Source organism: Comamonas odontotermitis (genome assembly GCF_040396735.1).
Taxonomy (GTDB): domain Bacteria; phylum Pseudomonadota; class Gammaproteobacteria; order Burkholderiales; family Burkholderiaceae_C; genus Comamonas; species Comamonas odontotermitis_C.
The window spans coordinates 1-96,789 of the sequence record NZ_JBEBNZ010000016.1; the positions used below are offsets into that span (position 1 = coordinate 1).

The window sequence follows — 96,789 nt, forward strand, 5'->3', positions numbered from 1 at the left end:
GGCACCATGTCCGGCGGCGAGCAGCAGATGCTGGCCATGGCGCGCGCGCTGATGGCGCAGCCCAAGCTGCTTCTGCTCGATGAGCCATCCATGGGCCTGTCGCCCATCATGGTGGACAAGATCTTCGAAGTGGTGCGCGATGTGTACGCCATGGGCGTGACGATCGTGCTGGTGGAGCAGAACGCGAGCCGCGCGCTGGCCATTGCCGACCGTGGCTACGTGATGGAATCGGGCATCATCACGATGACCGGCCCGGGCCAGGAGCTGCTGGCCGATCCGCGTGTACGGGCCGCCTACCTGGGCGAGTAGGGCGCACCGGGCAGAAGCGCCCGTAGACTGCCGACAGTCGATCAGAAGCACCGCACGGCGGTGCTTTTTTATTGCTCATGATTTGATAGCGTCTGGCGCTTTACTGGAAAGGGCTGACGATGAAATCTGCTGATGAAAGTGTTGCCGCGGCGGCACGTGGCAGCAAAAAACGGCCACTTGCATGACAATGGCGCAACTTTTTCAAGGTGGTTGTGTGAATTTCCTCCAGTCCATTCCCGTACCAGTGCAAACGGTGCTGCTGCTGGTTCTCAGCAATGTGTTCATGACCTTTGCCTGGTACGGACACCTCAAGAACCTCTCCACTTCGCCCTGGTATATCGCTGCCATCGTCAGCTGGGGCATTGCGTTTTTTGAGTACATGCTGCAGGTTCCCGGCAACCGCATTGGCGCCACGCAGTTCAATGTGGGTCAGCTCAAGATCATGCAGGAGGTCATCACCCTGCTGGTGTTTGTGCCGTTTTCGGTCTGGTTTCTGGACCAGCCGCTCAAGCTCGATTACCTCTGGGCAGGGCTGTGCCTCCTGGGCGCGGTCTACTTTGTTTTTCGGGGTGCTGCCTGAATTGAGACAAAATAATGACAGCTGCATTTAAAATTGATGAATTGTGCAGTGCAGCAACTGTTTCCCTCCCGGGCGGATCTCCCGTCCGTCATCCCTCTCCCGCATTGAAACCGTATAGGTGCCCCCATGCTCTTTGGCAAACTCTTGCCGCGCGAAGGTAATTTTTTCGAACTGTTCAATCAACACGCGGACCGCATCGTCGAAGCGGCCCACGCATTTGCACAGTTGGTGGCCAACTACAACGATCCGCATCTGCGCGAGCGTTACAACCAGGATGTGGACAACGCCGAGCGTGCCGCTGACCGTGTGACCCACGAAGTCAACCGCACCCTGCACAAGACCTTCATCACCCCGATCGACCGCGAGCAGATCCACGCGCTGATCAACACCATGGACGATGTGGCGGACCTGATTCAGGATTCGGCCGAAACCATGGCGCTGTACGACGTGCGCCACATGACCGAGGAAATCACCCGCCTCACCGACCTGAGCGTCAAGTGCTGCGAGCGCGTGCGCGATGCCGTCAAGATGCTCGACCGCATTGCCGAGCCGGCCACGACTGAAGCGGCCATCAAGACCTGCGAAGAAATCGACCGCCTCGAGAGCGATGCCGACCGCGTGATGCGTTCTGCGATGAGCAAGCTCTTCCGTGAAGAGCCCGATGTGCGCGAGGTGATCAAGCTCAAGGCGATCTACGAGCTGCTGGAGACCATCACCGACAAGTGTGAAGATGTGGCCAACCACATCGAAGGCATCATTCTCGAAAACTCCTGATCGGGCAGCCCCATGGAACCGATGCAAACCGCCCTGTGGGTGATTGTCGTGCTGGTGGCGCTCGCCATTCTGTTCGACTTCATGAACGGGTTTCACGACGCGGCCAATTCGATTGCGACCGTCGTCTCCACCGGCGTGCTCAAGCCCACCCAGGCAGTGGTGTTTGCGGCATTCTTCAACTTTGTTGCCATCTTTGTCTTCCACCTGAGCGTGGCGGCCACCATTGGCAAAGGCATCGTGCAGCCGGGTATTGTCGATACCCACGTGATCTTTGGCGCCCTGGTGGGGGCCATCAGCTGGAACGTCATCACCTGGTATTACGGCATTCCATCCAGTTCGTCCCATGCGCTGATCGGCGGCATCGTCGGCGCGGTCATTGCCAAGGCTGGTGCGGGCTCACTGGTTGCCAGCGGTATCTGGAAGACGATTGCCTTCATCTTTGTCTCACCGCTGCTGGGCTTTTTGCTGGGCTCCTTGATGATGGTCATTGTTGCGTGGGTATTCCGCCGCGCCACGCCTGGCCGCGTCGACAAATGGTTCCGCCGGCTGCAACTGGTGTCTGCCGGTGCCTACAGCCTGGGCCACGGCGGCAATGATGCGCAAAAGACCATCGGCATCATCTGGCTGCTGCTGCTGTCCACCGGCTACGCTTCGCCCAACGACGCCGAGCCACCGCTGTGGACCATTGTTTCTTGCTACGCGGCCATCGGCCTGGGCACCATGTTTGGCGGCTGGCGCATCGTCAAGACCATGGGCCAGAAGATCACCAAGCTCAAGCCCGTGGGCGGCTTCTGCGCTGAAACCGGAGGCGCGATGACGCTGTTCATCGCCACCGCGCTGGGCGTGCCCGTATCCACCACGCACACCATCACCGGGGCCATCGTCGGTGTGGGCTCCACGCAGCGCGCCAGCGCCGTGCGTTGGGGCGTGGCGGGCAATATCGTCTGGGCCTGGGTGCTGACCATTCCAGCGGCCGCCTTTGTCGCCGCATTCGCGTACTGGGTCAGCCTGCAGCTGTACTGATATCCGCTTCTGAAAAAAGAGCCGCCTGCGTTGTTACCGAAACGCAGGCAGCTCTTTTTTTATGCGTTCAATTGCCTATTGGGAAATCTTGCGCGCCTCTTCGATCTGGTACTGAAAATAGTGCTCAAAGCTGTAGGCGAAGCTGGCCATCAGGATGGCGGTGCCGATCATCAGCGCGGCAGCGATGCCGAACACCGTGATCCAGTTGGTGCGGCCGGGAGCGGCCTCCTGATCGAGCGAGGGGTTGAAACGGGCGTTCCATTTTTCGGGCGCCATCAATCCGTAGATGATGGCCATTAACGAGCAGGCCGCAATGGTAAAGCCCAGAAGGGGTACCAGCAGCCAGCTCACCTGGTCATCAATGCCATTGGCGGCAATGCGCTCCATGCCGTACAGGCCCAGGGCCGTGGGAATGGGCAGCAGCCAGCCGATCGTGTCTCCCAGGCCGTGCAGGTAAAAGCGGTGCAGGCCCAGCGGCCCGCCCAGAAAGGCCAGCCAGGTGGCAAGGGTCTTGTTTTTTGCAGATTTCATGGGGCAGGGGGCGTGCTGTCGCCAGCGCCCAGGGTTTTTTCCATCATCACAATGTCCAGCCAGCGGCCGAACTTCCAACCGACGGAACGCATGGTGCCCACCGGTACGAAACCGGCAGCGGTGTGCACACCGATGGAGCCATGGTTGCCCGAATCGCCGATCACTGCAATCAATTTGCGGACACCGGCCTGCTCACATGCGTCGATCAGCGCCTGCATCAGAAGCCGGCCAATGCCCTTGCCGTGCTGTCCGTCTGCCACGTAGATAGAGTCTTCCGCCGAGAAACGGTAGGCGGGCCGTGCCTTGAACCAGTTGGCGTAGGCATAGCCCACCACCTGTCCATCGTCTCCGACTGCAACCAGGTAGGGCAGCTTGCGCTGCAGCACCTCTTCGCGGCGACGGACCATTTCGGATTCGCCCGGCGCTTCGGTTTCAAAGCTGCCGGTGCCGTGCAGCACATGGTGGGTGTAGATGCGGGTGATGGCAGGGATGTCTTGGGCGGTGCTGATCCGAACGCTTGGCATGGTTTCCAGAAGTTTGTATAATGCAGAGCTTTGCTGCGTGTCGCTGGCCGGGTGGCTAGTCGCGTGTCTCAAACGTGGCAAAAAATTTCACCACCCGAAGGATTATTATGGTCGTAGTTCGACTCTCCCGCGGCGGCTCCAAGGCCCGTCCGTTCTACAACATTGTGGTTGCTGACAAGCGCGTGCGTCGCGACGGTGCTTTCATCGAGCGCCTGGGTTTCTACAGCCCACAAGCCAAGGACGGCACCGAAGGCCTGCGCCTGGCGCTGGATCGTCTGGCTTACTGGAAGAGCGTTGGCGCCCAGGCTTCTCCAACCGTGGAACGTCTGGCCAAGCAAGTCGCTGCCAAGGCTGCTTAATACGCCATCTCTCCGGATCGGTTGTGCTTCATGCACAGCCCTCCGCGCGGGCCGTTAGTTGCGACAAGCACTACGGCCCGTTTTTTATCGCCGGGCCGCTTCCAGGGAGAAAATCCTATGGAGGCCGTGGTCACACCCTGTGTGTGGCGCGCGAGGCCACCTTTCGCACTGCCATTTTTGCCATGCCTGCTACCGAACTCATTCTGTCGCCCGCCACCCTGCCAGACGATGCCATTGAAGTGGCACGCATTGCCGATGCCTGGGGCGTCAAGGGCTGGTTCAAGGTGTTTGCGCTCAGCAGCGATCCGCAAGCACTGCTCAAGGCCAAGCATTGGTTCATTCAGCCACCCGAAAAGGGCGCGCGCCATTTTCAGGGTGTGGCCTCGCTGGAAATACGGCAGGCCCGCTTCCATGGAGACGGCATGGTGGGCTGGGCGCAAGGCGTTGATGACCGTGACCAGGCCGAGAAGCTCAAGGGCGCGCGCGTCTTCATCTCGCGTGCCGAGTTTCCCAAGACCGATGACGACGAGTATTACTGGGTCGATCTGATGGGGCTGGCCGTGGTGAACCGCGAAGGGCTGGCGCTGGGCGTCGTCAAGGATCTGATGTCCACCGGCCCGCAGACGGTGCTGGTGGTAGGTTACGAGGAAGAAGGCAAGGCGCAGGAGCGCCTGATTCCCTTTGTGAACGCCTTTGTCGACGAGGTATCTCTGCCCAACAAGCGCATCACGGTCGACTGGCAGCCTGATTACTGATGGAACAACTCCTGTACTGCCGTGCGAACGGTGCAGACCTGGGTTGGGTGTGCGTGGCTGGGCGGCTTCCGCTTCATGGGATGTGCGCTGCCTGAGCGCGGGGAAGGATTGTTTGTATGCGCTTTGACATCATTACCCTGTTCCCCGAGCTGTTTGCCCCTTTTCTGGAGGTAGGCGTCACGCGCCGTGCCTACCAGAGCGGTCAGGTGGCAGTGCATTGCTGGAACCCGCGCGATTACGCGCCCGGCAACTACCGCCGGGTGGATGATCGCCCCTTTGGCGGCGGCCCCGGCATGGTGATGATGGCGCAGCCGCTGGCCGATTGCCTGGCTGCCATCCGCGCCCAACGTGCGCAGGCAGGCGAGGGCGACAGGCCTGCGCCGCTCGTGCTGTTCTCGCCCATTGGCCGCGCGATCAACCATGGCGAAGTGCAGGCATGGTCGGATTCGCAGGGCGCTATTTTGTTGTGTGGCCGCTACGAAGGCGTGGACCAGCGCTTCATCGACCAGTTTGTGGACGTGCAACTGAGCCTGGGCGATTTTGTGCTTTCGGGCGGCGAGATTGCGGCCATGGCCTTGATGGATGCGGTAACGCGGCTGCAACCAGGCGTGCTGCACGACGAGGGCAGCCACCAGCTCGATAGCTTCAACCCCGCGCTGGACGGCTTGCTCGATTGCCCCCACTACACGCGGCCCGAGGTGTGGAACGGCCAGCCGGTGCCAGCCGAACTGCTGTCGGGCCACCACGCCCATATCGAGCGCTGGCGCCGCGAACAGAGCCTGCGCATCACTGCTGGGCACCGCCCCGAGCTGCTGGAGGCGGCCCGCACGCGCGGCCAATTGACCCGCAAAGACGAGCAGGTGTTGGCGAATTTGCCAAAACCACTATAATTGCCGGTTTACCGATCCTCTGCCCGGCCGCTTTGTTCAATGGTGAACCAAGCAATACGCTGGTAACTCTATGTCTCCAGCTGCCAATCCATGGCGCGTGCAAGATCGTTGGATGAAACCATGAACCTGATCCAGATTCTCGAGCAAGAAGAAATTGCTCGTCTGAACAAGACCATTCCTGAATTTGCCCCTGGCGACACCGTGATCGTGAGCGTGAACGTTGTTGAAGGCACCCGCAAGCGTGTGCAGGCTTACGAAGGCGTGGTGATTGCCAAGCGCAATCGCGGTCTGAACAGCGGCTTTACCGTGCGCAAGATCTCCAGCGGCGAAGGCGTGGAACGTACGTTCCAGACCTACAGCCCCATGATCGCCGGCATCGAAGTGAAGCGTCGCGGCGATGTGCGCCGTGCCAAGCTGTACTACCTGCGCGAGCGCAGCGGCAAGTCTGCCCGTATCAAGGAAAAGCTGCCAGCACGCAAGGCAGCAGCTGTTGCAGCAGAATAATTCTGCGCAGCCCAGTGCTGAAAACCGCTACGGTGCAAGCCGTAGCGGTTTTTTTCATGGCCGCCGGGCCAGCGCCCCCAGGGAGGGGCAGCGGCCACACGCCAGTGGGCAAACGTGGGGGCCATGGCCAAGTGGCTTGTGCCGCGACCCCAACCGAGCCCAAGCGACAACCCTGCTCGGCAAGCGGGCCACGGTTTTCTTATGATGCGGGAAAGAGGTTCGCATGAACAAGAATTCCAGCAGCCAGCCTGCGGTGGCAGGTTTTGAACAGAATCAGCCACTCGCACCCGTCCAGGAAGCGCAGGCAGCTATCAAAAAAGTAGTCCCCATCATGGATCCGCGCACGGTGCCGGTGGTGCAGGTCGATACGGGCCTGCCCGCTGTGGCGCCAGCATGCCTGAGCGCCGAGCATCTGCGCCAGGCGTTTGGCGGCAGCCGCCTTGACTGGCAGCCGGAGCTGAGCAATGAGCACCGCTGGACGAGCAAGCCGCCAGCCAAGGCGGCCGTGCTCGTTGCGCTCGTGCAGCGGCAGGAGATCCATGTGCTGCTCACCCAGCGCAGCACAGGCCTGTCCAACCATTCGGGGCAGATTGCCTTCCCCGGGGGGCGCCAGGACCCGGAAGACCACAGCGCCAATGACACCGCCCTGCGCGAAGCCTGGGAAGAGGTGGGGCTGGCGCGCGACCGGGTCGAGGTGCTGGGCAGCCTGCCGGTCTACGCCACGGGCTCGGGTTTCGATATCACGCCTGTGGTGGGGCTTGTCACGCCGCCGTTCGCGCTTGCCCCCAATCCGGGCGAGGTGGACGACATCTTCGAGGTACCGCTGTCGTTTTTGATGAATCCGGCACACCACCAGTGGCAGCAGCTGGACACGCCTGAGCTGTCACGGCGCTGGTTATCCATGCCGTACCAGGATCCGCTGTCGGGTCACCAGCGCTTCATCTGGGGCGCCACTGCAGGCATGCTGCGCAATCTGTACCGTTTTCTGGCCTTTCAGGCGCCGCGCTGATTAGTAACTACTTGTATGTTGCAGATCAGCCGGTATGATCACCGACCATGAGTTTTTTTGCCACGCTGATCGCCTTGCTGCTGGAGCAGGCCAAGCCCTTGTCGCGCGACAACCCGGTGTATGCTGCCGTGCGCGCCTGGGTGCAGTGGATCAGCCGCAATCTGGATGCAGGCCAGCAGCGCCATGGTTGGCTGGCCTGGTGCGTGGCGGTGTTGCTGCCTACGGGGCTGTCACTGGGCATGCACTGGCTGCTGACATGGCTGGTGGGCTGGCCGCTCGCCATGGTGTGGCATGTGGTGGTGCTGTACGTCACGCTGGGTTTTCGCCAGTTTAGCCACCATTTCACGCGTATCCGCGATGCACTGGAATCGGGCGATGAAGAGCAGGCACGCCAGTATCTGGCGGCCTGGCAGCAAGTGGACGTGGGCCAACTGCCGCGCAGCGAAATCGTGCGCCATGTGATCGAATATTCGGTGCTGGCCGCGCATCGCCATGTATTTGGCGTGCTGGCCTGCTACTCCATCGGTTCGGCCCTGGGCCTGGGGCCGGCAGGCGCGGTGTTCTACCGCATGGCGGAATATGTCTCGCGCTTTGCCATCAAGCCTGCACAGGCCAGCGAACTGGCGCACGGCGCTTTCCAGGATGTGGCGGCTCGCGCATGGGCCATGGTGGATTGGTTGCCCGCGCGCCTGACCGCGCTGAGCTTTGCCATCGTCGGCAATTTTGAAGAAGCCATCGATGGCTGGCGCTTTCAGACCCAGCACTTTCCCAACGACAACGATGGCGTGATTCTGGCAGCCACTGCAGGTGCCATCGACATCCGCCTGGGTGGCGCCGCGCTGCGTGCACGCGCGTCCGATTTCGATGCCGGCGATGCTGCCCTGCTGCAGGGCGACGGCTCCACCACGCCGGGGCGCGACCCGGAAGTGGCACACCTGCGCAGCGTGGTGGGCCTGGTGTGGCGCTCGGTGGTGGTGTGGATGCTGCTGCTGGCGCTCCTGACCCTGGCGCGGCTGCTGGGGTGATAGCTGCCCGGGTGGCAGGCGAACAGCTTGCATGTGCAGCAAAGCCTGCGAACCGTGTGACCGGCCTCGCAGGCTTTTTTGATGTTTGAAGGCAATGGCGCACACACAATAAGCGCCATCAGCACTGTTTTTTATAGCGTTTGCACACTGGAGCGCACCGCAGGCGGCGCCAGTTCGCTGAACTGGCCGTTCCAGTAGGGGTAGTAGGGGTAGGGCGGCATCACGGCGCTGGCGTCATCGAGCAAGCGAATCTGCTCGGCGCTCAACTGCCAGCCCACGGCACCCAGGTTCTGCTGCAATTGCTCCTCGTTGCGCGCGCCAATCAACACGCTGGCGACCGTGGGGCGCTGCAGCAGCCAGTTGATGGCGACCTGGGCCACGCTCTTGCCGGTATCTTGTGCCACAGCCTCCAGCGCATCGACCACCTTGTACAGATGCTCGGCAGCCACGGGCGGTGCAAACTGCTCGGTCTGGTGCAGGCGGCTCTGTTCGGGCAGGGGCTGGCCGCGGCGGATCTTGCCTGTGAGTCGCCCCCAGCCCAGCGGGCTCCACACCATGGTGCCGACACCCTGGTCCAGACCGAGTGGCATCAGCTCCCACTCCATGTCACGGCCAATCAGCGAATAGTAGGCCTGGTTGGCCACGTAGCGCGGCAGGCCGTGCCGGTCGGCGGCGGCCAGCGATTTCATCAGTTGCCAGCCCGAGAAGTTGGAGGCGCCCACATACCGCACCTTGCCTGCCTGCACCAGCGCATCCAGGGTCTGCAGCACTTGCTCGACCGGCGTGTGGGCATCAAATGCGTGCAACTGCAAGAGGTCGATGTAGTCGGTCTTGAGGCGCTTGAGGCTTGCCTCCACCGCGCTTACCAGATGCTGGCGCGAGCTGCCCGCATCATTGGGGCCGCTGCCAGTGCGCAGGCCAACCTTGGTCGAGACGATGGCCTGCTGGCGCCGCCCCGCGAGTGCCTCGCCCAGCACGGCCTCCGATGCGCCGTCCGAATACACATCGGCGCTGTCGAACAGGTTGAGGCCTGCATCCAGGCAGATATCAATCATGCGCCGGGCATGGTCTGTGCCGCTCTGCCCCCAGGCAGAAAATAGCGGACCCTGGCCGCCAAAGGTGCCGGTGCCCAGGCCCAGCGCGGGTACTTTCAGGCCGGATTGGCCGAGGTAACGGTATTCCATGGCAAAACCCCTTTTGAAAAGCTCATGCAGATGCGCTGGCGGCACATGCCACACCAGCCGTACGGCGCTGGCTCATGCCCACCAGCACCAGGCCCAGGGCCGACAGCGCAGCGGCCCCCCAGGCCACCGACAGCAGGCCAGCACCCGCGATCAGGCTGCCCCCCACCCAGGCGCCCAACGCGTTGCCCAGGTTGAAGGCCGAGATATTGAGGCTGGACGCCAAGGTGGCGCCCTGGCTGCCCACGCCCTGCATCACACGCATCTGCATGGGGGCCACGGTGGCAAAGGCCACCACGCCCAGCGCTGCCACATAGGCCATGGCCACGGCGCCCGACTGGCCAAACGCCCAACGGCCCAGCACCAGGACCGCCACCAGGCTGCCCAGGGTGATCCACAGTGCGCGCACCACACCACGGTCGGCCAGCTTGCCACCAGCGATATTGCCCACGGCCGAGCCTGCGCCAAACAGCAGCAGGGTGATGGCTACGCCCGTGTTGCCCATGTGGGTGATCTGCGAGAGCAGCGGCTCCACATAGGTGTAGAGCGCAAACACGCCGCCAAAGCCGAACACCGTCATGCCCAGGCCCAGCCACAGCGGGGTGCTTGCCAGTACCGACAGCTCATCGCGCAGCGCGGCAGGGGCCGATTGCTTCAGGTCGCGCGGCACAAACAACGCCAGAATGCCCAGCGCTGCGACTCCCACCACGGCCACGGCGGCAAAGGCCATGCGCCAGCCAAAATGCTGGCCGATCCAGGTACCGGCGGGTACGCCCAGCAGTGTGGCCAGCGTCAGGCCGGAAAACATCAGCGCAATGGCCGAGGCCTGCTTGTCCTTGGGCACCAGGCTGGTGGCAACGACGGCCCCCACACCAAAGAAAGTGCCGTGCGTGAGCGAGGTGAGCACGCGTGCGGCCATCAGCGAGCCGTAGTTGGGTGCAAACACCGCCGCCACGTTGCCGGCGATGAAGATGAGCATCAGGCTCAGCAGCAGCTGCTTGCGCGGCCAGTGGCGCGTCAGCAGGGTGAGCACTGGTGCGCCCACGGCCACGCCAAAGGCGTAGCCCGAAATGAGGGTGCCTGCCGTGGGAATGCTGATGCCCAGGTCCTGGCTGACCTGGGTGAGCAGGCCCATGATGATGAATTCTGTGGTGCCGATGCCAAAGGCGCCAGCAGCGAGTGCCAGTAGGGATACGGGCATGGGGAAGTTCCTTTCAGTGCGGGCAAGCGGATGGCTTCGTACCCGGAAGAACGAATTGTCGTGACTGGCACTGCCTTTGTGTAGATGGAATAATGGAAACGCATTTGTGCTGCTGTGGCACAAATAAACCACTCCCTGGCCAAGGAACCACCATGCAAGCTACCCGTTCTGCTGCAGCCCCGCAGTTTGAAATCAACCGCTCCGGCGAACTGGAAGTGTTTGTGCAGGTGGCGGAAAAGGGCAGCTTCTCGGCCGCGGCCCGCCATTTGGGCGTATCGCCCTCGGCCATCAGCAAGATTGTGGCCCGCCTTGAAGCGCGCCTGGGGGCCCAGCTGGTGTTGCGCAGCACGCGCCGCGTGCAGTTGACCCCTGAAGGCTGCCAGCTGTACGAGCGCGGCCAGCGGGTGCTGGCGGATTTGAACGACGTGGAAAATGCGGCCTCGCTGCGCAGCGTTCCCAAGGGCGTGGTGCGCATCAATTCCAGCTCGTCCACGGGGCAAAAACTGCTGGTTCCTCTGGTGGCGCGGCTGATGCAGGCCTATCCCGAGCTGGTGCTGGATTTGAGCTTTACCGACCATGTCGTGGACCTGATGGAGGCCCAGGCCGACATTGCCATCCGCTGGGGCAAGCTGCCCTCGTCTGACGTAGTGGCGCGGTTGCTTGGCTACACGCGCCAGGTGATCGTGGCTGCGCCGTCCTATCTGGCTGCCCACGGCACGCCACAGGAGCCGGGTGAATTGGCGCACCACATTCGCATCGGCTGGAACTACCAGCGCACCGTGCCCCACTGGCCGTTTACCGTGGACGGCCGGGCAGTGGAAGTGCCGATTGGTGAAGCGCTGCGCGTCAATGACGGAGATGTGATGCGCAACATGGCGGTGGAGGGGGCGGGCATTGCCAGATTGTCACTTTTCCATGCATGGAGCGACATTGCCGCAGGCCGCTTGAACGTAGTGCTGGAGCCATTCAACACGGGCGTGCTGGAGCCCATCCATGCCGTGTACCTGGGCAAGCCCGACCAGTTGCCGTCGCGCACGCGGGCGGTGCTGGATTTTCTGAAGGCCCACGTGGATCTGACGCACGCCGAGCAGTTGCCACCGGCGTGGTTGCAGGCTTGACCGAGGGCAGCTCTCCGATTTTCGGTCTTTTCAATGGGTTGCGCCCGCCCAGTGTGCGCTGTGCGCTATTGAATCAATAGTATTGATGTCGCAGGACACGGCTTCAATACGCGCTCAGGTTGAGTTCGTCAAACAATTCGCGGTAGATGCGGTAGCGGTTTTCGCTGATGGGCAGGGTCTCCGAGCCATTCGTGACCGCGTCAATCACGCCGCAGCCGGGCTCATGCAGGTGCGTGCAGTTGTAGAACTTGCATTCCTTGGCATGGGCGCCAATGTCGGGCATGCAGGCCGCCAGTTGGGTGGGCGCGATGTGGTACAGGCCAAACTCCTGAAACCCGGGCGAATCGATGAGGGCCGTGGTGCGCGCCTCATCCACCCAGTACAGCGTTGTGCTCGTGGTGGTGTGCTTGCCGGTGTTGAGGGCCTGCGAAATCTCGTTGGTGGCCACGTTGGCACCGGGAATCAGCAGGTTGATCAAGGTGCTTTTGCCTACGCCCGAGGGGCCTAGCACCAGGGTGGTCTTGCCTTTGAGCAGGCCGTAGATGGCGTCGCGATCCTCCTCGTCCGCGCCTTCCAGTGCAAACGGCAGCACGGTGTAATGCGGTGGGTCGTCCGCCTGGTCGCGCATGGTGCGGTAGGGTTCCAGCCGTTCCCAGGCTCGCAGAAACGGTTCGCCCAGGTCCATCTTGTTGAGGGCGATGATGGGCGTGATATGCGCGGCCTCGGCGGCAATCAGGGCGCGTGCCAGTTGCACTTCGCTGAACACTGGCTCTGCGGCGATCAGGATCAGGAGTTGGTCGAGATTGGCCGCAAAGGTCTTGGTGCGGATGTCGTCCTGACGGTAGAAGACGTTGCGGCGCTCCTGCACCTTCTCGATCGTGCCCTCATCGCCCTGGCCGGGCGGTGGCGCCAGCCACAGCACATGGTCGCCCACCACGGCCTGGCTTTTCTTGCCGCGCGGGTGGCAGATGCGGCGCTCGCCGTCGGGAGTCTCCACCACGCAGTGGCGGCCATAGCTGGCCACGACCAGGCCGGTCTGGGTATCGCCCTGGCCCAGCGCGTGGGCGCCGGGGCGCCGTCCGTGTTTTGCCATGGGGATCAGGCCAGTTGCAGCAGCGCTTCGATTCGGCGCGCGCATTCAAAATCGGTGGCGGACAGGCCGTTCACATCGTGCGTATTGAAACGCACCACGCAGCGGTTGTAGTGCACCGACAGGTCGGGGTGGTGATCCTGCGTGTGGGCGATCAGCGCCACGCCGTTCACAAAGGCCATGGTCTCGTAGTAATTGGCAAAACGGAAGGTTTTTTCGATTGCCACGTCGCCGCCATCTCCAGCCAGCACCCAGCCGGGCAACTGGCCCAGTTGTGTCACCACCTCGGAGGCAGTGAGGGCGCGGCGCGTCTGGGCGGACCAGTCTTGTTTGGGCAGATGGGATTGCGTCATGGTGTCAATTGTTGCATGTGGCTGATCCGCTCCACTGCGGGCGGGTGCGAATAGTAGTAGCGCACATAGAGCGGATCGGGGGTCAGGGTGGAGGCATTGTCCTCGTACAGCTTGAGCAGGGCGGACTGCAGATCCTGCGCGCGCGTCTGCTGCACCGCATAGGCATCGGCTTCAAACTCATGCCTGCGCGAGGAATGCGCCATCAGTGGCGCGACAAAACCGCTGAACACGGGCGCAGCCAGCAGGAACAGCAGCAGCGCCAGCGCATCATTGGGGGCCGAACCTGCCACCCCTTGGACGTTGAAATTGGGCGTGACGCCCAGACCGGTGTAGAACCAGCCCTGTCCCGACAGCCAGCCCAGCAGCGCAAAGCCCAGCAGGGTGAGTGCAAACAGTGCCACCATGCGCTTGATGATGTGCTTGTGCTTGAAGTGGCCCAGCTCGTGCGCGAGCACCGCGTCCACCTCGTCGGCATTCAATTTCTGCAGGAGGGTGTCGAAGAACACCACGCGCTTGCTGGCGCCAAAGCCCGTGAAGTAGGCGTTGGCGTGCTGGCTGCGGCGGCTGCCGTCCATCACGAACAGGCCCTTGGCGGAAAAGCCGCAGCGCTGCATCAATGCCGTGACGCGGGCCTTGAGCGATTCGTCTTCCAGGGGCTGGAACTTGTTGAAGAGGGGGGCGATGAAAGCCGGGTAAATCACCATCAGCAGCAGGTTGAAGCCCATCCACACCGCCCAGGCCCACAGCCACCACCAGCGGCCAGCGGCTCCCATCAGCCACAGGATCACGGCCAGGATCGGCAGGCCGATGATGGCGCCCATGGCCGCGCCCTTGAGCAGATCGCCCAGCCAGAGGCCCGGCGTCATCTTGTTGAAGCCAAAGCGCTGCTCGATGACAAAGGTCTGGTAATAGCTACCCGGCAGGTCGATCAGCCCGCCGATCAAGGCAAAAACAGCCACCAGCGCCAGTTGCTGCAGCATTCCGCCGCCCATGGCATCCAGCAGCCAGTGGTTCAGGGCATCGAGGCCGCCCAACAAAGTCCAGCCCAGCAGCACCACGGTACCAAGTGCCAGCTCCAGCAGGCCAAAGCGGGTTTTGGCGATGGTGTAATCGGCTGCTTTTTGGTGTGCGGACAGGCTGATGCGGTCTGCAAACAATGCGGGAACCGCATTGCGGTGGGCGGCCACATGGCGCATCTGGCGCGAGGCGAGCCAGAGTTTGAGCAGCACGCCCAGCGCCAGCGCGGCGGCAAAGAACAGGGTGAACGACAGCGATAAAGTCACGAGTGGGGCTGTTGAAAAGCGGAAAGCAATCAAGTGTAGGGCATCGGCGACAATCACCCGCATGCAAGACAAGAACACCCCTGCCGTCGCGCCAGAGTCTGCGCCGCAGCTGGACAAATCGGACCTGAACCTGGTCTGGCTGGACTGCGAGATGACGGGACTGAACCCTGAAGAACACCGTGTGATCGAGATCGCACTGGTGGTGACCAATGCCGACCTGAGCGTGCGCGTCGAAGGCCCGGTGATTGCCATCCACCAAAGCGATGAGGAGCTGGGCAAGATGGACGCCTGGAACCGGGGCACCCACGGAAGAAGTGGGCTGACCGAGCGTGTCAAGGCCTCGACCGTGACCGAGGAAGAGGCGCAAAAGGAGGCGCTGCGCTTCATGAAGCGCTACGTGCCCAAGGGCAAGGTGCCGATGTGCGGCAACAGCATCGGGCAGGACCGCCGGTTTCTCGCACGCTACATGCCGGAGCTGGAGGCCTATTTCCACTACCGCAATGTCGATGTCAGCACCCTCAAGGAACTGGCCAGGCGCTGGAAGCCTGCTGTGGTGACAGGCTTCAAGAAGGCGCAGAAACACACGGCGCTGGCCGATGTGCATGAGTCCATCGACGAGCTGATGTACTACCGGACGCATTTTCTGCAACTGGCGCCCGAGTCAGCTACCTGAGGCCGAACTGATTGCTTTTGCGCACAGATGTCCTTGGCATGATGCGGGAAAACCCGAAACGTGCGATAATCCACGCTTCCTTCCGCCACTTACGGCGGTGATACGCACATCTCCCTTCATTCTCTGGGCGTCCAGGCCATGCGATTCGCAGCATGGCCGTTTTGAAGCAAGCCCACGGCACACACTCTGGCCGATACCGTTTGATGGTTGATGTATTTACAACCATGAACGGACCGGAACTGCGTTGCGAACCGCGCAGAGGCCCGCCATTGCTATTTTTCAAAATGACGCAAGATATCCATCTGCAGGGCGAAGCCGCGCCTGCCCAAAACTTTACCGACGCTGAAAATCACGTCGAAAACATGGAATCCACCGATTCCGCTGATTCCACCGAATCGGAAACCGTAGAAGCACAGGCCGACGAACCCAACGGCTTCATTGAGCTGGGTCTGGCGCCCGAGCTAGTGCAGGCCGTCAAGGACCTGGGCTACACCCAGCCCACCGCGGTGCAAGAGCGCGCCATTCCTTTGGCCATGTACGGCGAAGGCGAAGAGTCTGACCATTTCACCGATCTGATGGTGTCGAGCCAGACCGGCTCGGGCAAGACCGCTGCCTTCCTGCTGCCCGTGCTGCACACCTTGATTCAGCAGCAAGCTGCTGCCGCTGCGGCAGAGCGCGCGGAGCATGACCGCTTGGCAGCCGAAGCTGTGGCCCGTGGCGAGCAGCCACCCAAGCGCGCCAAGCGCAAGAACCCGCTGAGCCCACGCAACTTCAAGGCAGCGCAGCCCGGCGCCCTGATTCTGTGCCCAACGCGCGAGCTGGCGCAGCAGGTGGCGCATGACGCCATCGAGCTGGTGCGCCATTGCAAGGGCCTGCGCATCGCCAACGTGGTGGGCGGCATGCCTTACCAACTGCAGATCGCAAAACTGCAGAACGCCGATCTGGTGGTGGCAACGCCTGGCCGTCTGCTTGATCTGCAGCGTTCGCTGCAGATCAAGCTCGACAAGGTGCAGTTCCTGGTGGTTGACGAAGCCGACCGCATGCTGGATCTGGGCTTCTCCGACGACCTGGCTGAAATCAACCAGCTGACCGTCCAGCGCAAGCAGACCATGATGTTCAGCGCCACGTTCGCGCCGCGCATCCAGCAACTGGCCATGCGTGTGATGCACGACAACGGCTCGGGTGTGAAGAAGCTGACCATTGATTCGCCGCAGGAAAAGCACGCCAACATCAAGCAGGTGCTGTTCTGGGCCGACAACTCCGACCACAAGCGCAAGATGCTGGATCACTGGCTGCGCGATGCTTCGATCAACCAGGCCATCGTGTTCGCATCCACGCAAGTGGAATGCGATGGCCTTGCCAACGACCTGCAGCAGGACGGCTTCTCCGCCGTGGCGCTGCATGGTGCGCTGAGCCAGGGCCTGCGCAACCGCCGCCTGATGGCGCTGCGCAATGGACAGGTGCAGATTCTGGTGGCTACCGATGTGGCCGCACGTGGTATCGACGTGCCCACCATCACCCACGTCTTCAACTACGGCCTGCCCATGAAGGCGGAAGACTACACCCACCGCATCGGCCGTACTGGTCGCGCGGGCCGCTCCGGCCTGGCGGTGACCTTTGCCGAGTTCCGTGACCGTCGTCGCGTGTTCGACATCGAAGGCTATACCAAGCAGCAGTTCAAGCCTGAAGTGATTCCAGGCCTGGAGCCAGTCCAACGCTTCCCAGCCCGCAGCGAAGGTCCGCGCGGTGGCCGTGGTGGTGACCGTGGTCGTCCAGGCCGTGGCGGCTTTGGTGGCGGGGACCGTGGCTTTGGCGGCCGCCGCGATGGCGAAGGCTATGGCCGCAAGCCAGGGTTTGGCGACAGCGGTGGCGGCTCCCGTCCGGGCGGTTTTGGCGGTGCACCGCGCAAGCCAGGCTTTGGTGCCAACCGTGGTGGCGACAGCCGTCCGCGTTTTGACCGTGACGACCGCGCGCCGCGCTTTGAGCAGCGTGCCGATCGCGGCGGCGACCGTTTCAACGACCGTGGCGGCGACCGCTTCCAGGATCGCGCACCGCGTCCCGAAGGTCGCAGCTTTGATCGGGCACCTGCCGACCGCCGCTTTGAACGTGGTGACCGTCCTGAGCGCAGCGATCGTTTTGGTGCCGGCGGCGACAGCCGTGGCCCACGCAGCGCAGGTCCTCGCCATGGTGGTGGCGACTTTGCGCCGCGCCGCCCAGGTGGTGCCGGTGAGAACCGCTTTGGCGACCGTGGCGGCCGTCCCTACGCACCAGCGGGTGACCGCAAGCGCACCGAGCGCAACCGCTGATCATTGACCGCACAACAAAAAAGAGCTTCCTTCGGGAAGCTCTTTTTTTAGGAGTGTAAAGCGCTTTGTGAATAAGCGCTGTCTGCAGATTTCAGATCGTAAACACGTTCTCAGGATCAATGCTTGGAAGAATGCCGGCCAATGTCGGGCCAGCGGTGGTGAAAGTAGACCCAGCTGATGAGACCGGTCGCCATCAGGCACATTGAAGCAACGGCCAGCGCGATGGTGGAATCCATCACTAACGGTGCGAGGACACCGGCCACCAGCCCGTTGGCAACCGAGGACACCACGGCCTGCAAAGACGAGGCGAGGCCACGGCGTTCAGGGTGCAGATCGAGCACCAGCAAGGTCACCACGGGAGTCATCAAGGCCCAGCCGAACGAATAGATGCCCAGGGGCACAAGCGCCCAGGCGGGGTGAGGTGACAGTACCAGGTTCAGCAGCAGATAGATGCTGGAGGTCACGAACATGATCAGGAACCCGTGGCGCACCTGGCGCTTGGGAGGTATCTTGCCCGCCAGGCGGCCGCTCACCCAGGCGCCGGCCATGATGCCGCCGATGGTGCACAGAAAGAACCAGAAGAACTGGGTGGGCTGCATCTTCATGTGCGTACCCAGGAAGGTGGGCGCCGACAGGATGTAGATGAACATGCCGTTGAAAGGCACGCCGCTGGCTGCGGCCAACAGCAGAAAACGCGGGCTGGTGCACAGCTGCCAGTAGCCACGCATCAGGTTCTTCAGGTCAAAGGGCTGGCGCTTGGCGAGAGGCAGGCTCTCGGGCAGCAGGCGCCAGTTGTACGCCCACAACAGCACGCCGATCACCGTCAGCAACCAGAAGATGGACTGCCAGCTGGCGTAGGCAATGAAAGCACCGCCAATCATGGGTGCAATGGCCGGGGCAATGCCGAAGTAGATGGTGATCTGGCTCATCACCCGCTGTGCCTGTGCGGGGGGAAACAGGTCGCGCACCACGGCGCGCGATACCACGATGCCGGCACCGGTGGTGCAGCCTTGCAGGGCGCGGAACAGGATCAGCTGTTCAGGTGTCCGGGCCAGCGCGCAGCCTGCGGAGGTCAGCGCAAACGCTGCAAGCCCCCACAGCACCACGGGGCGGCGGCCCAGGCTGTCGGACAGTGCGCCGTGGAACAGGTTCATGAAGGCGAAGCCGAACAGATACGCAGACAGCGTCTGCTGCATTTGCAACGGAGAGGCCTGCAGGGACGCCGCAATACCATCGAATGCGGGCAGGTACGTATCGATGGAGAACGGCCCCAGCATGCCCAGAAGCGCCAGCATGACCGCCAGAACCCATTGGGGTGTGGGTTTGGATGGGGCGGTAGCAGAGCGGAGGTCGTTCATGGAAAGCGCGCCACGCGCTTGCAGCGGGTGGCGCCAGTGTCAGAGGCGGAAAAAGAGGGAGGGGAGGCGCCGGCCGCTGTTGCCTCACAGCTATCAGCGCAGGTTCTCCGGGACAGCGCTGCAGCTTACCCGAAGCCACGGGCCCGTGCAGTCGCTCTGGTATGTCGTGCCCAGCAGGCGGCGGGTCAGGCGGGGGTTTCGTCTGGCAGCATGGCAGCGATGATGTCGAGGGTGTCGAGCATCTGCGCCGGGTTGCGAGGGTCGGCACTGAGCACTGGCACGGCACACTGTGGATAGTTGGACAGGCGTACGGTGAACATTTCCTGCTGCGCCGCCGAGGCAGGACGCGAGATCAATACCACCACCACCTGCAGCTTGGGGGAGCGGAAGCACTGCTGGATCAGGGTTGCAGTGTGCTCCAGGGCATTGGGCTCATGGATATCGACCATGACAATCGCACCAAAGGCCAGTGACAGCGCCCACTCGCGCACGAAATCGTAGCGCTCCTGGCCGGGGCAGCCATACACCTGCAAGGTGTCGTTGTCGTCCAGCTTGATCTCGCCAAAATCCAGGCCCACGGTCGTGGTTTCCTTGGCGTGGGCTTGTTTGTCGAGGTTGGGCACTTCGCACTCGATGGCCAGACTCCCGCAGAGGCTGCGAATGGCTGTGGTCTTGCCAATGCCCATGGGGCCGACCAGTACGATGCGTTTGATGAGGTGTTGCATACGAGTCTGACTTTAGGTGGAGGTCGTGCCGGAATCGTTGGCATGGCGGTTCTGGCCGATCCAGCGGCTGAGCTGGCGGAACAGGCCCCGTGCGATGCCCTGGCTTTGCAGGGGGGCAGCAGTTGCAGCCTCTGACGCTGCCGATGCCTGCACCGCTTGGGCAAATGCTGGGGGCAGGGGAGCCAGAGGATGCATTTCCACCAAGACACCTTTGCCGCGCAGAACCTGCAGCAGGCGCAGCAGCTCCGCGCGATCCAGTGGCGCGCGCTCGCCCAACTCCTCCAGGGTGCGTTCGCCGGAAATCAAGGCGGCCAGTATCTGGCGGTGCGCCTGTCCGGCCATGCTGCCAGTCAACTGCGTCCAGCGCCTGATGCGAAAGCGGGTGCCGGCCGCAGGCTCGGTGTCCGATACCGTGAAGGCGGAGACTGCAGGTGCATCGGTCATGGGGGCGGAGGCTGGCGCGGGGGCCATGTCCAACTCCGTCGCCTTCAGGAAAGCGGCATCCGCGTTCTTGATCTGCACATTGTGCTGCGTGGTCATGCCTTGCATGCGGCGATTCTTCACCGTTTCGCGCAGGCGCTTGCTGTGGGCCTGCAGACTCATCTGCTCAAGCATCTGCGTGAGGCGGCCCACGCTGTAATCAGGTGGCAACTGGCCATCGATCTGGTGCGGCCATTGCGCACGCAGGGCATCGGCTTGGTCGTCGCTGGCAATCAGCAGGACACACGCATTATCAGGGCGCTTGCTGATGGCTTCGGACGCGCTCTGGGCGTCCACCACCCAGAGCTCGGTGGCAGGCTTGGCAGAGCCCGTGGCCTGGCTATCGCGCCAGCGCTTGGCGGCCACGTCAAACAAATAACTAAAGCGCAGTTGTTGTGCTTCACTCAAATGGGCGGCATGCAAAATCAGATCAGACATTCATACTCTCCCGTGCAGCAACATGTTCAATCTCGGAAATGACAGGCATTACTGTGCCTGCTATTTCTTGCTCTCCGCTTGCAGGTAAATACATTTTCAGAGGTTGTAAATGAATGTCAATAATTCAAACCAATGAAAAATCCATTGGTTATTGAATTTATTGAATACTCCCTCTGGGAATTAGTGAAAACCCTGATTACATGACAAATGTAACCTGTGCTTAAAGGTGACACTGCGGCAGCGGGAAAATCCATATGTCGCACTGCGGTTCATGGCCTTTGGCGGTCCCCGGGCAAAGAAAAGCCGCTGGATTGCAGCGGCTGGCAGGAGGAAGGGTGTGTTGCAGTTAGCAACAATCAGTGCTGGTGCGCGCCGTGCTGGTGTGCGTCGCTGCCGCCCGACTTGGCGGCGGGCGCGCCGCTATTGAGGGCGCGTGCTGGTGCCGTCACCGCGATGCTCTCCTTGAGGCCGTCTTCGTGCACCACCTCCAGCGTGAGCTGCACGTTGTCGCCAGCATTCAGCGGCTGTTTCAGACCCATCAGCATGATGTGGAAAGCGCCCGGCTTGAGGTTGACGGTCTGGCCGCTGGGCAGGTCAACGCTCTGTACGGCACGCATCTTCATGACATTGTCCTGCATGCTCATTTCGTGGATTTCGGCAGATGCCGCTGATTCGGTCTTGACTCCAACCAGCTTTGCATTGTCATGGCCGGAGCGCAGATCCATGAATACCCCCGTGGCTTGTTGCCCGGCCACCGATGCGCGCGCCCAGGCGTTGCTGACGGAGACGTGGGCGAATGCGCTGCTGGCGGCAGCAAATGCAATGGTGGCGAGCAGGGGGCGTAGCAGGCGAGGCATGGCGGCTATAGGATGAAGAAGAGGGAGAGAATGCAGAGCAGGCAAGGTGCCCGCACTGCGGGGAAGCTGATCCGGCCCATTCTACAAGTCTGGCTTCCATCACGCATGCCAGTGAGGGTGTTGGCACGTGGAGCAGGCAAAAGAAAACGGCCTAGGCGCGAAGCCTAGGCCGTGTCTGGTGGGCCCTGAGTGATTCGAACACTCGACCAACGGATTAAGAGTCCGCTGCTCTACCAACTGAGCTAAGAGCCCGAAACTGTCGCACCTTGGAAATGCTTTGTTTCGTGTGCCTGCGGGTTCTTCGCAAGCCAGAAAAATGTGGTGGGCCCTGAGTGATTCGAACACTCGACCAACGGATTAAGAGTCCGCTGCTCTACCAACTGAGCTAAGAGCCCACATTTGTTTGCTGGCAGCTGTGTGCTGCAGCAAGCCTTGTATTATGCACCAATTTTTACGCTTGTCAGGGAAAACGTGGTCTTTGGCTTTTGTTTTTTGCGATCACCCAGGGGTGTTCGTGGCAGGGAATGCTATCGATAAGCTAGCTGTCAGCGCATTTTGGGTGGGCGTCGGTGCCTTGTTTTTCCGGTATTTGATAGAAACCGGCGAACAAGGCACCCCTGCGCCCATCAGGGTTACATCAGCAGGTGCTCGCCTGCGTTGTCGCCGCCCAGAATGACATAGTTGACCTTGCGGATATCCATGAGCTTCTTGCCCCCGGAGTAGCTGATGGACGATTGCACATCCTGCTGCATCTCGGTCAGCGTGTCGGCCAGCTTGCCCTTGACGGGCTCCAGAATGCGCTTGCCTTCGACATGCTTGTATTCGCCCTTGTTGAAGTCCGATGCTGAGCCGTAGTATTCCTTGAACAGTTCGCCATCGACCTCCACGGTCTGGCCAGGCGACTCCTCATGGCCGGCAAACAGCGAGCCAACCATGACCATGGTGGCGCCGAAACGCACGCTCTTGGCGATGTCGCCATGGCTGCGAATGCCGCCGTCGGCGATGATGGGCTTGGTGGCGACGCGGGCACACCACTTGAGGGCCGACAGTTGCCAGCCACCCGTGCCAAAACCCGTCTTGAGCTTGGTGATGCAGACTTTGCCCGGGCCGATGCCGACCTTGGTGGCGTCCGCGCCCCAGTTTTCCAGGTCGATCACGGCTTCGGGCGTGCCCACGTTGCCGGCGATCACGAAGGCGGCAGGAATCTTGGCCTTCAGGTACTGGATCATGTTCTTCACGCTGTCGGCATGGCCGTGCGCGATGTCGATGGTGATGTATTCGGGGCAGATGCCTTCGGCCACAAAGCGGTCCACCGTGTCGTAGTCGGGTTGCTTCACGCCCAGCGAGATCGATGCGAACAGGCCCTTGCCTTGCATGTCCTTGGTGAAGGCCACGTTGTCGATGTCGAAGCGGTGCATCACGTAGAAGAAGCCGTTCTGCGCCAGGAAGGTGCAGATCTTCTCGTCCACCACGGTCTTCATGTTGGCGGGCACGACCGGCAGCTTGAAGCTGCGATTGCCCAGCTCCACGCTGGTGTCGCATTCCGAGCGGCTTTCCACGCGGCACTTGCGGGGCAGCAGAAGGATATTGTCGTAGTCGAAGATTTCCATTTGATTCCAAGCTCCATGAGAGGTTGCCGCGAACTGTTTCGCAGCGATTGCGTAGCAAAAGGCGCTTGGCTTGGAAACCGGTTTTGCGAGTGCATTTCGCCCGAAGGGATGCACCATTCCTGCTGGCGCAGGCACAAAAAAACCGGGTCACAAGAATCTTGGGCCCGGTGATTGATTCTAACAGCAAGCGTCGCCAGGGCAAAAGCCTTGGTAGCAGGTGCGGTACTCGAAAGGTCGGTGCCGGGTTCCCTGGCTTGGGCATTGCCGGCCGCGTGCTCCCTACAATGGTGAGATGGATTCGAATGATTTGTTTGCCGACTCGCCTGCGTCTGGCCCTGCACACCTGCCGCTGCTCAATGGGCTCAATGAAGAGCAGCTCGCCGCCGTCACCCTGTCTGCGGGCCATGCGTTGATTCTGGCGGGAGCAGGCTCCGGCAAGACGCGCGTGCTCACCACACGCATCGCCTGGCTGCTGCAGACGGGCCGCGCCACGCCGGGCGGTATCCTGGCAGTCACCTTTACCAACAAGGCGGCCAAGGAGATGCTCACGCGCCTCTCTACCATGCTGCCGATCAATGTGCGCGGCATGTGGATCGGCACTTTCCACGGCCTGTGCAACCGCATGCTGCGCGCGCATCACAAATCGGCCAATCTGCCGCAGACTTTCCAGATCCTTGACACGCAGGACCAGCTCTCGGCGGTCAAGCGCCTGTGCAAGCAGTTCAATGTCGACGAGGAATCGCTGCCGCCCAAGCAACTGCAGTATTTCATCAGCGGCTGCAAGGAAGAGGGCCTGCGCCCCGCTGATGTGCAGGCGCGCGACATGGCAGAGCGCAAGAAGGTGGAGCTGTACCAGTTGTACGAAGAGCAGTGCCAGCGCGAAGGCGTGGTCGATTTTGGCGAGCTGATGCTGCGCAGCTATGAGCTGCTGCGCGACAACGCACCGATCCGCCAGCACTACCAGCACCGTTTTCGCCATATCCTGGTGGACGAGTTTCAGGATACGAACCGGCTGCAGTACCTGTGGCTCAAGCAACTGGCTGGCGATGTGGTGGGTGGGCGCTTTGAGTCCAGCAGCAGCGTGATTGCCGTGGGCGACGACGACCAGAGCATCTATGCCTTCCGTGGTGCGCGCGTGGGCAATATGCAGGATTTCGTGCGCGAATTCGATGTGCGCCAGCAGATCAAGCTGGAGCAGAACTACCGCAGCTACAGCAACATCCTCGATTCGGCCAACGCGCTTATCAGCCACAACAGCCACCGCCTGGGCAAGAACCTGCGCACCGATCAGGGGCCGGGCGAGCCGGTGCGGGTGTCGGAGAGCGTGACCGATCTGGCCGAGGCGCAGTGGATGGTCGACGAGATCAAGTCACTGGTCAAAAGCGACGATGTGGCGCGCAGCGAGATTGCCGTGCTCTACCGCAGCAATGCGCAAAGCCGGATTCTGGAAACCAGCCTGTTCAATGCCGGCGTGCCCTACCGGGTGTATGGCGGCCTGCGCTTTTTCGAGCGGGCCGAAATCAAGCATGCGCTGGCCTATCTGCGGCTTCTGGAGAATCCGCACGACGACACCAGCTTCATGCGGGTGGTGAACTTTCCGCCACGCGGCATTGGTGCACGCACCACCGAGCAGCTGCAGGAAGGCGCGCAGGCCGCAGGCTGCTCGCTGTACGATGCGGTGACGGCCGTGGCGGGCAAGGCGGGCACCAAGCTGCAGGCCTTCGTGGCGCTGATCGATGTGCTGCGCGAAGAAACCCAGGGCAAGACCCTGCGTGAGACGATTGAGCAGATGCTGCAGGCCAGTGGCCTGATCGAACACTACCAGACGGAGAAGGAAGGTGCCGACCGCATCGACAACCTGGGTGAACTGGTGACTGCTGCCGAGAGCTTTGTCACGCAGGAAGGTTTTGGCAAGGATGCCGTGGCGATTCCGCTCGACGAGCAGGAGGCCATGGGCATTCCAGGTGCAGGCCAGAGCCCGGTGAGCCAGGGCCTGAACCCGGATGCACCGGTACTGGATACTGCATTGCCGAATGCTCTGCCCGATGTGGGCAATGCGCAGATGATCAACCCCGACACTGGCGAGACCTTGTCGCCGTTGGTGGCCTTTCTGACGCATGCTGCATTGGAGGCGGGCGACAACCAGGCTCAGGCCGGGCAGGACGCCGTGCAACTGATGACCGTGCACGCCAGCAAGGGGCTGGAGTTTGACGCGGTGTTCATTGCCGGCCTGGAAGAAGGCCTGTTTCCCCATGAAAACGCAATGAGCGACATGGGGGGGCTGGAGGAAGAGCGCCGCCTGATGTATGTGGCGATCACCCGTGCGCGCAAGCGCCTGTACCTCTCCACATCGCAGACGCGCATGCTGCATGGCACCACGCGCTACAACGTGCGCAGCCGTTTTCTGGACGAACTGCCCGAAGAAGCGCTCAAGTGGCTCACGCCCAAGCATTCGGGGTTTGGCAGCGGCATGGGCAGCCTTGCCTTTGCTTCCGGATCGGGCAGGGCACGCGGAGCGGATAGCGGCAGCTGGAATGCCGAGTCATCGATGAGCATGTGGGGCAAGTCGCCGGTACCTGCCCAAAAGGCCGAGCCCGCGCATGGCATCAAGGTGGGCATTCAGGTGTTCCACAACAAGTTCGGCGAAGGCAAGGTGTTGGCGGTGGAGGGCACGGGCGACGATGCGCGCGCACAGGTGCATTTTCCGCGCCATGGCACCAAGTGGCTGGCGCTGTCGGTTGCCAAGCTCACGGTGGTGTAGGCCGGTTGCACCACTGATGCTATTGAGTGGATAGCATCTCGTTCCAGCTGCCGTCGTGGTCATCTATGGTAGTGTGCGCTCGCTTATCGTTTGCGCATACTGCATACCAGTAGCGCATGGGCGCATTGCCGAAAGTCCTTGCGGGTGCAGAAAATGGTTGCTTAGGATACTATATCGATATCCCAAGACAGTAACGACTCACATCTGCGTGAACCGCACAGCAAATGGTGCCTCGCAGGGTCAACAGGCGATCACCGCAAGCTGCCTGAAATTGCTGCCCCGGGGTTCCCGGAGCATTCCCAGCTTGCCCGCGGCCATGGCCAAGCCGCCTCGCAGGCCTCTTGGGGACGATTTCCCGGCCGACAAGGAATCTTCCACATGTCTTCTTCCACCAGCTTTCGCCGCCACCAGGCCCTGCTGCAACTGTTTTCGCACCGGCAGTTGCGAGACAGCCTGAGCCTGGCGCCCCAGCCTTCGCTGCGCATTGCCCTCGTAGCGGCACTGCAGGCGGCATTGGCGGTGCTGATGGCACTGGCGATTGCGCGCTTCTCACCGTGGCCGCAACTGGTGGGCTATCCGGCGCTGGGTGCGCTGGCTGCCTTGTTCGGCCGTTTTGCGCCCGTCGAAAAACGCATGCGCATTGTGGCTCTGTGTGCTGTGCTGCTCGCACTGGCCGTATTCGTCCCATCGCTTGCGTCGCTGGCGGGTGCTACACCATGGGCAATGATGGTGGTGCTGGCGCTGATTGCCGGGGGCTCGACCCTGGTGGTCAGCCGCTGGCAGCTAGGCGGTCCCGGCGCGGTCATTCTGGTGTTTGCGGCAGGCGCTTCGCTGGCGCCCGTTGCAACCTGGGACATGCTGGGCGGGCGTACCCTGGGCACTGTGGCGGGGGGCATCGTGGCTTGCCTTGTGTGTGGCGCCACCGACTGGATGCGCCGTACTGAGCTGCCGCGTATCCAGATGCCCGCTGCCGCTGTGCCATCGCTACGGGCGGGGTGGATGGCGGCTGGCCGCATCACCGCTGGCGCAGGGCTGTCGGCAGCCATCGCCCATGCCCTGGGGTGGCACCACCCGGCATGGGCGGCCATCGGCGCCACCGCAGTCATGCAAGGGGCTCACCTGCACATCACCATGAACCGCGCGCTGCAGCGCATGGCTGGCACGGTGGTTGGCGCGGTCATTGTGGGGCTCATCCTGGCGCAGGAGCCGTCGTTCTGGTGGATTGCGCTTTGCGTCGTTGCTTTTCAGTTTGTCACTGAAATCATCATTGGCTACAACTACGCACTGGGTCAGATCACGGTCACGCCGATGGCGCTTTTGATGACCCATCTGGCCTCACCAGCGGCCAGCGTCGGCATGCCGCAGGAGCGGGTGATGGACACGATTCTGGGCGCGGCGCTGGGGATTGTCTTTGCCGTGGTTTTCTCGTCGATGGACGACCGGGCGCATTTGCGCAAGCTGCATCAAAAACAATAGCGAAAGACGCCCGCGGGACGCGCGCCTGTTGGCAATTCTATTGAAACTTGCGTTGCGGCTCTGCCTTATTTATTCCGCCGGATCGGAGGGCAGTGCTGCTGGTTGCTCGGGTGCATCAAAGCAGTCGCGAAAGCTGAAGACCACCGAGACGAAGTACACCACCGACAGCACCAGCGAGCCTGCGATCAGCACAATCGCGCCGCCCGCAACGCCAGCGACCGAAGCCACTATTCCGCCCAGCAGGCTCAGGGCAATGAGTGCGCCCACGTTCACCGCCAGCCACACCAGGCCATAGGTGGCAAAGGCGCCGATATTGCGCATGCAGGCCACCACACTGAAAAACAGTGCTTTCACTGCGGGCACGCGGTGCCAGTACACCAGGCCCGGAGCGTGCCAGAAGATGGCGGTCAGGGCCAGATACATCACCGTCATCGTGAGGGCAGACAATTGCACGCCGGACTGGGTCAGCGCCTCCTGCTTGATCTGCTCCCCCAGAATGAACATGCGCGCGAACTCCCCGCCGTCAAACAGGGTGGAAAGGCCCACGGCCAGCAGCAGCCCGAGCACAAACAAAGCGCCCAGAATGACGAAGGACTTGCGCTGGGCCGGCTCCATGCGCATGGCCTGCAGCACTACCGGCAGCGTTGGTTTCTGGCCTTGCATGGTCAGTGCTGCACCCAGCATCATGCACAGCGAAAACAGGGGTACCAGGCCGAAAGTCAGCACAAAGCCGATCACGGGTACTGCGCCCACAAGGCCCAGCACCAGAAAACAGAAGAAGAACAGCGAAGTGAGCGCTATGGGTTGCTGGCGAAAGGCCGCAAATCCATCACGCACCCAATGAACGCCCTGGGCGGCCGTTGCGATACGAAGTTTCATGCACCAAGCAGGCTGCAGCGTGTGGCCGCAGCACCTCAATCAAAAAGGGGATGGTTCACTGTAACCCATGCCCGGATGGGCGGGGGCGCGTGAGGAATTGGCATGCCATGGGCAGTGGGCCGGGGAGGCTAGGCTACCCCGGAGTGCATGGCTGGCCTCTATCAAAAAGAGAGCATGTAGCGCGCAATGCTGTTGAATTTTGATAATTTTTATATTCAAAAATCAATAGCGAAGAGCGCTGCCAGCTATCATTTTGTGGCGATTGGCGTATTCAGCACGAATGGTGAGGCCAGGCGGGCGCGCAGCACGCGCTCGAAGTGCGTAGGGTCGTGGGGCTTGAGCATCGAGGCCTCACGGGGCAGGTAGAAGTCCCACAGGCGTGAGATCCAGAAGCGCAAGGCGCCGGCGCGCAGCATGGCTGGCAGCAGTTGGCGCTCAGGCGCGGTAAAGGGGCGCACTGCCTGGTAGGCCGCCAGCAGGGCGTCTGCGCGCGCCTGGTTGATGACGCCGGTTTCAAGATCGACACACCAGTCGTTCATGACGACGGCAATGTCGAACAGCAAGGTGTCGACGCCAGCAAAATAAAAGTCGAAGATGCCAGTCATCTCGTCGCCGTCAAACATGGCGTTGTCGCGAAACAGATCGGCATGCACCGGGCCACGCGGCAGCGCCGTGTAGGCGGACGAGGCGGCAATGTGGTTCTGGTAGGCCAGCTCGCTCGTGAGCAGCTCGGCTGCGGGCTGCTCCAGGTGCGGCAACACCACCGGCACGGTTTCGTTCCACCAGGGCAGGCCGCGCAGATTGGGCTGCTGGCGCGGAAAATCCTGGCCTGCCAGGTGCATGCGGGCCAGCATGCCGCCCAGTGACTGGCAGTGCGCCACCTGGGGCGCCAGCTGGCTCTTGCCGCGCAGTTTGTTGACGATGGCGGCGGGCTTGCCTTCCACCTGCAGCAGAATGTCGCCGGTCTTGCTCTCGGCCTGTGGATCGGGCACCGGAATGCCGGCTTGCGCCAGGTGCTTCATCAGGTACAGGTAGAACGGCAACTGGTCGGCGCGCAGGCGTTCGAACAGCGTCAGCACGTACTCGCCTTCGCTGGTGGTCAGGAAGTAATTGGTGTTTTCAATGCCGCCTTCAATGCCGCGCAGCGACACGAATTCGCCCAGGGGCACGCGTTTGAGCAGGGCTTTGGCAGCCTTGTCGGATACTTCGGTGAAAACAGCCATGTCGGGTCAGAGAGAAGGCGATGAAGGGGCACAACAAAAACAAAGCCAGCCGGCGCCGTTGCCTGGCTGGCTGTGCTGCTTGCCGCCAGGGGCAGCAAGTCACAAAGGGCTGATTATCGCAAGTCTGGGCGAGGTGCCTGATTTGATGCAGTGCGGCGCTCAGAAATTGCCGATGTTCCAGACGCGCTTCTTGTTTTGCGTGTCGCCAAAGCCATCGGGGCGGCTGCGGGCGCCATCCGTGGGCTTGACCTCGTAGCCCGGCATGTTGCCTACCTTGGGCTGCACATGGATGCTTTGCGTCTGGCCACCAATACGCACTTCGTCGATGCGGCTGCCAGCGTCTTCAACATGGATGTACTCGGCCTTCTGGTTGTATTTGTCGTTGGCTTCGGGCTTTTTCCCCGATTCGCTCTCGCTTGCGGCCGCTGGGGTGGGCTCTTGGGCAGGAGGCGGTGTCTGGGCATGGGCCGTTGCCAGCACCAGGGCCAGAGCAGAGGCGATCAAAGAAGTGGGTATAGCGCGCATAACAGGATTGTAATTTGTCACCCGGCCTTTGCGTAGCGGGCACAATGTCAATATGAGTAATCCTCCTACTTTAGTGCTGGTGGACGGTTCCAGCTACCTGTACCGTGCCTACCACGCCATGCCCGATCTGCGTGCCGTGCCCGGCGACCCTGCCAGCCCGGCAACGGGCGCCATTCGTGGCATGGTCAACATGATGCAGGCCCTGCGCAAGGATGTGCAGGCGGACTACGCCGTCTGCGTGTTCGACACGAGCGGCCCGACCTTCCGTGATGATCTGTATACCGAGTACAAGGCCACGCGCTCGCCGATGCCGGACGATCTGCGCAGCCAGATCGAGCCAATCCACGAGGTGGTGAAGCTGCTGGGCTGGAAGGTGGTGGCCGTGCCGGGCGTGGAGGCCGACGACGTGATCGCCACGCTGGCGCAGACAGCCGCCGCGCAAGGCATCCAGGTGATTGTCTCCAGCGGCGACAAGGACCTGAGCCAGCTGGTGAACGAGCATGTCACCATCATCGACACGATGAACGGCAAGAAACGCGACGTGGCAGGCGTGACCGCAGAGTTTGGGGTGCCGCCATCCCTGATGGTCGATTACCAGGCGCTGGTGGGCGATACCGTGGACAACGTGCCCGGCGTGGCCAAGGTCGGTCCCAAGACGGCTGCCAAGTGGCTGGAAGAGCACGGTTCGCTGGACAACCTCATTGCCAATGCCGCCAGCATCAAGGGCGTTGCGGGCCAGAACCTGCGAGACGCCATCGCCTCGGGCCAGTTGGCGCTGAGCCGCCAGTTGGTGACCATGAAGACCGACTGCGACCTGGCCGCGCATATTGTGGGTTTGCCGCAACTCGATGGCATCACCCTCGCCGAGCCAGACAATGCAGGGCTTGCGCCTTTCTACGAGAAATACGGTTTCAAGGGCCTGGCGCGCGCGCTCGGCGCGGCGGCCACTGGCACGTCTTCGCCCAAGGCGGAGGGTGCCCAGGGAGGCCTTTTTGACGCCAATGATGCCGAAACCACCGAGATCGCCATCAACGCCCAGCAACGCGATGTGGTCTACCACACGATCCTGACCGAGGCGGAGCTGAATGTCTGGATCGCCAAGATCCAGGCCGCCGATTTGACGGCAATCGATACCGAAACCGATTCGCTCGACGAAATGGTGGCCCGGATCGTGGGCATCAGCTTCAGCGTTGCCATTGGCGAGGCCGCCTATATTCCACTGCGCCACGAAGGGCTGGATGTACCCGAGCAACTGCCGTTGGATGCGGTGTTGACCAAGCTCAAGCCCTGGCTGGAGGATGCCAGCAGGAAGAAGCTGGGCCAGCATGTCAAATACGATCAGCATGTGTTTGCCAACCACGGCATCACGGTGCGAGGCTATGCCCACGACACCATGCTGCAAAGCTATGTGCTGGAGGCCGACCGCCCCCACAACCTGACCAGTCTTGCACTGCGCCACACCGGGCGCACCGGCATCAGCTACGAAGACCTGTGCGGCAAGGGCAAGAGCCAGATTCCCTTTGCCCAGGTGGCTGTCGACAAGGCGGCGGCATACAGCTGCGAGGATTCCGACCAGACCCTGAACGTGCATGAGGTGCTGTGGCCGCGCATTCAGGCCAACGCCGGTCTGCTGCACATCTACGAACTGGAGATGCAGACCAGCGAAGCGCTGTTCCGCATCGAGCGCAATGGTGTGAGCATTGACGCGGGCGAGCTGGCGCGCCAGAGCAACGAGCTCGGCACGCGCATTCTGCAACTGGAAAACGAGGCCTACGACATTGCCGGCCAGCAGTTCAACCTGAGCAGCCCCAAACAGTTGGGCGAGATCTTTTTTGACAAGCTGGGCTTGCCCGTGGTCAAGAAAACCGCCACCGGCGCGCGCAGCACCGATGAAGAAGTGCTGGAAAAGCTGGCCGAAGACTATCCACTGCCCGCCAAGATCCTGGAGCACCGTTCGCTCTCCAAGCTCAAGGGCACCTATACCGACAAGCTGGCCCAGATGGCCTTGCCAAGCGATGGCCGGGTGCACACCCACTATGCGCAGGCCGTAGCGGTGACGGGGCGCCTGTCCAGCAATGACCCGAATCTGCAGAACATTCCCGTGCGTACTCCCGAGGGGCGCCGCATCCGCGAAGCCTTTGTTGCGCCCGAGGGAAAACTGATTGCCAGTGCCGACTATTCGCAGATCGAGCTGCGCATCATGGCCCACCTCTCGGGCGACGAGGCCTTGCTCAACGCGTTCCGCGATGGGCTTGACGTGCACCGTGCCACCGCGTCCGAGGTGTTTGGCGTGCCGGTCGATCAGGTCAGCAGCGAGCAGCGCCGCTATGCCAAGGTCATCAATTTCGGACTGATCTATGGCATGAGCAGCTTTGGTCTTGCCAAGAACCTGGGCATCGAAACCAAGGCCGCCGCCGCCTACATCGACAAGTACTTCCAGCGCTACCCCGGCGTGAAGCGCTACATGGACCAGACCGTGGAGCTGGCGCATGCGCAAGGCTATGTGGAAACCGTGTTCGGACGCCGCCTGGTGCTGCCCGAGATCAACGGCGGCAACGGCCCGCGCAAGAAAGCGGCCGAGCGTGCCGCCATCAATGCGCCCATGCAGGGCACGGCAGCCGATCTGATCAAGAAGGCCATGGTGGCGGTGCAGGCCAAGCTGGACGCGGAAAAGCCCGGTGTCCTGGTCATCATGCAGGTGCATGACGAACTGGTTTTCGAGCTGCCCGCCGCAGAGCACGATTGGGTCAAGGCCGAGATTCCGGCCCTCATGGCCGGTGTGGCCGAGCTGAAGGTGCCATTGCTGGCAGAAATCGGCTTTGGGCCAAACTGGGAAAAAGCCCATTGACGGGTGATGCCCGGGTGCCTGGCTGCACCCGGGCAAGCACACCCAGGACAAGCTCGACCAGAGCCCCGTGTACCGCACGTGGTTTGGTAGCCATGGCGGTAGGTGCGGCGAGCGGCATGGTCGGCAACGATGTGGAAACGCCTGAGCCAGCATAGCCTTGCCTTTTTCTGCCAGGGTTATTTTTATTATTGCAACAGAGTCGCAATAAGGTGCTACCATTTGCAGCTTCAAAAATGGGTTTGGCGTAGTTTTTGCCATTCGCGCTTTTATTTATTGGATAGTTTGCAATGACTTTGATAGCAATCGTGCTTGCGACGCTTGCCGCGGGCCTGGGCAGCGTGTGGATCGCGGCCGCCTTGATGCGCAGCGGCATTGGCCGTGAAGACAGCCGTTTCGGCGCGCAGCACCTGCTCAGCCTAGCGGCGGGCGCTTTACTGGCCACGGCCTTTGTGCATTTGCTGCCCGAGGCGTTCGAGAGCCAGATCAACCCCAAGGCCCTGTTCGTGACCTTGCTGCTGGGACTCGTCTTCTTCTTTCTGCTGGACAAGGCCGAGCTTTGGCACCATGGCCATGAACACCGCCATGCGCCGCCCCAAGAGCGTGGCCACAGCCATGACGATGCGCACCACGGCCATGCCCACGATCATGCTCCCGCCTCGCAAGGCCATGGGCATGCGCACCACCACAACACGGCGGGCGGCTGGTCGCTGCTGACGGGTGACAGCGTGCATTGTTTTGGCGACGGCATCCTGATCGCCTCCGCCTTCATGGCTGACATGCGCCTGGGCATCGTTGCCGCCATCTCGGTGCTGGCGCACGAGGTGCCGCACCACATGGGGGATCTGGTGGTATTGGCCGGCAATGACAACCGCAGCCAGCGTGGAGTGGCCTTGCTCAAGCTGTCGCTGGCGGGTGCGGTGACGGCATTGGGCGGGGTGGTGGGCTATTTTCTGGTCAGCTCGCTGGACGGCTTTTTGCCGTACTTCCTGGCCATCGCATCGAGCAGCTTCATCTATGTGGCGCTGGCAGATCTGATCCCGCAGTTGCAGCGCCAGTTGACCGCTCGTCAAACCGTGCAGCAGATCGCCTGGTTGGCGGTGGGAATGGTGGTGGTCAGCGCAGTGAGCACCTGGGCGCACGGGGCGCACGGCCATGCAGGGCATGACCACGGCGAGCAGCATGAGAGTCATGGAGACCATGACGGCCATGGGCACTGATGGCTCCTGATCCTTGCGTGCGCGTGGCGCATCCCCATCAAAAAGGCCTGGTGCAGGGAGCATCAGGCCTTTTGCTTTTATTTTGATAGCTGTTGGCGGTCAACCGGCAAGGGATAGGCGCTGAAACTTCAATGCGCCGCCGGCTGGTGGCGCTGTACCGCCCAGCACACCCCGCCGATCATCAGCGCTGCGGCGGTCAGCTCTTGCCAGGTCGGGCCGCGCTGCAGGTAGATGAAACTGTAGGAAAGTGCAAACAGGGTTTCGAACACGATCATCTGGCCTGACAGCGAAATAGGCAGCAATCGCGTGGCGGCATTCCACATCCAGTTGCCAAACAGTGACGCGAGGATAGAGACGGCCAGGTTCACCAGCCAGAACATGTGCCAGCGCCCGGCGTCCAGCTGCTGACCGCTGCGCGCCTGCCACCACAGCGCCAGCGGCCACAGCAGCACGCTCCAGATACCGACGGCCACGCCGCTCATCGACGACCATTCCAGTGCCGTGAAGCGACCCGACTGCAGGTAGTGCGCATTACGGATGGCGTAGTGAGACCAGATGACGAGTGCGGCAAACGCCGCTGCCACACCGCCGAGCACGCGCCAGACCGGGCGAGCGGCCTCGTCTGCGGCCAGCAACTCATGGGCATTGATCAGCACGATGCCAGCGCACACGGTCAGCATCGGCCCCAGCAGGCGGCGCAGGGGCAGGGCGCCCACCTGCTTGCGGTTCATGATGGGCATGGCCAGCGGCACCATGCCGATGATGAGGGTGGTGATGGCCATGCCTGCCCACTGCACGCCGGTAGCCATCAGCACCAGGTACAGAATGCTGCCGGTCAGGCCCAGGTACATCAGTGCACCCATGTCGGCTCGCGTGACCCGTGGCCGCAGCCTGCGTACCAGCGGTGCAAGAATGAAGACCGACATCAGCCCGTACAGCATGAAGCGTGCGCTGGTGATGGCCAGAGGATTGAAATCCGGCAACAGGGCGGGCACCAGCAGCATGGACCCCCAGCACGCCCCCGCCACGGCGGCGTATGCCACCCCGCGCGGAATATTGGTGGCTGGCGAGAGGTGCAACGGGCCGGGTGCTGCAGTGGAAGTGAGTGAAGCCCGGTTGCCGTCTGAGGGAGTGGATTGCATGGCACGAATGAAAGGACGGCTGGCGGGGGGCAAGTCTCACCTGGGCATGGCCCAGGGGAGTGCCCAGGGTGCACTTTGCGCACCGCTGCCCGCGCCAGCCCTGAAAAGCGACATCCACACCCATGCGTCTCATGGATGCCGTTGCCGGCAAGCCCTATGCACATATTGCAGTGAAGCATAGCGAACATGCGCACCAGCGGTGCGTATGCAAGGAGGATGATCGCCGGTATTGTCGCCCAGCAGCGCGTGCCCTGCCGCGACGGGGCTATCCCACCACCGAGCCCACAGGGCTAGCGGCTTCTGCCCAGCAGGGCGCGCACCTGCGGCAATTGGCGGCGCGATACGCGTAGGACATCCTCAATACCAAAGAGGCGCAATTGCCAGCCGTCGGCATCGTCGGGGTCGCTGGCCTTTTCCAGACTGCGGATGGCTTCGGGCACCACCAATGCATTGCGGTGCACGCGCAGGTAGCGATCGGCGTAGCGCTCTTCCAGCTCATTGAGGCTGCCTGACCAGAGGTATTCATGCGTCGAAGTGCGCACGGTCACGTACTTGAACTCGGATTTGAAATACACCACCTCGGCGAGGCGCACCCGCTCGCTGTTGCCACGGTTGGTGATCAGCAGCGTTTCATCGGCGTCTGCGGCGGATTCGCTGCTGTCCTTGGGATTTTTCGCAATTTGCGCAGATTTGGCTTGCGCCAATAGATCCACTTTTTGTAGCGCCGCATCCAGCCGTTCGCGGCGTACGGGTTTGGTGAGGTAGTCGATGGCACTGACTTCAAATGCCGACAGCGCATGTTCGGTATGTGCGGTAACAAAGACGATGGCCGGCGCATGGGGCCGGGATTGCAGTATCTGTGCGAGTTCCATCCCGGTCTGGCCAGGCATGTGGATATCGAGCAGAGCCACGTCAAACGGTGCGCCCATGCCGGCGGCGCTGTCGATGGCGCGCAACGCTTCGGCGGCGTTGGCGGCTTCGAGGATGGCCGACGGGGCAGGGCAACGCTCTATCAGCAGGCGCCGCATCCGGCTGCGGGCCAGGGCTTCGTCATCAACAATCAGAATTCGCATGGGCGACATGCTATGCGGACTGCGCAGCCCTGCCAATGCCGGTGGGCGTCTGTTTGATGCCGCTCAAGACCCGCTCAGGCGGGGAAACTGATGTGTACGGTATAGGTGCCGTCCTTGACCGTGGCTTGAAAGTCACACTCCAGGTCGTATAGCAGGCGCAGGCGTTTTTTCACATTGGCAATGGCCGTTCCTGTGCCGGGGCGGCGCTCGGGCTGGGGTGCTGCAAACGGGCGCGGCATGGTGTTGATGATCTGCACGTGCACCCGGCTGCCTCGCCGGCGTGTGGCGATGCGGATGCGGCCGCTGCCATGGCTGGGCTCGATGCCGTGCTTGACGGCATTTTCTACAAGCGGCTGCAGAAACAGGGGCGGCACGGTGGCCGTGTCGGTGCGCGAATCCAGATTCCACTGCACCTCCATGCGGTCGCCAAAGCGCACCTGCTCAATCGAGAGATAGCGTTGCGCGAGCTGAACTTCCTCGGCCAGCGTCGAGGCCTCGCGCTGCTCGGTGAGGGCGTGGCGGAAGAGGTCGCTCAGGTCCTCCAGCATGGCTTCGGCCTTGTGCGGATGGTCCTGCACCAGCGAGATGGCGCTGTTGAGCGCATTGAAGAGGAAATGCGGGCGGATACGCGCCTGCAGTTCGGCCAGCCGCGCCGTGGTTGCCGCCGGCGTGCGGCCTTGGGCACGCCATTGCAGGCCCACCACCACCATGGCAGCAACAAACCCTCCGGCTGCGGCGCTGGCCAGCCATGGCATGCGTGGTGCCATCGTCGCCCACTGGAAGAGGAGGGCCGCAGCCAGCCCGCAGACCGCGCCCCATGCGGCGCCTGCCAGGTACTGCACACGGATGCTGCAGCGCTGCAGCAGCTTTTTCTGCTGACAGGCCACCAACAGCCACAGCAGGCAGGCGGGTAGAACCACCGCCGTGACCAACGCCAGCTGGAGGAACCATTGGCTCACGCCTGCCGACACAAAGCCCACGGCGATGGCGGCAAGCGCTTCGACCAGCAGCACGGTACGCCCGATCACGCTGGCCGTGCACGCATCAAACACATAGGCCGTGCCAACGATCACATCACGTGCAGCGGTAGTAGTTGATGATGGTGGCATGGCCTGGCAGACTCTATAGAATCAAAAGGTTTTGCTCCCGGGGCTTTCTGGCTGTCGGGCGCAGTGTTTTTTGCAGGACCGACGCGAACGGGTATGCGCAAGGCGCTTCTCTCCCGTGGGCGTGGGTCGTGTTGGGTCTGTGCCGCAGGGCGGCGCAACTGGCAGCTTAACCGGAATATCGCGAACTCCATGTCTACACCACAAGCTTCGTCTTCTTCGCACAACCAGCTCGACACCAAGGCAGAAGCCTGGTCGGCCCTGTTCTCCGAACCCATGAGCGATCTGGTCAAGCGCTACACCTCCAGCGTGTTCTTCGACAAGCGCATGTGGCAGGCCGACATCCAGGGCAGTCTGGCGCACGCCGAAATGCTCTCGGCCCAAAAAATCATTGCGGCCGAGGATTTTGCGGCCATTCAAAAGGGCATGGCCCAGATCACCGCTGAGATCGAGGCGGGCAGCTTCGACTGGAAGCTGGACCTGGAAGACGTGCACCTGAACATCGAGGCGCGCTTGACCCAGTTGGTGGGCGATGCTGGCAAGCGCCTGCATACCGGCCGCAGCCGCAACGACCAGGTGGCCACCGACGTGCGGCTGTGGCTGCGTGGCGAGATCGACCTGATCGAAGGCCTGCTTCTGGAGCTGCAGCGTTCGCTGGTCGAAGTGGCGGGAAAGAATGTCGATGTGATCCTGCCCGGCTTCACCCACCTGCAGGTGGCCCAGCCCGTGAGCTTTGCCCACCATCTGCTCGCCTATGTGGAAATGTTCAAGCGCGATGCAGAACGCATGCTAGACGTGCGCAAGCGCGTGAACGTGCTGCCACTGGGCAGCGCCGCCCTTGCGGGCACCACCTATCCGCTGGACCGCGAGCGCGTGGCCCGCACCCTGGGCATGGAAGGCGTGAGCCAGAACAGCCTGGACGGCGTGAGCGACCGTGACTTCGCCATCGAATTCACCGCCGCTGCCAGCCTGTGCATGGTGCACATCTCGCGCCTGTCCGAGGAGCTGATCATCTGGATGAGCCAGAACTTCGGTTTCATCCGCATCGCCGACCGCTTCACCACCGGCTCGTCGATCATGCCCCAGAAGAAGAACCCGGACGTGCCTGAGCTCGCGCGCGGCAAGACCGGCCGCGTGGTCGGCCACCTGATGGGCCTGATCACCCTGATGAAGGGCCAGCCCCTGGCCTACAACAAGGACAACCAGGAAGACAAGGAGCCGCTGTTCGACACCGTGGACACCTTGAAGGACACGCTGCGCATCTTTGCAGAGATGATCGGCGGGCAAGTGAACCCGGCCACGGGCGCAAAGGAGGGCGGCATCACAGTCAATGCAGGCAATATGCGCGCTGCGGCACTCAAGGGTTACGCCACGGCTACCGACCTGGCCGATTACCTGGTCAAGAAGGGCCTGCCTTTCCGCGACGCACATGAAACCGTGGCCCACGCTGTCAAGCTGGCCACGCAAAAGGGCGTGGACCTGACCGAACTGCCGCTGGCCGAGCTGCAGGCCTTCAATCCCAATATCGAGGCCGACGTGTTCGACGCCCTGAGCCTGGAAGGTTCGCTGAATGCACGCAACACGCTGGGGGGGACCGCGCCAGTGCAGGTGCGTGCCCAACTGGCCAAGCACCAGGCACGCCTGGGCTGACCGCGCTCGACCCCTCCGCCATTGCCACTTCCGATCGCACCTGCAAAGCCCGAAAGCCTGTATGACACTGAATCGCCGCCACTTCTCTGCGCGCTTGCTGGCTGCAGGCGCAGCCACCGCAGGCCTGTCTGCCCAGCCCGGCTGGGCTGCTGCCTACAACAAGGGCAAACCGGTGCGTCTGCTGGTGGGTTTTCCGCCCGGTGGCGGAACCGATGCCATCGCCCGCCTGCTGGCCGAAAAGATGAAGGACAGCCTGGGCACTTCGGTGGTGGTGGAGAACAAGCCCGGTGCAGGTGGCCAGATTGCGGCACAGCTGCTCAAGGCGTCGCCTGCCGACGGCTCCACCTTCTTTGTCACGCACGACCACACGATCTCCATCCTGCCGCAGGTCGTCAGGAGCCCGGGCTTTGATCCGCATGCCGATTTTGTGCCTGTGGCGGGTTTTGCCAGTTTTGTGAATGCATTGGCCGTGCCCTCGGGCCTGGGTGTCAAGTCGTTTGACGAGTACCTGCAATGGGTCAGGAAGCAGGGGGGCAAAAGCGCCGTGGGCATTCCCGCGCCTGCATCCACGCCTGAGTTTCTGGTGCAGGTCATCAACAAGCGCTTTCAGACCGATCTGGTATCGGCACCGTACCGTGGCAGCGCGCCCATGCTGGCCGACATGATGGGCAACCAGATTCCGGCCGGTATCGGCTCGGTGCAGGATTTCATTGAAAGCCAGAAGGCGGGCAAGATTCGCGTGCTCGCCGTGCTGGGCGGCAAGCGCCAGGCACTGCTGCCCGATGTGCCCACCTTTGGCGAGCTGGGCCTCAATGGCCTGGAAGACATGCCTTACTACGGCATGTACGCCCCGGTGGGCACCCCGGCGGAAATGGTGAACGAAGTCTCGCAGGCAGTGGCCAAGGCTGTGGCCGCGCACGACGTGCATGCGCAGTTGGTGGCCATGGGCCTGTCCGTGGGCTATATGACGCCCGAGCAATTGCTGGCGCGTGAGAAAGCCTATACCGGGGTGTGGCAGCGCATCATCCACGACAGCGGGTTCAAGCCGCAGTAGTACTCATTTTTTGATAGCTGGTTGCGCCCTGCTGTTATGTGACAGCAGGGCTTTTGGTTGTTGATGGCAACGCTGTCATATATGTTGCTAAATGCAACGCATTGATCGTGTTCAGCGCTCCCCCTGAAAAGAGGCTCGTTGCCAGGGGGAATTTTGGTACGCTCTCGCCATCCCAAGGGAGAGCTTTGTGAATCAACGAATACAACACTGGCTGGCTGGCCTCGGATGGGCAGTGCTGGCGGCAGGCGCGCATGCCACCACGATCACGGCGGTATCGCCACAGGGCGAGGTGGCGCGGGTGCGCCAGGTCGTCGTCAAATTCGATGCACCGGTGGTGCCCATGGGCGACCTGCGCGCGGCCGCCCCGGTCAAGATCGATTGTGACAACAAACAGGTGATCAGCCAGGCCACCGGCCGCTGGACGGGACCCAAGGAGTGGGTGCTGGATCTGGCCGATGATCTTCCACCCGGTGTGAACTGCACGGTGGACAAGGTCGCGGGCCTCAAGGACGCGGCCGGCGAGCCGGTCAAGGGTGCGGCACAGTACCGCTTTGGCACCGGCGGGCCGTCGGTGGTGCGCAACGCCCCGAGCAGCTACCAGGATCTGGATGCGCAGCAGTATTTTGGCCTGCAGTTCAATGCCGACGTGATCGACAAGACGGTCGAGAGCAGCAGCTGGTGCGCCGTCAAGGGGATTGGCGAGCGCATCCCCGTCAAATTGCTCAGCGCTGCGCAGTCGCAGGCCTTCATGGCGAATGAGTTTGGCAAGAACGAACTGGCGCGGAACCCGCAGCGCTTTGTGGCGCTGCAATGCCAGCGCGCACTGCCCGATGGCGCGGAGATGAGCCTGGTGATCGGCCCTGGCGTCAGTACGCACAATGGGGTCTTGCAAAAGCGCGAGCGCCGCTTCAACTTCCGTGTGCGGCCACCATTCACTGCCGAATTCACCTGTGAACGCGCCAATGCGCAATCGGGTTGCCTGCCGATTCGCCCGCTGGCGATGATGTTCAGCGCCCCGATCAGCCGCAAACTGGCCAGGGACATTCGGCTGGAGACCTCCAAGGGCGCGCTCAAGCCCGATGTGGAAGATGGCGACGACGACACCGAAGTCTCTCGTGTCGACTTTGCGCCCCCGTTTGCCGAGAAGGACCAGTTGCGCATCGTGCTGCCCTCGGGTTTCAAGGATGTACACGACCGCAAGCTGAGCAACGCCAATCTCTTTCCTCTGAAGGTGCAGATCGGGCTGATGCCCCCGCTCGCCAAGTTCGCAGCCGCGCCCTTTGGCGTGGTGGAGCGCTTTGCCGAGGGCGACAAGGGCCCGGCTATTCTGCCGGTGACCTTGCGCAATGTGGAGCAGGATCTCAATCTCAGCAATGTTGCCATTGAAGACAAGGGCACGGTCAGTACCTTGCAGTTGCAAAGCGATGTGGACATCATCCGCTGGTACTACAAGGTGCAGTACTACGACGGCTGGAAATCGGTCCGGCGCACCGACGCTGCCAAGGATTCCAAAACGCCGCTGCCCAAGCCCCTGCCAGATGGCAGCAAGGACGATGTGGAGGCCCGCATGCTCTCGTTGCTGGAGGGGCAGGGCGGCAGCAAGAAGCTGGCGCTGCCCAAGGCCGACACCAAGGACCCCCGGCCATTCGAGGTGGTGGGCATTCCGCTGCCCACGGGTTTCCATGTGGTCGAGATCGCGTCTCCGATGCTGGGCGATGCGCTGCTGAATACAGGCTACGAAGCCGCCAGGCGCGTGATGTATGTGCGCACCTCGGCCCTGGTCACCAATCTGGGTGTGCATTTCAAGCTGGGCCGGGAGAACTCGATGGCCTGGGTCACGAGCCTGGACAAAGGCAAACCCGTGCCGGGCGCGCAGGTGCGCGTATCCAGCTGCGATGGCAAGACGCTGGAGATGGCAACCACCGACAAGGATGGCATTGCGCGCTTTGAGAAACTGCAGTCCCAGCGCTCGGTTCAATGCCTGGGGCCGCAGGATGACACCAGTTCCGCCTATTTTGTGAGTGCGCGTGCCACGGTCGATGGCAACCCCGACATGGCCTTTGTCTGGACCGACTGGCAGCGCGGCATCGAGAGCTGGCGCTACAACCTGGAAACCGACACCAGCCCGCTCAAGGATGTCGTGGCCCACACTATCCTCGACCGCAGCCTGCTGCGCGCGGGCGAGACCGTGTCGATGAAGCACATCATCCGCACCCAGACCTTGAATGGTCTGGGCCTGGTGGACAAGGAGCAACTGCCTGGCACCGTGGTGATCACGCACCAGGGCAGCAACGATGAGTTTGAGCTGCCGCTGCAATGGAGCCGCCCGGGCAGTGGCCTGTCGGCCAGCTCGGAGTTCAAGATTCCCAAATCGGCCAAGCTGGGAACCTACAACATCAGCCTCAAGGGCGGAAAGGGCAAATGGGGAGAGCAGGAGCTCGGCACCGGCTCGTTCCGTGTCGAAGAGTTTCGGCTTCCTGTGCTCAAGGGCAGTGTGGCACCCGACGTGGCAGCCCCTATCGTGCAGCCGGGCAAACTGGGGGCGCAGGTGCAACTGGCGTACCTGTCAGGCGGTGCGGCAGCGCGCCAGGCCGTTACGGTATCGGCGGCAGTGGGCTTGCACTATGCGGGGTTTGAGGACTACGACAGCTTCTCGTTTGGCCGTCCTCACCTCAGCGGCAGGCTGCCCGGTGCTGACAGCGAGGACTACAGCAATGACCGCCGCGTGATCGCCGACAAACTGCCGCTGACTCTGGACGCCAACGGCACGGGTACGGCAGCCATCGACAAGATTCCGACATCGAAAGCACCACAGGATCTGCTGCTGGAAGCGAGCTTTTCAGACCCCAATGGCGAGGTACAGACCCTGAGCCACAGCAGCGTGATCTGGCCCGCTGCCGTGGTGGCAGGCATCAAGGCCGAGAACTGGGCGTCGACGGACAAGAAGCTCTCCTTCCAGGCGCTGACACTCACACCTTCGGGCAAACCGGTCTCGGGCGTCAAGCTGCAGGTCAAGGCTGTGGCGCGCATCGTCACCTCCACCCGCAAGCGCATGGTGGGAGGCTTTTACAGCTACGAAAACCATGAGAGCTTCCAGGACCTGGGCACCGTATGCAGCGGCAAGAGCGACGCCAAAGGCATGCTCGACTGCAGTACCCAGCTCAAGGACAACGGCGAGGTCGAGCTGATTGCAGAAGCGCAGGACGACAAGGGCCGCATATCGCAGGCGGCGACTTCCGTCTGGGTGACCAAGCAGGGCGAGTTGTGGTTTGGCGGCGATGACAACGACCGCATGGACCTGCTGCCTGAAAAGAAAGCCTACAAGGTAGGCGATACCGCCCGTTTCCAGGTGCGCATGCCCTTCCGCGAGGCAACGGCGCTGGTGACGGTGGAGCGCGAGGGCATCATCCAGAGCCAGGTAATGACCTTGCGCGGTGACGACCCGACCGTTCACCTGAAGGTGCAGGAAGGCTGGGGACCCAATGTGTACGTGAGCGTGATGGCCTTGCGTGGTCGCCTGCGTGATGTGCCGTGGTACAGCTTCTTCACCTGGGGTTTCAAGTCGCCGCGTGAATGGTGGACGGCCTTCTGGTACGAAGGCAAGGAATACGTGGCGCCGACCGCGCTGGTGGATCTGTCCAAGCCTGCGTACCGTCTGGGCGCAGCCGAAATCCGTGTGGGCATTGCCGATCGCCAGTTGGCTGTCACGGTCAAGAGCGACAAGGAAAACTACCGCATCCGCAATACCGCCAAGGTGACGATTGAGGCCAAGCTGCCCAATGGCAAGCCGGCGGCTGGCGCGAGCGTGGCGGTGGCTGCGGTGGACCAGGCCCTGCTGGAACTCAAGCGCAATGACAGCTGGGCGCTGCTCGACGCCATGTACCAGAAGCGCGCCTGGGGCGTGGAGACTTCGACGGCGCAGATGGAAATCATCGGCAGGCGCCACTATGGCCGCAAGGCTGTGGCGGCAGGTGGCGGCGGCGGCAGCGGCCAGACCCGCGAACTGCTCGACACCTTGCTGCTGTGGAAACCGGACGTAGTACTGGACGCCAATGGCCGGGCCGAGGTCGATGTGCCGCTGAACGATGCACTCACCAGCTTCAAGATCGTTGCGGTGGCCGACAGCGGGTTGGAGCTGTTCGGTACCGGAAGCACGCAGATCCGCACCTCGCAGGAACTGCAGATCATCAGCGGCCTGCCGCCGCTGGTGCGCGATGGTGACAAGTACGATGCACAGGTTACCTTGCGCAACACGACCTCCAAGCCAATGCAGGTTGTGGTCACGCCCAAGGCAACCTTGCTGCAACTGGAGCCGCAGACCGTGGAAATTCCCGCAGGAGATGCCAAGCTGGTGTCGTGGACGGTGACGGCTCCTGCCGATATGTCGCAAAGCCGCCAGGGCGAGCTGTTGTGGGAAATTGCAGCCAAGGACAAGAATGGCGACGCGGCAGATGCGCTCAAGGTCAGCCAGCGCGTGGTGCCTGCAGTGGTCGTCACCACCTTGCAGGCGACTCTGGTGCAGGTCGATGGCGTTGTGGACATGCCGGTGAGTGCGCCGGCCGACGCGCTGCCCGGACGTGGTGGACTCAAGCTGTCGATGGTGCCGCGCTTGGCCGAAGGCTTGCCCGGCGTGCGGGACTGGTGGGTGAACTACCCCTATGCCTGCCTGGAGCAGAAATCGAGCAAGGCCATCGGCCTGCGCGACGCAGCGATGTGGAAGGACACGATGGACCGCCTGCCCACCTACCTGGATGGCGATGGCCTGGCCAACTACTTCCCGCCGCAGCCCGGCAGCAGCAATACCGGCAGCGATACCCTGACTGCATACCTGCTGCAGGCCTCGTTCGAGATGAAGAAGCTCGATCCGCAGTTTGCGCTGCCTGCCGCGTCGCTGGATCGCATGGCCACGGCGCTGGGCAGGTTTGTTGACGGCAAGATCGAGCGCAAGTTCTGGAGCCCGCGCGCGGACCTGGATGTACGCAAGATTGCTGCCATCAGCGCACTCGCCCTGCATGGCAAGGCGCAGCCGCGCATGCTCACCAGCATCAACATCGCCCCCAACGACTGGCCGACGCAGGCTGTGGTGGATTGGCTGTCGATCCTGCAGAACATGAAGGATGCGCCCAACCGCACCAAGCTGATGGAAGAGGCCAACCAGATTCTGCGTGCGCGCCTGAGCTACCAGGGCACCAAGGTGTTGTTCGCCAACGAGAACAACGACTACTGGTGGTGGCTGATGCAAAACGGCGATACCACCTTGGCGCGCTTCCTGCTCGTCATCATGGGCGATCCTGCCTGGAAGGACGATCTGCCTCGCCTGGCCAGCAGCTTCATCGGTCGCCAGAAGAGCGGTGCCTGGAGCACTACCACCGCGAACCTGTGGGGTGCGATGGCGCTGGAGCGCTTCTCGCGCACGTATGAGTCCGAACCGGTGACGGGTACGACCGAAGCCAGCATGGGCGGCAAGAGTGCGTCGGTGGACTGGAGCCGCATTACCAAGGCGCCGGATGCGATCGAACTGCTGGCCCAGGGTGGCAAGCGTGCCGTGGGGCCGACGGAGCAGATCTCGCCGTGGTTGAACAACACCATGGATCTGCCCTGGGCCAATGGGCAGCAAAGTCTGAAGGTGCAGCAAAAGGGCACGGGCAAGCCGTGGCTGACGGTGCAGTCGCAGGCCGCGATACCGCTCAAGTCACAACTGTCCGCTGGCTACACCATCAGCAAGACCATCACTCCGGTGGAACAGGCCAACAAGAGCCTACCTGCAGGCCAGTACACGCGCGGCGATGTGCTGCGGGTGACGCTGGAAGTCAATGCCAGCGCCAACATGACCTGGGTTGCAATCACCGACCCGGTGCCTGGCGGCGCCACCATTCTTGGCAGCGGCCTCGGCCGCGATTCGGCGCTCGCAACCGATGGCGAGAAATCCACTGGCTGGGGCTGGAAGGCCTTCGAGGAGCGTTCGTTCGAGGCCTATCGCGTCTACTACGGCCACCTGCCGCAAGGCAAGCTCAGCCTGCAGTACAGCTTCCGCGTCAACAACACGGGCGAGTTCGCCATGCCCTCCACCCGCATCGAAGCGCTGTACGCGCCCGAGATGTTTGGCATGGCGCCCAACCCCAAGATGACGGTGGTGCCAGCGGGCAAGTGATGCAGCGATGGACCAACCCCTTGCGTGCACTGGCCATGGTATGGCTGGCGCACGCACCGCTGGCGTATGCCGTGCCCAGCTTTGCCGAAGTTCAGCAGGATTTCAGATCGTCCGAAACACGCGTGCTGTCGCGCGAGGGTGAATTGCTGCAGCGCGTGCGCACCGATGCCACGGTGCGCCGCGGCGACTGGGTACCGCTCGCCGATGTTTCTGCCGCACTGCGCACGGCCATGGTGCTGAGCGAAGACCGGCGCTTTTATGAACACAGCGGTGTGGACTGGGCAGCGGTGACGGCTGCAGCCTGGGGCAACCTGTGGAACCAGCGCACGCGTGGTGCCAGCACCATCTCCATGCAGCTGGCGGGCTTGCTGGATGGCGATTGGCGCCGCGGCAGTGGCGGTCGAAGCGTGGTGCAGAAGGCGGGGCAGACCGTGGCGGCCCAGGTGCTGGATAGGCGCTGGAGCAAAACCCAGATCCTGGAGGCCTACCTGAACCTGGTGCCGTTCCGTGGCGAGATGGTGGGCATCGACGCGCTCTCACGTACCTTGTTCGACAAGGCGCCGCATGGGCTCGACGACCGCGAAGCCGCGGTGGCCGCCGCGCTGGTGCGCGCACCAAACGCACGTCCCGCGCAGGTGGGGCAGCGTGCCTGTGGCGTTCTCAAGGACATGCGTGCAAGCACCGGTGTCGGTGGTAGCTCTGTGGATTGCGACGCCGTGGTGTTCTTCACCGAGGTGGCGCTCAAGAAGCGGGCTTTTGAAGCAAGCGACGGCATCGCGCCGCACTTCAGCCGTATTGCGCTGCGTGAGCAACGCAACATCAAAATGGCGGCATCGCGCCCACAAGGCGTGGCCAGCCTGCGCACCACGCTCAGTGCGCCACTGCAGCGTTTTGCTGTCGATACGCTCAACCAGCACTTGCAGGAGCTGCGCACGAGCAATGTGCAGGATGGCGCGATCCTGGTGCTGGACAACGCCACGGGCCAGGTGCTGGCCTGGGTCGGGTCATCCGGTGTGCTCAGCCAGGCCGACGAGGTGGACGCCGTACTGGCGCCTCGGCAGCCGGGCTCCACGCTCAAGCCGTTTTTGTACGGACAGGCCATTGCAGAGCACAAGCTCACCGCTGCCTCGCTGATCGAGGATTCGCCCGCGCGCATCCCTACCGCCAGTGGCCTCTACATTCCGCAAAACTACGATCGCAGCTTCAAAGGCTGGGTATCGGTTCGAACGGCGCTGGGCGCGTCTCTCAATGTGCCGGCTGTGCGCACCTTGGTGATGGTAGGAGTCGATGATTTCTTTGACCAGTTGAACCACCTGGGCATGCCCATGCGCGAATCGGGCAGCTATTTCGGCTACAGCCTGGCATTGGGCAGCCCGGAGATTCCGCTGCTGCAGCTGACCAATGCCTACCGTGCGTTGGCCAACGGCGGCCGCTACAGTGCGGTGGCCCCATCCACCACGGCCGCTGCAGCGGCCAAGCCGCAGTACCAGCAGGTGATGGATGCGGGCGCGGCCTTCATCGTGGGCGACATGCTGGCCGACAACAATGCCCGCGTGCGTACCTTTGGCACCAGCAGCGTGCTGGGAACGCGTAGCTGGACGGCGGTCAAGACCGGTACCAGCAAGGACATGCGCGACAACTGGGCCATTGGCTGGTCTGACCGTTATACGGTGGGCGTATGGGTGGGCAATGCCAGCGGCGCCGCCATGCACTCTGTCAGCGGCACCAGCGGCGCTGCGCCCATGTGGGCAGCGATGATGGGTTTTCTGCACCGGGACCGGCCCAGCCGCGCGCCGCAGGCGCCTGTGGGCGTGGCAGTCCAATGGGTGGATTTTGGTCCGGCCCCCGAAGAGCAAGCTGGTGCAGGTTTTGCGCTGGAGGCGCGGAGGCAGGAGTGGTTTCTGGCGGGCACCGCACAAAAGCGCTTTGCACTCGACGGTCAGGCCAGTGGCATCGACGAGTTGCCTGGGAGCCGCCAGCCCGGCGATGCACAGGCACTCGCCACCGCACGCATCGTGGCGCCGGCGAATGGCACCATCGTGGCGGTCGATCCGGACATCCCGCCGGACCGCCAGCGCCTTCAGTTCGTAGCCGACAGCGCATCGGCCCGCTGGCGCATGGACGGCAAGGACGTGGCCCGCGGCGCCCGCTGGGCCTGGTTGCCGTGGCCTGGGCGCCACCAGGTGGAATTGGTCAATGCCAAGGGCGAGGTCCTGGACAGCATCCGGCTCGAAGTGCGGGGCGCGGGCGTCAAGCAATCAAAGCGCTGAATCTGCGGCAGAGATGGCGTTGGCGCATGTCCGGCCTGCGCCGGATGCCATCGAATTATTGCGCCATCCTTACCCAGGGTTCTACCTGCAACAGCAGGCGCTGCCATTTGCAACGGTATCTGTTGCAGATTGGAACAGCATTGTTCCGCATGGCTGGCCAGATGCGCATGAACAGGCGTTTTTCATGTGGCACGGAGTTTGCACAAGACTCGCTGAGCGGCCGTTTTTTGCGGCCGGACTGCTCCTCAGGCAAAAGTGACTTCCTCAAGGGGTTGCGGCAGCCTGCCGGCGCGCAGGCGTGGGAGCCTTTTCTATCGGCAACGCGAACCAGGAGACAAGCATGGACATGTTCGAACTCAAGCGCTTCAATATCGATATCGACTATCCGTACAAGCAGAAGTACGACAACTTCATTGGCGGCAAGTGGGTTGCACCGCTGGCGGGCCGTTATTTTGACAATGTCTCGCCCATCACCGGCAAGCCCTTCTGCAAAGTGGCGCAGTCGGACGCCAATGACGTGAATCTCGCGCTGGACGCGGCTCACGCCGCCCAGGACAAATGGGCGGCCACCTCGGCCACCGAGCGCTCCAACATCCTGCTCAAGATCGCCGACCGCATGGAGCAGAACCTGGAGTTGCTGGCGATCGCCGAAACCATCGACAACGGCAAGCCGCTGCGCGAAACCATGGCGGCCGACATTCCGCTGGCCATTGACCATTTCCGCTATTTCGCGGGTTGCATCCGCGCGCAGGAGGGCGGCATCTCGGAGATCGACGCCAACACGGTGGCCTACCATTTCCACGAGCCCATCGGCGTGGTCGGGCAGATCATTCCGTGGAACTTCCCGCTCTTGATGGCGTCGTGGAAGCTGCCGCCAGCCCTCGCTGCCGGGTGCTGTGTGGTGCTCAAGCCCGCCGAACAGACGCCTGCCTCGATCATGGTGCTGATGGAGTTGATCGCCGACCTGTTGCCGCCAGGTGTGGTCAACGTGGTCAATGGCTTTGGCAAGGAGGCGGGCGAGGCGCTGGCCACCAGCAAACGCATCACCAAGATTGCATTCACGGGCTCGTCCGCTGTGGGGCAGCGCATTCTGCACGCCGCAGCCGACAGCATGATCCCCTCGACAGTCGAGTTGGGCGGCAAGAGCCCCAACATCTTCTTTGCCGACGTGATGGACGCGGACGACGATTTCCTCGACAAGGTCATGGAAGGCTTTTCGATGTTTGCGCTGAACCAGGGCGAGGTCTGCACCTGCCCATCGCGTATCCTGATCCAGGAATCGATCTACGACCGTTTTATTGAGCGCGCCGTCAAGCGGGTGCAGCAGATGAAGCAGGGCCATCCGCTGGACAAGAGCACCATGGTGGGTGCGCAAGTTTCGCAGGCGCAGCTCGAACGCATTCTGGGTTACATCGATGTGGGCCGGCAGGAGGGCGCCGAATGCCTGACCGGAGGCGAGCGCAACCGCCAGGGCGGCGAGATCGACGACGGCTTCTTTGTCAAGCCCACGTTGCTGTTCGGTCAGAACAATATGCGGGTGTTCCAGGAAGAGATCTTCGGTCCGGTGGCCTCGGTCACCACCTTCAAGACCATGGAAGACGCGATCCGCATTGCCAACGACACCGAATATGGCCTGGGAGCCGGTGTGTGGAGCCGCAACGGCACCACGGCCTACCAAATGGGACGCGCCGTCAAGGCGGGCCGCGTGTGGACCAACTGCTACCACCTCTATCCGGCGCATGCGGCGTTTGGTGGCTACAAGAAGTCGGGCATCGGTCGCGAGAACCACAAGTCTGCGCTGTCCAACTACCAGCAGACCAAGAACCTCCTGGTGAGCTACAGCCCCAAGGCGCTGGGATTTTTCTAGGATCACCCTTGAGGTGCTGCGCCTTCCCCGAGCGCTCGCAAGGCATGGCCGTGCGGGCAGGGGGAAGGCAGCTACAGTCGGGGGGCGGCCCGTTCTGGCCGTCTCGCATCTGGGCGGCGCCGGTTTTCGGGTGGTGATGTGCCATGCGTAATGGATGGTGGTGATGACCGAGTGCTCCCTGATCTCTCTCCAACCCTGGCTTGAAGCGCAGCCTTTCTTCTTGCTGGGCTCAGCGAGCAACGCTGGCGACTGCGACAGCTCGTACCGGGGACGGCAGACGGAGGGTGGCTTCGAGCCGCTGTTGCGGGTGGAAGGCGCGAGGCGCCTCGTCTTCCCCGACTACCCGGGCAACAACCTGTTCAACACCATCGGCAATCTGCTGGAGCATCCCCAGCTTGCGCTGCTGTTCGTCGATTTTGTGCAGCAATCCACGGTGCTTGTACAAGGACTGGCCCAACTGGAAGGGCCAAACCCTGCGTGGCCCCGGGCACCGCGCACGATCGCAGTAGCGGTGGCACGGGTACTGCGTGCGCCGGTGCAAGGGTTGCCGCGCCTGGAGCTGGCAGGGTGAACGGGTAGTAAATACGAGTTGCTTCAGGCGCCCATTCCTCAGACGCTTGCGGCTATTGTCTTTAACGCTTTACCGGGCTGAAGTGCCATGCGCATCATTCTTGAAGATCCCTACGAGCGCGACATCTTCCATGCGGGTGAATGTCAAGCGCATCGCCGTTTTGGTGTAGAGGCCGAAGCGCGAGAAATGAAGGGCACCATCGGCGACCATTTGAGTGCGGGAAATGCCAGCTTCATTGCGAGCCAGCCGTTTTTCTTTGTCAGCGTGCGGGAGGAGTGCGGTGCCATCCACACCCAGATGCTGGCCTGCGTCACCACGGCGCAGGGCACCTATCCGTTGGTGGCGTTTGGTGATGCACAGACCTTTTATTTTCTGTTGCACAAAGCCGCAGGAGCGAGCTTGCTGCAACTGGCGGGAGACGAGGGTTGCAAAGCCGGTACGGTCTTTGTGGACTTTGCGCGGCGGGCGCGTCTGCGCATCAATGGCCACCTGCGCGTGGCGGAAAGCCACGCACTGCCGGGCTTTCAGTGCCCGGCGGGCTACGAACTGATGCGGTTGCGGACCCAGCAGGTCTATGCCAACTGCCAGTCGCGCATCGTGCGATTGAAGCTTGCCGTCGCATAATGTCTTCCCAAGGCTGCCCTGGCTACAAGAGGCGGTCACAGGAGACGGCATGAACCCTGATCTATTGCGAGGTGACGCCAGCGTCATCGATCAATCGCACCAACGTTCGCGCAGCTTTGGCATCGCTGTGGACGATGCACCGGATTGCTCCAGTCTGGCGACAGGCCAGTTGCAGGGCATGCTGGAGGAAAGCCGCCTGCTGTTCCAGCATGCCGCGCCGGTGATGGAGACGCTCTACGGCCAGATTGCCAACACCCACAGCATGGTGCTGCTCACTTCTGCCCAGGGCGTAGTGCTGCATTCATTGGGAGACAATGATTTTCTGGAGAAGGCCTCGCGTGTGGCGTTGGTGCCCGGCATGGACTGGTCTGAACAGACCAAGGGCACAAATGCCATCGGAACGGCCTTGATCGAGCAGGCCCCAGTCACGGTGCTGGGGGATCAGCACTACATGCGCGTCAACCAGGGACTGACCTGTTCCTGCGCTCCCATCTTCGATCCGCATGGCCAGATTGTCGGTGCGCTCGATGTGACGGGGGATCATCGCAGCCACCACCAGCACACCCTGGCGCTGGTGCGCATGTCGGCGCAGATGATCGAGAACCAGATGTTCGCGGCCAGCTTTCCCGATGCCATGCGTCTGCATTTTCATGCGCGGGCCGAATTTCTGGGCACCCTGGTCGAGGGCATCGCGGTATTCACGTCGGACGGACGTTTTCTGTCAGCCAATCGCAGTGCGCAGTTTCAGCTGGGTCTGCCATTTGCTGCGCTGCAGGCGCATACCTTCTCGTCGCTGTTCGGCTTGCCGGTGTCGCTGCTGCATGAATGGTTTCGTACCAGCACGGCGCCACGCCAGTTGGGGCTGTACAACGGCGTCTCGGTGTGGTGCCGGGCCCGCCTGCAGGCTCACACAGTCTGGCCTGTGTCTGCTGCCTCGCAAGCGACGGCGCACGAGGCACCACGCCGCATGCAGCTGTCGTCGCTGCAGTACCTGGACACGGGCGATCCACAACTGGCCGCCGTGATCCACAAGCTCCGCCGTGTGGTGGACCGCGACATTCCGGTCATGATCCTGGGCGAAACCGGCACCGGCAAGGACCTGCTGGCGCAAGCCATCCACCATGATTCTTCCCGGGCACGCCAGCCCTTTGTGGCGGTCAACTGTGCTTCCATTCCCGAATCGCTGATCGAAGCAGAGCTTTTCGGGTACGAAGAGGGCGCCTTCACCGGTGCGCGGCGCAGGGGCGCCATGGGCAAGATCGTGCAAGCCCATGGCGGTACGCTGTTTCTGGATGAGATCGGCGATATGCCTGCGCACCTGCAGGCACGCCTCTTGCGCATGCTGCAGGAGCGCAAGGTGAGCCCCCTGGGCGCGGCCAAGGAAGTGGTGGTAGATGTGAATGTCATCAGCGCCACACACAAGAACCTGAAGGATATGGTGGCGCGCGGTGCGTTCCGCGAAGACCTGTACTACCGTCTCAATGGCCTGGTGGTGCGTCTGCCTGCATTGCGCGAGCGCACCGACCTCGAACTGGTTGTGAAGAAGCTGCTCAAGTCGCTGTGCGATGAAGCGGGCCAGGGCATGGTCGACGTGGCGCCCGAGGTGATGGCGCTACTGCGCCGCCACCACTGGCCCGGCAATGTGCGCCAGTTGCACAATCTGCTGCGCACCGCGGTTGCCATGGCCGATGATGGAGCCATAGCGCCAGCGCACCTGCCGGATGATTTTCTGGACGAATTGCGCGATGGTGGACGGCCTGTCTTCAATGCCGTTCTTGCCGACCCTGCTGAAGAAGTCCTATCAGACAGCCCGCGCCTGCAGGACGTGACCCTGGATGCCATGGCCCGGATGCTGCAACTGCACCAAGGCAATGTATCGGCAGCGGCACGGGCGCTGGGCATCTCTCGCACCACCATCTATCGCAAGCGGCACTTGCTGCCGCCCGGCCTGCTGGGTTGATTCCGACTTCGTTTGCGCCTGTCAGGCAATGCGACGGGTGCAAGCAACCCAGACACCGGATCAGTTGCTCGCGGAGATGGCGCGCAGCAGCTTCTGGCCAGCGCGGCCATCGGCCTTCTGTCCCAGTCGGGTTTGCTCGGCCTTGATGGCTTCGCGCGTCTTGGCACCGATCATGCCGTCGGCGCTGCCGATGTCGTAGCCGCGAGCGAGCAATGCCTGTTGCAGTTCCTTGTTCTGTGCGCGCGACAGGCCCGGGTCATCCGTGGGCCAGGCAGCGACAAAGCCGGTGCGGCTTTCTGCGGGGTTGGCCACCAGGTTCGACAATTGGGCAATCGCCAGCGCATAGTTTTCCGATGCGTTGTAGCTGTAGAGCGCGTCAAAGTTTCGCCCCACCAAAAAGGCCGGGCCACCGGCGGCAGGAATCATCAACCCGGCAGTGGGCAGGCTGTCGGGCAGTGGCTGACCGTTCACCAGTGTCACCCCGGCGGCACGCCAGGTAGCGATGGGCTTTTTGTTCTTGCGCCCTGCATCGCTGGTGTCAAAGTTGGCAGGCAGCTTCACCTCAAAACCCCAGGGTTGCCCTGGGCGGTAGCCAGCATTCTTCAGGAACGTGGCCGTGGAGGCCAGCGCGTCGGGCACGCTGTCCACGATGTCGCGGCGGCCGTCGCCGTCAAAATCGACCGCGCTGCGGAAGAACGTGGATGGCATGAACTGCGTTTGGCCAAAGGCGCCTGCCCATGACCCGACCAGCTTGGATTCTGCGATGTGGCCTTCCTGCAGAATGCGCAGTGCGCTGGCGAATTCGCCGCGAAAGTAGGCTTGGCGACGGCCAAAACAGGACAGGGTACCGAGTGACTGCACGAGCGAACGGCCGCCCAGGTTCTGGCCGAAATTGCTCTCGACGCCCCACACGCCTACCACGATTTGCGGGGATACGCCGGTGCTCTGTTCGATCTTGGCGAGCGTGTCCTGCCATTTGGAATAGGCAGCCCGCCCATCGGCCACACGCTGGTCGTCGACCAGCACCGCCAGGTAATCCCACACCGGCATGCTGAACTCGGGCTGGCGATTGAGAAGCGGCAGCACCGTGGCATCGGGCTGCAGGTGCTCGGTGTATTGCGTGAACGTGGCCGAGGTGATGGCGGCGAAGGCCTTGCTGGCACGCAGCTCCGACAGGCAGGATTGGAACTCTGCGCTGCTGAGCTGGGGCGGCTCTTGCGGCGGGCTGGCTTGTGCCAATACGGCCGGGGCTGAAAAACCCAGGCTGGCAAGCAAGGCAAGCTGGGGCAAGGCAAGGGAGGTGCGGCGAAAGTTCATGTTGCGCAATATACCTGTTTGGTGGCTCGCACTCTGGTAAACCCTGTATGGACGGCAGCTGTCTTGGCGGGAGCCGCCTCAATTTGTACGGGTTAACCCAAAACTATATGGGCTGGGCAATAGCGCTTATCGCCGGGTTGTTATGCGCTGGGCGGCGCGGCACACTACGCTGATAGGAAATTTGAAGCCGTGTGCCCAGCCGGGCATGGCAACACCCACCATGAGCCAGTCGACCGTACCCCAACCTATCCGTTTTTATCACCAGGGCCGCATCACGCAAGTCGATGGCGCGGCGCCCACCCGTTCCGTGCTGGACTGGCTGCGCGAAGATGCCCATTGCCATGGCACCAAGGAGGGCTGCAATGAAGGCGATTGCGGTGCCTGCACCGTGCTGGTGGCCGAACTGGCCGAAGCCGGCGACCCGCAGGCGGTGCAGGGCCTGAAGCTGCAGACCGTGAACGCCTGCATCCAGTTGCTGCCCAATCTGCACGGCAAGGCGCTGTTCACCGTGGAAGACATGAAAACCGCCTGCAAGCCGACAAAGGCCGATGCGGGCTGCGCCGATCTGCATCCCGTGCAACAGGCCATGGTGGAGTGCCACGGATCCCAGTGCGGCTTTTGCACACCGGGTTTTGTGATGTCCCTGTGGTCGGTCTACGAACAGCAGCAGGCGCAGCGCAGCGAGGCTCCCACCCGGCAGCAACTGGCCGATGCGTTGTCGGGCAACCTGTGCCGCTGCACGGGCTACCGGCCCATTCTGGATGCGGGCCAGCGCATGTTCGATTTGCCCGCTCGCCAGCTCGATACGGCGCCCGTCGTGGCTGCATTGCAGTCTCTGCACAGCGATGCGGATTGGCAGTACAGCGATGGCGCGGTGCAGTTTCATGCACCTGCCAGCCTGGACAGCCTGGCCCATCTGCGCGCGCAGCTTCCGCAGGCGCGGCTGATTGCGGGAACCACCGATGTCGGCCTGTGGGTTACCAAGCAGTTCCGTGAGCTGGGTGACATCATCGCCATTGGCCGCGTGGCCGAGTTGCGTCGGATCGAAGAGCAGGACGGCTCGCTGTACATCGGGGCAGGCGCATCATTGGAAGACGCCTGGGCTGCACTGGCACAGCGCTTCCCCAGCCTTCAGGATGTGTGGCTGCGTTTCGCATCGCCGCCGGTGCGCCATGCAGGCACCATGGGTGGCAATGTGGCCAACGGATCGCCGATTGGCGACGCCCCACCGGTGCTGATGGCCCTGGATGCAGAGATTGTGCTGCGCAAGGCCGAGCGCGTGCGGCGCATGCCCTTGGCTGATTTCTATCTGGACTATATGAAAAACCAGCTGGAGCCCGGAGAGTTTGTGCAGGGCCTGGCAGTGCCATTGGCGCAATTGCGCCAGCAGAATTTTCAGGTAAGAGCCTACAAGATCAGCAAGCGCTTTGATTGCGATATTTCTGCGTTGTGTGCAGGCTTGGCCGTCGCATTGGATGCCCAAGGCAAGGTGCAGGCGGTGCGCATGGCGTTTGGTGGCATGGCGGCCACGGTCAGGCGCGCGGCCAAGGCAGAAGCTGCAGTGCTGGGACAGCCGTGGACGGCAGAAACCGTCCGGCTTGCGCAGCAGGCCTTGGCGCAGGATTTTCAACCGATGACCGACATGCGCGCCAGCGACACCTACCGTATGAAAGTGGCGCAGAACCTGCTGCAGCGGCTGTGGCTGGAGACGCGGGCCGATGCCCCGCTTGCAAGTGCCGATACCACGGTGTGGTCGGTGATGCCCCATGTGGTGCGTGCTACCAGCGTGCAAGGAGCCTGACATGAACCAAGCAATTCCCAAACAGCTGCTGGCGGGTGCCGAGGCTTTTGCCCATTACAGCGACAACCAGGCGCTGCGCATCAATATCGATACGGAAGCGCAGGCTCTGCAACAGGGGCGCCGCGTCGGCATCAGCCGCACTCACGAATCGGCCGCGCTGCATGTGGCGGGCGAGGCCGCCTACATTGACGACATGCCCGAGCTGGCGGGCACCTTGCATTGCGCATTGGGGCTGGCGCCGATTGCCCATGGCCGTTTGCTGGGGCTGGACCTGGACGCTGTGCGCGCCATGCCTGATGTGGTGGCCGTGCTGACGGCGGAGGATATTCCCGGTGTCAATGACTGCGGATCGATCATCCACGACGACCCGATTTTGTGCGACGGCGAGATCCGTTACCTGGGCCAACCCCTGTTTGCCGTGCTTGCGCGCACGCGACAAGCCGCGCGGCGTGCGGCGGCGCAGGCCAAGAAGATTGCCAGCGTGGAGGCGGCCGAGCCGGTGCTGACTCCGCAGCAGGCCCATGCGCGCGGCCAGTATGTGGTGCCACCGATGAAGCTGACGCGCGAGACGCAGGCAGGTGCAACCACGCAGGCCATTGAAAACGCGCCCCACCGCCTGCAAGGCCAGTGGGAAGTGGGCGGCCAGGAACAGTTCTATCTGGAAGGCCAGATCAGCTACGCCATCCCCAAGGAGGGGCAGGCCATGCATGTGTACTGCTCCACCCAGCACCCGAGTGAAATGCAGCACCTGGTGGCGCATGCGCTGGGCGTGCACGCGCACGATGTGCATGTGGAATGCAGGCGCATGGGCGGAGGTTTTGGCGGCAAGGAATCGCAATCGGCACTGTTTGCCTGTGTGGCGGCGGTGGCGGCCCGCAGGCTGGGGCGCCCCGTCAAGCTGCGCCTCGACCGGGATGATGATTTCATGATCACGGGGCGGCGCCACTGCTTCTGGTATGAATACGACATTGGCTTCGACGACGCGGGCCGCATCGTGGGCGCCGAGGTGACCATGGTGTCGCGCGCAGGACATTCGGCGGATCTGTCGGCGCCGGTGATGACGCGGGCGCTGTGCCATTTCGACAATGCGTACTGGCTGCCCAATGTGCGCATGCAAGGCTTCATGGGCAAGACCAATACGCAGAGCAATACCGCTTTCCGGGGTTTTGGCGGGCCGCAGGGCGCGATCGTGATGGAGAACATCATGGATTCCATTGCACGCCAGCTGGGCAAGGACCCGCTGGATGTACGCCGCGCCAACTTCTACGGCAAGACCGAGCACAACGTCACGCCCTACGGTCAGGTGGTGGATGACAACATCATCGACGAGTTGGTGACCCAGCTCGAAGCGCGCAGCGATTACCGTGCGCGCCGGGCAGAGGCGGCTGCATTCAACGCACAAAGCCCGGTGCTCAAGCGCGGCATTGCGCTCACGCCGGTCAAGTTCGGTATCTCCTTCAACGTCAAGCATTTCAACCAGGCAGGGGCCCTGGTGCATGTATACAACGATGGCTCGATATTGGTGAACCACGGCGGCACGGAAATGGGCCAGGGCCTGAACACCAAGGTGGCCCAGGTCGTGGCGCATGAACTGGGCGTGGCTTTCGAGCGCGTGCGCGTTACCGCGACCGATACCACCAAGGTGGCCAACACCTCGGCCACGGCGGCATCGACGGGGACCGATCTGAACGGCAAGGCCGCGCAGGACGCGGCGCGGCAGATCCGCGAACGCCTGGCCGCCTACATGGCCGAGCGCCACGGCGGTGCAGCCGATGCGGTGCGCTTTGCCAATGACACGGTCCAGGTCCATGGCAAGACCCTGGCTTTTGAAGATGTGGTCAAGGAGGCGTACCTGGAGCGGGTGCAGCTGTGGTCGGACGGTTTCTATGCGACACCTGGCCTCTCATGGGACAGCAAGACCATGCATGGCCGCCCCTTCTTCTACTTTGCGTACGGCGCCGCCGTGAGCGAAGTGCTGGTGGATACCTTGACCGGTGAGAGCAAGCTCTTGCGTGCCGATGTGTTGCACGATGTGGGCCAGTCGCTCAACCCCGCCGTCGATATCGGCCAGGTGGAAGGGGCCTTTGTGCAGGGCATGGGCTGGCTCACCATGGAAGAGCTGGTCTGGCACCCCAAGACGGGCGCGCTGATGACGCATGCCCCCAGTACCTACAAGATCCCGACGGCCAACGACTGCCCGCCGGTGCTGAACGTGCAACTGTTCGAAGGCGCCAATCCGCACGACACCATCCACCGCAGCAAGGCCGTGGGCGAGCCGCCGCTGCTGCTGCCGTTTTCGGTGTTCTTTGCGATTCGCGATGCAGTGGCCGCCTGCGGCGCACCTGGCAACTGCCCGCCGCTACGGGCACCAGCAACCGCCGAAGCGGTTTTGAACGCGATAGAAAACGTGCAGCAAGGGGTTTGAGCGGCTGGGCATGCAGCCGGCCTGCCTTGCTGCGATACTCGCCGCCTTTTGCAGGTTTTGCAGCATGCTTTGCGCAATCAGGGAAATGCATTTCACACCAACGATTAACAACACGGAGACGCAGCGATGAACTGGCTGGAGAAATATTTCAAACTGGGGGAGCACGGCACCACCGTGCGCACCGAGGTCCTGGCGGGCCTCACCACCTTCCTCACCATGGCGTACATCATGTTCGTCAATCCTTCCATTCTGGGTGACGCGGGCATGCCCAAGGGGGCGGTGTTTGTCGCCACCTGCCTGATTGCCGCGCTGGGCTCGGCCGTGATGGCCCTGTACGCCAACTATCCGATCGCGATAGCGCCGGGCATGGGCCTGAACGCCTATTTTGCCTATGTGGTGGTGCTGCACATGGGCTACACATGGCAGGCTGCGCTGGGTGCGGTGTTCATCTCCGGCTGCCTGTTCCTGCTGGTCACAGTGTTCCGCATACGCGAGCAGATCATCAAGGGCATCCCGCAGTCGATACGGGTGGCGATCACCGTCGGTATCGGTCTGTTCCTGGCATTGATCGCTCTCAAGAGTGCGGGCGTCGTGGTGGGCGACAAGGCTACGCTGGTGACGCTGGGAGACCTGCATTCGCCATCGGTGATCCTGTTCGGCCTGGGCTTCTTGCTCATCATCGTGCTGGACCGCCTGAAGGTGCCCGGTGCCATCCTGATCGGCATTCTGGCTGTGACGGTGGCATCTTTCTTCTTTGGCGGCAACCAGTTCAACGGCGTGTTCTCGGCGCCACCGTCGATCGAGCCGACGTTCTTGAAGCTGGATATCAAGACGGCGCTCTCCAGCGGTTTCCTCAACGTGGTGCTGGTGTTCTTTCTGGTGGAGCTGTTTGATGCGACCGGCACCCTGATGGGCGTGGCCAAGCGCGCCGGCCTGCTGGTGCCGGGCAAGATGGAGCGTTTCCACCGGTCGCTGCTGGCAGACAGTGGCGCAATCTTTGCTGGCTCGCTGCTCGGCACTTCCAGTGCCACGGCCTATGTGGAAAGCGCATCGGGCGTGCAGGCCGGTGGCCGCACGGGCTTGACGGCGATGACGGTGGCTGTGCTGTTCCTTGCCTGCCTGTTCATTGCGCCGCTGGCCGGCTCCGTGCCCGCCTATGCAACGGCGCCTGCGTTGCTGTTTGTGGCGTGCCTCATGCTCCGGGAACTGGTAGAGGTGGAATGGGATGACTCGACCGAGGCGATTCCCGCAGCCGTCACCGCCGTGATGATGCCGTTCACCTATTCGATTGCCAACGGCCTGGCTTTTGGCTTCATCTCGTATGCGGCCATCAAACTCTTCACCGGCCGCGTCAAGGAAGTGCACTGGATGGTGTGGATCATCGCAGCGCTCTTCCTCTTCAAGTTTGCCTACATTGGCGGGCATTGATGAGGCGCTATTGATCTGATAGCTATGACGCACACCTGTTGTGCGCCGGGCAGCAAAAAGGCCATCAAGCGATGGCCTTTTCTTATGGGTGCAGGCGCGTATGTTGCGGTTACTTCACCACCATCAGAGTGAACGGATAGACATAGGCCTGCAGGGTGACAAAGATGCCCACCAGGCACGCCAGTGCAATGGAGTGGAAGAACACATAGCGCAGGATGTCGCCCTCATGGTTGAACCAGCGTGTGGCAGTGGATGCCACGACGATGGATTGCGCATCGATCATCTTGCCCATCACACCGCCCGAGCTGTTGGCAGCGCCCATCAGGTTGGGCGACAGGCCCAACTGTTCAGCCGCCACTTTCTGCATGCCGCCAAACAGCACGTTCGATGCGGTATCAGACCCGGTAAGCGCCACGCCCAGCCAGCCCATCATGGTGCCAAAGAAGGGGTAGAGCACGCCGGTGTTGGCGAAGGCGAGGCCCAGTGTCGTATCGGTGCCTGAATAGCGGGTAAGGGTACCCAGCGCCAGCATCAGCACGATGGTGAGCAGTGAAAAGCGCACGAGCCAGATCGTCTTGAAGAACTGCCTGACGAGTGCCACGGGGCTGTACTTCATCACCAACCCGCCAACAATGGCCGACAGCAGGATACCGGTGCCGGTGGCCGACAGCAGGTTCAGCACGTAGACTGCGCCCTCCTTGGTCGGATTGGGCACGACGGGTGGCACCTTCTCGATCATGTTGTGCAGACCGCTCATCGGGAATGATGGCGAGAACAGGCCATTGAGCGCAGCCTTGACCGAGGGCAGGCCCCAGATGAAGACGAACACGGTCAGGATGGCCCAGGGTGTCCAGGCACGGATCACATCGGCGCGTGAATGGCGGGTGATGGCGCGGGGTGCATCGCCCTCGCTTTCGCCGTTGTCACGGCCTTTGAGCGAAGTGCTGCGCCAGATGTTCTTGGGCTGCCAGATGCGCAGAAAGCCGATGAGGCAGGCCATCGAGACGATGGCGGCAATGATGTCCACCAGTTCGGGGCCGATGAAATTGGAGACCAGGTACTGCGGAATGGCAAATGACAGGCCGGTTACGAGGATTGCAGGCCAGATTTCCATCATGGCCTTGCGCCCCGCAAAGGCCCAGATCAGCCAGAACGGCACGAGCACCGAGAAGAAGGGCAACTGGCGGCCCACCATGGCTGTCACTTCCATGACGTCATACCCGTGCACTTTGGCTAGTGTGATGACAGGCGTGCCCAGGGCGCCAAAGGCCACCGGTGCGGTATTGGCGATCAGCGACAGGCCGGAGGCCGCCAGCGGAGAAAATCCCAGGCCGATCAGAATGGCGGCCGTAACGGCTACCGGCGTGCCAAAACCTGCGGCGCCTTCAAAAAAGGCACCAAAGGCAAAGGCGATCAGCAGCAGCTGAATGCGGCGGTCTTCCGTGATGCCGGCGATCGAATCCTGCAGCACCTTGAAGCTGCCGTTCTGCTCGGTCAGCTGGTGCAGGAAGATGATGTTCAGCACAATCCAGCCGATGGGCAGCAAGCCGGTGAGGCCGCCCAGCAAGGCGGCGCGGCCCGCCATGTCGGCTGGCATGCCATACACGGCTATCGCGATGATGATGGCGCACAGCAGGCCCGCGCCCGCTGCAATATGCGCCTTGAGGTGTAAAAAGCCCAAGCCCACCAGCATGACGACGACGGGCAGTGCCGCCAGCAAGGTGGAGAGCACCATATTGCCCAGGGGGTTGTAGATCTGCTGCCAAACCATACCTGACTCCTCGTTGTGGCGGTGCTCCACGGCGCAGGTGTTCGGAGTCTGCGCCACCAAGGCAAGGTGGTGCTGCAACCGTCATGGGAACTGAGACCAGGGCATGCGCGATTCCGAGGGTATGTGAGCAGGCCCCAGCGCTATCGAACCTCGACATAATGTCGGGCTGACATGGGGTTTGCAGTTCAGAAAAACCCGTAGCCGCTGACAAACCAGTGCCGAACCTGTTGCTTTTGTGACATACAGCAAGGTGAAGCCGTGGTGGCGGCATGGCGGGCTCTGCAGATATTCCCGCACTGCATCCATCAAAGGAAGATTTGTGTCCGATTTATCCAAGATCACCTGTATCGAAGACTTGCGCGTGGTGGCCCAGAAGCGCGTTCCGCGCATGTTTTATGACTATGCGGATTCAGGCTCCTATACCCAGAGTACATACCGCGACAACGAAGCTGCATTTCAGAAAATCAAGCTGCGCCAGCGCGTGGCCGTCACTATGGAAGGCCGCAGCACCCGTACCACCATGGCGGGGCACGATGTGTCCATGCCTGTGGCGATTGCTCCGACAGGCCTGACCGGCATGCAGCACGCCGATGGCGAGATTCTGGCGGCCCGAGCGGCCAAGGCCTTTGGTATTCCGTTCACCCTTTCCACGATGAGCATCTGCTCGCTGGAGGATGTTGCTGCAGGCACCGACCGCCATCCATTCTGGTTTCAGTTGTATGTGATGCGTGATCGCGGATTCATGGAGCGCCTGATCGACCGTGCCAAAGCCGCCAATTGCTCGGCCCTGCAGGTGACGCTGGATCTGCAGATCCTCGGCCAGCGCCACAAGGACATCAAGAATGGCCTGTCGACGCCCCCCAAACCCACCATCAGCAACCTGATCAATCTGGCAACCAAGCCACGTTGGTGCATGGGCATGCTGGGCACCAAACGCCGTACCTTCGGCAACATCGTGGGCCATGTCGATGGCGTGGGCGATGTGAGCTCTCTGGCGTCGTGGACGGCGGATCAGTTCGATCCGCGCCTGAACTGGAGTGACGTGGAGTGGATCAAGAAGCGCTGGGGCGGCAAGCTGATCCTCAAGGGCATCATGGAGGCGGAAGACGCACGCCTGGCAGCGCAGACGGGCGCCGACGCCCTGATCGTGAGCAACCACGGCGGCCGCCAGCTCGATGGTGCGCCTGCCACCATCGACGCGCTGCCCTCCATCGCCCAGGCGGCGGGCAAGGACATCGAGGTCTGGCTGGACAGCGGCATCCGCAGCGGGCAGGACGTGCTCAAGGCCCGGGCGCTGGGTGCGCAAGGTACGCTGATCGGCCGCAGCTTTCTGTACGGGCTCGGTGCCTTCGGCCAGGAGGGCGTGGCCAAGGCCTTGCAGATCATTCAGAAGGAACTGGACGTATCGATGGCCTTCTGCGGCCACACCAACATCAACCAGGTGAACAGCTCAATTCTGGTGCCTGGAACTTACCCTCAGCCTTATTGATCGGGAAAGAAGCCCACCCTGCGGTGGTGAGGCTGTGCCCGGGAATGCGAGGGGTAGGGGGTATATTGCAAGTATTTGTCATCATTTGAAAATATAGAAACCGTTTCTGAACGCCTGCGCCTTGTCCTACAAGCTCGGCGCGTTCCTCTTCCTACACTGGTTTGATCGCCAACGGCATCCGCTGGTTGGCGATTCCCATCACAGGAGGACGAGAATGTTCGACACCTTGATTCGAGACATGGCAGACCGCTTTGGTCTGGGCGACAAAGCCAAAGACCTGGTCGCCATGGTGCTGGCCTACATCACGGACCCGGCCAACGGAGGTCTAGCGGGCTTGCTGGACCGCTTTCGTTCTGCAGGCCTGGGTGGGTTGGCAGACAGCTGGCTGAGCACCACGGAAGAATCGCGCACGCCTACCAATGACGAGGTGAGCAGCATTTTCGGTGCGTCAGGAGGCTTGCTGTCCACGTTGAGCGACAAGCTCCACCTGCCCAAGGAGGCAGTGACTTCGGCGGTGGGGGCGTTGCTGCCTGCGCTGGTTTCGCGTCTCTCGCCCAATGGAATGCTCCCCGCCACCTTGCCTGCAGAGGCGGTGGCATTGATCGGCAGTGGGAAATCCCTGCTCGGTGGCCTATTGGGCAGCGGTGCCGCAGCTGCCGCAGGGGTGGCGGGCGCTGGCACTGCTGCTGCATCGTCAGCGGCTTCGACAGTCTCTACTGCTGCCGTCAACACAGCGACTGCAGCAAGAGGCGGCATCGGCAAGTGGCTGCCTTGGATCATCGGCGCGCTGGTGGTGATTTTCGGAATCAGCTATTGCGGCAAGAAAACTCCGGACACCGTGACTGCGCCCGCGCCTGCTGCCCCGGCAGCAACACCTGCTCCGGCCCCCGAGCCCGCTCCGGCTACCGCTCCTGCGCCAGAGCCTGCAGCTACTGCTCCCGCCCCGGCATCCGCACCAACTGCGGACGCATCCCCTGCCGGTGCTGCCGTGATCGACAGCATGGTGCAGGATGTGCCCAAGCTGCAGGTGTTCTTTGACACCGGCAAGACCGAGGTGTCGCCTGAATTTGCGGATAAATCCAAGACCCTGGTCGCCTATCTGCAATCGCACGCCGACGTGAAGGCGGTGGTGTCGGGCTTCAACGATCCCACGGGTGATGCGGCCAAGAACGCAGAACTGTCCAAGCAGCGTGCCATGGCGGTGCAGACAGCCTTGGCGGCGGCGGGTGTGCCTGTTGACCGTACGGTACTTGAAAAGCCTGCGGAAACCTCCGATACCGGCAACACGAATGCGGCCTCCCGCCGTGTGGATGTGGTGCTGCGCGCCAACTGAGGCGATGCAGCTTTCCGGCAAGGCCACCTGCGGGTGGCCTTTTTTGTGAGGGGCACACATCGCCAAATGCATGGGCCGCTGCAGCGCCATTCATCTACGATCGCAGGCACTTTCTAGGAGTGGGCCGGGTATGGCGGATGGGGAAATGCAATGGGGTGGCTGGTGGATGCTGCTGGTGGTGTTTGCAGCGGTGGCGCAGACGGCGCGCAACGCTGCGCAACGCTCGCTCACGGCAGATCTGGGTACCTGGCCCGCAACCCTCGTGCGTTTTCTGTACGGTCTGCCACTCGCTGCATTGGCGCTGGTGCTGCTCTATACGCTGCCACAGACCCCTCCAAGGATCGATCACTGGAGCTGGGCCTATTTCGGCTGGATTGCTCTGGGGGCGTTCTTTCAGATTGCTGCCACCGGTGCCTTGCTGCTGGCGATGCAGCAGCGTAATTTTGCAGTAGCGGTGACCCTGTCCAAAACCGAGGTGCTGCAGGTGGCGTTGTTTGGCGCGGTTTTCCTGCACGAGCTGCCAACCGCATGGGCGGTGGGGGCGATGGCCATAGCCACCCTGGGTGTTGCCTTGCTGTCGATGCCGCCACGCCTGCCTGGCGCGCGGTTTGAATGGCGCAGCAAAGCGGCTTTTTATGGCCTGGTATGTGGCGCATGCTTTGCGATTGCCACCGTGGGGTTTCGGGGTGCCGCTATTGAATTGAAGGCACCGGGCGCCTTGCTGTCAGGCGCCTGGGGTGTTTTTGCTGCCCAATGCATGCAGACCGTGGCCATGGGGTTGTGGTTTGCATGGCGCAACCCGGGTGTGCTGGTGCGCATTGCCAAGGCGTGGCGGGTTTCTCTGATTGCGGGTTGCATGGGCAGCGCTGCCTCGCTTGCCTGGTTCAGCGCCTATGCACTGCAGAGCGCTGCCTCAGTACGGACCCTGGGCATGGTTGAGGTGATCTTCAGCTACATCGTCTCGCGCCGCTTTCTGAAGGAGCAACTGCGCGCGAACGAGAAATGGGGCATTGCACTGATGCTGGTGGGCATTGTCATTATTTGCACCCAGCTGTAATTGCCAGTAACCGTTTTCAGCGTCCGTCCGACAAGGAGGGTACGTGCGCGCGGCGCATCATGGTTTCTTTCATCGGACCATGCCAATGACAACTACCACTCCGAATCCCGCCACCTCGGCCACGCCGCCACATTACAGCCCAGAAGAGAAGCGCCACCGCATCTTCGCCATCATGGCGGCCTCATCAGGTAATCTGGTCGAATGGTTTGATTTTTACGTTTACGCCTTTTCTTCCATCTACTTTGCTGCGGCGTTCTTTCCCAAGGGCGACCCGACGGTGCAGTTGCTCAATACGGCTGGCGTGTTTGCTGCGGGTTTTCTGATGCGTCCGATCGGCGGCTGGCTGTTTGGCCGGATTGCCGACAAGTACGGCCGCAAGAAATCCATGCTGATCTCGGTCACCATGATGTGTGCAGGCTCCCTGGTGATTGCCTGTCTGCCCACCTATGCCCAGATTGGTGCCCTCGCGCCGTTTCTGCTGCTGGTATGCCGCCTGTTTCAGGGCCTGTCGGTGGGCGGCGAATATGGCACCACTGCCACCTACATGAGCGAGGTGGCTCTCAAGGGGCAGCGCGGCTTTTTCTCATCCTTCCAGTATGTGACGCTGATTGGCGGCCAGCTGCTGGCCGTGCTGCTGATCGTGATCCTGGAGGCCTTGCTCACCGATGCAGAACTGCGCGCCTGGGGCTGGCGCATTCCTTTTGTCTGCGGCGCCGCTGCAGCTGTGGTGGCAACGCTGTTGCGCCGCACCCTGCACGAGACGCAATCGCAGGAAGCCATGCACGACAAGGAAACGGGCACGCTCGCCAATCTGTTCAAGCACCATTGGCGCGCTTTCGTCACGGTGGTGGGATACACCGCCGGTGGCTCGCTGATTTTCTACACCTTCACCACCTACATGCAGAAGTACCTGGTCAACAGCGTTGGCTTGCCGATCAAGACGGCGAGCTATGTGATGACCGTCTGCCTCTTCATCTACATGTGCATGCAGCCGCTGTTCGGTGCGCTTTCAGACCGCATTGGCCGGCGCACCAGCATGATGCTGTTTGGGGGATTGGGCGCCATCTGTACCGTGCCGATCCTGACGGCCATGCACAGTGCTTCGTCGCCGGAGATGGCTGGCTTTCTGATTGTGGTGGCCCTGGCCATCGTGAGTTTCTACACCTCGATCTCCGGCATCGTGAAGGCGGAAATGTTTCCGCCCGAAGTGCGCGCACTGGGCGTGGGGCTGGCCTATGCAGTGGCCAACGCCATATTTGGCGGATCGGCCGAGTTTGTGGCGCTGGCGCTCAAGAACGCAGGGCATGAGACGGTATTTTTCTGGTACGTGTCGGCCATGATGGTGGTGGCGTTCCTGTTCAGCCTGCGGCTGCCCAAGCAGGCTGCCTACCTGCACCACGACCATTGATGCGTCACGTGTGCCACTGACCGAACCCGGCCACGGTGCCGGGTTTGCTGCGCGCGGCGACAATAGGGCGTGAGCCACGATTTGACCCCAGAGTCCACACTGCCAGCCTTGCCGCCACGCCGTCGCGTGGCGCACCTGGACATGGATGCCTTCTACGCATCGGTCGAGCTGCTGCGCTATCCGCAGCTCAAGGAGCTGCCAGTGGTCATCGGAGGCGGGCGGCGGCGCGAGGACGACGCGCTGGCGGCTGCCTATGGCGGGCGCCTCGCAGATATTCCGGTGCATGCCTTTCCATTGCTCAATGACTACGTCGGGCGCGGGGTGATCACCACGGCCACGTACCAGGCGCGCGCATTTGGAGTGGGCTCGGCCATGGGCATGATGAAGGCCGCCAAGCTGTGCCCGCAGGCGATTCTGCTGCCTGTGGATTTTGCGCGCTACCGGCAGTTTTCGCGCCAGTTCAAGGCCATCATCACCTCGATTGCACCGCAGATGGAAGACCGGGGTGTGGACGAGGTGTACATCGATTTCACCCATGTCGATGGCGGGCAGAATGACCATGGGCGCAGCCTGGCACTGCGCCTGCAAAGCGAGATATATGCCGCAACGGGCCTGACCTGCTCGGTCGGTGTGGCGCCCAACAAGCAGCTGGCCAAAATGGCCAGCGAGTTCAACAAGCCCAATGGCGTCTCCATCGTGTTGGAGAACGACCTGCAATCAATGATCTGGCCGCTGGCCTGCCGAAAGATCAACGGCGTAGGCCCCAAGGCCGATGCCAAGTTGCAGGCGCTGGGCATCACCACCCTGGGTGATCTGGCGGCCAAGGAATTGCACTGGCTGGTGGAGCACTTTGGCCGCAGCTATGGCGCGTGGCTGCATGCATCCTGCTGGGGGCTGGACAGCCGGCCCGTGGTGACGGAGAGTGAGCCGGTATCGATGAGTCGCGAGACCACGTTCGACCGTGACCTGCACGCGGTGCGTGACCGGGCGGAGCTGGGCGCGATCTTTACCGAGCTGTGCGAGAGTGTGGCTGCCGATCTGCAGCGCAAGGGCTATGTAGGGCGAACGATTGGGATCAAGCTGCGCTTTACCGATTTCCGCATCGCCACCCGGGACCACAGCCTGCCGCTCTACACCAGCGATGCCAGGGCCATTCGCCATGCCGCCGGCCAGTGCCTGAAGCGCGCGCCGCTGGAGCAGCGTCTGCGCCTTTTGGGCGTGCGTGTGGGCAACCTGCTGCCGCAGGAGCAGGCAGCGGCCCAGGGTATGGTGGGAGACGCGCCGGCAATCAAGGCAGCGGAGATGCGCGCGCACCGGGAAGGGCAGGAGAGAAATGCCGATCCTTACACCTTGCCGCTGTTCACGGACGAATGAAATCGCCTTTGAGTAGATTTTCGGCCCAGGCGTTTATTGGCGCGCCGTGCGCACGTTGGCTGGTAGGGCCATGGGCTGGCTGGTGCGCAGTGGATTGATGTCGAGCCCGCCACGGCGGGTATAGCGTGCGTACACCGTCAACCGGATGGGTTGGCACTGGCGCCAGATATCGACAAACATGCGTTCGACGCATTGCTCGTGGAATTCGTTGTGGTTGCGGAAGCTGACGATGTATTGCAGCAGCTTTTCCTGGTTGATCGCCGGGCCGCTGTAGCTGATGCGCACACTGCCCCAATCGGGTTGGCCGGTGACCAGGCAATTGCTTTTGAGCAGGCGGCTGGTCAGAGTTTCGGTGACGGGCGGTTCGTCGAATGCCGCGGTCAGCAGTTCAGGCGCGGGTTCGTAGCGGTCGCAATCGATATCGAGGCGATCCAGGTTCAGGCCGTCCAGCTCCTGCACGGGCTGTGCATCAAACAGTTCGGGCTCGATCAACTGGACGCCGATGGTGGAGCTGTGCGGCGCGCCGCGCCATACGGCTTCACTGAGGTCGGCTACCAGCTTGGCGCGCACATCGCCCGCGCTGGCGAAGCGGCTGTTGTTGAAGCTGTTGAGATAGAGCTTGAAGGATTTGCTCTCGATGATGTTGGGTGTTTCGCAGGGGATGGTGAAATTCACCAGGGCCACCTGCGGCTTGCCCCGCAGGTTGAGCCACGAGACCTCATACGCCGTCCACAGGTCGGCGCCAAAAAACGGCAATCGGTCGTCCTGCAATCCGATCTCGGCACGCTTGGCCGCGCGCGGCAGCGGAAAGAGCAGGGTCGGGTTGTATTGGTCGATATAGGCCGAGCGCTGGCCCAGGGGCGATTGCTCTGGCTGAGGAGAAAAAGTCATGCTATTAAATGAATAGCTAATGGCGCTTTATGAGAGGGCGCCAGCAGCTGTTTTTACTTGAATTCGCTTTCGCGCAGCCACTTGGTAGCGATCCACTTCTCGCCACGCACCACGGGCGAGCCGCCATGCAGGGTCTTGGTCGAAGGGTCCGGGGCTGCGTAGCTGAAGAACACGGCATTGCCACGGCGCGGTGCGACCTCGACGCCCACATCGGGAAAACTGGTGCCGCCACCGGCTTCCGGGTTGTTCAGGTAGATCACCAGGGTGCCGACACGCTGGCCGCCTCGCTTGAGGATGGTGGGTGTGCCAGGCTGGGTGGGGTCAAAATAGTCGTAATGCGGTTTGTACTCTGCACCAGGCTGGTAATGCAGCACCTGCAGGCCTTCGCCATGGTTTTCCGGCCAGTTCAGCAGCTTGGCAATGCGGCGCTCCAGGGTGGCTACGACCGGGGTTTCTTCACGCTGGAAGAACATGCCGTCGCTGGTGCGGTCGGCGTTCACTTCCTCACCGCCGGTCTTGGTCTCCACTGTCAGCGACCGCTTCATGCGCGGCCTGGCCGCGGCAATGATGGCATCGCACTCTTCATCGGACAGCAAATTGCCAAATACCACCACGCGCGGGTGTTTCATGCTCAGCAGCACGTTCACATCGCGGTCGCCGACATGGATGGAGCCGGGCGCATCGGCCAGCGGAGGTTCGGGCAGCGGACGGTGGATGACAGAAGCAATTTCGGTATTGGCACCGTGCAGGTGCTGCAGGTGTTCGGTCAATACCTTTTCCATGGCGGATTCGGCTATATCTTCGTTCCACCCGGCGTCGCACATGGCCTTGAAGACATTTTCGGCGCTGACACCGGCAGTCGCCTGTTCAATAATCCAGGCGCGCAATTCCGGGGTGATGGGTTGCGAGGCTGTCATGACATTCCTTTCGCGGCCATTGTGCACCAAAGCGGCATCAATCCACTTTGCGACGGAACAGGAAATGGTCAGCAGTCGAAACATCGCTGGCATAGGCATAGCCGTCGATGTTGAACTTCTTCAGTGCCGCAGGCGTCCTGGCCTGGTGTTCGATTGCATAGCGCGCCATCAATCCACGGGCCTTCTTGGCGAAGAAGCTGATGACCTTGTACTGGCCACTCTTGTAGTCCTCAAAGCTGCAGGTCACCACACGGGCGCGCAGCGCTTTCCGGTCAACGGATTTGAAGTACTCCTGCGAAGCCAGATTGACGACGACGGGCGCATCTTCACCTTGCTGCTGGTGATTTAGATAGTCGGCAATCTGCGTGTCCCAGAAATGGTAGAGATTGCTGCCTTGGGCCGTGGGCAGGCGCGTGCCCATTTCCAGCCGGTAAGGCTGCATCCAGTCCAGCGGGCGCAGCACGCCATACAGGCCGCTGAGCATGCAGACATGCGACTGGGCCCAATCGAGCTGCTTGGCGGTGAGGCTGTGGGCCTGCAGGCCGTCGTAGACATCGCCGTTGAAGGCCATGATGGCCTGGCGCGAGTTTTTGGCGGTGAACTTGGGCGACCAGGCCTCGTAGCGTGCGACATTCAGCGTTGCGAGCTTGTCGCTGATGTCCATCAGGCTGGCGATCTGCTGGGGCGATTTTTCGCGCAGCACCTCAATTAGCGCTTGCGACTGCTTGATGAACTGCGGCTGTGTGTGAGGCAGACCGGCAGGCAAGGGGGTCTCGTAATCCAGCGATTTGGCGGGTGAGAGCAGAAACAGCATGTCGTACGGGCTCCAGGAATGAAACAGGCCGGAGGAAATCCGGCCTGTGGGCTCTAGCGAAACGGCTTAAGCGGTTTGCGATTCGCGTTCAAAGGGCAGCACCATGGCAGCCAGATCCTTGCGCGTCTCGACCAGCACCAGCGGGCCTTCGTCGAGCATGACGACCGGGGGACGCTCGCGGGGCACATGCACGGGCTTGGGCTCCGCTGCAATCGCAGCCTGCACGGCGGCCACCTTGTCGGTGTCCGAATTGACCCACTGCAGGCCAGCCTGGGCAGCGATGGTGTTCAACTGCTCCAGGGGCAGCGTGTAGCTGGCGATCCTGGGCAGGCCTTGCGGGGCGGTTGGCTCGGCGGCCGGTGCCGGTGTCACCACGGCGGCGACAGCAGGTGCTACTTGTTCTGTAGTTGCTGGTGCCTGAGCGGCGGGCGCTGGAACTGGCTTTTCCTCAAAGGCTTCGGCGGCTGCGTTGACTGCGGGCTCGCCAGCAGGCACTGCCAGGTCCACCGCAGGCGCCGCTACCGGTGCTGCGTCTGTTGCTGCTGCCGCATCAAAGTAGCTGCGGCGTGGTGCTGGAGCATTTTCAGCCTCGAACACGGCTTCTGCCGGGGCAGCTTCGGTTTGTGCATCAGCCGCTTGCTCATCGCGTGGCAGGCGTTCGCGGTCACCACGGTTGCGGCGGTCGCGGCCGTAGCGGTCACGGGAGCGGCGTTCGCGGCGCTCTGGCGAGGTTTCGCCATCGACAGGCATTGCTGCGTTGGTGTTTCCGTCCAGGTCCAGCGAGGGCAGGGCGGCGATCACGGCTTCGGAGTCCATCGGCGCTGGAGCCACGGCGGCGTTGTCGCGCATCGATTCTTCGCCCTGGTTGCGGCGCTCGTTGCGCTCACCACGCTCGCCGCGATCCCGGCGATTCTCGCGCGGAGCACGCTCTGGACGGGGCGTACGCTCCTGGCGTTCGCTGGTTGCCTCGATTGCTGCGTTGTCGCCGTTTTGTGCGTTGATGGCGGCATCGTCGCGGCGGGGGCGGTCATTGCGTTCGCTGCGCTCTGGGCGGTCACCGCGCTCATTGCGGCGGCGGTTGTCGCGGCCTTCCTGGTCGCCATTGCGGGCTTCACCACGGCCTTCGCCGCGTTCATTGCGGTTGCGGCCATTGCGTTCGCCTTCGGCGCGTTCGCTGTTGCGGCGATTGCCGTCCCGATTGGCCGATCCATTGCGCTCGCCGCGTTCGCCATTGCGGCGGTTGCCACCACGGCCTTCGCGGTTTTCCTTGCGGGCATCCTTGGCGGGTTCAGGAGCTGCCGGGGCGGGAGTGGCTACCGGCGCTGGCGTTGCAAATCCGAAGAAGCGCTTGATGGCTGCCCACAGCCCGGTTTCGGGGATGGGGGCAGGTGCTGCAGGCACGGCGGCGGCTGGCTTGCTGGCATTGGTGCGTGCCACAGGCGCCGGGCGGGGCTCGGCAATGGGGGCTGGCGCATCAGGCAGCACGCCCTTGATGACAGGGGTCTGCTTGTTGGTGGGCTCTTGCGAGCGGCGGGTAAAGCCGACCTGCTCTTCCTCGGCATCTGCCAGTTTGTAGCTGGCTTCCATCGAGTCGAGGCGCGGGTCGTCGTGCTTCATGCGTTCGAGCTTGTAATGCGGTGTCTCCAGGGCCTTGTTGGGCACCATGGTGACGGAGACGCGTTGCTTGAGCTCGATCTTCTGGATTTCGGTACGCTTTTCGTTGAGCAGGAAGGAGGCGACTTCGACGGGCACCTGGCAGTTGACGGCTGCCGTGTTGTCCTTCATCGACTCTTCCTGGATGATGCGCAGGATCTGCAGCGCCGAGCTTTCCGCATCGCGGATGTGGCCGGAGCCGCCGCAGCGTGGGCAGTTGATGTGGGCACCTTCGCTCAGCGCAGGCTTGAGGCGCTGGCGGCTCATTTCCATCAGGCCGAACTTGCTGATGGTGCCGAACTGCACGCGGGCGCGGTCCTGGCGCAGCGCATCGCGCAGGCGGTTTTCGACGTCGCGGCGGTTCTTCGACTCTTCCATGTCGATGAAGTCGATCACGATCAGGCCACCCAGGTCGCGCAGGCGCATCTGGCGGGCCACTTCGTCGGCCGCTTCGAGGTTGGTGCGGGTGGCGGTCTCTTCAATGTCGCCGCCCTTGATGGCGCGGGCCGAGTTCACGTCGATGGAGACCAGCGCTTCGGTGTGGTCGATGACGATGGCGCCGCCAGAAGGCAGGGTCACGGTGCGCGAGTAGGCCGACTCGATCTGGTGCTCGATCTGGAAGCGGCTGAAGAGCGGCGCATCGTCGCGGTAGCGCTTCACGCGGGCGGCGTGTTCTGGCATCACATGCGCCATGAACTGCTGGGCCTGCTCATAGATGTCATCGGTGTCGATCAGGATGTCGCCGATGTCATTGTTGAAATAGTCGCGGATGGCGCGGATCACCAGGCTCGATTCCTGGTAGATCAGGAAGGCGCCCTTGCCGGCCTTGGCGGCGCCGTCGATGGCGCTCCAGAGCTTGAGCAGGTAGTTCAGATCCCATTGCAGCTCGGGCGCCGTGCGGCCGATGCCTGCGGTACGGGCGATGATGGACATGCCCTTGGGGTATTCGAGCTGGTCCATCGCCTCTTTCAGCTCGGCGCGCTCGTCACCCTCGATACGGCGCGATACGCCACCGCCCCGGGGGTTGTTGGGCATCAGCACCACGTAGCGGCCAGCCAGAGAGACGAAAGTGGTCAGCGCCGCGCCCTTGTTGCCGCGCTCTTCCTTTTCAACTTGGACGAGCAGCTCCTGGCCTTCCTTGATCACATCGTTGATGCGGGCCTGGCTGGGCGATACGCCTTCGGCGAAATACTGCTTGGAAATTTCCTTGAATGGCAGGAAGCCGTGACGGTCTTCGCCGTAGTCGACGAAGCAGGCTTCCAAAGAGGGTTCTACCCGGGTAACAACGGCTTTGTAGATATTGCCTTTGCGTTGTTCGCGGCCTTCGATTTCGATCTCGTAATCCAGCAGCTTTTGGCCATCCACGATGGCGAGGCGTCGCTCTTCAGCTTGCGTGGCGTTGATCAGCATCCGTTTCATGATGCGCGTCCTTCGTAATGCGGGACTGGCCACCTTTGTCAGACAGGTGCCAGTCTCCAATCCCCAACAATAAACAGGCTCTTACTGGAGCCACAGATGCCGGGACAGACGCAGAGAAACGAATGAAGATACAGAGCGTGCCATGCTTGCTGGTAATACTTATGTCAGCACAGGAGGCTTGGGCACGCGGGAGAGGGCATATAAATAACCGGCCAGCCAGCGAACAGCTGCCGCCGGTGGTGAGATCTGCCCTGAAAACATGCGCACGGCGGGCGCGGCACGGCGCACTGGCGTGCAGCAGGCGCTGCGCCAGAGAGTTGCCATCCAAGCCCACAAAATCAGCATGTCAGTGTGTGAGCGGTCAGTTGGGGCCGGGCCAGGAGTCCTGGCCACTGCAGCAACTGCCGCTGGGAATCTGTAGTTTCGTTGTTTCAATGTGTCCGTCCACCCGATTTGCTTGCATGGCCTGCGCAATTTCTTGGTATGCAGACACTGAGGCAAGGTCGTCGGTCAGACATCGACCGGCCTGCGCGGGTACTGGTGGGTGAATTAAACTGCTCACCGGTCAACCAATAACTTTATTGCGCAGGTGAAACACATTATAGGGGGCAAACCGGGCGAGCCCCGCAGTCCAGAAGCACCCCCAGTGGCTGTAAGGCTGGTACAAGTCCATCCCGACGACGCCGGCCAGCGCCTGGACAACTTTCTGATGCGCCATTTGAAGGGCGTACCCAAGACCCATATCTACCGCATCATCCGCAATGGAGAGGTGCGCATCAACAAGGGGCGCACTGCCGCAGACGCTCGGGTGCAGGGCGGCGATGTAGTGCGTATTCCGCCGGTGCGCGTGTCCGCCAAGCCAGAAGAGGCCGAGCGCGCCATTCCTGGCCGGGAGTTCCCGCTGCTGCTGGACGACGACGCGGTGTTGGCCATCAACAAGCCAGCGGGCGTGGCCGTGCATGGCGGCTCGGGCGTGAGCTTTGGGGTGATCGAGCAACTGCGTCGCGCCAGGCCCGATGCACGCTTTCTGGAGTTGGTGCACCGGCTGGACCGCGAAACCTCAGGCATCCTGCTGGTCGCCAAGAAGCGCTCGGCGCTGACCCACCTGCAGGACCAGTTCCGCGAGCGCGAGACGGGCAAGACCTATCTGGCGCTGGTGATCGGGGAGTGGCCAGCCAACAAAAAGGTGATTGATACGCCGCTGCGCAAGTATCTGTTGCCCGATGGCGAGCGCCGCGTGCGCGCCACCACGGCGGACGATGCGGAAGGCATGCGCTCGGTGTCACTCGTCAAGGTGCAGAAAACGCTGCCGGCACGCCATGGCCTTGGTCTGCCGGCCATGACCTTGCTGGAGGTGACAATCAAGACCGGCCGCACCCACCAGATTCGCGTGCACCTGGCCAGCAGTGGCCATCCGATCGTCGGAGACGAGAAATATGGTGATTTCGATTTGAACAAGCGTCTGGTCAAGCACGGCTCGAAGCGCATGTTCCTGCATGCCTGGCGCCTGCAGTTCACCCATCCGCAGAGTGGGGAGCGGGTGCAGTTGGGAGCGGAGTTGCCGGAGGAGTTGGCAGATTTCGTAGGGGCTGCAGAGCAGGCAGATGAAAACCATAGCAACTAGCGCAGGCTATTCTTGGTTTTCATAACAAAAATATCTTGAATTCATTGCGCAGCAAGCGCTACCAGCTATTGTTATAGCGAGCAAACCAACCGATTACCTTATGACGCGTCGCTTTGACCTGATCGCCTTTGACTGGGATGGCACCCTGTTCGACTCCACCGCTGCCATTGCGCTGTCCATCCAGGATGCGGTGCGCGATGTGGGCGGCACCGTGCCGACGCTGGAAACAGCCAAGTATGTGATCGGCATGAGCCTGCAAGGCGCCTTGCGGCATGCCGCGCCCGATGTGCCGCCAGACAGCATGGTGGAACTGACCAACCGCTACCGCTACCACTATCTGAAGCGCCAGGAGGAAGTGACCCTTTTTGACGGGGTGCTGCCTTTGCTGGACCAGTTGACTGCCAGCGGGCATCTGCTTGCAGTGGCCACGGGCAAGAATCGCCGGGGGCTCGATGAAGTGTTGGATTCGACCCTGCTCAAGGGCCGGTTTGACGCGTCGCGAACTGCCGACGAAACCGCAGGCAAGCCGCACCCGCTGATGCTGCAGGAGTTGATGGCCGAGCTGGATGTGGCGCCCGAGCGCTTGTTGATGGTGGGCGATACCACCCATGATCTGCAGATGGCAGTCAACGCGGGCTGCGCGAGCGTGGCAGTGAGCTATGGCGCACACCACCATGATGGCTTCGAGGCCTTTGGCCCGCTGTTCATTGCGCACTCTGTTGCTGATTTGCAACAATGGATGGCAGCCAGTGCCTAGTACATGGCTTGATTACTGTTTGCATGTACAGTCATTGGCGCGCAGCAAGCAGGAGCAGCAATGGCAGAGGCACAAGCCCGGGCAATAGCACTTTGTAATAGCAAGGACTTGAGCAATGGCGGGCGCGCCGTGCCCTTTGACGTGATATTTGCTGGCCAGACCTGCCGCGCATTCGCCATACGCTACCGTGATGCGGTGCATGCCTACCTGAACCGCTGCACCCATGTGGCGATGGAAATGGACTACCAGCCCGACCGTTTTTTCGATGACACCGGTAACTGGTTGTTATGCGCTACCCATGGCGCCGCCTATGTGCCGGATACTGGAGCCTGCGCTGGCGGCCCTTGCCGTGGTGGCCTGGTCAAAATCGCGTTGAGCGAACAAGGCGGGGTGGTGTACTGGCACACCGACTACCGCCTCCAACCTCTTGAGTTTTAAGATGAACCCGATGGACAACAACCCCCAGCAGAATCCGCAGCCTGCGCCTGATCTGTGGGGACAGCCGGCGACGGCAGCGGCAGCATCCGCAGCGACGGCGCAGACGCCTGGCTGGGAGCGTTCCGTGCTGGAGCGCCTGGCCTTTGACACGCTCAGGGAGCAACGCGCTGCGCGCCGCTGGAAGATTTTCTTTCGGCTGGCCTGGCTCATCGCCTTCATTGCGTTGGTCATCTACCTGTTCAGCTCGGAAAATGCGTCGTCTGCCTCGTCGACTGAACACACGGCAGTGGTGGAGCTGAAAGGCGAAATCGCCTCTGGCGCAGATGCCAGCGCCGAATACGTGATTGCCGCACTGCGCACCGCGTTCGAGGACGATGGCGCCAAGGCGGTGGTGCTGCTGATCAACTCCCCGGGCGGCAGCCCCGTGCAGGCAGGCATGATCAATGATGAGATCGTGCGCCTCAAGGCTTTGCACAAAAAGCCCATGTACGCGGTGGTGGAGGAATCCTGCGCTTCTGCAGCCTATTACATTGCAGCCGCAGCGGACAGCATCTATGTAGACAAGGCCAGCATCGTGGGCAGCATCGGCGTGCTGATGGACGGTTTTGGCTTTACCGGCACCATGGAAAAGCTGGGCGTGGAGCGCCGCCTGCTCACCGCCGGCAGCAACAAGGGCATGCTCGACCCATTCAGCCCCATGAATGACAAGCAAAAAGCCTATGCCCAGCAGATGCTGGGGCAGATCCACCAGCAGTTCATCTCCGTGGTGCGCCAGGGTCGGGGCGAGCGCCTGAAGGAAACCGAAGACACCTTCAGCGGCCTGTTCTGGACCGGGCAGGAAGCGGTCAAGCTGGGCTTGGCTGACGGCCTGGGCAGCCTCGATCAGGTGGCGCGCGATGTGGTGGGCGCCGAAGATGTGGTGGACTACACCCGCCGCGAGAATGTGGCCGAGCGCTTTGCCAAGAAGTTTGGCGCGTCGGTGGGCGCGGGGGCTGTCAGCACCATGCGGTCGATGATGCCCAGCCTGCGCTGATCAGGTTCTTGATAGCTATCTATTTGATAGCTCTAAACAAAAAAAGCGGTGCGTAAGCACCGCTTTTTTTGCCATCTGACCGAGAGGATGCGTAAATCCCTTTGAGAGGGCAGTGCTGCCTTGTGGTCAGCCAACACTTGATGAGCAGCCCGAAAATCGGGTGCGTGCAGCTGGCGTGATTGCCTCAGCGCCCAATCGCAAACACCATGGGGGTGCGGTTGTCCAATTCAGGGGTCAGCGGCTTCCATTGCTTGACCAGGCGGCTTTGGGTGCGGGCGCTTTCCAGCGTGAGGCCGCTGGAGATCGACAGACGGGTGTTGGCCTGCAGGGTCTGCAGCAGGGCGCTCATCAGGGCAGGGTTGCGGTAAGGCGTTTCGATGAAGATCTGTGTCTGGCCTTGCCGCAGCGCCAGTTGTTCCAGCTCGCGCAGCCGGGCGACACGTTGCGCGCCATCGCTGGGCACATAGCCGACAAAGGCGAAGTTCTGACCATTGAGCCCGCTGGCAGCCAGGGCCAGCAGGAGAGAAGTGGGCCCCACCAGTGGCACCACCTCAACGCCCGCATCATGCGCGGCACGGACCACAGAACTGCCAGGGTCCGCAATCGCGGGCATGCCTGCTTCGCTGACCAGGCCAACGTCATGGCCTTGCAAGGCAGCTGCGATCAATATGCTGGCATCGGAGCCAGAGGCGGTCTGCGGGAGGTGGTCGCCTTTCTTGTGCGCTTCGCGTGGCAGCTCCTGTATGGATTGCTGCTGCAGGGGCGCTGCCAGCGGCGCCACGGCGTCCACCCGTTTGAGGAAGGCGCGGCAGCTTTTGGCGTTTTCGCAGACCCAATGGGTAATGCGCGCTGCGGCCTGCACGGTGTGGGCGGGCAGTACATCGGTCAGTGGCGCATCGGTGGTGCAGCCGAAGTCAAGCGGGGTGGGGACGAGAAAAAGTCGGCCCTTGCGGGTGTTCTCGCTCATGGCAGGATTACTCCTGCAGCGCGCAACAGGCGGGCGGTGCGGATGAGGGGCAGGCCGATCAGCGCTGTCGGGTCGTCGCTCTCGATGGCGTCCAGCAAGGTGATGCCCAGGCCTTCGCTCTTGGCGCTGCCGGCGCAATCGTACGGCTCTTCGGCGCGCAGGTAGCGTTCAATCTCGGCATCGCTCAGGTTGCGGAACACGGTTCGCACCACAGCGGTGCCTGCCTGCGCAAAGCCGGTGGCCTTGCAGACCACGGCGACGGCAGTGTGGAACTGCATGCTCTGCCCACTCATGGCGCGCAGTTGGGCCACTGCCTTGTCATGCACCAGGGGCTTGCCCAGTGGCTGGCCGTTCAGGTCGGCCACCTGGTCGGAGCCGATGACGATGGCTTCGGGAAACTGCGCCGCCACCGCATGGGCCTTGGCCAGGGCCAGGCGCAGTGCCAGGGCGGCCGGTGCTTCGCCAGACTGCGGGGTTTCGTCGACGTCGGGCGAGGCGGTTTCAAACGGCAGTCGAAAACGAGAGAGCAGCTCGTGCCGGTAGCGGGAGGTGGAGCCCAGAACAAGGGCGCGGGGCGAGTGGGATTCAGACATGCCCAGATTCTCTTACACTGGCGCGCATGACAAAGGAATTTTCAGTCAACCGCCTTGATATCAAGGCTTTTGCACAGCATGAAGCCGAGCTTGACGGCGATCAGCCGATGGGGCAGTTTCCCCGCCTGATGGCTGAGGACCTGCGCGGCGAAGCTGCAACTGACCAGCCCGTGCGCTGGTCGCTGGATGGCGAGTGGCGCGAAGCCGCAGGCAGCCCCGGGCATGCCTGGCTGCACCTGCAGGCCGATACCGTGGTGCAAATGCAATGCCAGCGTTGCCTGCGTCCGGCCGATATTGCCGTGCAGACCGAGCGGTCTTTCCGCTTTGTAAAGGATGAGGCGACTGCCGCCGCCCTGGATGACGAGAGTGAAGAGGATGTTCTGGTGCTGGAGCCGCACTTCAATGCCCATGAGCTGATCGAGGACGAATTGCTGATGGCGCTTCCCATGGTTCCCATGCATGACGAATGCCCGGTGGAGCTCAAACTGGAGTCTGCCACCCAGGATTTCGAGGCGGCAAATACGGAAAAAGCCAATCCTTTTGCTGCTTTGGCATCCTTGCGGCTGGATAAAACCAAACCTTGATGCACGAGGATTGAAGCCTGCCAGCGATCTTTGCTATAATTTGAGGCTTCGCGCGAATCCCCCTCGTGTCTTTAATGGGCTAATCGCGTATTTTTAGGGCATGCGTCTGTTTTACGCAGGCCGTGTCACCAACCCTTTCAAGACTCAGGAGCCATCATGGCTGTTCAACAAAACAAGAAATCTCCTTCCAAGCGCGGCATGCACCGTTCGCACAATGCACTGAATGTGCCTGGTATCGCTGTGGAGCCAACCACCGGCGAAACCCATCTGCGTCACCACATCAGCCCCAACGGCTTCTACCGTGGCCGCCAAGTGCTGAAGAACAAGTCGGAAGCCTAAGCCATAGCTGTACAAAAAGGCCCGCGGCTACCGCATGTGTAGCGCGGGCCTTTTTTATTCTGTTGCAAGATTGCTGCGCACTCCTTAATAGAGTGCGCTGGCGCAACATCAAAGAACTGCAGAGCGAATGATCACACTGGCCGTGGATTGCATGGGTGGTGATGCGGGTCCCCGTGTCACCCTGCCTGCATGCAAGAAGTTTTTGGATGCCCATCCTGATGCCCGCCTGTTGGTGGTGGGTCAGCCCGAGGCATTGCAGTCATTCCAGCACGAGCGTGCAACCCTGGTGCCGGCAAGCGAAGTCGTCACCATGGACGATCCCGTGGAAGTGGCGTTGCGCAAGAAGAAGGACTCTTCCATGCGCGTAGCCATCAGCCAGGTCAAGGAAGGCGCTGCGCAGGCAGCAGTGTCCGCAGGCAATACCGGTGCATTGATGGCGATTGCGCGCTACCTGCTCAAGACGCTGGAGGGCATTGACCGTCCGGCCATCGCCACACAGATTCCCCATGCCAAGGGTGGCGCCACCACGGTGCTGGATCTGGGGGCCAACGTCGATTGCACGGCAGAGCATCTGGTGCAGTTTGCCGTCATGGGCTCGGCGCTGGTGAGCGCCCTGCAGGAGAAGGAAAACCCCAGCGTAGGCCTTTTGAACATTGGCGAAGAAGCCATCAAGGGCAGCGAAGTCATCAAGCGCGCGGGCGAGTTGTTGCGTGCGGCCGGGCAGTCGGGCTACCTCAATTTCCAGGGCAATGTCGAAGGCAATGACATCTTCAAGGGCACGGTTGATATCGTGACCTGTGATGGTTTTGTCGGCAACGTTGCGCTCAAGGCGAGCGAGGGCGTGGCCAGCATGATCACCGGGGGCTTGAAGCAGGAGTTCAAGCGCAACCTGCTCACCAAGCTGGCGGCCGTTGTTGCCTATCCTGTGCTTTCGCGCCTGATGAAGCGCATGGACCACCGCCGCTACAATGGGGCTGCGTTACTCGGTTTGCGCGGCCTGGTGTTCAAAAGCCATGGCTCGGCCGATGTGGTGGCCTATGAGCATGCGCTCAATCGCGCTTATGATGCGGCCCGTAACGACTTGCTGGGGCGTGTGCAGACCAAGATCCAGACGGCTGCGCCCTTGCTGATGCCGGCAGACAGCGCCGCTGTTGCCGCAACTGTGACGTCTTCTATCTGAAATCGATGAGCATTTATTCACGCATCACCGGCACTGGCAGCTACCTGCCACCACGCCGCGTCACCAATGATGATCTGGCGGCCGAAATGGCTACGCGTGGTCTGGAAACCTCGGATGAGTGGATTGTCGAGCGCACCGGGATCAAGGCGCGCCACTTTGCCGCACCCGATGTGACGGCCAGTGATCTGGCCGTGGAGGCCTCGAAAATGGCACTCGAAGCTGCCAAGCTGGCAGCTGCAGACATCGATCTGATCATTGTGGCCACGTCCACGCCGGACATGGTGTTCCCGTCGACGGCAGCCATTTTGCAGAACAAGCTGGGCATCACCAATGGCTGCCCGGTGTTCGATGTGCAGGCAGTGTGCAGCGGCTTCGTCTACGCCCTGACGGTGGCTGACGCGATGATCAAGGCAGGCACCGCCAAGCGCGCGCTGGTAGTGGGGGCTGAGGTGTTCAGCCGCATCCTTGATTTCAATGACCGCACCACCTGCGTGCTCTTCGGCGATGGCGCCGGCGCTGTGGTGCTGGAGGCATCGAGCGAGCCAGGTATTCTGGCGACCGAGCTGCATGCCGATGGCAGCCACGTCGACATCCTGTGCGTGCCGGGCCATGTCTCGGGTGGCGAGGTGATTGGCTCGCCCATGCTCCGCATGGACGGCCAGGCCGTATTCAAATTGGCGGTGGGCGTGCTCGACAAGGCGGCCCGCGCCGCATTGGCCAAGGCCGACATGCAAGAGGCTGATATCGACTGGCTGATACCGCACCAGGCCAACCTGCGCATCATGATGAGCACGGCGCGCAAGCTCAAGCTGTCGCCGGAGAAGGTGGTGGTCACGGTCGATCAGCACGGCAACACGTCGGCTGCTTCGATTCCGCTGGCGCTTGACCATGCGGTGCGTGCAGGCCAGGTCAAGCCGGGCCACAACGTGATGCTCGAAGGCGTGGGTGGCGGTTTTACCTGGGGTGCGGTACTCCTGAAAATGTAGCTTCAAACGCTTGATGTGTTTGGGCTATTGCCGTATTCCATTCAAAAATTCAATGAAAATCGAGACATGAATTCTTTTGCGTTCGTATTTCCCGGCCAAGGCTCGCAGGCTGTTGGCATGCTCGACGCCTGGGGCGACCATCCTGCTGTGCGAGAGGCGCTGCAGGAAGCCTCCGATGCGCTGGGTGAAGACATTGGTGCTCTGATTCATGGTGGCCCCAAGGAAACACTGGCGCTGACCGCCAATACCCAGCCTGTGATGCTGGTGGCCGGTGTGGCTGCATGGCGCGTATGGCGTGCAGAAGGCGGCGCGCTGCCCATGGCGGTGGCTGGCCATTCGCTGGGTGAATACTCGGCACTGGTTGCCGCTGGCGTGCTGACGCTGGCCCAGGCGGCACCGCTGGTACGCCTGCGCGGTGCTGCCATGCAGGAAGCCGTGCCCGTGGGCACCGGCGCCATGGCTGCCGTGCTGGGTCTGGATGCGGACAAGGTCAAGGCGGTTTGCGCCGAAGTGACTGCCAGGATGGGCGGCGTGGAGGTGGTGGAGGCCGTGAACTTCAACGACCCCGGCCAGACCGTGATTGCCGGCTCGAAGGCGGCAGTCGAAGCGGCCAGCGTGGCGGTGAAAGAGGCGGGCGCCAAGCGTGCGCTGCCGCTGCCGGTGTCGGCACCTTTCCATTCGAGCCTGATGAAACCGGCTGCGGAAAAGCTGAAGGCTGCGCTGGCGGGCCTGCAGCTTGCTGCACCGCAGATCCCGGTGCTCAACAATATCGATGTGGCGGTGCAAACGGATGCCGATGCCATTCGCGACGCGCTGTACCGCCAGGCCTTTGGCCCGGTGCGCTGGGTGGAATGCGTGCAGAAGCTGCGTTCCATGGGGGCTACCCATCTGGTAGAGTGCGGCCCCGGCAAGGTGCTGACCGGCATGACCAAGCGCATCGATCCAGATATGGTGGGCGTAGCCCTGTATGACCCTGCTACCCTGCAGGAAACCAAAGAAGCAATTGCATGACTGAAGCAACCCAAACAGCCAAAGTAGCCCTGGTCACAGGTGCATCGCGCGGTATTGGCGCCGCCATTGCGCAAGCATTGGGCGCTGCCGGCTACCAGGTGGTGGGCACGGCAACCACCGAAGACGGCGCTGCCAAGATTTCGCAGGCCCTGTCGGCCTTCCCTGGTTCACGCGGCGTGGCGCTGGATGTGAACAATGGCGCGGCCGTCGAGGCGCTGATTGACGAACTGGTCAAGAACCAGGGTGGCCTGCATGTGCTGGTGAACAACGCCGGCATCACCCGCGACACCCTGGCCATGCGCATGAAGGACGAGGACTGGGACGCCGTGCTCGGCACCAACCTGAAGGCCGTCTTCGGCGCCAGCCGCGCTGCCATCCGTCCGATGATGAAGCAGCGTTTTGGCCGTATCATCAGCATTACCAGCGTAGTGGGCGCTTCCGGCAATGCCGGACAGGCCAATTACGCTGCGGCCAAGGCGGGCGTCGCCGGTATGACGCGCTCGCTGGCCAAGGAGTTGGGCAGCCGAGGCATCACGGTAAACTGCGTGGCGCCTGGTTTTATCGAGACCGACATGACGGCTCAGCTTCCTGAGGAGCAGAAGAAAGCGCTGCAATCGCAGATCGCTTTGGGTAAGCTGGGACAGCCGCAAGACATTGCCAACGCTGTGGTCTATCTGGCATCGGATGGTGCCGGTTATGTGACCGGGCAGGAGTTGCATGTCAATGGCGGCATGTACATGTAGGTTTGGCAGAAGTTAAAAGCCGTTTCCTCGCGACGGCAAGTTGCACTCAGGTATTGCTGAAGCAGCTAGAATCGCGGGTTCATTCACAACCCCCAGAGGGAAACCATGAGCGATATCGAAGCACGTGTCAAGAAAATCATTGCCGAACAACTCGGCGTGGAAGAGTCTCAAGTAACAAACGAAAAGGCTTTCGTAGCCGATCTGGGTGCAGACTCGCTGGACACCGTGGAACTGGTGATGGCTTTGGAAGATGAGTTCGAGATCGAGATCCCTGACGAAGACGCAGAAAAGATCACGACGGTGCAGAACGCCATCGACTACGCCAAGAGCCACCAAAAGGCCTAATTGATTGCGCATGCACTTGGCGCCCGACAGGGCGCAAGTGTCTTGCTGCAACTCCGAGAGACCAACAAGAAAGCTGTAACGCATGAGTCGCCGTCGCGTCGTCGTGACTGGTCTGGGTTGCATCAGCCCCGTGGGAAACACGGTTGCTGAAGCCTGGTCCAACATTTTGGCCGGCCAGTCCGGCATTGACCTCATTACCAAGTTTGACACCACCGACTTCAGCTGCAAGATTGCAGGCGAGGTCAAAGGGTTCAATCTTGAGTCCTATATGAGTGCCAAGGAAGCACGCACGATGGACACCTTCATCCACTATGGCATTGCCGCTGCACAGGAAGCAGTGACGGATGCCGGTCTGGCCACTGGCGAGGCATTGGATGAAGAGCTGGCTGCGCGTATCGGTGTGGTGATAGGTTCCGGCATCGGCGGCCTGCCGCTGATCGAGGATACCCACAGCGAGTACGAACGCCGTGGCGCCCGCCGCATCACGCCTTTCTTTGTACCTGCCTCCATCATCAACATGGTTGCTGGCCATGTATCGATGCGGTTTGGCTTCAAGGGGCCCAACCTTTCGGTGGTGACGGCTTGCACGACTGGCTTGCACTGTATTGGTGAAGCGGGTCGATTGATCGAGTACGGCGATGCCGACGTCATGGTCGCAGGCGGTACCGAATCTACAGTTTCCCCGTTGGGAGTGGGCGGATTTGCCGCAATGCGTGCACTCTCCACTCGCAACGATGACCCCAAGGCGGCTTCGCGCCCCTGGGACAAGGGCCGCGACGGCTTTGTGCTGGGTGAAGGCGCAGGCGTGGTGGTGCTTGAAGAATACGAGCATGCCAAGGCCCGTGGCGCCAAGATCTATGCCGAATTGCTGGGCTACGGCATGAGCGCCGATGCGGGTCACATGACCGCTCCCAATATGGACGGCCCACGCCGGGCCATGCAGGGCGCGCTGCGCAATGCGGGTGTGAACGCCGATCAGGTGGACTACCTGAATGCGCACGGCACATCGACTCCGCTGGGCGATCTGAACGAAACCAATGCCATCAAGGTGGCCATGGGCGACCATGCCAAGAAGATGGTGATCAGTTCGACCAAGTCGATGACGGGTCACCTGCTGGGCGGCGCTGGCGGCCTGGAAAGCGTGTTTACCGTGATGGCGCTCAAGGATCAAAAGATTCCTCCGACCATCAACCTGGTGGACCAGGACCCGGAGTGCGATCTGGACTATTGCGCCAATACGGCGCGTGATGCCAAGCTGGAAATCGCTGTCAAGAACAACTTTGGCTTTGGCGGTACCAACGGTACCCTAGTATTCAAGCGCGTTTGAGCGTGCCTGAAAACCTGGCCCAGGCCCATCATCAGGTCTCCCTTTGGGAGACCTTTTGTTTTGTGCATTGATTTTGCGCGCTTCCAACACCTGCATTGCGATGTGCACCGGCGGCCTGAAAGCCAGCACAATCGATGCTATGGAGGTAACCGTTCGCCGTCGATCCCCGCATGTTGCGCTGGCAACACCCGTTGCATATCCGTTGGTTCATCCCGGCTGGATTCGCTGTGCAGTGCTCGCCGGCCTTTTGGGCGCTGGCGGGCTTGGTGTTGCGTGGCGTCTGGCCTCGGATCCTTTTCACTGGCAGCAGTGGCTGCTGGGCGCCGCGTGGGTACTGGCTGGCCTGGCTGTTACAAACCTATCCCTCTGGCGCCCCGGAACCTTTTTGCACTGGAATGGCTCGAAGTGGCGCATTTGTCATGGAGCATCACCAGTTGCGGATGGAGAGGAGCTGGTGCGGTGCGCGGTGGCCATGGATGCCCAGCGCTGGTTGCTGCTGCGTGCCACGGTACAGCAGCCGTTGACGACCAGCGTTCGATGGGTGCTGATTGCGCAAGCCACTAATCCAGGGCATTGGCCGGATATTCGGCGGGTCTTATACTCGTCCATCGTTGCTGATCAACAGAGCGCCCCTGTGGCGTGACGCCTGCAGCTGACCAACCAACAACAAGAGCTGCATGTCTGTAGCGCGAAGAGAACACAACCTATGACGGGAACGCCAATGGCACCAGCCCCGGGCGCGAACGATACCGACTTGCAACTGGTGCAGCGCACCGTTGCAGGCGACCAGAAGGCCTACGGTTTGCTGGTGATGAAGTACCAGCGACGCATTGAACGGCTGATTGCGCGAATGATTCGCGATGTGGATCTGGTGCCGGATCTGGCGCAGGAGACTTTCTTGCGCGCCTACCGTGCGCTGCCGCAATTTCGCGGAGAGGCGCAGTTCTACACCTGGCTTTACCGTATTGCGGTCAATACGGCCAAGAAGGCTATGGTGGAGCTGAACCGCAATCCGGTGATGACCGAGAGTGCATTGCGTGGAAATGATGACGACGATGAAACTTCTGCGCCGACAAGAGAACTAACCAGCGACGAAACCCCGGAGACGGTCATCGCGGCCCAGGAGATCGCCCAGGCTGTCAATGCGGCCATGGATGCCTTGCCTGAAGATTTGCGTCAGGCGATCGTGCTGCGGGAGATAGAAGGCATGTCGTATGAAGACATTGCCGAGACGATGGACTGTCCTATCGGAACGGTGCGTTCGCGCATTTTCCGTGCCCGAGAGGCCATTTCCACCAAGGTAAAACCGATGCTTGAACGCCAGTCTGGCAAGCGTTGGTAGCGATCATTTGAGGACTGGTTGCAAGGGCATGGGCCCGCAAGGAATATGGCTATGAATCTCGAAAACCAAGCACCAAACAGAATGTCGGTAGCTGCGTTGGAGCAGTTGTCTGCATGTATCGATGACGAGCTCGAGGACGAAGAGCTTGCGCAACTGCTGGCTGATATGCCTGAGGCAGATGGCATGGTCGCGTCGGCCGCAACGTCGCTGCACTCCTACCTGCTGATCGGGGAAGCCATGCGCGGCCCTCTGGCCATGCAGGCCGCACCAATCCATACGGATCCTCAGGCCTTCTGGGCTCGTCTTCAGTGTCAGATTGATCAAGAGGCGCCATTGGTTGCAACATTCAACCAACCCCAGGTGGGTGAAGTGAAGGTGCCTGACTTGGCCGAGGCACCCCGCCCGTTGGCGGTGCAAGAGGCTGCCAATCACTCCGTATTCCGCTGGAAGATGGTGGCAGGGTTCGCTTCCGTGGCGGCAGTGGCCATGGTGGGATGGAATTCCATCTCGCTGCTGTCCTCCGGTCCCGACAAGGGTGGCCAGCAACTGGCGAGCGCAGCCACACCGCCTGTATCCGCCCAGGGGTTGGTGCAGATGCCGGTGACTGTGGGGCAGAATGCCACCATCATGCTGCGTGATCCACGTCTGGACGAGTTGATGGCCGCGCGTGGTCAGATTGGCGGTACTGCCAATCTGCAGATGCCGGCCAGTTTCTTGCGCAACGCCACCTTCAATGCTGAAAAGAAAGCAGGGGGCTGTGCGGACAAGCCCTCACGGCTGTGCTGACGGGCTGAGCACCTCTATGTAGGTAGCCCAACACAGTGAATTCAATCAGCACCTGCCTTGGCAGGTGTTTTTTATTCCCAAAGCGATTTTCCTCTCTTGAAACCCGTGCTTTATGGCGCATCTGTCAAAGGATGCATCGGGGGAACCTCGCAAAGGTTTGTGTCTCCAATGCTGCATTGCGCTGTGTTCCTGGAGGCAAGCCTTCTGCAGCGCACAGTCATCTTTGTGAGGAGTGATATGTCTATCAAGCGTTGGAAACCTTTCCAGGTCAGTGCATTGGCGGCCATTCTGTCGATCAGCAGCGCGGTGATGCTGCCGGTGGCAGCGCAGGCGCAGACCACAGCGCCGGTCGTGCGTGGGCTGCCGGATTTCACTGATCTTGTGGATCAGGTGGGCCCGTCGGTGGTCAATATTCGAACGATGGAAAAAGTTTCCAGCCGGAGTGCACAAAGCGGCATGGACCCGGAAATGCTGGAGTTCTTCAAGCGCTTTGGTCTGCCGGTGCCAAGCATTCCCCGGCAGCAACGCCCGCAAAAGCCCGATAGCGACGAAGAGCAGCCCAGTGGCCTGGGTTCCGGCTTCATCCTGACCTCGGATGGCTACGTGATGACCAACGCCCATGTGGTCGAAGGCGCCGACGATGTAATCGTGACCCTGACCGACAAGCGGGAGTTCAAGGCCAAGATCATCGGCGCCGACAAGCGCACCGACGTGGCTGTGGTCAAGATCGAAGCTACAGGCTTGCCTGCGGTCAAGATCGGCGATGTGAACCGTCTGCGCGTAGGCGAATGGGTCATGGCAATCGGCTCGCCTTTTGGCCTGGAAAACTCCGTCACTGCCGGCATCGTGTCTGCCAAGCAGCGGGATACGGGTGACTATCTCCCCTTCATCCAGACCGATGTTGCCATCAACCCTGGCAACTCAGGCGGTCCGCTGCTGAACATGCGCGGCGAAGTGGTCGGTATCAACAGCCAGATCTATTCCCGCTCCGGCGGCTTCATGGGAATCTCTTTTTCCATCCCGATTGATGAAGCGGTGCGCGTGAGCGACCAATTGCGGGCAACGGGACGTGTCGTGCGCGGCAAGATCGGTGTTCAGATTTCGACCGTCAACAAGGATGTGGCGGAGTCCATTGGCCTGGGCAAGGCGCAAGGTGCGCTGGTCACCGGAGTGGAGAGCGGATCGCCCGCTGAAAAGGCGGGGGTGGAAGCGGGTGATGTGATCACCAAGTTCGATGGCAAGCCGCTGGAGAAATTGGCGGATCTGCCGCGTTGGGTCGGCAATACCAAGCCCGGCTCCAAGAGCACGGTCACCGTTTTCCGGCGTGGCAAGACGCTGGATCTGCCCATCACCATTGTGGAGATTCCGTCGGAAGCCGCGGCAAAGACAGGTGCAGGCAAGGAGCCTGAAAAAGCCAAGCCATCCACTGCCGCGCAGCAATTGGGTCTGGTGGTCAGCGATCTTACCGATGCACAGCGCAAGACTCTGAACCTCAAGGGGGGTGTCCAGATTGTTTCTGCAGACGAGGCTGCAGCCCGAGCTGGCCTGAAGCAAGGCGATGTCATCCTGGGAATCGCGAACACGGAGATCGCTGATGTCAAACAGTTTGATGCTGCCGTGGCCAAGGCGGATAAATCCAAGCCTGTGAATGTCTTGTTCCGCCGGGGCGAATGGACCCAGTATGTATTGATCCGCCCGCTGAAGTAGGGTGAAGACTGCGGTGGGAGAGGGCGCGTAGCCCGTTTCTCCGGCAAAGCCGATGGCGGATGTCATCGGCTTTTTTGTGGCCAGGAATGCGGAGTAGAGGGCGGCGGGAATACGAAAAAGCCTCAGAACATTGCTGTTCTGAGGCTTGTCGTTTGGTGCGGCTGGCAGGAATCGAACCCACGACCCCTTGGTTCGTAGCCAAGTACTCTATCCAGCTGAGCTACAGCCGCGAAGCTGCGTATTGTAGCATGTAATTTTCTCGATGTTTTGGTGACCGATGCCAAATGAAGCAAAAGGCGGCGAGGCAGCCATGTGAAAAAGCCAGTCTGGTGACAGACTGGCTTTTGTCAAATGTGGCGGCTCCTGCGGAGCCGGTTCCATCAGCGGCTCTGGTCAACCAGGCGCTGGGCCTGTGCCTTGATGGTCGGGCTGGTGGATTCGGAAAGAACCTCCTGCGCCAGCGAGCGCGCGCCTTCCTTGTCGCCAATGGCAAGAAACTCCTGCGCCAGAGTCAGTTTGGTCGTCAGCGGATCGCTGTCATCCATCTCCAGGCCCTGCACGTCCTCTGCCAATGAGGCAGGGTGGGTGCGTTCGGGTTCGCCATTGAGGGGAAGATCCAGCACGGACAGCGAGGTCATGTCGAAATCCATGCTGCGCGTGGTTGCATCGGTAATCGGCAACTGCGCAGTGCTGGGTGCATCAAAATCGCTCATCTTGAAATCGAGCGCACCAGGCTGTGTCTCCAGACCTTGTACGCTTAGCGCGGAAGGCGTGGGCGAGAGTTCCGAAGGAATGTTCAAGGCTTCTGCAAGCTGGCGATCAAAATCGTCCATCGTTGCTGCAGGGGCTGCCGGTGCAGATGCAGGATGGCTGCCGGCAGAGGCTGCAAGGCCTGCACCCAGCGCCGCGGCACCCGTTGCGAGAGCTGCCGCAGGGCTTGCAGGAGGCGCAGAGTATGCAGATGCCGCATCAGTTGCTTCTGTCAACTGGCTGCTCATGGCAAAGTCCAGACCGGAAATCGGGCCAAAATCACTGGGAGTATCGTTCTGGCTGCGATTGACGACACTTGGTGGTTGCGTGTTTTCAAAGGCCAGGGGCTGTGCGCGTGCAGCTTCGGCGGCTGCCGCTACCGCAGCAGCGGACATGACATCCACGGGAGGCACGGTTGCAGCAGTATTCTGGTACAGCGCATTGGCAGGATCCAGTTCCTGGCCCAGCGCAGCAATGCGCAGCCACTCAGGGCCGGAGCCATTGGTGAGCTGGCGCGCTTCCTTGGCGATGCTCTCGAGTGCCAGGCGGTCTTTGCGCTTGGCATAGATTTCTGCCAGCTTGGCGTGCAGGGCGCTGCGCGTGGGATTGGTGCGCAGTGCTTCTTTCAGGATTTCTTCTGCCTGCAGGTCTCGGCCATAAGCCAGATAGACATCGGCTTCGGCAACCGGGTCCACATCACCTGCGTCCAGTTGGCTGGGGGTATAGGCCAGCGAGGATGCACCCGTCGTCATGGCGCTGACCGACGTATCGATGTGCTGACCTCCGCTGGCGCCGAAGAAGGAATCTTGCGACAGGCTGCTTTCCATGACCGAGTCCGAAACGCCAGCCGCAGCTTCCTTGCGTTTCTTGTTGCGGTACCACAGGCCGCCCAGCAAGGCGATCACGGCCAAGCCGCCCGCCGCTGGCAGTAGCGGATTTTCCATCAGGTCATCGACAAAACTGGGCTCTTCGACGGGTGCGGGAGGCGGAACAGGCGCTGGCTTGGGGGCTGGCGGAGGTGGCGGAGCGACAGCAGGCGCTTCCGCTGCAGGAGCGGGCGACGCAGCTGCTTCGGCGGGTGCAGGGGCTGGCGTTGGCGCAGGGGCTGGCGCCGTCACTGCTGGCGTTGGCGCTGGCGTCGGGGCGGTTGCTGTTGCGGTCACGGGGGCTGTGACAGGAATGCCTGGGGCCTTGTCTGCAGGTTTGTCCACTGCTGCCGGGGCTGGAGTGGCTGCAGGTGCTGCCGTCGATGCGACCACCGTGGCCTTGCTGGCGGCAGCCTCCTTGATCTTGTTGAGCTCTTCCAGGTTCTTGTCCAGCTCGGACTTGCGTTCCTGGGTAGCGTTGGCCTCCTGGGCCTTGGCTACGCTGGCCTCGGCAGACTTCTTGCCCTTGACGCCGGCTTCCTTGGTGAGCTTGAGCTGATCTGGCGCGACACTGCTGCTCTTCTTGTCGTCGACAGAGGCTTCCACCTTGCCGCTGGCAGAGCGCGTATCGCTCGCCACATTGGCAGGAGCCGCCTTGGAGGCCAGTTGGTGGCGGTAGTTGTTGAAGTCGCGGCTCTGGGCTGCCACCATCTGGCGCGCCTTGCTGGCCGACACGGAGCGTGCCTGCTCGGCGCTTGGCATGTTCAGCGTCACGCCGGACTTCATGCGATTGACGTTGCCGCCAATGAAGGCGTGTGGATTGGCCTGCATCACGGCGATCAGCATCTGGTCGAGCGAGACGTCGGATGGCTTGTTCATGGCAGCAATGCGGCCTGCCGTATCGCCGCGCTGCACCTGGACGGCATCACCGCTGCCGCCCGATTGGTTGGATGCCGTGGCTGGAATATTGGCACGGGGGCCCGATTTGGCTTTGCTGCTGCCGGTGCTGCGTGCGGGGGTGCTGTCCGCCGAGGTCAGTGGCTCTTCGATCACGCGCACCGGGGGGGCAGGGCGTGCAGCGGGGGCTGGCGCTGCATCGCTGGTGATCTGAGGAGCGGTGGTGACAGCTGCTTCAGCCTTCTTCAGGTTGGGGGGATCGAACAGCATGGTGTAGCTGCGCACCACCTGCCCGGAGTTCCAGTTGGCATCAATCACGTAGTCGACAAACGGATCATTCACGGCCCGTTGGGTGGACAGAACGATGACGGCCGTGCCATTGGCGCGGCGCTGCAATTGTGCTTTCACACTGCTGGCAGTGCCCGTGTAATCCATGCCTTGGGCTCGGAAGACGGAAGAGGTGGCGGTCTTGACCTGCAGGGTCTCGGCTTCAGCCGGCGTGATCTGTTGGACTTCGATCTCGGCGCGCAAGGGCTCGCCCAGAGCCGACTTCACATTGATCTTTCCCAGTGCCAAAGCCGATGCTTCTCCCGAATACAGGCCGATGGCGGCCACGGCCGCGGCCAGTGCAGTGATTTTCCAGCGATGCATAGTGCTACTTGATTGATTTATGAAAGCGCACGGGGTTGCTTTTGTACTCATGCCGAATCCCTCCCCCCAGACGCGAAAATTGGTAATTATCAGTAAAAAGTACCTTACCAGTAATGTGTTGGAGTGACAAGTTAACGAATGCGGTTGTGTACTGATAAACGGATTCTCATAAATTTCCGCAACTCATAATGTTGCTCGGGCACAACTTTGCCAGAGTATGACCGGTCTCGGTCGAACGCCGGGAATTGCCGGGCAACAAGCAAAAAACACCCTTTCTGGCACAGAGGTGCGCCAAAAAAGGTGTTGTCTGTCGGTATCGTGGGATCAGAGGTTGAGCATCATTTGCCCAGCAGGATACGCAGCATGCGGCGCAGTGGCTCGGCAGCGCCCCACAGCAGTTGGTCGCCGATCACGAAGGCCGATACGTACTCAGGGCCCATGTTGAGCTTGCGTACGCGGCCCACTGCCACTTCGAGGCCTCCGGTGACGGCCGCTGGAGTCAGCTCCTTGACCGTGAGTGCGCGTTCGTTGGCCACGAACTTGACCCATGGGTTGCCGGTCTTGATCAAGCCTTCGATCTCGGCCAGGGGCAGGTCCTTCTTGAGCTTCAGGGTCAGTGCCAGCGAGTGGCAGCGCATGGCGCCGATGCGCACACACAGGCCGTCAACAGGAATGGGGCTTGCCGTGCCGAGGATCTTGTTAACCTCGGCCTGGCCCTTCCACTCTTCCTTGGACTGGCCATTGTCCAGTTGGGCGTCGATCCAGGGGATCAGGCCGCCAGCCAGTGGAGCGCCGAAGAACTCGGTCGGCACGTCTTCGCGGATGGTGGCCGCGACCTTGCGGTCGATATCGAGGATGGCAGATGCAGGCGTTGCCAGCTCATCGGCTACGGCGGCGTGTACCACACCCATGCCCTTGAGCAGTTCGCGCATATGGTTGGCGCCACCGCCCGATGCTGCCTGGTAGGTCATGGAAGAGACCCACTCCACCAAACCTGCCTTGAACAGGCCGCCCAGGCCCATCAGCAGGATGGAGTTGGTGCAGTTGCCGCCAATCCAGTTCTTGCCGCCAGCGGCGAGCTTTTGCTTGATCAGGTCGTCATTGACAGGGTCGAGCACGATGACGGCGTCGCCTTCCATCCGCAGTGAGGAGGCGGCATCAATCCAGTGGCCGTTCCAGCCAGCAGCGCGAATCTTGGGGAAGACGTCCTTGGTGTAATCGCCGCCCTGGCAGGTGATGATGATGTCGCACTTGGCCAGCTCGGCGATATCGTTCGCGTCCTTGAGCTGGGTGTGCACCGTGGCCATCGCAGGGGCCTTGCCGCCCGCGTTGGATGTGGAGAAGAACACCGGCTCGATCAGTTCGAAGTCACCCTCGGCCTGCATGCGATCCATCAACACGGAGCCGACCATGCCGCGCCAGCCCACCAAACCTACCAATTGCTTGCTCATATAACGCCCTTGTGTGCCAAAAAAGTTGTGCCACGGGGCTGATTTGCCTGGCTCGTCTGGCCAGAGGGAGGCGCACGACGAACCAGGCTGGATCAGCCGGTAATCGTCGTGGTTTTGGAAATGCCTGCGCGCGCAGCCATACCCGCTGCAATAGCGGTGATGGTGTTCAGCCAAGAAACAGGGCGGTGCGCAAACATAGTGGAAGCTATTCTAGCGCCAAAATTTGCTGCGGTGCACGCATTTTTTATACTTTTCAAGTGTTGGCGCATCGAAGCGAATGGCGATATATATATAAAGTATAAATTACGTCGTAATTTTATAAAAAATATCGTCAAAACGACGAAATTGATTCTTTGCTGCTTGAATAGACCGTTGTTCCGATCAAACAAAGGCTTCCAAACTGGCGCAACAATGAAAAAGGGCAGGGGAGAATCCCTGCCCTTGCTTGCCTTGCCTGCGGAGATGGCGCGGGCGTTTTACAGCGCGGCGACCACGGCATCGCCCATCTGCTGCGTGCCGACCTTGGTGGTGCCTTCGCTGTAGATGTCGGGCGTGCGCAGACCCTGGGCCAGTACCTTCTGCACGGCTGCTTCGATCTTCTGTGCAGCGGCTTCCTGGCCCAGGCTGAAGCGCAGCATCATCGCTGCGCTCAGGATGGTGGCCAGCGGGTTGGCGATGCCCTTGCCGGCAATGTCGGGTGCCGAGCCATGGCTGGGCTCATACAGGCCCTGCTTTTTGTCGTTCAGGCTGGCCGATGGCAGCATGCCGATGGAGCCGGTCAGCATGGATGCCTCGTCGCTCAGGATGTCGCCAAACATGTTGCCGGTCACCACCACGTCAAAGCGCTTGGGCTCCTTCACCAGTTGCATGGCGGCATTGTCCACATACATGTGGTCGAGCTGCACGTCCGGGTACTGTTTGCCCACCTCGGTCATCACGTCCTTCCACAGCTGGAAGGTTTCGAGTACGTTCGCCTTGTCTACGCTGGTCACGCGTTTGCCACGTTTTTGGGCGGCCTGGAAGGCCACATGGCCGATGCGCTCGATTTCAGGGCGGGTGTAGCGCATGGTGTCGAAGGCTTCTTCTGCACCGGGAAAGTGGCCGTCGGGCGATGCGCGGCGGCCGCGTGGCTGGCCAAAGTAGATGTCACCGGTCAGCTCGCGGATGATGAGGATGTCCAGGCCCGCCACCAACTCGGGCTTGAGGCTGGAGGCGTGGGTCAACTCCTTGTAGCAGATGGCGGGGCGGAAGTTGGCGAACAGGCCCAGCGCCTTGCGCAGGCCCAGAATGGCCTGCTCGGGGCGCAGCGCGCGCTCCAGCGTGTCGTACTTCCAGTCGCCCACGGCGCCAAACAGGATGGCGTCGGATTCCTGTGCGAGCTTCAGGGTGGCTGGTGGCAGCGGATGGCCTGCGGCCTCATACGCGGCTCCGCCCACGGGGGCAGACTCCATCTGCAGATCCAGCTTCAGCGCATCCAGCACCTTGACGGCTTCTGCAACGATTTCTGGGCCAATGCCGTCTCCGGGCAATACTGCAATTTTCATAATTGACTCACTTATTGATAGCTGGTTGCGCTTGACCATCAAGCGCTGGAAGGGCTTTTATTAGTTAAAGGGCGCAGTCCTGCATTCAGGCCTTGGCCTGCACGAGGCTGTGCGCCAGCCAGGGCTTGGTGGCCAGGCGGTTGGCCTCAAAGGCCTGGATCTTGTCTTTCTGGCGCAGGGTGAGGCCAATGTCGTCAAATCCGTTGAGCAGGCAGTACTTGCGAAAGGCGATCACGTCGAACGGGATTTCCTCTCCCTGCGGGCGCACGATCACCTGGCGCTCCAGGTCAATGGTCAGCTCATAGCCGGGGAAGGCCTGCACCTCATGGAACAGCTGGTCGATGGTGGACTCGGGCAGCACGATGGGCAGCAGGCCGTTCTTGAAGCAGTTGTTGAAGAAGATGTCGGCAAAGCTGGG

Annotated in this window: 79 protein-coding genes, 3 tRNA genes and 1 pseudogene; 50 read left to right on the forward strand and 33 right to left on the reverse strand. The window is 61.9% G+C overall.

Going from position 1 to position 96,789, the window contains the following annotated elements; all coding sequences use genetic code 11:
• The 4 genes from ACH2DG_RS14300 to ACH2DG_RS14315 all read left to right on the forward strand — a co-directional run.
• Positions 1-309 (forward strand): ATP-binding cassette domain-containing protein (locus ACH2DG_RS14300; RefSeq protein ID WP_395026940.1); only part of this gene is annotated, 309 nt, incomplete at its 5' end.
• 214 nt (positions 310-523) lie between these two features.
• On the forward strand, positions 524-889 hold the full coding sequence (locus ACH2DG_RS14305) for a DMT family protein (RefSeq protein WP_184707709.1): 366 nt from the start codon (positions 524-526) through the stop codon (positions 887-889).
• A 126-nt stretch (positions 890-1,015) separates the two neighbouring features.
• Entirely contained in the window at positions 1,016-1,663 is a 648-nt protein-coding gene (locus ACH2DG_RS14310) for a DUF47 domain-containing protein (RefSeq protein WP_184707707.1), read from the forward strand.
• Between the two features lie 12 nt (positions 1,664-1,675).
• Positions 1,676-2,686, forward strand: a complete 1,011-nt coding sequence (locus ACH2DG_RS14315) for an inorganic phosphate transporter (protein ID WP_395026942.1) — start codon at positions 1,676-1,678, stop codon at positions 2,684-2,686.
• Positions 2,687-2,761: 75 nt separating this feature from the next.
• On the opposite strand, the gene ACH2DG_RS14320 is transcribed toward ACH2DG_RS14315, so the two are convergent.
• Both ACH2DG_RS14320 and ACH2DG_RS14325 read right to left on the reverse strand, forming a co-directional pair.
• Entirely contained in the window at positions 2,762-3,217 is a 456-nt protein-coding gene (locus ACH2DG_RS14320) for a hypothetical protein (RefSeq protein WP_395026943.1), read from the reverse strand.
• Entirely contained in the window at positions 3,214-3,741 is a 528-nt protein-coding gene (locus ACH2DG_RS14325; protein WP_395026945.1) for a GNAT family N-acetyltransferase, read from the reverse strand. The genes ACH2DG_RS14320 and ACH2DG_RS14325 overlap by 4 nt, the downstream gene beginning before the upstream one ends.
• Positions 3,742-3,848: 107 nt before the next feature.
• Between ACH2DG_RS14325 and rpsP the strand changes: the two genes are divergently transcribed.
• The 6 genes from rpsP to ACH2DG_RS14355 all read left to right on the forward strand — a co-directional run bounded on the left by rpsP (position 3,849) and on the right by ACH2DG_RS14355 (position 8,283).
• Complete coding sequence (rpsP, locus tag ACH2DG_RS14330; RefSeq protein ID WP_184707700.1) at positions 3,849-4,100, forward strand: 30S ribosomal protein S16; 252 nt, start codon at positions 3,849-3,851, stop codon at positions 4,098-4,100.
• A 182-nt stretch (positions 4,101-4,282) separates the two neighbouring features.
• Positions 4,283-4,855 carry a ribosome maturation factor RimM gene (gene rimM / locus ACH2DG_RS14335; RefSeq protein WP_395026946.1) on the forward strand — a complete coding sequence of 191 codons (573 nt, stop codon included), beginning with the start codon at positions 4,283-4,285 and terminating at the stop codon, positions 4,853-4,855.
• A gap of 116 nt (positions 4,856-4,971) precedes the next feature.
• Positions 4,972-5,745: a tRNA (guanosine(37)-N1)-methyltransferase TrmD gene (trmD, locus tag ACH2DG_RS14340; protein ID WP_395026947.1), complete on the forward strand. Its 774-nt coding sequence runs from the start codon at positions 4,972-4,974 to the stop codon at positions 5,743-5,745.
• Between the two features lie 120 nt (positions 5,746-5,865).
• Positions 5,866-6,249: a 50S ribosomal protein L19 gene (rplS, locus tag ACH2DG_RS14345; protein WP_224150060.1), complete on the forward strand. Its 384-nt coding sequence runs from the start codon at positions 5,866-5,868 to the stop codon at positions 6,247-6,249.
• Between the two features lie 331 nt (positions 6,250-6,580).
• On the forward strand, positions 6,581-7,258 hold the full coding sequence (locus ACH2DG_RS14350) for a CoA pyrophosphatase (RefSeq protein ID WP_395027038.1): 678 nt from the start codon (positions 6,581-6,583) through the stop codon (positions 7,256-7,258).
• Positions 7,259-7,305: 47 nt separating this feature from the next.
• Positions 7,306-8,283 (forward strand): CobD/CbiB family protein, encoded by a 978-nt coding sequence (locus ACH2DG_RS14355; protein WP_395026948.1) that lies wholly within the window; start codon positions 7,306-7,308, stop codon positions 8,281-8,283.
• 131 nt (positions 8,284-8,414) lie between these two features.
• Here the strand turns inward: ACH2DG_RS14355 and ACH2DG_RS14360 are convergent, their stop codons facing one another.
• A complete protein-coding gene (locus ACH2DG_RS14360) occupies positions 8,415-9,467 on the reverse strand; it encodes an aldo/keto reductase (RefSeq protein WP_395026950.1) in 1,053 nt (350 codons plus the stop codon).
• A 22-nt stretch (positions 9,468-9,489) separates the two neighbouring features.
• Positions 9,490-10,665 (reverse strand): MFS transporter, encoded by a 1,176-nt coding sequence (locus ACH2DG_RS14365; protein WP_395026952.1) that lies wholly within the window; start codon positions 10,663-10,665, stop codon positions 9,490-9,492.
• A gap of 152 nt (positions 10,666-10,817) precedes the next feature.
• Between ACH2DG_RS14365 and ACH2DG_RS14370 the strand changes: the two genes are divergently transcribed.
• A complete protein-coding gene (locus ACH2DG_RS14370) occupies positions 10,818-11,783 on the forward strand; it encodes a LysR family transcriptional regulator (protein WP_395026954.1) in 966 nt (321 codons plus the stop codon).
• Between the two features lie 103 nt (positions 11,784-11,886).
• Here ACH2DG_RS14370 and rsgA read toward each other — a convergent pair whose 3' ends face one another.
• Genes rsgA through ACH2DG_RS14385 form a run of 3 tightly spaced genes read right to left on the reverse strand, consistent with a single transcriptional unit; the run spans position 11,887 to position 14,572 of the window.
• Positions 11,887-12,876, reverse strand: coding sequence for a ribosome small subunit-dependent GTPase A (rsgA, locus tag ACH2DG_RS14375; RefSeq protein WP_395026955.1), 990 nt, complete (start codon positions 12,874-12,876; stop codon positions 11,887-11,889).
• A 5-nt stretch (positions 12,877-12,881) separates the two neighbouring features.
• Entirely contained in the window at positions 12,882-13,226 is a 345-nt protein-coding gene (locus ACH2DG_RS14380; RefSeq protein ID WP_184707684.1) for a 4a-hydroxytetrahydrobiopterin dehydratase, read from the reverse strand.
• On the reverse strand, positions 13,223-14,572 hold the full coding sequence (locus ACH2DG_RS14385; protein WP_395026957.1) for a M48 family metallopeptidase: 1,350 nt from the start codon (positions 14,570-14,572) through the stop codon (positions 13,223-13,225). Before ACH2DG_RS14385 ends, ACH2DG_RS14380 begins: the two co-directional genes overlap by 4 nt.
• Between ACH2DG_RS14385 and orn the strand changes: the two genes are divergently transcribed.
• Both orn and ACH2DG_RS14395 read left to right on the forward strand, forming a co-directional pair.
• Entirely contained in the window at positions 14,571-15,182 is a 612-nt protein-coding gene (orn, locus tag ACH2DG_RS14390) for an oligoribonuclease (RefSeq protein ID WP_395026959.1), read from the forward strand. The genes ACH2DG_RS14385 and orn overlap by 2 nt on opposite strands.
• 284 nt (positions 15,183-15,466) lie before the next feature.
• Entirely contained in the window at positions 15,467-17,488 is a 2,022-nt protein-coding gene (locus tag ACH2DG_RS14395; protein WP_395026961.1) for a DEAD/DEAH box helicase, read from the forward strand.
• Positions 17,489-17,604: 116 nt separating this feature from the next.
• Here the strand turns inward: ACH2DG_RS14395 and ACH2DG_RS14400 are convergent, their stop codons facing one another.
• The 7 genes from ACH2DG_RS14400 to ACH2DG_RS14430 form a co-directional block, all read right to left on the reverse strand.
• Entirely contained in the window at positions 17,605-18,846 is a 1,242-nt protein-coding gene (locus tag ACH2DG_RS14400) for a multidrug effflux MFS transporter (RefSeq protein ID WP_395026963.1), read from the reverse strand.
• A 185-nt stretch (positions 18,847-19,031) separates the two neighbouring features.
• Complete coding sequence (locus ACH2DG_RS14405) at positions 19,032-19,571, reverse strand: ATP/GTP-binding protein (RefSeq protein ID WP_395026964.1); 540 nt, start codon at positions 19,569-19,571, stop codon at positions 19,032-19,034.
• A 12-nt stretch (positions 19,572-19,583) separates the two neighbouring features.
• The gene (locus ACH2DG_RS14410; protein WP_395026966.1) at positions 19,584-20,489 is read right to left on the reverse strand and encodes a hypothetical protein; all 906 of its coding nucleotides are present in this window, start codon (positions 20,487-20,489) and stop codon (positions 19,584-19,586) included.
• A gap of 356 nt (positions 20,490-20,845) precedes the next feature.
• Positions 20,846-21,346: a copper chaperone PCu(A)C gene (locus tag ACH2DG_RS14415; RefSeq protein WP_395026967.1), complete on the reverse strand. Its 501-nt coding sequence runs from the start codon at positions 21,344-21,346 to the stop codon at positions 20,846-20,848.
• 176 nt (positions 21,347-21,522) lie between these two features.
• Positions 21,523-21,598, reverse strand: a tRNA-Lys gene (locus ACH2DG_RS14420).
• Between the two features lie 67 nt (positions 21,599-21,665).
• Positions 21,666-21,741 (reverse strand) — tRNA-Lys (locus ACH2DG_RS14425).
• Positions 21,742-21,978: 237 nt separating this feature from the next.
• Positions 21,979-22,956 carry a GMP reductase gene (locus tag ACH2DG_RS14430; RefSeq protein WP_395026969.1) on the reverse strand — a complete coding sequence of 326 codons (978 nt, stop codon included), beginning with the start codon at positions 22,954-22,956 and terminating at the stop codon, positions 21,979-21,981.
• A gap of 292 nt (positions 22,957-23,248) precedes the next feature.
• Here ACH2DG_RS14430 and ACH2DG_RS14435 point away from each other — a divergent pair, with 292 nt between their 5' ends.
• Both ACH2DG_RS14435 and ACH2DG_RS14440 read left to right on the forward strand, forming a co-directional pair.
• Positions 23,249-25,717, forward strand: coding sequence for a UvrD-helicase domain-containing protein (locus ACH2DG_RS14435; RefSeq protein WP_395026970.1), 2,469 nt, complete (start codon positions 23,249-23,251; stop codon positions 25,715-25,717).
• Positions 25,718-26,095: 378 nt separating this feature from the next.
• Positions 26,096-27,193, forward strand: coding sequence for an FUSC family protein (locus ACH2DG_RS14440; protein ID WP_395026972.1), 1,098 nt, complete (start codon positions 26,096-26,098; stop codon positions 27,191-27,193).
• A 69-nt stretch (positions 27,194-27,262) separates the two neighbouring features.
• Here ACH2DG_RS14440 and ACH2DG_RS14445 read toward each other — a convergent pair whose 3' ends face one another.
• The 3 genes from ACH2DG_RS14445 to ACH2DG_RS14455 all read right to left on the reverse strand — a co-directional run bounded on the left by ACH2DG_RS14445 (position 27,263) and on the right by ACH2DG_RS14455 (position 29,799).
• Positions 27,263-28,072 (reverse strand): BPSS1780 family membrane protein, encoded by an 810-nt coding sequence (locus tag ACH2DG_RS14445; protein ID WP_395026973.1) that lies wholly within the window; start codon positions 28,070-28,072, stop codon positions 27,263-27,265.
• A gap of 248 nt (positions 28,073-28,320) precedes the next feature.
• On the reverse strand, positions 28,321-29,295 hold the full coding sequence (locus ACH2DG_RS14450; protein ID WP_395026975.1) for a homoserine kinase: 975 nt from the start codon (positions 29,293-29,295) through the stop codon (positions 28,321-28,323).
• Positions 29,296-29,454: 159 nt separating this feature from the next.
• A complete protein-coding gene (locus tag ACH2DG_RS14455) occupies positions 29,455-29,799 on the reverse strand; it encodes a hypothetical protein (protein ID WP_395026977.1) in 345 nt (114 codons plus the stop codon).
• Between the two features lie 73 nt (positions 29,800-29,872).
• Between ACH2DG_RS14455 and polA the strand changes: the two genes are divergently transcribed.
• Both polA and ACH2DG_RS14465 read left to right on the forward strand, forming a co-directional pair.
• Positions 29,873-32,668 carry a DNA polymerase I gene (polA, locus tag ACH2DG_RS14460; RefSeq protein ID WP_395026978.1) on the forward strand — a complete coding sequence of 932 codons (2,796 nt, stop codon included), beginning with the start codon at positions 29,873-29,875 and terminating at the stop codon, positions 32,666-32,668.
• A gap of 287 nt (positions 32,669-32,955) precedes the next feature.
• Positions 32,956-33,885 carry a ZIP family metal transporter gene (locus tag ACH2DG_RS14465; protein ID WP_395026979.1) on the forward strand — a complete coding sequence of 310 codons (930 nt, stop codon included), beginning with the start codon at positions 32,956-32,958 and terminating at the stop codon, positions 33,883-33,885.
• A 128-nt stretch (positions 33,886-34,013) separates the two neighbouring features.
• Here the strand turns inward: ACH2DG_RS14465 and ACH2DG_RS14470 are convergent, their stop codons facing one another.
• From ACH2DG_RS14470 to ACH2DG_RS14480, 3 genes are all read right to left on the reverse strand, one after another.
• Positions 34,014-35,027, reverse strand: a complete 1,014-nt coding sequence (locus tag ACH2DG_RS14470) for a DMT family transporter (protein WP_395026980.1) — start codon at positions 35,025-35,027, stop codon at positions 34,014-34,016.
• A gap of 290 nt (positions 35,028-35,317) precedes the next feature.
• A complete protein-coding gene (locus ACH2DG_RS14475) occupies positions 35,318-36,100 on the reverse strand; it encodes a LytR/AlgR family response regulator transcription factor (RefSeq protein WP_395026982.1) in 783 nt (260 codons plus the stop codon).
• A gap of 74 nt (positions 36,101-36,174) precedes the next feature.
• A complete protein-coding gene (locus tag ACH2DG_RS14480) occupies positions 36,175-37,209 on the reverse strand; it encodes a histidine kinase (protein WP_395026984.1) in 1,035 nt (344 codons plus the stop codon).
• 189 nt (positions 37,210-37,398) lie between these two features.
• On the opposite strand from ACH2DG_RS14480, the gene argH reads away from it, so the two are divergent.
• The 9 genes from argH to ACH2DG_RS14525 all read left to right on the forward strand — a co-directional run bounded on the left by argH (position 37,399) and on the right by ACH2DG_RS14525 (position 53,353).
• Positions 37,399-38,856, forward strand: a complete 1,458-nt coding sequence (argH, locus tag ACH2DG_RS14485; RefSeq protein ID WP_395026986.1) for an argininosuccinate lyase — start codon at positions 37,399-37,401, stop codon at positions 38,854-38,856.
• Positions 38,857-38,917: 61 nt separating this feature from the next.
• Entirely contained in the window at positions 38,918-39,910 is a 993-nt protein-coding gene (locus ACH2DG_RS14490) for a Bug family tripartite tricarboxylate transporter substrate binding protein (protein ID WP_395026988.1), read from the forward strand.
• 187 nt (positions 39,911-40,097) lie between these two features.
• Entirely contained in the window at positions 40,098-46,061 is a 5,964-nt protein-coding gene (locus ACH2DG_RS14495) for an MG2 domain-containing protein (protein ID WP_395026989.1), read from the forward strand.
• Positions 46,061-48,331: a penicillin-binding protein 1C gene (gene pbpC, locus ACH2DG_RS14500; RefSeq protein ID WP_395026990.1), complete on the forward strand. Its 2,271-nt coding sequence runs from the start codon at positions 46,061-46,063 to the stop codon at positions 48,329-48,331. Before ACH2DG_RS14495 ends, pbpC begins: the two co-directional genes overlap by 1 nt.
• A gap of 13 nt (positions 48,332-48,344) precedes the next feature.
• Entirely contained in the window at positions 48,345-48,590 is a 246-nt protein-coding gene (locus ACH2DG_RS14505; RefSeq protein ID WP_395026991.1) for a hypothetical protein, read from the forward strand.
• Positions 48,591-48,671: 81 nt separating this feature from the next.
• On the forward strand, positions 48,672-50,198 hold the full coding sequence (locus tag ACH2DG_RS14510) for an aldehyde dehydrogenase family protein (protein ID WP_395026993.1): 1,527 nt from the start codon (positions 48,672-48,674) through the stop codon (positions 50,196-50,198).
• 163 nt (positions 50,199-50,361) lie between these two features.
• Positions 50,362-50,769, forward strand: coding sequence for a pyridoxamine 5'-phosphate oxidase family protein (locus ACH2DG_RS14515; RefSeq protein ID WP_395026994.1), 408 nt, complete (start codon positions 50,362-50,364; stop codon positions 50,767-50,769).
• Between the two features lie 87 nt (positions 50,770-50,856).
• Entirely contained in the window at positions 50,857-51,393 is a 537-nt protein-coding gene (locus tag ACH2DG_RS14520; protein WP_395026995.1) for a hypothetical protein, read from the forward strand.
• Between the two features lie 49 nt (positions 51,394-51,442).
• Complete coding sequence (locus ACH2DG_RS14525) at positions 51,443-53,353, forward strand: sigma-54-dependent Fis family transcriptional regulator (RefSeq protein WP_395026997.1); 1,911 nt, start codon at positions 51,443-51,445, stop codon at positions 53,351-53,353.
• A gap of 60 nt (positions 53,354-53,413) precedes the next feature.
• On the opposite strand, the gene ACH2DG_RS14530 is transcribed toward ACH2DG_RS14525, so the two are convergent.
• On the reverse strand, positions 53,414-54,670 hold the full coding sequence (locus ACH2DG_RS14530; RefSeq protein WP_395026998.1) for a lytic murein transglycosylase: 1,257 nt from the start codon (positions 54,668-54,670) through the stop codon (positions 53,414-53,416).
• A 220-nt stretch (positions 54,671-54,890) separates the two neighbouring features.
• Here ACH2DG_RS14530 and xdhA point away from each other — a divergent pair, with 220 nt between their 5' ends.
• From xdhA to ACH2DG_RS14545, 3 genes are all read left to right on the forward strand, one after another.
• Positions 54,891-56,471: a xanthine dehydrogenase small subunit gene (gene xdhA / locus ACH2DG_RS14535; protein ID WP_395026999.1), complete on the forward strand. Its 1,581-nt coding sequence runs from the start codon at positions 54,891-54,893 to the stop codon at positions 56,469-56,471.
• 1 nt (position 56,472) lies between these two features.
• A complete protein-coding gene (xdhB, locus tag ACH2DG_RS14540) occupies positions 56,473-58,896 on the forward strand; it encodes a xanthine dehydrogenase molybdopterin binding subunit (RefSeq protein ID WP_395027000.1) in 2,424 nt (807 codons plus the stop codon).
• 126 nt (positions 58,897-59,022) lie between these two features.
• Positions 59,023-60,324: an NCS2 family permease gene (locus tag ACH2DG_RS14545; protein ID WP_184707627.1), complete on the forward strand. Its 1,302-nt coding sequence runs from the start codon at positions 59,023-59,025 to the stop codon at positions 60,322-60,324.
• Between the two features lie 109 nt (positions 60,325-60,433).
• On the opposite strand, the gene ACH2DG_RS14550 is transcribed toward ACH2DG_RS14545, so the two are convergent.
• Positions 60,434-62,095 (reverse strand): L-lactate permease, encoded by a 1,662-nt coding sequence (locus ACH2DG_RS14550; protein WP_395027002.1) that lies wholly within the window; start codon positions 62,093-62,095, stop codon positions 60,434-60,436.
• 319 nt (positions 62,096-62,414) lie between these two features.
• Here ACH2DG_RS14550 and ACH2DG_RS14555 point away from each other — a divergent pair, with 319 nt between their 5' ends.
• The 5 genes from ACH2DG_RS14555 (at position 62,415) to dinB (ending at position 68,756) form a co-directional block, all read left to right on the forward strand.
• Positions 62,415-63,584: an L-lactate dehydrogenase gene (locus ACH2DG_RS14555; protein WP_395027004.1), complete on the forward strand. Its 1,170-nt coding sequence runs from the start codon at positions 62,415-62,417 to the stop codon at positions 63,582-63,584.
• Between the two features lie 214 nt (positions 63,585-63,798).
• Positions 63,799-64,917, forward strand: a complete 1,119-nt coding sequence (locus ACH2DG_RS14560) for a YidB family protein (RefSeq protein WP_395027005.1) — start codon at positions 63,799-63,801, stop codon at positions 64,915-64,917.
• Between the two features lie 130 nt (positions 64,918-65,047).
• The gene (locus ACH2DG_RS14565; protein WP_395027006.1) at positions 65,048-65,974 is read left to right on the forward strand and encodes a DMT family transporter; all 927 of its coding nucleotides are present in this window, start codon (positions 65,048-65,050) and stop codon (positions 65,972-65,974) included.
• Positions 65,975-66,059: 85 nt separating this feature from the next.
• Positions 66,060-67,382, forward strand: a complete 1,323-nt coding sequence (locus ACH2DG_RS14570; RefSeq protein ID WP_395027007.1) for an MFS family transporter — start codon at positions 66,060-66,062, stop codon at positions 67,380-67,382.
• A gap of 141 nt (positions 67,383-67,523) precedes the next feature.
• Entirely contained in the window at positions 67,524-68,756 is a 1,233-nt protein-coding gene (gene dinB / locus ACH2DG_RS14575; protein WP_395027040.1) for a DNA polymerase IV, read from the forward strand.
• 33 nt (positions 68,757-68,789) lie between these two features.
• Here dinB and queF read toward each other — a convergent pair whose 3' ends face one another.
• From queF to ACH2DG_RS14595, 4 genes are all read right to left on the reverse strand, one after another.
• Complete coding sequence (gene queF, locus ACH2DG_RS14580; RefSeq protein WP_395027008.1) at positions 68,790-69,647, reverse strand: NADPH-dependent 7-cyano-7-deazaguanine reductase QueF; 858 nt, start codon at positions 69,645-69,647, stop codon at positions 68,790-68,792.
• 53 nt (positions 69,648-69,700) lie between these two features.
• Positions 69,701-70,564, reverse strand: a complete 864-nt coding sequence (locus ACH2DG_RS14585; RefSeq protein WP_224150020.1) for a 2OG-Fe(II) oxygenase — start codon at positions 70,562-70,564, stop codon at positions 69,701-69,703.
• A 37-nt stretch (positions 70,565-70,601) separates the two neighbouring features.
• Positions 70,602-71,378 (reverse strand): peroxide stress protein YaaA, encoded by a 777-nt coding sequence (yaaA, locus tag ACH2DG_RS14590; RefSeq protein WP_395027010.1) that lies wholly within the window; start codon positions 71,376-71,378, stop codon positions 70,602-70,604.
• A gap of 66 nt (positions 71,379-71,444) precedes the next feature.
• Positions 71,445-74,450 carry an Rne/Rng family ribonuclease gene (locus ACH2DG_RS14595; protein ID WP_395027012.1) on the reverse strand — a complete coding sequence of 1,002 codons (3,006 nt, stop codon included), beginning with the start codon at positions 74,448-74,450 and terminating at the stop codon, positions 71,445-71,447.
• Positions 74,451-75,039: 589 nt separating this feature from the next.
• Here ACH2DG_RS14595 and ACH2DG_RS14600 point away from each other — a divergent pair.
• The 4 genes from ACH2DG_RS14600 to ACH2DG_RS14615 all read left to right on the forward strand — a co-directional run bounded on the left by ACH2DG_RS14600 (position 75,040) and on the right by ACH2DG_RS14615 (position 78,302).
• Entirely contained in the window at positions 75,040-76,074 is a 1,035-nt protein-coding gene (locus tag ACH2DG_RS14600) for an RluA family pseudouridine synthase (protein WP_395027014.1), read from the forward strand.
• 100 nt (positions 76,075-76,174) lie between these two features.
• A complete protein-coding gene (locus ACH2DG_RS14605) occupies positions 76,175-76,831 on the forward strand; it encodes an HAD family hydrolase (RefSeq protein WP_395027015.1) in 657 nt (218 codons plus the stop codon).
• Positions 76,832-76,891: 60 nt separating this feature from the next.
• Positions 76,892-77,269, forward strand: a complete 378-nt coding sequence (locus ACH2DG_RS14610; RefSeq protein ID WP_395027016.1) for a Rieske (2Fe-2S) protein — start codon at positions 76,892-76,894, stop codon at positions 77,267-77,269.
• A gap of 1 nt (position 77,270) precedes the next feature.
• A complete protein-coding gene (locus tag ACH2DG_RS14615; RefSeq protein ID WP_395027018.1) occupies positions 77,271-78,302 on the forward strand; it encodes a S49 family peptidase in 1,032 nt (343 codons plus the stop codon).
• A gap of 184 nt (positions 78,303-78,486) precedes the next feature.
• Here ACH2DG_RS14615 and ACH2DG_RS14620 read toward each other — a convergent pair whose 3' ends face one another.
• Together ACH2DG_RS14620 and ACH2DG_RS14625 are read right to left on the reverse strand one after the other, a co-directional pair.
• Positions 78,487-79,269 carry an SAM-dependent methyltransferase gene (locus ACH2DG_RS14620; protein WP_395027020.1) on the reverse strand — a complete coding sequence of 261 codons (783 nt, stop codon included), beginning with the start codon at positions 79,267-79,269 and terminating at the stop codon, positions 78,487-78,489.
• The gene (locus ACH2DG_RS14625) at positions 79,266-79,862 is read right to left on the reverse strand and encodes a Maf family nucleotide pyrophosphatase (RefSeq protein ID WP_395027021.1); all 597 of its coding nucleotides are present in this window, start codon (positions 79,860-79,862) and stop codon (positions 79,266-79,268) included. Before ACH2DG_RS14625 ends, ACH2DG_RS14620 begins: the two co-directional genes overlap by 4 nt.
• A gap of 26 nt (positions 79,863-79,888) precedes the next feature.
• On the opposite strand from ACH2DG_RS14625, the gene ACH2DG_RS14630 reads away from it, so the two are divergent.
• The 12 genes from ACH2DG_RS14630 (at position 79,889) to ACH2DG_RS14685 (ending at position 90,212) form a co-directional block, all read left to right on the forward strand.
• Positions 79,889-80,446: a YceD family protein gene (locus tag ACH2DG_RS14630; protein ID WP_395027022.1), complete on the forward strand. Its 558-nt coding sequence runs from the start codon at positions 79,889-79,891 to the stop codon at positions 80,444-80,446.
• 156 nt (positions 80,447-80,602) lie between these two features.
• Positions 80,603-80,785 (forward strand): 50S ribosomal protein L32, encoded by a 183-nt coding sequence (rpmF, locus tag ACH2DG_RS14635; RefSeq protein WP_005794249.1) that lies wholly within the window; start codon positions 80,603-80,605, stop codon positions 80,783-80,785.
• A gap of 127 nt (positions 80,786-80,912) precedes the next feature.
• Positions 80,913-81,965, forward strand: a complete 1,053-nt coding sequence (plsX, locus tag ACH2DG_RS14640; protein WP_395027023.1) for a phosphate acyltransferase PlsX — start codon at positions 80,913-80,915, stop codon at positions 81,963-81,965.
• A 5-nt stretch (positions 81,966-81,970) separates the two neighbouring features.
• Positions 81,971-82,951 carry a beta-ketoacyl-ACP synthase III gene (locus ACH2DG_RS14645; protein WP_395027024.1) on the forward strand — a complete coding sequence of 327 codons (981 nt, stop codon included), beginning with the start codon at positions 81,971-81,973 and terminating at the stop codon, positions 82,949-82,951.
• 66 nt (positions 82,952-83,017) lie between these two features.
• The gene (gene fabD, locus ACH2DG_RS14650) at positions 83,018-83,962 is read left to right on the forward strand and encodes an ACP S-malonyltransferase (protein ID WP_395027025.1); all 945 of its coding nucleotides are present in this window, start codon (positions 83,018-83,020) and stop codon (positions 83,960-83,962) included.
• Positions 83,959-84,705: a 3-oxoacyl-ACP reductase FabG gene (gene fabG / locus ACH2DG_RS14655; RefSeq protein ID WP_395027026.1), complete on the forward strand. Its 747-nt coding sequence runs from the start codon at positions 83,959-83,961 to the stop codon at positions 84,703-84,705. The genes fabD and fabG overlap by 4 nt, the downstream gene beginning before the upstream one ends.
• 105 nt (positions 84,706-84,810) lie before the next feature.
• On the forward strand, positions 84,811-85,050 hold the full coding sequence (gene acpP / locus ACH2DG_RS14660) for an acyl carrier protein (protein ID WP_184707587.1): 240 nt from the start codon (positions 84,811-84,813) through the stop codon (positions 85,048-85,050).
• An 82-nt stretch (positions 85,051-85,132) separates the two neighbouring features.
• The gene (gene fabF, locus ACH2DG_RS14665; protein WP_395027028.1) at positions 85,133-86,377 is read left to right on the forward strand and encodes a beta-ketoacyl-ACP synthase II; all 1,245 of its coding nucleotides are present in this window, start codon (positions 85,133-85,135) and stop codon (positions 86,375-86,377) included.
• Between the two features lie 43 nt (positions 86,378-86,420).
• Positions 86,421-87,020 (forward strand): hypothetical protein, encoded by a 600-nt coding sequence (locus tag ACH2DG_RS14670; RefSeq protein WP_395027029.1) that lies wholly within the window; start codon positions 86,421-86,423, stop codon positions 87,018-87,020.
• 63 nt (positions 87,021-87,083) lie between these two features.
• Positions 87,084-87,719, forward strand: a complete 636-nt coding sequence (gene rpoE, locus ACH2DG_RS14675) for an RNA polymerase sigma factor RpoE (RefSeq protein ID WP_224150006.1) — start codon at positions 87,084-87,086, stop codon at positions 87,717-87,719.
• A 51-nt stretch (positions 87,720-87,770) separates the two neighbouring features.
• On the forward strand, positions 87,771-88,505 hold the full coding sequence (locus ACH2DG_RS14680) for a sigma-E factor negative regulatory protein (RefSeq protein WP_395027031.1): 735 nt from the start codon (positions 87,771-87,773) through the stop codon (positions 88,503-88,505).
• 309 nt (positions 88,506-88,814) lie between these two features.
• Entirely contained in the window at positions 88,815-90,212 is a 1,398-nt protein-coding gene (locus ACH2DG_RS14685) for a DegQ family serine endoprotease (RefSeq protein ID WP_395027042.1), read from the forward strand.
• 153 nt (positions 90,213-90,365) lie between these two features.
• On the opposite strand, the gene ACH2DG_RS14690 is transcribed toward ACH2DG_RS14685, so the two are convergent.
• From ACH2DG_RS14690 to ACH2DG_RS14710, 5 genes and pseudogenes are all read right to left on the reverse strand, one after another.
• Positions 90,366-90,442 (reverse strand) — tRNA-Arg (locus tag ACH2DG_RS14690).
• A 150-nt stretch (positions 90,443-90,592) separates the two neighbouring features.
• A complete protein-coding gene (locus ACH2DG_RS14695) occupies positions 90,593-93,376 on the reverse strand; it encodes a FimV/HubP family polar landmark protein (RefSeq protein ID WP_395027033.1) in 2,784 nt (927 codons plus the stop codon).
• A 338-nt stretch (positions 93,377-93,714) separates the two neighbouring features.
• Complete coding sequence (gene asd, locus ACH2DG_RS14700) at positions 93,715-94,827, reverse strand: aspartate-semialdehyde dehydrogenase (protein ID WP_395027035.1); 1,113 nt, start codon at positions 94,825-94,827, stop codon at positions 93,715-93,717.
• Between the two features lie 476 nt (positions 94,828-95,303).
• Positions 95,304-96,371: a 3-isopropylmalate dehydrogenase gene (gene leuB, locus ACH2DG_RS14705; protein WP_395027037.1), complete on the reverse strand. Its 1,068-nt coding sequence runs from the start codon at positions 96,369-96,371 to the stop codon at positions 95,304-95,306.
• An 85-nt stretch (positions 96,372-96,456) separates the two neighbouring features.
• Positions 96,457-96,789: pseudogene (locus ACH2DG_RS14710) on the reverse strand (3-isopropylmalate dehydratase small subunit); the annotation flags it as partial.

What these genes read in the sequence shown, in the direction of transcription:
- argH (WP_395026986.1), top strand. Translation starts at nt 37,399, where the DNA reads ATGTCTACACCACAAGCTTCGTCTTCTTCGCACAACCAGCTCGACACC.
- pbpC (WP_395026990.1), top strand. Translation starts at nt 46,061, where the DNA reads ATGCAGCGATGGACCAACCCCTTGCGTGCACTGGCCATGGTATGGCTG.
- ACH2DG_RS14400 (WP_395026963.1), bottom strand. Translation starts at nt 18,846, where the DNA reads ATGAACGACCTCCGCTCTGCTACCGCCCCATCCAAACCCACACCCCAA.
- ACH2DG_RS14350 (WP_395027038.1), top strand. Translation starts at nt 6,581, where the DNA reads ATGGATCCGCGCACGGTGCCGGTGGTGCAGGTCGATACGGGCCTGCCC.
- ACH2DG_RS14620 (WP_395027020.1), bottom strand. Translation starts at nt 79,269, where the DNA reads ATGAGCGAGAACACCCGCAAGGGCCGACTTTTTCTCGTCCCCACCCCG.
- leuB (WP_395027037.1), bottom strand. Translation starts at nt 96,371, where the DNA reads ATGAAAATTGCAGTATTGCCCGGAGACGGCATTGGCCCAGAAATCGTT.
- dinB (WP_395027040.1), top strand. Translation starts at nt 67,524, where the DNA reads ATGGATGCCTTCTACGCATCGGTCGAGCTGCTGCGCTATCCGCAGCTC.
- ACH2DG_RS14470 (WP_395026980.1), bottom strand. Translation starts at nt 35,027, where the DNA reads ATGCAATCCACTCCCTCAGACGGCAACCGGGCTTCACTCACTTCCACT.
- ACH2DG_RS14385 (WP_395026957.1), bottom strand. Translation starts at nt 14,572, where the DNA reads ATGCGGGTGATTGTCGCCGATGCCCTACACTTGATTGCTTTCCGCTTT.
- ACH2DG_RS14550 (WP_395027002.1), bottom strand. Translation starts at nt 62,095, where the DNA reads ATGGTTTGGCAGCAGATCTACAACCCCCTGGGCAATATGGTGCTCTCC.
- ACH2DG_RS14530 (WP_395026998.1), bottom strand. Translation starts at nt 54,670, where the DNA reads ATGAACTTTCGCCGCACCTCCCTTGCCTTGCCCCAGCTTGCCTTGCTT.
- ACH2DG_RS14490 (WP_395026988.1), top strand. Translation starts at nt 38,918, where the DNA reads ATGACACTGAATCGCCGCCACTTCTCTGCGCGCTTGCTGGCTGCAGGC.
- rplS (WP_224150060.1), top strand. Translation starts at nt 5,866, where the DNA reads ATGAACCTGATCCAGATTCTCGAGCAAGAAGAAATTGCTCGTCTGAAC.
- ACH2DG_RS14510 (WP_395026993.1), top strand. Translation starts at nt 48,672, where the DNA reads ATGGACATGTTCGAACTCAAGCGCTTCAATATCGATATCGACTATCCG.
- rsgA (WP_395026955.1), bottom strand. Translation starts at nt 12,876, where the DNA reads ATGGCAAAACACGGACGGCGCCCCGGCGCCCACGCGCTGGGCCAGGGC.
- ACH2DG_RS14615 (WP_395027018.1), top strand. Translation starts at nt 77,271, where the DNA reads ATGAACCCGATGGACAACAACCCCCAGCAGAATCCGCAGCCTGCGCCT.
- ACH2DG_RS14685 (WP_395027042.1), top strand. Translation starts at nt 88,815, where the DNA reads ATGCTGCCGGTGGCAGCGCAGGCGCAGACCACAGCGCCGGTCGTGCGT.
- xdhB (WP_395027000.1), top strand. Translation starts at nt 56,473, where the DNA reads ATGAACCAAGCAATTCCCAAACAGCTGCTGGCGGGTGCCGAGGCTTTT.
- acpP (WP_184707587.1), top strand. Translation starts at nt 84,811, where the DNA reads ATGAGCGATATCGAAGCACGTGTCAAGAAAATCATTGCCGAACAACTC.
- yaaA (WP_395027010.1), bottom strand. Translation starts at nt 71,378, where the DNA reads ATGCTGTTTCTGCTCTCACCCGCCAAATCGCTGGATTACGAGACCCCC.
- plsX (WP_395027023.1), top strand. Translation starts at nt 80,913, where the DNA reads ATGATCACACTGGCCGTGGATTGCATGGGTGGTGATGCGGGTCCCCGT.
- ACH2DG_RS14365 (WP_395026952.1), bottom strand. Translation starts at nt 10,665, where the DNA reads ATGCCCGTATCCCTACTGGCACTCGCTGCTGGCGCCTTTGGCATCGGC.
- ACH2DG_RS14325 (WP_395026945.1), bottom strand. Translation starts at nt 3,741, where the DNA reads ATGCCAAGCGTTCGGATCAGCACCGCCCAAGACATCCCTGCCATCACC.
- ACH2DG_RS14595 (WP_395027012.1), bottom strand. Translation starts at nt 74,450, where the DNA reads ATGAAACGGATGCTGATCAACGCCACGCAAGCTGAAGAGCGACGCCTC.
- ACH2DG_RS14625 (WP_395027021.1), bottom strand. Translation starts at nt 79,862, where the DNA reads ATGTCTGAATCCCACTCGCCCCGCGCCCTTGTTCTGGGCTCCACCTCC.
- ACH2DG_RS14480 (WP_395026984.1), bottom strand. Translation starts at nt 37,209, where the DNA reads ATGCCACCATCATCAACTACTACCGCTGCACGTGATGTGATCGTTGGC.
- ACH2DG_RS14505 (WP_395026991.1), top strand. Translation starts at nt 48,345, where the DNA reads ATGGCGTTGGCGCATGTCCGGCCTGCGCCGGATGCCATCGAATTATTG.
- rpmF (WP_005794249.1), top strand. Translation starts at nt 80,603, where the DNA reads ATGGCTGTTCAACAAAACAAGAAATCTCCTTCCAAGCGCGGCATGCAC.
- ACH2DG_RS14310 (WP_184707707.1), top strand. Translation starts at nt 1,016, where the DNA reads ATGCTCTTTGGCAAACTCTTGCCGCGCGAAGGTAATTTTTTCGAACTG.
- ACH2DG_RS14355 (WP_395026948.1), top strand. Translation starts at nt 7,306, where the DNA reads ATGAGTTTTTTTGCCACGCTGATCGCCTTGCTGCTGGAGCAGGCCAAG.
- ACH2DG_RS14360 (WP_395026950.1), bottom strand. Translation starts at nt 9,467, where the DNA reads ATGGAATACCGTTACCTCGGCCAATCCGGCCTGAAAGTACCCGCGCTG.
- ACH2DG_RS14515 (WP_395026994.1), top strand. Translation starts at nt 50,362, where the DNA reads ATGACCGAGTGCTCCCTGATCTCTCTCCAACCCTGGCTTGAAGCGCAG.
- ACH2DG_RS14680 (WP_395027031.1), top strand. Translation starts at nt 87,771, where the DNA reads ATGAATCTCGAAAACCAAGCACCAAACAGAATGTCGGTAGCTGCGTTG.
- queF (WP_395027008.1), bottom strand. Translation starts at nt 69,647, where the DNA reads ATGACTTTTTCTCCTCAGCCAGAGCAATCGCCCCTGGGCCAGCGCTCG.
- ACH2DG_RS14695 (WP_395027033.1), bottom strand. Translation starts at nt 93,376, where the DNA reads ATGCATCGCTGGAAAATCACTGCACTGGCCGCGGCCGTGGCCGCCATC.
- ACH2DG_RS14440 (WP_395026972.1), top strand. Translation starts at nt 26,096, where the DNA reads ATGTCTTCTTCCACCAGCTTTCGCCGCCACCAGGCCCTGCTGCAACTG.
- ACH2DG_RS14435 (WP_395026970.1), top strand. Translation starts at nt 23,249, where the DNA reads ATGGATTCGAATGATTTGTTTGCCGACTCGCCTGCGTCTGGCCCTGCA.
- ACH2DG_RS14405 (WP_395026964.1), bottom strand. Translation starts at nt 19,571, where the DNA reads ATGCAACACCTCATCAAACGCATCGTACTGGTCGGCCCCATGGGCATT.
- ACH2DG_RS14525 (WP_395026997.1), top strand. Translation starts at nt 51,443, where the DNA reads ATGAACCCTGATCTATTGCGAGGTGACGCCAGCGTCATCGATCAATCG.
- ACH2DG_RS14415 (WP_395026967.1), bottom strand. Translation starts at nt 21,346, where the DNA reads ATGCCTCGCCTGCTACGCCCCCTGCTCGCCACCATTGCATTTGCTGCC.
- ACH2DG_RS14630 (WP_395027022.1), top strand. Translation starts at nt 79,889, where the DNA reads ATGACAAAGGAATTTTCAGTCAACCGCCTTGATATCAAGGCTTTTGCA.
- xdhA (WP_395026999.1), top strand. Translation starts at nt 54,891, where the DNA reads ATGAGCCAGTCGACCGTACCCCAACCTATCCGTTTTTATCACCAGGGC.
- fabG (WP_395027026.1), top strand. Translation starts at nt 83,959, where the DNA reads ATGACTGAAGCAACCCAAACAGCCAAAGTAGCCCTGGTCACAGGTGCA.
- ACH2DG_RS14585 (WP_224150020.1), bottom strand. Translation starts at nt 70,564, where the DNA reads ATGACAGCCTCGCAACCCATCACCCCGGAATTGCGCGCCTGGATTATT.
- ACH2DG_RS14520 (WP_395026995.1), top strand. Translation starts at nt 50,857, where the DNA reads ATGCGCATCATTCTTGAAGATCCCTACGAGCGCGACATCTTCCATGCG.
- ACH2DG_RS14610 (WP_395027016.1), top strand. Translation starts at nt 76,892, where the DNA reads ATGGCAGAGGCACAAGCCCGGGCAATAGCACTTTGTAATAGCAAGGAC.
- ACH2DG_RS14395 (WP_395026961.1), top strand. Translation starts at nt 15,467, where the DNA reads ATGACGCAAGATATCCATCTGCAGGGCGAAGCCGCGCCTGCCCAAAAC.
- ACH2DG_RS14605 (WP_395027015.1), top strand. Translation starts at nt 76,175, where the DNA reads ATGACGCGTCGCTTTGACCTGATCGCCTTTGACTGGGATGGCACCCTG.
- ACH2DG_RS14450 (WP_395026975.1), bottom strand. Translation starts at nt 29,295, where the DNA reads ATGGCTGTTTTCACCGAAGTATCCGACAAGGCTGCCAAAGCCCTGCTC.
- rpoE (WP_224150006.1), top strand. Translation starts at nt 87,084, where the DNA reads ATGACGGGAACGCCAATGGCACCAGCCCCGGGCGCGAACGATACCGAC.
- ACH2DG_RS14545 (WP_184707627.1), top strand. Translation starts at nt 59,023, where the DNA reads ATGAACTGGCTGGAGAAATATTTCAAACTGGGGGAGCACGGCACCACC.
- polA (WP_395026978.1), top strand. Translation starts at nt 29,873, where the DNA reads ATGAGTAATCCTCCTACTTTAGTGCTGGTGGACGGTTCCAGCTACCTG.
- ACH2DG_RS14570 (WP_395027007.1), top strand. Translation starts at nt 66,060, where the DNA reads ATGACAACTACCACTCCGAATCCCGCCACCTCGGCCACGCCGCCACAT.
- ACH2DG_RS14430 (WP_395026969.1), bottom strand. Translation starts at nt 22,956, where the DNA reads ATGGAAATCTTCGACTACGACAATATCCTTCTGCTGCCCCGCAAGTGC.
- rpsP (WP_184707700.1), top strand. Translation starts at nt 3,849, where the DNA reads ATGGTCGTAGTTCGACTCTCCCGCGGCGGCTCCAAGGCCCGTCCGTTC.
- ACH2DG_RS14445 (WP_395026973.1), bottom strand. Translation starts at nt 28,072, where the DNA reads ATGAAACTTCGTATCGCAACGGCCGCCCAGGGCGTTCATTGGGTGCGT.
- orn (WP_395026959.1), top strand. Translation starts at nt 14,571, where the DNA reads ATGCAAGACAAGAACACCCCTGCCGTCGCGCCAGAGTCTGCGCCGCAG.
- ACH2DG_RS14560 (WP_395027005.1), top strand. Translation starts at nt 63,799, where the DNA reads ATGTTCGACACCTTGATTCGAGACATGGCAGACCGCTTTGGTCTGGGC.
- ACH2DG_RS14645 (WP_395027024.1), top strand. Translation starts at nt 81,971, where the DNA reads ATGAGCATTTATTCACGCATCACCGGCACTGGCAGCTACCTGCCACCA.
- ACH2DG_RS14320 (WP_395026943.1), bottom strand. Translation starts at nt 3,217, where the DNA reads ATGAAATCTGCAAAAAACAAGACCCTTGCCACCTGGCTGGCCTTTCTG.
- ACH2DG_RS14380 (WP_184707684.1), bottom strand. Translation starts at nt 13,226, where the DNA reads ATGACGCAATCCCATCTGCCCAAACAAGACTGGTCCGCCCAGACGCGC.
- trmD (WP_395026947.1), top strand. Translation starts at nt 4,972, where the DNA reads ATGCGCTTTGACATCATTACCCTGTTCCCCGAGCTGTTTGCCCCTTTT.
- fabF (WP_395027028.1), top strand. Translation starts at nt 85,133, where the DNA reads ATGAGTCGCCGTCGCGTCGTCGTGACTGGTCTGGGTTGCATCAGCCCC.
- ACH2DG_RS14410 (WP_395026966.1), bottom strand. Translation starts at nt 20,489, where the DNA reads ATGTCTGATCTGATTTTGCATGCCGCCCATTTGAGTGAAGCACAACAA.
- asd (WP_395027035.1), bottom strand. Translation starts at nt 94,827, where the DNA reads ATGAGCAAGCAATTGGTAGGTTTGGTGGGCTGGCGCGGCATGGTCGGC.
- fabD (WP_395027025.1), top strand. Translation starts at nt 83,018, where the DNA reads ATGAATTCTTTTGCGTTCGTATTTCCCGGCCAAGGCTCGCAGGCTGTT.
- ACH2DG_RS14465 (WP_395026979.1), top strand. Translation starts at nt 32,956, where the DNA reads ATGACTTTGATAGCAATCGTGCTTGCGACGCTTGCCGCGGGCCTGGGC.
- ACH2DG_RS14370 (WP_395026954.1), top strand. Translation starts at nt 10,818, where the DNA reads ATGCAAGCTACCCGTTCTGCTGCAGCCCCGCAGTTTGAAATCAACCGC.
- ACH2DG_RS14315 (WP_395026942.1), top strand. Translation starts at nt 1,676, where the DNA reads ATGGAACCGATGCAAACCGCCCTGTGGGTGATTGTCGTGCTGGTGGCG.
- rimM (WP_395026946.1), top strand. Translation starts at nt 4,283, where the DNA reads ATGCCTGCTACCGAACTCATTCTGTCGCCCGCCACCCTGCCAGACGAT.
- ACH2DG_RS14475 (WP_395026982.1), bottom strand. Translation starts at nt 36,100, where the DNA reads ATGCGAATTCTGATTGTTGATGACGAAGCCCTGGCCCGCAGCCGGATG.
- ACH2DG_RS14565 (WP_395027006.1), top strand. Translation starts at nt 65,048, where the DNA reads ATGGCGGATGGGGAAATGCAATGGGGTGGCTGGTGGATGCTGCTGGTG.